The sequence below is a fragment of the Solilutibacter silvestris genome (assembly GCF_002895945.1).
GTDB lineage: Bacteria > Pseudomonadota > Gammaproteobacteria > Xanthomonadales > Xanthomonadaceae > Solilutibacter > Solilutibacter silvestris.
In genome coordinates this window covers 854680-970022 of the sequence record NZ_NPZB01000002.1, presented here as the reverse complement: position 1 = coordinate 970022, position 115343 = coordinate 854680, and the positions used below count along the sequence as shown (strand labels likewise).

At 63.2% G+C, this 115343-nt stretch carries 87 protein-coding genes (2 of these 87 only partly in view); 48 read left to right on the top strand and 39 right to left on the bottom strand.

What is annotated here, in order from left to right:
- Positions 1-176, bottom strand: the 5' portion of a protein-coding gene (locus Lysil_RS12055) for a GntR family transcriptional regulator (protein WP_103075789.1). 196 nt of this gene lie to the left of the window's left edge; the window shows 176 of its 372 coding nt (coding positions 1-176); its start codon is at positions 174-176; its stop codon lies beyond the left edge, outside the window.
- A 1-nt stretch (position 177) separates the two neighbouring features.
- Positions 178-402 (bottom strand): hypothetical protein, encoded by a 225-nt coding sequence (locus Lysil_RS12050; protein ID WP_103075788.1) that lies wholly within the window; start codon positions 400-402, stop codon positions 178-180.
- Between the two features lie 206 nt (positions 403-608).
- Here Lysil_RS12050 and Lysil_RS12045 point away from each other — a divergent pair, with 206 nt between their 5' ends.
- Together Lysil_RS12045 and Lysil_RS12040 are read left to right on the top strand one after the other, a co-directional pair.
- Entirely contained in the window at positions 609-2390 is a 1782-nt protein-coding gene (locus tag Lysil_RS12045; RefSeq protein WP_240600546.1) for a copper resistance system multicopper oxidase, read from the top strand.
- Between the two features lie 74 nt (positions 2391-2464).
- Positions 2465-3280 carry a copper resistance protein B gene (locus tag Lysil_RS12040; protein WP_240600544.1) on the top strand — a complete coding sequence of 272 codons (816 nt, stop codon included), beginning with the start codon at positions 2465-2467 and terminating at the stop codon, positions 3278-3280.
- A gap of 29 nt (positions 3281-3309) precedes the next feature.
- Here the strand turns inward: Lysil_RS12040 and Lysil_RS12035 are convergent, their stop codons facing one another.
- The 4 genes from Lysil_RS12035 to Lysil_RS13605 all read right to left on the bottom strand — a co-directional run bounded on the left by Lysil_RS12035 (position 3310) and on the right by Lysil_RS13605 (position 8691).
- A complete protein-coding gene (locus Lysil_RS12035; protein ID WP_103075786.1) occupies positions 3310-4629 on the bottom strand; it encodes an ABC transporter ATP-binding protein in 1320 nt (439 codons plus the stop codon).
- A 16-nt stretch (positions 4630-4645) separates the two neighbouring features.
- Positions 4646-6397 carry an ABC transporter permease gene (locus Lysil_RS12030; protein WP_103075785.1) on the bottom strand — a complete coding sequence of 584 codons (1752 nt, stop codon included), beginning with the start codon at positions 6395-6397 and terminating at the stop codon, positions 4646-4648.
- A gap of 523 nt (positions 6398-6920) precedes the next feature.
- Positions 6921-7925 (bottom strand): zinc-dependent alcohol dehydrogenase family protein, encoded by a 1005-nt coding sequence (locus Lysil_RS12025; protein ID WP_240600542.1) that lies wholly within the window; start codon positions 7923-7925, stop codon positions 6921-6923.
- Positions 7926-7941: 16 nt separating this feature from the next.
- On the bottom strand, positions 7942-8691 hold the full coding sequence (locus Lysil_RS13605; protein WP_103075784.1) for a LuxR family transcriptional regulator: 750 nt from the start codon (positions 8689-8691) through the stop codon (positions 7942-7944).
- A gap of 290 nt (positions 8692-8981) precedes the next feature.
- Here Lysil_RS13605 and Lysil_RS12015 point away from each other — a divergent pair, with 290 nt between their 5' ends.
- Together Lysil_RS12015 and Lysil_RS12010 are read left to right on the top strand one after the other, a co-directional pair.
- Entirely contained in the window at positions 8982-9419 is a 438-nt protein-coding gene (locus Lysil_RS12015; protein ID WP_165782489.1) for a DUF4902 domain-containing protein, read from the top strand.
- A gap of 166 nt (positions 9420-9585) precedes the next feature.
- Positions 9586-10143, top strand: a complete 558-nt coding sequence (locus Lysil_RS12010) for an acyl-homoserine-lactone synthase (RefSeq protein WP_103075782.1) — start codon at positions 9586-9588, stop codon at positions 10141-10143.
- Positions 10144-10402: 259 nt separating this feature from the next.
- On the opposite strand, the gene Lysil_RS12005 is transcribed toward Lysil_RS12010, so the two are convergent.
- Both Lysil_RS12005 and acpA read right to left on the bottom strand, forming a co-directional pair.
- Positions 10403-10603 (bottom strand): hypothetical protein, encoded by a 201-nt coding sequence (locus tag Lysil_RS12005; protein WP_103075781.1) that lies wholly within the window; start codon positions 10601-10603, stop codon positions 10403-10405.
- The gene (acpA, locus tag Lysil_RS12000; RefSeq protein ID WP_205756936.1) at positions 10594-12153 is read right to left on the bottom strand and encodes an acid phosphatase; all 1560 of its coding nucleotides are present in this window, start codon (positions 12151-12153) and stop codon (positions 10594-10596) included. The genes Lysil_RS12005 and acpA overlap by 10 nt, the downstream gene beginning before the upstream one ends.
- A 45-nt stretch (positions 12154-12198) precedes the next feature.
- Between acpA and Lysil_RS11995 the strand changes: the two genes are divergently transcribed.
- Positions 12199-13533 (top strand): cytochrome-c peroxidase, encoded by a 1335-nt coding sequence (locus Lysil_RS11995; RefSeq protein WP_103075780.1) that lies wholly within the window; start codon positions 12199-12201, stop codon positions 13531-13533.
- On the opposite strand, the gene Lysil_RS11990 is transcribed toward Lysil_RS11995, so the two are convergent.
- From Lysil_RS11990 to Lysil_RS11980, 3 genes are read right to left on the bottom strand one after another with little or no spacing between them, the layout of a single operon-like run.
- On the bottom strand, positions 13465-14106 hold the full coding sequence (locus Lysil_RS11990) for a dihydrofolate reductase family protein (protein WP_103075779.1): 642 nt from the start codon (positions 14104-14106) through the stop codon (positions 13465-13467). The genes Lysil_RS11995 and Lysil_RS11990 overlap by 69 nt on opposite strands.
- Before the next feature lie 17 nt (positions 14107-14123).
- The gene (locus tag Lysil_RS11985; RefSeq protein ID WP_103075778.1) at positions 14124-17255 is read right to left on the bottom strand and encodes a multidrug efflux RND transporter permease subunit; all 3132 of its coding nucleotides are present in this window, start codon (positions 17253-17255) and stop codon (positions 14124-14126) included.
- Between the two features lie 3 nt (positions 17256-17258).
- Entirely contained in the window at positions 17259-18428 is a 1170-nt protein-coding gene (locus Lysil_RS11980; protein ID WP_103075777.1) for an efflux RND transporter periplasmic adaptor subunit, read from the bottom strand.
- A 156-nt stretch (positions 18429-18584) separates the two neighbouring features.
- Here Lysil_RS11980 and Lysil_RS11975 point away from each other — a divergent pair, with 156 nt between their 5' ends.
- Together Lysil_RS11975 and Lysil_RS11970 are read left to right on the top strand one after the other, a co-directional pair.
- A complete protein-coding gene (locus Lysil_RS11975; protein ID WP_103076049.1) occupies positions 18585-19892 on the top strand; it encodes a nucleotide sugar dehydrogenase in 1308 nt (435 codons plus the stop codon).
- A gap of 30 nt (positions 19893-19922) precedes the next feature.
- Positions 19923-20930: an NAD-dependent epimerase gene (locus Lysil_RS11970; RefSeq protein ID WP_103075776.1), complete on the top strand. Its 1008-nt coding sequence runs from the start codon at positions 19923-19925 to the stop codon at positions 20928-20930.
- A 3-nt stretch (positions 20931-20933) separates the two neighbouring features.
- Here Lysil_RS11970 and galE read toward each other — a convergent pair whose 3' ends face one another.
- A complete protein-coding gene (gene galE, locus Lysil_RS11965) occupies positions 20934-21953 on the bottom strand; it encodes a UDP-glucose 4-epimerase GalE (protein ID WP_103075775.1) in 1020 nt (339 codons plus the stop codon).
- 165 nt (positions 21954-22118) lie between these two features.
- Between galE and Lysil_RS11960 the strand changes: the two genes are divergently transcribed.
- From Lysil_RS11960 to Lysil_RS11910, 11 genes are all read left to right on the top strand, one after another.
- Positions 22119-22712 (top strand): XrtA/PEP-CTERM system exopolysaccharide export protein, encoded by a 594-nt coding sequence (locus Lysil_RS11960; RefSeq protein ID WP_240600540.1) that lies wholly within the window; start codon positions 22119-22121, stop codon positions 22710-22712.
- A complete protein-coding gene (locus Lysil_RS11955) occupies positions 22709-24301 on the top strand; it encodes an XrtA system polysaccharide chain length determinant (RefSeq protein WP_129588439.1) in 1593 nt (530 codons plus the stop codon). Before Lysil_RS11960 ends, Lysil_RS11955 begins: the two co-directional genes overlap by 4 nt.
- 14 nt (positions 24302-24315) lie before the next feature.
- The gene (locus tag Lysil_RS11950; RefSeq protein ID WP_129588438.1) at positions 24316-25011 is read left to right on the top strand and encodes a P-loop NTPase family protein; all 696 of its coding nucleotides are present in this window, start codon (positions 24316-24318) and stop codon (positions 25009-25011) included.
- A 63-nt stretch (positions 25012-25074) separates the two neighbouring features.
- Positions 25075-26337 carry a porin family protein gene (locus Lysil_RS11945; RefSeq protein ID WP_129588437.1) on the top strand — a complete coding sequence of 421 codons (1263 nt, stop codon included), beginning with the start codon at positions 25075-25077 and terminating at the stop codon, positions 26335-26337.
- Positions 26303-27466 carry a glycosyltransferase gene (locus Lysil_RS11940; protein WP_165782488.1) on the top strand — a complete coding sequence of 388 codons (1164 nt, stop codon included), beginning with the start codon at positions 26303-26305 and terminating at the stop codon, positions 27464-27466. Before Lysil_RS11945 ends, Lysil_RS11940 begins: the two co-directional genes overlap by 35 nt.
- Positions 27463-28584, top strand: a complete 1122-nt coding sequence (locus Lysil_RS11935; protein ID WP_103075769.1) for a glycosyltransferase — start codon at positions 27463-27465, stop codon at positions 28582-28584. Before Lysil_RS11940 ends, Lysil_RS11935 begins: the two co-directional genes overlap by 4 nt.
- Entirely contained in the window at positions 28574-29893 is a 1320-nt protein-coding gene (locus Lysil_RS11930; RefSeq protein WP_165782487.1) for an O-antigen ligase family protein, read from the top strand. The genes Lysil_RS11935 and Lysil_RS11930 overlap by 11 nt, the downstream gene beginning before the upstream one ends.
- Positions 29890-30915 (top strand): polysaccharide deacetylase family protein, encoded by a 1026-nt coding sequence (locus Lysil_RS11925; protein ID WP_103075767.1) that lies wholly within the window; start codon positions 29890-29892, stop codon positions 30913-30915. The genes Lysil_RS11930 and Lysil_RS11925 overlap by 4 nt, the downstream gene beginning before the upstream one ends.
- Positions 30915-31634, top strand: coding sequence for a polysaccharide deacetylase family protein (locus Lysil_RS11920; protein ID WP_165782486.1), 720 nt, complete (start codon positions 30915-30917; stop codon positions 31632-31634). Before Lysil_RS11925 ends, Lysil_RS11920 begins: the two co-directional genes overlap by 1 nt.
- Entirely contained in the window at positions 31631-32761 is a 1131-nt protein-coding gene (locus Lysil_RS11915; RefSeq protein ID WP_103075765.1) for a glycosyltransferase family 2 protein, read from the top strand. The genes Lysil_RS11920 and Lysil_RS11915 overlap by 4 nt, the downstream gene beginning before the upstream one ends.
- On the top strand, positions 32761-33945 hold the full coding sequence (locus Lysil_RS11910; RefSeq protein ID WP_129588436.1) for a glycosyltransferase family 4 protein: 1185 nt from the start codon (positions 32761-32763) through the stop codon (positions 33943-33945). Before Lysil_RS11915 ends, Lysil_RS11910 begins: the two co-directional genes overlap by 1 nt.
- On the opposite strand, the gene Lysil_RS11905 is transcribed toward Lysil_RS11910, so the two are convergent.
- A complete protein-coding gene (locus Lysil_RS11905) occupies positions 33921-34670 on the bottom strand; it encodes a YdcF family protein (RefSeq protein WP_103075763.1) in 750 nt (249 codons plus the stop codon). The two genes, Lysil_RS11910 and Lysil_RS11905, sit on opposite strands and share 25 nt — an antisense overlap.
- 32 nt (positions 34671-34702) lie before the next feature.
- Here Lysil_RS11905 and Lysil_RS11900 point away from each other — a divergent pair, with 32 nt between their 5' ends.
- Entirely contained in the window at positions 34703-35245 is a 543-nt protein-coding gene (locus Lysil_RS11900; protein ID WP_205756935.1) for a serine O-acetyltransferase, read from the top strand.
- A 17-nt stretch (positions 35246-35262) separates the two neighbouring features.
- Here the strand turns inward: Lysil_RS11900 and Lysil_RS11895 are convergent, their stop codons facing one another.
- Positions 35263-36750: an oligosaccharide flippase family protein gene (locus Lysil_RS11895; RefSeq protein WP_103075761.1), complete on the bottom strand. Its 1488-nt coding sequence runs from the start codon at positions 36748-36750 to the stop codon at positions 35263-35265.
- Between the two features lie 120 nt (positions 36751-36870).
- Between Lysil_RS11895 and Lysil_RS11890 the strand changes: the two genes are divergently transcribed.
- From Lysil_RS11890 to Lysil_RS11880, 3 genes are all read left to right on the top strand, one after another.
- Entirely contained in the window at positions 36871-37311 is a 441-nt protein-coding gene (locus Lysil_RS11890; RefSeq protein WP_103075760.1) for a J domain-containing protein, read from the top strand.
- 95 nt (positions 37312-37406) lie between these two features.
- A complete protein-coding gene (locus Lysil_RS11885; protein WP_103075759.1) occupies positions 37407-38639 on the top strand; it encodes a carboxylate--amine ligase in 1233 nt (410 codons plus the stop codon).
- Entirely contained in the window at positions 38636-40552 is a 1917-nt protein-coding gene (locus Lysil_RS11880; RefSeq protein ID WP_103075758.1) for a choice-of-anchor Q domain-containing protein, read from the top strand. The genes Lysil_RS11885 and Lysil_RS11880 overlap by 4 nt, the downstream gene beginning before the upstream one ends.
- Positions 40553-40567: 15 nt before the next feature.
- On the opposite strand, the gene Lysil_RS11875 is transcribed toward Lysil_RS11880, so the two are convergent.
- The 8 genes from Lysil_RS11875 to Lysil_RS11840 all read right to left on the bottom strand — a co-directional run bounded on the left by Lysil_RS11875 (position 40568) and on the right by Lysil_RS11840 (position 57655).
- Positions 40568-41371, bottom strand: coding sequence for an alpha/beta fold hydrolase (locus Lysil_RS11875; protein WP_103075757.1), 804 nt, complete (start codon positions 41369-41371; stop codon positions 40568-40570).
- A complete protein-coding gene (locus Lysil_RS11870) occupies positions 41368-42159 on the bottom strand; it encodes a serine aminopeptidase domain-containing protein (RefSeq protein WP_103075756.1) in 792 nt (263 codons plus the stop codon). Before Lysil_RS11870 ends, Lysil_RS11875 begins: the two co-directional genes overlap by 4 nt.
- Before the next feature lie 17 nt (positions 42160-42176).
- Positions 42177-47087: a non-ribosomal peptide synthetase gene (locus Lysil_RS11865; RefSeq protein WP_103075755.1), complete on the bottom strand. Its 4911-nt coding sequence runs from the start codon at positions 47085-47087 to the stop codon at positions 42177-42179.
- Positions 47088-47089: 2 nt separating this feature from the next.
- A complete protein-coding gene (locus tag Lysil_RS11860) occupies positions 47090-53740 on the bottom strand; it encodes a type I polyketide synthase (protein ID WP_103075754.1) in 6651 nt (2216 codons plus the stop codon).
- Complete coding sequence (locus Lysil_RS11855; protein WP_165782485.1) at positions 53737-54642, bottom strand: cupin-like domain-containing protein; 906 nt, start codon at positions 54640-54642, stop codon at positions 53737-53739. Before Lysil_RS11855 ends, Lysil_RS11860 begins: the two co-directional genes overlap by 4 nt.
- A 42-nt stretch (positions 54643-54684) precedes the next feature.
- Positions 54685-56076: a TIGR03013 family XrtA/PEP-CTERM system glycosyltransferase gene (locus tag Lysil_RS11850; protein WP_103075752.1), complete on the bottom strand. Its 1392-nt coding sequence runs from the start codon at positions 56074-56076 to the stop codon at positions 54685-54687.
- 129 nt (positions 56077-56205) lie between these two features.
- Entirely contained in the window at positions 56206-56931 is a 726-nt protein-coding gene (locus Lysil_RS11845) for a 4'-phosphopantetheinyl transferase family protein (RefSeq protein WP_165782484.1), read from the bottom strand.
- A 55-nt stretch (positions 56932-56986) separates the two neighbouring features.
- Entirely contained in the window at positions 56987-57655 is a 669-nt protein-coding gene (locus tag Lysil_RS11840) for a hypothetical protein (RefSeq protein ID WP_129588435.1), read from the bottom strand.
- Between the two features lie 61 nt (positions 57656-57716).
- On the opposite strand from Lysil_RS11840, the gene Lysil_RS11835 reads away from it, so the two are divergent.
- The gene (locus tag Lysil_RS11835; RefSeq protein ID WP_103075749.1) at positions 57717-59120 is read left to right on the top strand and encodes an aldehyde dehydrogenase family protein; all 1404 of its coding nucleotides are present in this window, start codon (positions 57717-57719) and stop codon (positions 59118-59120) included.
- The gene (locus Lysil_RS11830) at positions 59117-59323 is read left to right on the top strand and encodes a hypothetical protein (protein ID WP_103075748.1); all 207 of its coding nucleotides are present in this window, start codon (positions 59117-59119) and stop codon (positions 59321-59323) included. Before Lysil_RS11835 ends, Lysil_RS11830 begins: the two co-directional genes overlap by 4 nt.
- A gap of 5 nt (positions 59324-59328) precedes the next feature.
- On the opposite strand, the gene crcB is transcribed toward Lysil_RS11830, so the two are convergent.
- A complete protein-coding gene (crcB, locus tag Lysil_RS11825; protein WP_103075747.1) occupies positions 59329-59715 on the bottom strand; it encodes a fluoride efflux transporter CrcB in 387 nt (128 codons plus the stop codon).
- Positions 59716-59835: 120 nt separating this feature from the next.
- Here crcB and Lysil_RS11820 point away from each other — a divergent pair, with 120 nt between their 5' ends.
- Positions 59836-61056, top strand: coding sequence for a YXWGXW repeat-containing protein (locus Lysil_RS11820; RefSeq protein WP_103075746.1), 1221 nt, complete (start codon positions 59836-59838; stop codon positions 61054-61056).
- Here Lysil_RS11820 and Lysil_RS11815 read toward each other — a convergent pair whose 3' ends face one another.
- The 6 genes from Lysil_RS11815 to ald form a co-directional block, all read right to left on the bottom strand.
- Positions 61057-62400, bottom strand: a complete 1344-nt coding sequence (locus tag Lysil_RS11815; protein WP_103075745.1) for a replication-associated recombination protein A — start codon at positions 62398-62400, stop codon at positions 61057-61059.
- Positions 62401-62448: 48 nt separating this feature from the next.
- Positions 62449-63069 carry an outer membrane lipoprotein periplasmic chaperone LolA gene (gene lolA / locus Lysil_RS11810; protein WP_103075744.1) on the bottom strand — a complete coding sequence of 207 codons (621 nt, stop codon included), beginning with the start codon at positions 63067-63069 and terminating at the stop codon, positions 62449-62451.
- 93 nt (positions 63070-63162) lie between these two features.
- Positions 63163-63537: a hypothetical protein gene (locus Lysil_RS11805; RefSeq protein ID WP_129588434.1), complete on the bottom strand. Its 375-nt coding sequence runs from the start codon at positions 63535-63537 to the stop codon at positions 63163-63165.
- A 50-nt stretch (positions 63538-63587) separates the two neighbouring features.
- Entirely contained in the window at positions 63588-64196 is a 609-nt protein-coding gene (locus Lysil_RS11800; RefSeq protein ID WP_103075742.1) for a hypothetical protein, read from the bottom strand.
- Between the two features lie 126 nt (positions 64197-64322).
- Positions 64323-66704 (bottom strand): DNA translocase FtsK, encoded by a 2382-nt coding sequence (locus tag Lysil_RS11795; protein WP_425477167.1) that lies wholly within the window; start codon positions 66702-66704, stop codon positions 64323-64325.
- Between the two features lie 46 nt (positions 66705-66750).
- The gene (ald, locus tag Lysil_RS11790; RefSeq protein ID WP_103075741.1) at positions 66751-67818 is read right to left on the bottom strand and encodes an alanine dehydrogenase; all 1068 of its coding nucleotides are present in this window, start codon (positions 67816-67818) and stop codon (positions 66751-66753) included.
- A gap of 131 nt (positions 67819-67949) precedes the next feature.
- Between ald and trxB the strand changes: the two genes are divergently transcribed.
- The 9 genes from trxB (at position 67950) to infA (ending at position 76169) form a co-directional block, all read left to right on the top strand.
- Entirely contained in the window at positions 67950-68909 is a 960-nt protein-coding gene (gene trxB / locus Lysil_RS11785) for a thioredoxin-disulfide reductase (protein ID WP_425477166.1), read from the top strand.
- Between the two features lie 33 nt (positions 68910-68942).
- A complete protein-coding gene (locus tag Lysil_RS11780; RefSeq protein ID WP_103075739.1) occupies positions 68943-69524 on the top strand; it encodes a DUF4337 domain-containing protein in 582 nt (193 codons plus the stop codon).
- 6 nt (positions 69525-69530) lie between these two features.
- Positions 69531-70796 carry a DUF445 domain-containing protein gene (locus tag Lysil_RS11775; protein ID WP_103075738.1) on the top strand — a complete coding sequence of 422 codons (1266 nt, stop codon included), beginning with the start codon at positions 69531-69533 and terminating at the stop codon, positions 70794-70796.
- Positions 70797-70821: 25 nt separating this feature from the next.
- Complete coding sequence (locus Lysil_RS11770; protein WP_103075737.1) at positions 70822-71493, top strand: glutathione S-transferase family protein; 672 nt, start codon at positions 70822-70824, stop codon at positions 71491-71493.
- An 8-nt stretch (positions 71494-71501) separates the two neighbouring features.
- Positions 71502-72671, top strand: a complete 1170-nt coding sequence (locus tag Lysil_RS11765; RefSeq protein ID WP_103075736.1) for a GNAT family N-acetyltransferase — start codon at positions 71502-71504, stop codon at positions 72669-72671.
- Positions 72668-73390 carry a leucyl/phenylalanyl-tRNA--protein transferase gene (aat, locus tag Lysil_RS11760; protein WP_103075735.1) on the top strand — a complete coding sequence of 241 codons (723 nt, stop codon included), beginning with the start codon at positions 72668-72670 and terminating at the stop codon, positions 73388-73390. The genes Lysil_RS11765 and aat overlap by 4 nt, the downstream gene beginning before the upstream one ends.
- Positions 73391-73394: 4 nt before the next feature.
- A complete protein-coding gene (gene proB / locus Lysil_RS11755) occupies positions 73395-74543 on the top strand; it encodes a glutamate 5-kinase (RefSeq protein ID WP_103075734.1) in 1149 nt (382 codons plus the stop codon).
- Entirely contained in the window at positions 74540-75805 is a 1266-nt protein-coding gene (locus tag Lysil_RS11750) for a glutamate-5-semialdehyde dehydrogenase (protein ID WP_103075733.1), read from the top strand. The genes proB and Lysil_RS11750 overlap by 4 nt, the downstream gene beginning before the upstream one ends.
- A gap of 145 nt (positions 75806-75950) precedes the next feature.
- Positions 75951-76169 carry a translation initiation factor IF-1 gene (gene infA / locus Lysil_RS11745; protein ID WP_028839405.1) on the top strand — a complete coding sequence of 73 codons (219 nt, stop codon included), beginning with the start codon at positions 75951-75953 and terminating at the stop codon, positions 76167-76169.
- A gap of 59 nt (positions 76170-76228) precedes the next feature.
- Here infA and clpA read toward each other — a convergent pair whose 3' ends face one another.
- On the bottom strand, positions 76229-78523 hold the full coding sequence (gene clpA, locus Lysil_RS11740; protein WP_103075732.1) for an ATP-dependent Clp protease ATP-binding subunit ClpA: 2295 nt from the start codon (positions 78521-78523) through the stop codon (positions 76229-76231).
- 46 nt (positions 78524-78569) lie between these two features.
- Positions 78570-78890 (bottom strand): ATP-dependent Clp protease adapter ClpS, encoded by a 321-nt coding sequence (gene clpS / locus Lysil_RS11735; RefSeq protein WP_103075731.1) that lies wholly within the window; start codon positions 78888-78890, stop codon positions 78570-78572.
- Positions 78891-78976: 86 nt separating this feature from the next.
- Between clpS and Lysil_RS11730 the strand changes: the two genes are divergently transcribed.
- From Lysil_RS11730 to hflD, 3 genes are read left to right on the top strand one after another with little or no spacing between them, the layout of a single operon-like run.
- Complete coding sequence (locus Lysil_RS11730) at positions 78977-79453, top strand: NUDIX hydrolase (RefSeq protein ID WP_103076047.1); 477 nt, start codon at positions 78977-78979, stop codon at positions 79451-79453.
- Positions 79454-79477: 24 nt separating this feature from the next.
- Positions 79478-80587: a tRNA 2-thiouridine(34) synthase MnmA gene (mnmA, locus tag Lysil_RS11725; protein ID WP_103075730.1), complete on the top strand. Its 1110-nt coding sequence runs from the start codon at positions 79478-79480 to the stop codon at positions 80585-80587.
- Entirely contained in the window at positions 80584-81204 is a 621-nt protein-coding gene (hflD, locus tag Lysil_RS11720; protein ID WP_103075729.1) for a high frequency lysogenization protein HflD, read from the top strand. The genes mnmA and hflD overlap by 4 nt, the downstream gene beginning before the upstream one ends.
- Before the next feature lie 97 nt (positions 81205-81301).
- On the opposite strand, the gene Lysil_RS13440 is transcribed toward hflD, so the two are convergent.
- Positions 81302-91780, bottom strand: a complete 10479-nt coding sequence (locus Lysil_RS13440; protein ID WP_165782482.1) for an autotransporter-associated beta strand repeat-containing protein — start codon at positions 91778-91780, stop codon at positions 81302-81304.
- A 46-nt stretch (positions 91781-91826) separates the two neighbouring features.
- On the opposite strand from Lysil_RS13440, the gene Lysil_RS13435 reads away from it, so the two are divergent.
- From Lysil_RS13435 to Lysil_RS11620, 8 genes are all read left to right on the top strand, one after another.
- Positions 91827-92345 carry a hypothetical protein gene (locus Lysil_RS13435; protein WP_165782481.1) on the top strand — a complete coding sequence of 173 codons (519 nt, stop codon included), beginning with the start codon at positions 91827-91829 and terminating at the stop codon, positions 92343-92345.
- 815 nt (positions 92346-93160) lie between these two features.
- Positions 93161-94009, top strand: a complete 849-nt coding sequence (locus tag Lysil_RS11650) for a transporter (RefSeq protein ID WP_240600536.1) — start codon at positions 93161-93163, stop codon at positions 94007-94009.
- A 10-nt stretch (positions 94010-94019) separates the two neighbouring features.
- A complete protein-coding gene (locus Lysil_RS11645) occupies positions 94020-94112 on the top strand; it encodes a potassium-transporting ATPase subunit F (RefSeq protein ID WP_103076044.1) in 93 nt (30 codons plus the stop codon).
- 18 nt (positions 94113-94130) lie between these two features.
- Positions 94131-95846, top strand: coding sequence for a potassium-transporting ATPase subunit KdpA (gene kdpA, locus Lysil_RS11640; RefSeq protein ID WP_103075728.1), 1716 nt, complete (start codon positions 94131-94133; stop codon positions 95844-95846).
- A gap of 10 nt (positions 95847-95856) precedes the next feature.
- On the top strand, positions 95857-97929 hold the full coding sequence (gene kdpB, locus Lysil_RS11635; protein WP_103075727.1) for a potassium-transporting ATPase subunit KdpB: 2073 nt from the start codon (positions 95857-95859) through the stop codon (positions 97927-97929).
- Between the two features lie 10 nt (positions 97930-97939).
- The gene (gene kdpC / locus Lysil_RS11630) at positions 97940-98545 is read left to right on the top strand and encodes a potassium-transporting ATPase subunit KdpC (protein WP_103075726.1); all 606 of its coding nucleotides are present in this window, start codon (positions 97940-97942) and stop codon (positions 98543-98545) included.
- A 19-nt stretch (positions 98546-98564) separates the two neighbouring features.
- Positions 98565-101231: a sensor histidine kinase gene (locus tag Lysil_RS11625; protein WP_103076043.1), complete on the top strand. Its 2667-nt coding sequence runs from the start codon at positions 98565-98567 to the stop codon at positions 101229-101231.
- A complete protein-coding gene (locus Lysil_RS11620) occupies positions 101228-101923 on the top strand; it encodes a response regulator (RefSeq protein ID WP_103075725.1) in 696 nt (231 codons plus the stop codon). The genes Lysil_RS11625 and Lysil_RS11620 overlap by 4 nt, the downstream gene beginning before the upstream one ends.
- A gap of 123 nt (positions 101924-102046) precedes the next feature.
- On the opposite strand, the gene acnB is transcribed toward Lysil_RS11620, so the two are convergent.
- From acnB to Lysil_RS11605, 3 genes are read right to left on the bottom strand one after another with little or no spacing between them, the layout of a single operon-like run.
- Positions 102047-104644 (bottom strand): bifunctional aconitate hydratase 2/2-methylisocitrate dehydratase, encoded by a 2598-nt coding sequence (acnB, locus tag Lysil_RS11615; protein ID WP_103075724.1) that lies wholly within the window; start codon positions 104642-104644, stop codon positions 102047-102049.
- A 49-nt stretch (positions 104645-104693) separates the two neighbouring features.
- Positions 104694-105095, bottom strand: a complete 402-nt coding sequence (locus Lysil_RS11610) for a type II toxin-antitoxin system VapC family toxin (protein ID WP_103075723.1) — start codon at positions 105093-105095, stop codon at positions 104694-104696.
- Complete coding sequence (locus Lysil_RS11605; protein WP_103075722.1) at positions 105092-105295, bottom strand: AbrB/MazE/SpoVT family DNA-binding domain-containing protein; 204 nt, start codon at positions 105293-105295, stop codon at positions 105092-105094. The genes Lysil_RS11610 and Lysil_RS11605 overlap by 4 nt, the downstream gene beginning before the upstream one ends.
- A gap of 147 nt (positions 105296-105442) precedes the next feature.
- Here Lysil_RS11605 and acnA point away from each other — a divergent pair, with 147 nt between their 5' ends.
- Positions 105443-108214 carry an aconitate hydratase AcnA gene (acnA, locus tag Lysil_RS11600; RefSeq protein ID WP_103075721.1) on the top strand — a complete coding sequence of 924 codons (2772 nt, stop codon included), beginning with the start codon at positions 105443-105445 and terminating at the stop codon, positions 108212-108214.
- Positions 108215-108593: 379 nt separating this feature from the next.
- Positions 108594-110285 (top strand): AMP-binding protein, encoded by a 1692-nt coding sequence (locus tag Lysil_RS11595; protein ID WP_103076042.1) that lies wholly within the window; start codon positions 108594-108596, stop codon positions 110283-110285.
- Here the strand turns inward: Lysil_RS11595 and lysS are convergent, their stop codons facing one another.
- From lysS to Lysil_RS11575, 4 genes are all read right to left on the bottom strand, one after another.
- Positions 110286-111803 carry a lysine--tRNA ligase gene (gene lysS, locus Lysil_RS11590; protein ID WP_103075720.1) on the bottom strand — a complete coding sequence of 506 codons (1518 nt, stop codon included), beginning with the start codon at positions 111801-111803 and terminating at the stop codon, positions 110286-110288. It abuts the gene before it with no gap.
- 81 nt (positions 111804-111884) lie between these two features.
- Positions 111885-112169 carry a hypothetical protein gene (locus Lysil_RS11585; protein WP_103075719.1) on the bottom strand — a complete coding sequence of 95 codons (285 nt, stop codon included), beginning with the start codon at positions 112167-112169 and terminating at the stop codon, positions 111885-111887.
- A 40-nt stretch (positions 112170-112209) separates the two neighbouring features.
- A protein-coding gene (gene prfB, locus Lysil_RS11580) for a peptide chain release factor 2 (protein WP_103075718.1) occupies positions 112210-113335 on the bottom strand; the annotation gives its coding sequence in 2 pieces (ribosomal slippage) (positions 112210-113259 and positions 113261-113335; 1125 coding nt in all).
- Positions 113336-113391: 56 nt separating this feature from the next.
- Entirely contained in the window at positions 113392-114270 is an 879-nt protein-coding gene (locus Lysil_RS11575; RefSeq protein ID WP_103075717.1) for a LytTR family DNA-binding domain-containing protein, read from the bottom strand.
- 155 nt (positions 114271-114425) lie between these two features.
- Between Lysil_RS11575 and Lysil_RS13600 the strand changes: the two genes are divergently transcribed.
- A protein-coding gene (locus Lysil_RS13600; protein ID WP_129588433.1) for an acyltransferase family protein crosses the window boundary here: on the top strand, positions 114426-115343 show its 5' portion. The gene runs 372 nt beyond the window's last position; only the first 918 of its 1290 coding nucleotides appear in the window; it begins with the start codon at positions 114426-114428; the stop codon falls past the right edge of the window.

Below are 115343 nucleotides of genomic sequence, written 5' to 3'. Positions count from 1 at the left end.
AGTTCCTGATAGGCCCGCGACACGGTGATCGGGTTGAGCTGGTATTCCGCGGCGACTTGGCGCACGGAGGGCAGGGCATCGCCCGGCTTGAGGACTCCATCGAGCATCATGGCGATGACCTTTTCCTTGAGTTGACGGTAAATCGGGCTGCCGTCGGCCCATTGCACGGGTGACATGTCAGATCCTTGGCGGGAAGGCGAAGAACGGGACCGCCTGGGCCTGGCGGATGCGAACGATTCGGCTGGCCTTGCCCGAGGTCGGGTGCGCCTTGACCGCGGCGACCGGCGCGACGGCTTGTGCGACCGGCGAACCGGCCAGCGCGGTGGCGGTGCCGAACCCGGCGATGGCGAGGCTCAACAGAGCCGTGGTGCCATGCCTGCGGGCGGTTGCTCCGATGTTCATGGTGGCGTCCTGTTTGACTGGTGTTGTATTGAACTATAACACCAAATCAGCCCTCGTCAATACCCCGTCAACCCAACTGAAGTCATGGTTGCGGACAGTGCGGACGTCCGCCCTTGACCTTGGAGTCGCTCCAGACTTTAGAGTCGAGACTTGGAAGATGGCCGGGCAGACGACATGCGCCCGGATAGTCGCAGTCTGGAGTGGTAATGGCTTTTGAAATCAATGAGTTGCAGGATGAAATGGCGGTGCCGGCACGACGCCGCTTCGTCCAGGGCATCGCCGCTGGCGGAGCGCTGCTGGGGCTCGGGCTATGGCCGAGGCCGGGTTGGGCACTGCGTTCGGCCGGACAGCCCGAAGTCCTGTCTGGCACCGAGTTCGATCTGTCCATTGGCGAAACGCCGGTCGATTTCACCGGACATGTCCGCAACGCAGTGACCGTCAATGGTTCACTACCGGCGCCGCTGTTGCGCTGGAAGGAAGGCAGCACCGTGAATCTGCGCGTGCGCAATACCTTGCAGCGCGGTGGCATGCACGGCAATGAAGCATCGATCCATTGGCACGGCATCCTGCTGCCGGCGAACATGGATGGCGTTCCGGGAATGAGTTTCGACGGCATCGCACCCGGGGAAAGTTATCTTTATCGCTTCCATGTGCGGCAAGCGGGCACGTACTGGTACCACAGCCATTCCGGATTCCAGGAACAGCGCGGACTGTATGGCCCGCTGATCATCGATCCGATCGAACCCGAACCCTTCCATTACGATCGCGATTACGTGGTGTTGCTCAGCGATTGGACCGATCTCGATCCGCAACATTTGTTCGCGCGCTTGAAGAAGATGTCGATGTACGACAACCGCTATCAGCGCACGGCCGGCAATTTCATCCGTGATGCACGGAGGAACGGGCTGTCGGCGACGCTGGCGGATCGCAGGATGTGGGGCGGCATGCGCATGTCGCCGAGCGATCTCTCTGACGTCAATGCCAATACCTATACCTATCTGATGAACGGCACCACGTCGCTCGGCAACTGGACGGGACTGTTCAAGCCGGGTGAAAAAGTGCGGCTGCGCGTGATCAACGGATCATCGATGACGCATTTCGACCTGCGCATTCCGGGGCTGAAGATGACCGTGGTCGCAGCCGATGGCCAGTACGTGCATGCAGTGACGGTCGATGAATTCCGCATCGCGCCGGCGGAAACCTATGACGTGATCGTTGAACCGTCGGGGCAGGACGCGTATACCTTGTTCGCGCAGGATCTCGGGCGTACCGGATACATCAGCGGCACGCTCGCGGTGCGCGAAGGATTGCGCGCGCCGATTCCTGCCATCGATCCGCGACCGTTGTTGACCATGTCCGACATGGCGATGGGTCACGACATGGGATCGATGCAGGGCATGGAACATTCCGGCAACGACATGTCCGCGATGCCCGGCATGGACATGGGCCACGGTTCGGGCGACATGCAATCGCACCCGGTCAGCGAACACGGCAATCCACTGGTGGACATGCTGGCGATGACACCGTCGCCGAAACTCGATGATCCCGGCATCGGCCTGCGCGACAACGGCCGCAAGGTGCTGAGTTATTCGATGTTGCGCAGTGCTTTCGACGACCCCGACGGTCGCAATCCCGGTCGCGAAGTCGAGCTGCATCTGACCGGCCACATGGAAAAATTCGCATGGTCGTTCAACGGCCAGAAGTTCTCCGATGCCGCGCCACTGAAGCTCACCTACGGCGAGCGCGTGCGTATCGTGCTGGTCAACGACACCATGATGACGCATCCGATCCACCTGCACGGCATGTGGAGCGATCTCGAAGACGAACATGGGAACTTCATGGTGCGCAAGCACACCATCGACATGCCACCGGGAACGCGTCGCAGCTATCGCGTGCGTGCCGACGCGCTTGGCGGCTGGGCCTATCACTGTCACCTGCTGTACCACATGGAAGCGGGAATGATGCGCACCGTGCGGGTAGGAGAGTGATGGTGGTGGCGAAGACGTACCTGTTTGCGGTGGTTGGCGTTGCATTTGTGGCAACGCATGCGGGCGCACAATCCATGGATCATTCCCAAATGCAGGGCATGGACCACTCGCAGATGTCGACGCCTGCGGACGACCATGCGACGCACAAGAAAGATGTAACGAAAAAGACACCGGTGCCTTCCACGATGCCGATTCCACCCTTGACCGATGCCGACCGCGCTGCTGCAACACCGCCACATGGCGGTCACGACATGATGGACAACGCGGTACACAGTTATCTGTTGCTCAACCGTCTGGAAACCTGGAATGACAAGCCGGGCAGGGGTGTGGCCTGGGAAGGGAAGGGCTGGATCGGCACCGATCTCAATCGCGTATGGCTGCGCAGTGAAGGCGAGCGCGTCTCCAGCCATACTCAAGCAGCCAGCACGGAAGTGCTCTATGGCCGCAGCGTGTTGCCATGGTGGAATGCAGTGGCCGGTGTCCGCCATGATTCCAGTCCCGGCGCTGGCCAGAGTTTCGCCGCTTTCGGCGTGCGCGGACTGGCGCCGCAGAAGTTCGAGATAGAGGCGACGGCATACGTCGGTCAACGCGGACAGACCGCAGCGCGTTTCGAAGCCGAATACGAATTGTTGCTGACCAATCGCCTGATCCTGCAACCGTTGGTCGAGGTGAACGCCTACGGCAAGGATGATCGCCTGCGCGGCATTGGTTCGGGTTTGAGCACCGCCGAAGCCGGATTGCGCATGCGCTACGAATTCACCCGACAATTCGCGCCGTACATCGGCGTCACCCGCGAACAGTCATTCGGGCACACCGCCGATTTTCGCCGGCAGGCGGATAAGCGTAGCGGGCAGGCGCGTTTCGTGGCGGGGTTCCGCATCTGGTTCTAGGAATGCCTGGTCGGAGCCGGAGGACGCACTCAGCTCGGATTGTCGAGCGTGAGCAATCCTGTTTCCTCGTCATAGGCGAAGTATTCGGCGTAGCGCGCCCAGCTGATCACCGCGTGCAGCGTGTCTTCAGCGTAATCCTCGGACATGTGGTCTTCCAGCTCATCACTGAAACGATGCAACGGCGCGCGATGGGTCGGCCGTTCGTCGAGCACGCGGCGGATGTGCGCGGCCAGCGGCACGCGCGAGGCAAGATGTTGCGCGAACAAACGCTTGCGGCCGTCGATGTCGCTCTCGACGAAATATCGTCCTTCCGACGTCAGGCGCAAGTCGCCGCCTTCCAGTTCGGCGAGGCCAAGCAATTGCAATGCTTCGGCGATCGGGAACAGTTCGTCGATCTCCATCTGCAGGCTGGCGGCGAGCGGTGGCAAATCGGCATGGCCGTGGTAGGGCTCGGCGGCGACTGCTTCCAGCAAACCCGCGAGCAGGTTCGAGGACACCGGCGTCAATGGCATGGCGATACCGCCGGCGCTCGGCGCGATCGGTTCGCGATGCGAGATCGGCGCGCGTGCGGTCATCCGCGCATAGATGTCTTCGACCAATGCCCGGAACGCTGGGGCGAGGCGGTTGCGCGGCTGCGGCAAGGTGACATGGATCTCGCTGATCACGCGTCCGGGATTGGCACCGAAGATCACGATGCGATCGCACATCAGCACCGCTTCCTCGATGTTGTGCGTCACCATCAGGATCGATTCGATCGGCATGCGACCTTCCGCCCACAGATCGAGCAGGTCGGTGCGCAGCGTTTCGGCGGTGAGGACATCGAGCGCGGAGAACGGTTCGTCCATCAGCAACACTTTCGGATGCATCACCAATGCGCGTGCCAAGCCGACGCGCTGGCGCATGCCCCCCGACATTTCCTTGGGATACGCGCTTTCGTAACCATCGAGACCGATCAGATCGATCGCCGCCAGTGCGCGTTGCCGACGCTCACTCGCGGCGATGCCACGCGCTTCCAGTCCGACCTCGACGTTTTCCAGCACCGTCAGCCACGGGAACAACGCGAAACTCTGGAACACCATCGCCAGATCGTCCGGTGGTGAGCCGGCGGGCTGGTCGCGATAGCGCACTTCACCCGCACTCGGCTTGATCAGCCCGGCGATCGTGCGCAACAACGTCGACTTGCCGGAACCGGAACGGCCGAGCAATCCGACGATTTCGCCGGAACCAAGACTGAAATCGACATTGTCGAGCACCACCAGCGGCGTGCCGGTGCCCTTGTCGAAGACCTTGCGCACGCCACGAACTTCGACGAGTGGTTGCACTGAAACGGGAGCGATGATTGCGTTCATGTGTATTTCTCGAAATTCAGTCCAGGCGCAGGCGACGTTCGGCATAGACATACAGCCGTCGCCACAGCGCGCGATTGAAGAGGGTGACGAATACTGCCATCACGCCGACACCGAGCACCACGCGCGGATAGTCGCCGGCTTCGGTGGCGTGTGCGATGTATGAGCCCAGTCCGTAGGCTTCGACCTTGTCGTCGCCCCAGCGCGCGAGTTCGGCAACGATGCTCGCGTTCCACGAGCCACCTGATGCGGTGAGTGCACCGGTCAGGTAGTAGGGAAAGATGCCGGGCAGGATCACGCGTCGCCACCATGTCCACGAACGCAGGCGATAGACGCTGGACACTTCGCGCAGGTCGGAGGGGAAGGCGCTGGCGCCGGCGATCACGTTGAACAGGATGTACCACTGCGTGCCGAGCACCATCAGCGGCGACAACCAGATGTCGGGATTGGCGTGCGTCGAGACGATCGCGACCACCGCGAACGGGAACAACACGTTGGCCGGGAACGCTGCGAAAAATTGCGCCAGCGGCTGCACCAGTTGCGCCACGCGTGGACGCAATCCGATCCACACGCCGATCGGCACCCACACCACGCTCGCCAGCGCGATCAGCACGATCACGCGGAGCAGGGTAGCGAAACCGCCGCCGAGTGCAGCGGCGAGATCGCTCCACGTCAACGTGCGGCGCGCGTATTCGAAGACGATCCACAGACCGATGGCGCCGGCGATCCAGATCGACACCTGCCACACGCGGTCGCCCCAACCGGACGCGGCATCGTCATCACGTGCCTGCGTCTGCATCGGCTTCGACAAACGCACCAGCATCAAGCGATCCCAGGCGCGCTCCAGCGGCGAAATCACGCGCTTCAGCAACTGCGTGCGGCGCAGCAGGTCGTACAGCCACGATTGCGGACGATCGTTCGACGCTGTCATCTCGACACGGAATTTGTCGGCCCAGGCCACGATCGGCCGGAACAGCAATTGGTCATAGAGCAGGATCAACACGCCCATCGCCAACACGGCCCATCCCACCGCAGCGAAATTCTTCTGCGCGATCGCCACCGACAGATACGAACCGATGCCGGGGAGGGTGACGGTGGTATTGCCGACGGTGATCGCTTCCGACGCGACCACGAAAAACCAGCCGCCCGACATCGACATCATCATGTTCCAGATCAGGCCCGGTGCCGCGAACGGCGCTTCCAGCCGCCAGAAACGCTGCCACGACGAGAAACCGTAGCCGCGACTGACCTCATCGAGATCGCGCGGTACCGTGCGCAAGGATTGATAGAACGAGAACGCCATGTTCCAGGCCTGGCTGGTGAAGATGGCGAAGATCGACGCCAATTCCGCGCCGAATTGGCTGTTGGGCGCCAAGCCGATGAAGAACGTCACGGTGAAGGTGAGGAAGCCGAGCACCGGCACCGATTGCAGGATGTCCAATGCGGGCACGATCACGCGTTCGGCACGGCGGCTTTTCGAGGCCCAAGTCGCAAACGTGAAGGTGAACAGCAGCGACGCCGCCATCGCCGCGAACATCCGCAGCGTGGTACGCAATCCGTATTCCGGCAGATGACGGATATCGAGCGACACCGGGTGCGTATCCAGTGCCGCCATCGGCGCGTGCATGGCCGCGGCACCGTGGATCAACAGAATGCCAACAGCCAACACCAGCGCGAACACCGCGATGTCGTAACCGTTGGGCAGGATGCGGCCTTCGGTCAATTCCGCTGCATCACGCTGACTGAGACGGTCACGTGGAACAAACACCATGGCGCGTCCTCAGCGGCGATTGGAACAAGGGCGGGAATAATGGACGTGCGGCCGGTTGCGGCCGCGATTGGGCATCGCGCCAGTCTGGCTGGCGTTGTTTTCAATGGCATTGCGGGCCGGAGGCAGCAAAGCGCGGGCATCGGGTGTCATCGGCGATCTCTCCGGAACGAACGGAAATGCCAAAGGCGTCCTGACCGGCAAGCCGGAGCGGATATCGTTTGGGTTGGGGGCAATGCCTGTGGCGGCATCGCGGGCCCGTCCTGAGCGGACGGACTTCCTGGATCAGGCGTTCCGTCGGCTCATGCGCCGTAAACGAGATCGACTATGACTGTCCAAGGAAGGTGGCCTTTGGGAAAAGCGTGGTGAACCTTATGCGCGCTGGAAGGCGGAGTCAAGGTTGGTGGAAACGTGGAGTCGGGCCAAATGATTGATTTGGCAGGCCTTGTATATTTACATAATATGCATTATGCGAAGTATAATGGATGCTGCCTGGACTTGCCAATGGAAAATCCAGTCTCCCCAGTCATGCTTCTTGCTTGGGCACAATCAACACCTTGCCACTGCGCTCACCTGCTGCTGCCGCGGTAATCGCTTGCTTGATTTGCGCCACATCGTAGGTTGCCTGGATTGGCGTGTGCAGCTTGCCCTGGGCGATCAGGCCCGCGAGTTCACCAAGCAGCGCCTGGACCTCTGCGGGAGGTGTAATGCGGTACCAGCGCGCAAGCCAAAAGCCCTTGAGCGCGATGTCGCGGAAGATCAGCTCACGTGGAGACACCATGCAAGCTTCGCCGCTCAACGCGCCATAGTTCGCGATGGTCGCTCCCTCGGACAGACATGCCGCAAGACGCATAGTCGCACTGCCGCCGACCGCATCCACGCCAAGACCAATCACGGCGGCACCGGTTGCATCCTTGACGCGTTCAGCGAGGTCTTCGCCATCGACCAGTACGACATCACCGCCGAGCGCTTTTACACCCGCGACTGCGGACTCGCGACGCACCACGTTCACGGTCTTCACGCCGCGCAGTGCGGCCAATTGGACGAGATAGCTTCCAACGCCGGAATTGGCACTGTTCTGAATCACCCAGTCGCCACTGTGAAGGCTGACAAAATCACGCAGCAATAGAGCCGCGGTTGGCGGATTGACTGTCAGCATCGACAATTGCTGCGGATCAGCGTTGTTCGGCAACGCAATCAACTGTGCCGCCGGGGCGACAACATGTGTGGCCCATGTGCCAATGCCGGCGGGCAGCAGCACGACCTGCCCCACCCCGGGTCCATGCGTGTCCGGTCCAAGCTCGACAACCCGCCCGACTCCCTCGTTGCCACCGACCGCTGGCAGCGGAGGCAGGATGCCGTATTCGCCAGTCAGGGTCAGCACATCGCTGGGATTGATCGGAGCTGCCAGTACAGCAACGAGCGCTTGCCCTTGCATCAGCGATGGGCGATCAAATGGCACGGCGTCGATGACATCCTGAGGCACCGGGCCGCGTCCGGCGTATAAGGCTTTGAGCATGTTCAAGGTCATGTCCTCTTGCCAAGTGCTAGGTAATCAGCCCGAACAGCACCGCACGCACCACTGCCGCTGTCCTGTTGGGCGCTTCGAGCTTGGTCATCGCACAGTTCGTGTGGAAGTTCACCGTGCGTTCGGAAATGCTCAATATGATGGCAATCTCGCTCGAAGTCTTGCCTTCCGCGATCCAGCGCATGACTTCCAGCTCCCTATCCGTCAGCTTGTTCAAACGCGCGGAATTCGGGCGCTGGATCAGATGTTGTGCCAACCCGTAATGGGCCACTTGGCTTAGCCATAGCAATTTCGGCATTCGATCGCGAATCTCGCCGGCTGTTATCAATTCCGCACTTCTGGTAACGGTAAACATGCCACGGATACCGTTTGGGGTCTGCACGGGTTGTGCCCACCCCGAAGCTATGCCGTGGAAATTCGCGTCCTCCCAAAATGGGATCTCTTCGCTTTTTTTATCAATGCCCGACCAGACATAGGGGGAAATCGATGACATGCCATGACGAACGGCAGGATCAATTTGCAAATAACCCTGTTCCTGGTATACCCGCTGCCAGGATTGCGGATAGTTGTTCAGCATGATGATTTTCGGGCTTGATATTGGCAAAGGAACACGCACGCCATACGCACAATGCTCGAATCCGATCTCACGCCCGAACGAGGCAATTTTTTCAAACAGTTCCTCTTGACTGCCTCCGTCAATCAGGGCTTGAAGCTGATCTTCCTTCCACTCTCGCAAAGCCACCCTCCCATTGATCTCCAGCCATGCCAAGGCACCGTCGGCAGCGCTTGACTGTCTGAATTGACAGTACGCTCGGTTCGCGGACTAAGGTAGGTTACCGTCAAGACAATACACCCGAAAGAAGTCGGGGTGCACTTCCATGGGGGGAGATGTCCTGCAATGGGGGGATGGTTGTACTGCTTCGGGGTAGCAGTACAACCATCCCATGAGCCTCGCAAGCCATATCAACTTGAAAAGCTGGAATGAGAACGCGACCATTGCGTTCACTCCAAATTCGCGGGATGAATTCTAAGCTGCGAGTCGATAGGCAGAGGAATGCAATGATGATTCTCGACCAAGATGGTTATGTAAAACTCTATCTGAGAAATTTCCGCGGTATTCGCATGGAGCATTTTGTATCTGGCCTTGAGGAAGATGCGCACGAGAAGACGCCCATGGAAGGTGCCAGCGTTTCGACGATCGAAGGCTACACGGAATGGGTCAGCACCTCCGTACCAGTCATCTCCCTGGGATGGGATTGGATTTTCGACCCGATGAGAATCCCATCAATGCTCGTGCGCCAGAACTCACTCCGAACCAATGTCATGTTCCTGGACAACGACGGAGCCGAGGTCGGGCCTTTCAAGACAGCGGTCTTGCTCGAAGCAGTTCTGGAATGCTTTGGTTGGCAAGAAACGGTTCTTGATGCAATCGAAAATCGATATGCAATGCACCAAAAAACACCCCCGTTGCACGAAGCAAATATTCAGCTTGAATGACGAAGAAAAGCATTCACACAAGCCGACAACAAATACTGGATTTCGATTGTCTTCGCAAGTCACTTGCGGGGCATCTTTCAAGTACTTCAGTGTCAAATCTGACAGTTATCCGGACAGCTGGTTTCTGACAGCCTTCCCCTGCAGGGCATAGGGGGAGAAAGGGTCCATGGATGTCTTATTCGGGAACGCGGCTTCCCTGTCCGACCGCTTGTTCCATGAGCTGGGCAAATATCGGCGGGACATCTTCATAGAGAAGCTTGGGTGGGAACTCGACGCCACCAACGAGCTGGAACTTGACCAGTTCGATCGCAACGACACCATCTATGTCCTGGCCCGGGACGAAAACCGAAGGATTATCGGTTGCGCCAGGTTGCTGCCAACGACTCGTCCGTACCTGCTCGGGGAAGTTTTCCCCAACCTGCTGAATGGCTTGAAGCCCCCCTGTTCCAAGGAGGTATGGGAGCTTTCACGATTTGCTGCGACTGGCCACCTGAACCAGGGGAGCAGCCCAGGCCCACAGCATCCCTCGAAATTGGCGATCGAAATATTGAATGTCGCGGCAAATTACGCCAAGCGCCAGGGAGCCAAACGGCTGATTACGGTGTCTCCAATAGGCATGGAAAGATTGCTTCAAAAAACTGGTTTTCACACCCACAGAGCGGGGCCTCCAATTTTGGTGGCAGGTCACCCCACTGTTGCTTGTTGGATCGAAATCGACGAATAACTGGTCCAGGGGACCGCATGACAAAGACCGGAATTCTTCAAGGTGCCAGCCATTGAAACTCTTTCGCCAGCATGTGATGGACCTTGAATGGGAGCAAAGACTTGACGTGCCCCATCTCGAATCATCCAGGCTGTGGTGGTTCATTTCCGGTTTCTGGGCCTTGATGTTTTGTTCAGTGGCGTTTTTCATCTTGTCCGCGGAATACACGCGGCATGAACACCTGGAGGGTGGCCTGGTCCCTGCAGATGTGCAGCAACTTTCAGCTTCCGGTCAAGCCGAACTCAATTCCGCAGCAGTAAAAAAAGCTCGCCGCCGACCAATTGAAGTTCGGTGACTGATAGCCGTTGCCGGTCAACGGATCGCAGTTCTCGTAGATCGGGCCTGGAGCGCCGGCACTGGCACGCAAGGCGAGCGCCATGACGATGAAACCCCGCAACATCGGCGCGATCTTCAGTGCCACAATTCCAGTGCCGAAGTGAAGTCGCCCATCGCCGCTTCGCCATGCGCCTTCAACGCGGCATCGCGTTCGAGGATGCCGGGTAATGGCACAAGGCCGAAACGATGGTTGATCAGGCGCTGGATCGAGCCGGTGTCGTACTGAGTGTGATCGACGACCCCACGCTTGGCGAACGGCGACACGATGATCGATGGAATGCGCAGGCCCGGCCCCCAGCGATCAGCCTTCGGCGGTGCGACGTGATCCCACCAGCCGCCGTTTTCGTCGTAGGTGACGATCACCACCATGTTCTTCCACTGCGGGCTGCGTTCCAGGTGCGCGATGACGTCGGCGATGTGCTGGTCGCCGGCGCTTACGCTGGCGTATCCGGCGTGCTGGTTGAGGTTGCCTTGCGGCTTGTAGAACGCAACCGGCGGCAACTTGCCGGCGTCGATGTCGGCGATGAATTTCGCGCCGTCCAGTCCGCCATCGCGCAAGTGCTCCGTGCGTGCAGCGGTGCCGGGTGCGTATTGCGTGTAGTAATTGAACGGCTGGTGGTGGTATTGGAAGACGATCTTTTCCGCGTCCTTGCCGCCATCCAGCGCGATCTGCCAACCACCGGAGTACCAGGCCCAACCGATATTGGCAGCGCTGAGGCGATCACCGATGGTCTCGGCCGATTGCGGACTCAAGGTGATGCGGTCGAGTGCCTCCGCACTGTTCTTCGGCGCCGGCTTCCCCGATGGCGCGTACGGCGGCATCATCGTGTTGACCGCACGGAAATCAGGCGTGAGCACGCCGTAGTGAACGTATTTCGGCGGGCCATCAAGCGCCGAGGCCGGACTCTTGGCATCGACCTTCAGGCTGACGCCATCGTCGTTCACCACCGAGATATTGTTCTGGTATTTCTTCGGGTCGGCCTGGGTCTTGAAGTCGGTCGGCGCGCAGGCGCAGATCAGGTACTGGTGGTTGAGGAAGGACGATCCGAACGCGCCGTGGAAGAAGTTGTCGGCGAGCACGTACTTGCGCGCAACCTGCCACATCGCCATTTGCGATCCATCGAAATAGCCCATGGATTCGCCACCAGCATCGCTCCAGGCGGCAAACTTGTCGTTCTTGCCACCATTGATCTGCATCTGCTGGTTGTAGAACGCATGGATCAGGTCATGCAGCTTGTAATCCAGCGAGACGCCGTAGCCGTTCGGATCGTCCAGTGCATAGGCGCGATTGGGATGGCCACGCGTTGCTTCGGTTGTGATCTGTTTCGGGTCGGATGCGACCGTCAAGCCCTGCCCTGGCACCGGTGGCAATGTCTGGAGCAGGCTGCCATCGCGATCACGCTGCAGGTATTGTCCGGGTTTGAGGTGTTGCACCCCGTTGGCACCAGGGAAATTCCCGTAGAGATTGTCGAAGCTGCGATTCTCGGCGTAGATCACCACGATGGTCTGGATCGCATCGAGCCCGGAGTCGTGCATTCCAGTGCCCGCGCTGCCCTTGCCCGGCGTGGTCTGGCACGCCCCCAGCACGGCAATGGCCACGGCGACGGGAACGATCCTGGCAAGCCTGCGCATCATCGAAATACTCCTGCGGAATTCATCCCGGGTTTGTAGCATATGCGGATGTCACGCCTGCGACGCCCGTTGATCCTGTCCGCCATCGTACTCACGATGATCGCAACGGCAAGTCGTTCCGGCTCGTGGTACGAAGACGCTCGCGTGCGCACCGGATTGCTGCGCGATGCCGGCCGACGCATCTTCTCCGATCCGTCGTACTCGGCATCGGGCCGGCAATCGTGCGCGAATTGCCATGATCCCGCCAATCGCTACAACCCATCGAACCCCCTCGCCGTACAGATGGGCGGTCCGTTGCTGCGCGACCAGGGACTGCGGGCGCCACCGACGCTGACCTATCTCAATCGCATTCCGCCCTACGACAACCACCACCACGATTCCGAAGACGAAGCCGACAATTCCATCGACAACGGCCCCACCGGCGGCCTGACCTGGGATGGCCGTGTCGACAACAGCGCGCAGCAGGCGGCGATTCCGTTGACGTCGAAATTCGAAATGGCCAGCACCAAAACCGCGATTGCCGCGGCGGTACGACGTGCGCCGTATGTGGGCAATCTGCGCAAGGCATTGGGCGAACATGCACTGGATCGCGACGATGATGCCTTTGCTGCGGTGACCCGCGCGCTCGGTGCCTTCGAGGAGGATTACGCCGAGTTCAGTCCATACACCAGCAAATACGATGCGTGGCTGACGGGGCATGCGCGTTTGAACACACGGGAATTGCGTGGGCTGGCCTTGTTCGAGGATGAGAAAAAGGGCGCTTGTGCGTCCTGCCACCTGTCGCGGCGCGCCCTCGATGGCACGCCTCCGGTGTTTTCGGATTACGGCTTGATCGCACTGGGTGTCCCGCGCAACCCCAAGCTTGCGCGCAACAGTGATCCGGCGTTCGACGATCTCGGTGCCTGCGGGCCGGAACGCAAGGACAAGGCCGGACAGCCGGAATATTGCGGCCTGTTCCGCACGCCCACGCTGCGCAATGTCGCGCTGAGGAAGACGTTCTTCCACAATGGTGTCTTCCACGACTTGCGCGACGCCGTCGCGTTCTACGCCACGCGCGACATCACGCCCGAACGCTGGTATTCACGCGATGCCCGCGGTCGCGTGAGCCGTTACGACGATCTGCCGGCGCGCTACCACGGCAACATCAACATGGATGCACCGTTCGCCGGCCAGCATCCGGGCGCCAAACCGTCACTCGGCGATGCCGATATCGACGACATCGTCGTGTTCCTCGGTACCTTGAACGATGGCTATCTCAAGGACAATCCATATCGCGCCAAGCCCGCCGCAGCAACGCCTTGGGCGCTGCCTGCTTCAGCGGCCGAGGATGATGTGCGTCGCGGCGGCGGTGGGCACGTGCTCGATCACGCGATACCCCAGTGATGGCAGATCGATGCCGGTGAACATTGCTTCGCCCTGCCCCAACACCACTGGCGTGATCGCGAAATGCAATTCGTCGATGACGCCGGCCAACAGGTACTGGCGCACGGTCGACACGCCACCGCCGATCTTGACGTCGAGATCTCCGGCCGCGGCGCGCGCTTGCCGCAACGCGCTGTCGATGCCATCGCTGACGAAGTGGAAGGTGGTCCCGCCCTCCATCACGATCGATTCGCGTGGATGGTGTGTCAACACGTAGGTCGGCGCGTGGTACGGCGGATCATCGCCCCACCAGCCTTTCCATTCATTGTCCGGCCAGTCGCCGCGAATCGGCCCGAACATGTTGCGACCGAGGATGAAGGCGCCAAAACCGGCCATGGAACGTTCGGCGAAATCGTTGTCCACTCCGGTTTCGCCACCGGGCTTGCCGATCATTTGATGGAACATCCGGGTGCCGAACATCCACGGGTGCAGTTCCCTGCCGCGCTTGCCCAGCGGATCGGTGAGACTCTGCTCCGGGCCAGCGCCGAAGCCATCGAGGGACAACGAAAACCCGGCAACGCGTATCTTGCCCATTGCATGCTCCTCCGTGCTCAGGAATCGTGCGATTCAGGTTTCACCGGTCCATCCAGCTTGTCGCCGAGGAAGCGCCGCACCGTGGTGTAGAACACCGGGATGAACAACAGGCCGAGGAAGGTGGCGAACAGCATGCCGCCGATCACGCCGGTGCCGATGGCATGGCGGGAGTTGGCGCCGGCGCCGACGGAAATCGCCAGCGGCGTCACGCCGGCGATGAACGCCAGCGACGTCATCAGGATCGGTCGCAGGCGCAGGCGCGCGGCTTCGAGTACCGCTGCGGCCAATGGCTTGCCATCGCGTTGCGCGAAGATCGCGAACTCGACGATCAGGATGGCGTTCTTCGCCGCCAGGCCCATCACCGTGATGATGCCGATCTTGAAGTAGATGTCGTTCGGCAGATCACGCGCCCAGGACAGCAGTACCGCGCCGAGGATGCCGATCGGCACTACCAGCAACACCGCGACCGGGATCGACCAGCTTTCGTACAGCGCGGCCAGGCACAGGAAGACCACGATGATCGACAGCACCATCAGCATCGTGGTCTGGTTGCCGGAGAGGATTTCCTGGTAGCTCTGTCCTGCCCAGTCGTAGCCGAAGCCCTGCGGCAGATCCTTGTTGACGATGGTTTCCATCGCCTTCATCGCATCACCGGAGCTGTGGCCCGGCGATTGCTGGCCCACCACTTCCACTGCGGCGAAACCGTTGTAGCGCGTCAACGACGGTGATGCCATCTCCCACTTGGCATGGACCACGTTGGAGAGTGGAATCATCAGCGGCACGCCCGCGGCATCGGTCTGGGTGGAGGGCGTGTAGAACGATTGCAGCGATTCCGGCCCGGTGCGGTACGGCGCATCGGCTTGCATGTTGACGCGCTTGACGCGTCCGCCCTGGATGAAATCATTGACGTAGACCGGCGCCAGCATCAACTGGATCGAGCTGTAGATGTCGCCCACTGATAGCCCCATCGACTGCGCTTGCAGGCGATCGACATCAAGCCTGAGTTGCGCGGCAGGGGGCAAGGCATTCGGGCGCACGGCCATCAACGTCTTGTCCTGCGAGGCTTTGCCCATCAACGCGCCCAGCGCCTGCCCCAGCGCGGGACGGCCTTGGCCGCTGCGATCCTGCAGGTACATGTCGAAGCCGCCGAACTGGCCAAGGCCATTCACCGTCGGCATGTTCATCACGAACACCTGCGCATCGCGAATGCCGAACATCACCATGTTCGCTTTCTGGATGAATTCGGTGGCAGTGGTCTTGCGCTGGCTCCAGTCCTTGAGGCGAACGAAAGCGATACCGGCGTTTTCACCGGCGCCGATGAAGCTGAAACCGGACACCTGCATCATCCCGTCGACTTCGGGCATTTGCTGCAATTTGGTGCGCACTTCGTCGAGCGCCGCATCGGTGCGGCGCAAGGTGGCCCCGGCCGGCAACTGCACCATGACGATGGCATAGCCCTGGTCTTCTTCCGGCAGGAAGCTGCCCGGCATTTTCCAGAACAGGAAGCCACCCGCCACGGCCAGCGCTGCGAACACCGCCATCCAGCGCGGCGTGTGGCGAATCGCACTGGCGATATTGCCGACGTAGGTCTTGCTGATGCGATCGTAGAGTTTGTTGAAGCCGCGGAAGATCGGGTTGCGCGCTTCGTGATGGGCGGTCGGCCTGAGCAGCGTCGCGCACAACGCGGGCGTGAAGCCGAGCGCGAGGAAGGCCGAGAAGAACATCGCGATGGCGATCGTCAGCGCGAACTGCTTGTACACCGCGCCGGCACTGCCACTTTGCAATGCACTGGGAATGAACACCGCGGCCAGCACCAGGGTGATGGCGATCACCGCGCCGGTGATCTGTTGCATTGCCTTCACCGTCGCTTCGCGTGGCGACAGTCCTTCCTCGGACATGATGCGCTCGACGTTCTCGATCACCACGATGGCGTCGTCAACCACGATGCCGATGGCCAGCACCATGCCGAACAGCGACAACTGGTTGATGGTGAAGCCGATCATGTACATGCCGAGGAACGTGCCGAGCAACGCCACCGGGATCACCATGGTCGGGATCAACGTGGCGCGCAGGTTCTGCAGGAACAGCAGCATCACCAGGAACACCAGCACCACCGCCTCGCACAGCGTCTTGACCACTTCCTGCACGGAAATCTTGACGAAGGTCGAGGTGTCGTAAGGGCAGAACCATTGCACGCCGGCGGGGAAGCTCGGCTGCAGTTCGTCCATGCGCGCCTTCACGGCGTCGGCGACTGCCAGTGCATTGGCGCCCGGCGCCAGCTGCACGGCGAAACCTGCCGCCGGCTGTCCATCCCACTTCATGTTGAAACCGTAGGCGCCAGCCAACTGCACCCGTGCGACGTCCTTCAGGTGCACCGCCGCGCCATCGCTGTTGGTGCGCAGCAGGATGTTCTCGAATTCCTGCGGCGTGCTGAAGCGTCCTTCCGCGGAGACCGTTGCCGTCACCATTTGCGACGCCGGAGACGGATCACCACCGACTGTACCGGCGGAGAACTGCACGTTCTGCCCGCGCACCGCCGCCAATACCTGGCTCGCCGACATGCCGTAGGCCTTCAGCTTCTCGGGGTTCAGCCAGATCGCCATCGAGTACTGGCCGCCGAACACCTGGGTGCTGCCGACGCCCGGCACGCGCGACACCTGGTCGACCACGCGCGAGGCGATCAGGTCGGCCAGCGCGTCGCGATCGACCGACGGATTATTGGTGCGCAGTGCCACCACCATCAGGAAGCCGGAGTTGGCCTTGGCCACCACCACACCCGATTGCACCACTTCGCTCGGCAGTCGCGGCGTCGCCTGCGCCACCTTGTTCTGCACCTGCATCTGCGCGATATCGGGATTGGTGCCGGGCTTGAACGTCAGGTTGATGCTGGATTGGCCACTGGCGCTCGACGAACTGAAGTAGTCGAGGTTGTCGATGCCGGTGAGTTGTTGCTCGATGATCTGCGTCACCGCGCGTTCGGTGGTTTCGGCGCTGGCGCCCGGATACCCCGCGCCCACGCTCACCTGCGTCGGGGCGATGTTGGGATACGACTCGACGCCAAGGCTGCGGATCGCCAACGCTCCCGACAACGAAATCAGGATCGCGACGACCCAGGCCAGTACCGGGTGTTCGATGAAATACTTCGGCATGGGTTATCCCTGTTTGGCCGGAGCTGCGGCCGCGGCCGGCGCCGCCGGTTTGGCATCTGCGGGCACAGGCTTCACTGCCTGGCCGGGCTGTTGCACGCGCTGCACGCCACTGACGATCACTTTGTCGCCGGGCGCCAGACCGCCGGACACGATGTAGTTGCTGCCTTGCTGGCGACCATCCGGCAGGCTCTTGCGCGCGGCCTTGTCGTCGCTGCCGACCACCAGCACGTACGGACCCTGCTGGTCGCGGAGGATGGCGATCTGCGGGATGCGATAAGCCCCCTGCTGCTCGGCGAGCGTGGCCTTGACGGTGACGAAGGTGCCCGGCATCAACAAATGTTGCGGATTCGGCAACAGCGCGCGCAGCTTCACCGCGCCGGTCGCGGGATCGACCACGCTGCCGGAGAAATCGAGACGCGCCTTCTGATCGAACATGCTGCCATCGGGCAGGATCACATCGACCTCGCGCGATCCGCCACCTTGCGCGGACAGCTCGCGCAGTTTGGTGAGATCGTTCACGCCGACCGAGAACTCGATGTAGAGCGGATCGACCTGATCGACGGTGGTAAGCAGGGTCGCAGTGCCCTGCCCGACCAGCGCGCCTTCGGTGACCTGGGCGATGCCGGCGCGACCGGCGATCGGCGCATGCACCGAGGCATAACCCTCGTTGATGCGTGCCGACTGCACCGCTGCCTGGGCCTGCTTGACCGCCGCATTGGCACTGCGTTCGGCGGCGACGGCATTGTCGAGATCGGCCCTGGAGATGAACTTGCCCGGCGCCAGACCACGGGCGCGTTCGGCTGCGGCGTGGGCGTTGGCCGAGGTGGCCTGTGCACTCGCCAGCGCGGCCTGCGCCGCTGCCGTGGCAGCGCGCAGCGGTTCCGGATCGATCTGGAACATCGGCTGCCCGACCTTCACGTCGCTGCCTTCGGTATAGATGCGGCGCTGGACCACGCCGGCGACACGCGCGCGCACGTCCGAGCTGCGATAGGCGGCCAGGCGTCCGGACGATTGCGCTTCGACGGCAATCGTCGAAGGCTGCACCACCACGAAACCGACTTCCGGCGGCGGCATCTGCCCACCCTGGCCGGGGCCGCCGCCCTGCTTCGACGAGCAGGCGATCAGGGCCGTGGAGAGGACGCTCAGCGCGAGCAGGCGCGTGGTGGTTTTCATCAAGAAGAACTCCTGGAGCCGATCAGCGTAGGGATGATGCGTGCCACGGGCGATCCGGGTACTGCATGGACCAACCACACGAAGCTGCAAGAGTACACTGCACCTCCGTCAACTGACGTGTGCCGAAAGTCTAGGATGGACAGGATGCCAATGAAGATGCCCACGCCAAGTCCAATCGAAAATGGTCTGGTTGAATACGACCGGATCAAGCTTGCGGTCATCGGCTTGGGCTATGTCGGCCTGCCACTGGCGGTGGCATTCGGCAAGCGCCATCCCACGCTCGGCTTCGACATCCAGGAACGGCGCATACGCGAATTGCGCGAGGGACACGACCGCACCCACGAGATATCCCCGGAACAGTTCGCTGCCGCCGATCGATTGACGTTGAGCAGCGATGAAGTCGACCTGCGCGATTGCAATGTCTTCATCGTCACCGTGCCGACGCCGATCGACGACGCCAAGCGCCCCGACCTGCGACCGCTGGAATCGGCCAGCCGCACCGTGGGACGCGCGCTCTCGCCCGGCGCAGTGGTGGTGTTCGAATCCACGGTCTATCCCGGCGCCACCGAAGAAGTCTGCGTGCCGATCATCGAGCAGGTCTCGGGACTGAAGTTCAATCGCGATTTCTTCGTCGGCTACAGCCCGGAACGCATCAACCCCGGCGACCACGAGCATCGCCTCGAAACCATCCTCAAGATCACCTCGGGTTCGACGCCCGAAGCCGCCGACCTGATCGATCGGATTTACGGCAGCATCATTACTGCCGGCACCCACAAGGCCTCGAGCATCCGCGTGGCGGAAGCGGCCAAGGTGATCGAGAACACCCAGCGCGACCTCAACATCGCCCTGATCAACGAACTGTCGCTGATCTTCCATCGCCTCGGCATCGACACCGCTGAAGTGCTGGCGGCCGCTGGCACCAAGTGGAATTTCCTGCCGTTCAAGCCGGGACTGGTTGGCGGCCACTGCATCGGCGTCGATCCCTACTACCTCACCCACAAGGCGCAGCAGATCGGCTACCAGCCGCAGGTGATCCTGTCCGGTCGGCGAATCAATGACGGCATGGGCTCGCATGTGGCGCGCCGCGTGGTCAAGCTGATGACGCAGGAGAAGATCAACCTGGTCGATGCCCGCGTGCTGGTCCTTGGCCTCGCCTTCAAGCCCGATTGCCCCGACCTGCGCAATACCCGAGTGATCGACGTCATCGATGAGCTGCGCCACTACCACCTCGATATCGATGTCTTCGATCCGCGCGTGGACAGCGAGGAAGCCCACCACGAATACGGGCTCGACCTGCTGGTGGAACCGGTCAGCGGAAACTATGACGCCATCGTCTTCGCGGTGCCACATCGCGAGTTCCTAGATCGCGGCATCGATTGGGTGCGGTCGCTGGGCAAGCATGACCACGTCATATTCGATGTCAGCCAACGCTTGCCCGCAGGCAGCGCGAATGACAGGCTATAAGGCCTGTCAACACTATCGGGCACGCCCTGGATGCGCATCCTCGTCACCGGCGCCGCCGGCTTCATCGGATCGACCCTCACCCACCGCCTCCTCGAGCGCGGCGATGAAGTGCTGGGCTTCGACAATCTCAACGACTACTACGATCCCACGCTGAAGGAAGCGCGACTGGCGCGGCTGCAAGGGCGTCCCGGCTTCACCTTCGTGCGCGCCGATCTCGAAGACCGCGCGGCGGTGGATCGCGCCTTCAAGGAATTCAAGCCCGATCGCGTGGTGGCGTTGGCGGCGCAGGCCGGCGTGCGCTATTCGCTGGAGAATCCGCGCGCCTACATCGACAGCAATATCGTCGGCTTCCTCAACATCCTCGAAGCCTGTCGCCACTTCGGTTGCGAGCATCTGGTCTACGCCTCGTCGAGTTCAGTGTATGGCGCCAACCGCAAGTTGCCGTTCGCGGTCGAGGACAGCGTCGATCATCCGGTCAGCCTCTACGCGGCGAGCAAGAAAGCCAACGAACTGATGGCGCACACCTACAGCCATCTCTACGGCATCCCCACCACCGGCCTGCGCTTCTTCACCGTGTATGGCCCGTGGGGCCGCCCGGACATGGCCTTGTTCCTGTTCACCCGCAAGATCCTGGCCGGCGAACCGATCGATGTGTTCAACCATGGCCGCCACAGCCGCGACTTCACCTATGTCGACGACATCGTCGAAGGCGTGATCCGCACGCTTGATCGTCCACCCGGCCCCGATCCCGCCTACGACCCGATGCATCCGACGCCAGCGTCGTCGACCGCGCCGTATCGCGTCTACAACATCGGCAACAACCAGCCGGTGGAATTGCTGCGCTACATCGAAGTGCTGGAGGATGCGCTGGGCCGCAAGGCCGAGATGCGCCTGCTGCCGATGCAACCCGGCGACGTGCCCGACACCTATGCCGATGTCAGCGCGCTGCAGCGCGATACCGGATACACGCCATCGACGCCGATCGAGACCGGCGTGCGCAACTTCGTCGAGTGGTATCGCGACTACTACAAGGTGTGACGCTCAGGCGTCACCATATCCTTCAGGGTTCTGCGACTGCCAACGCCAGGCATCGACACACATGGTGTCTACATCACGAGCGGCCTTCCAGCCGATGACATCGTGCGCGCGGCGCGGATCGGCATACACCGAAGCGACATCGCCGGCACGGCGTTCGACGATCTCATAAGGAACCTTGCGGCCACTGGCCTGCTCGAAGGCATGTACCAGTTGCAGCACGCTGACGCCCTGCCCGGTGCCGAGATTGAGCGTGGTGGCGGGATGTCGTGCATGTTCCAGCGCGTTCACTGCATCGACATGCGCGCGCGCCAGATCGACCACGTGGATGTAGTCGCGCACGCCGGTGCCATCGATCGTCGGCCAGTCGCCGCCGAAGATGCCGAGACGCTCACGCCGACCGACCGCGACCTGGCAGATGTAGGGCATCAGGTTGTTGGGGATGCCGCACGGATCCTCGCCGATCGTGCCGGAAGGATGCGCGCCCGCCGGATTGAAATAGCGCAGCAGGATCGCGTTGAACTCCGGATCCGACGCGCAGACGTCGCGGATCATGTCTTCGATCATCAATTTGCTGCGGCCATAGGGATTGGTCACCCGCAGCGGCGCTTCTTCATCCACCGGAACGCTGTCGGGATTGCCGTAGACCGTCGCCGATGAACTGAATACCAGGCGCTTGCAGCCATGCGCACGCATCGCCTGCACCAGGTGGATGCTGCCAGTGACGTTGTTGCCGTAGTACTCCAGTGGTTTCTCCACCGACTCGCCGACGGCCTTCAGCGCCGCGAAGTGGACCACGGCATCGAAGCGCTCCTGTTCGAACAATCGATGGACCGCAGAGGCGTCGCGAAGATCGATGCGGTGCAGCAGAAAGCGTGTTCCGGCCAGTTTTTCCGCACGCGCAACCGAGGCCTGCGACGCATTGCAGAAGTTGTCCAGGATCACAACCTGATGATTCGATGCGGCCAGTTCGATGCAGGAATGGCTGCCGATATAGCCGGCACCGCCGGTGACGAGGATCTTCATGGCATTGATTTTATTCGAAATTCGATGATTCAAATCATCATGAATGCGGGTGGGAAAATCAGAAAACACCTACTTGCCGCGACTTGCAAGCGGGTGTAGATTCGGCGATGAAGTTAGGAGCAAGCCATGAGCAGGATGCTACGTTTGGCATGCACAGTAATGTGCATGATGTTTCTTTCCGCGTGTGCGACCAGTGGAACCGGCGCTCGTGCCGATGCCCCACCGGCAGATGCCACGCAGGCAGTCAAAGCCTATCTGATCGGCGTGGACGATGTCGTCCAGGTCTCGGTCTGGCGCAACCCGGAGCTCGGGATCACCGTACCGGTGCGCCCCGACGGCAAGATTTCGGTTCCGTTGATCGGCGATGTCGCCGCCGGTGGTCGTACCCCGGAACAAGTCGCCGACGACATCAAGCAGAAGCTGACCGCCTACGTTCGCGATCCGCAGGTCGCGGTGATCCTCACCGAGTTGCGCAGCCACGAATACCTTTCGCGGGTGCGGGTGACCGGCGCGGTGCGCAATCCGGTCTCGGTGCCGTGGCGGCAAGGCATGACGGTGCTGGATGCGGTCCTTGCCGCAGGTGGCGTCACCGAATTCGCCGCTCCCGATCGCACCGAACTGCATCGGCGGCCGAAGGAAAATATGCCCGGTGGCAACTATCGCGTGCGCCTCGACCAGGTCCTGAACAAGGGCGACCTGGGCACCAACTACACGTTGACGTCCGGTGATGTCATCTCGGTGCCGGAGCGCGTGCTGTGAGTGTGCCGTTGTTGTCGGGGAGCAACGCCACGGTATCTCTGCAGATGCGCGAAAGCACCACCACCCCGCACGAACTCCTGCGCGGCGTGGCCAAGGATTTCCGCAGGCGGCCGGTGCGTTACGCCGCGATCTTCACCGCCATCGCCCTGCTCGGCCTCGTCGTGGGCGTGATGCTGCCGAAGAAATATGCCTCGCGCACCACGATCGTGGTCGAGGACAGCAACATCATCCGACCGTTGATGGAAGGCCGCGCGGTGCCGACCGCAGTGGCCGATCGCGCGGCGCTGGCCAAGGAAGTCGCCTTCAGCAACAAGGTGATGCACGAAATCCTGCGCGTAGGCGGCTGGATGGACGCCCCGCTCAGTCCGATCGAACAGGATCGCCTGATCGAGCAGGTCAAGAACCGCACACAGATCGATACCGGCGAAAAACTCATCCAGATCGAGTATTCCGATTCCGATCCGCAACGTGCCTATGCGGTCACCAAGGCACTGGGCGACCAGGTGATCAGCGAAAGCCTGGCCGCCAAGGCACGCGAAAGCCGCGAGGCGTTCCAGTTCATCGACGCCCAAGTCAATACCTATCATGACAAGCTCAAGCAGTCGGAAGCGCGTCTGGAAGCCTATCGTTCGGTCAATCCGGATGCACGCCCAGGCGTGGAAACCGAGGTCAATGGTCGCATCGCCGATCTGCGCCACCAGGTGGATACCGCCGACATGGACTTGCAGAATGCGCGCTCGAAGGAAACCGCGATCAAGACCGAACTCGGCAACGAAAGCGAAGTGAACGCGGTGCAGACCCGTGAGGGCCAGATCCGTGCACAAATGGCCGATTTGATGAACCAGCGCGCCAAGCTGCTGTTGACCTATACCGACCAGTACCCGGACGTGGTGCGGATCAACCACCAGCTCGATGACCTGCAGGCGCAGCTCAAGAACGCCGAAGCCACTCGCAAGGTCGCCAGCACCGCGCAAGGCGGCTCCAGCCTGGAAAGCACCAGCACCATCAATCCGTTGTATGGCGAACTGCGCAGCAAGCTGGCCGCCGCGCGCAGCGAAAGCGCCTCGATCAATGCACGTCGCGGCACCGCCGAACAATTGCTGGGCGGCGCGATGGCGCAGAATCGCGGGATCGCCGCTGCCGCCAGTGCGTTGGCGGAACTGACCCGCGACTACGAAGTCAATCGCGATCTCTACCAGGATCTGTTGAAGCGGCGCGAGAACGCCCGCCTCTCGATGAACCTCGACGAGGGTCATCGCGGCATGAGTTTCCGCGTGCAGGAACCGGCACTGGTGCCGGTGCGCGCCAGCGGCCTGCGGCTGATGCACGTGGCGATCGCCAGCCTGGTGGTGGCCTTGCTGCTGCCACTCGCCTTGCTCCTTGCAACGGTGAAGTTCGACCACAAGCTGCGCTCGCCGGAACAGGTGGAAACGCTGTCGGCGGTGCCACTGCTTGGCGTGACGCCGCGCTATGCGACGCGTGCCGGTCGCGCATCGATGCTGCGCCAGGCCGCGTTCGCGGCCAGCCTGTTCCTGGCGGTGCCGGTGGTCTATGGCGCGCTGGCGATCTTCCGCGCGGGGGGATTGTGATGGAGGGTGGAATCATGGAAACCCAACGCGACCATGCGCTGATGCGGCCGCCGGGCAAGACCTTGACGCCGGCGCAGTTGCGCGAACGCAGCACGATCTACCGCGCCAGCGTGGCGCAACCGGAAGTCGACGCCTTTCGCGACCTGCGCACCAAACTGCTGTCGATGATGGATGGCAATTTCGTCACCCTGATCGCGCCGGTGTCGGCCGGTTGCGGCAGCAGTTTCGTTGCGCGCAACCTTGCCGCCGCCTTCGCCTTCGACGATGCCCGCACCGCGCTGCTGGTCGACTGCGACATGCGTCATCCCTCGCAGCACGAGGTGATGCGCATCGACAGTGGCGACGCCCATCTGGCGAACTATCTGCAGGGACAGGTGGATGACATCGCCGAATTGATCCACGACACCGGCGTGCCGCGACTGGGCCTGATTCCTGCCGGCCCGCCACGCGAGAACAGCGCGGAACAATTCGCCACCCCGCAGATGCGCCTGCTGGTCGATTCGCTGCGCAGCCACTATGCCAATCGCTATCTGTTCCTGGATGCGCCGCCGGTGGAGTCGTCGCCGGATGCGCGGATCCTGGCCGAGATGGCCGACATCGTGGTGCTGGTCACCGGTTATGCCATGAACACGGCGGAAACGATCTCCCGTGCCGTGCAGCAATTCCCACCGGAAAAATTCGCAGGCGTCGTTTTCAACGACATGGGGTGAACCGTGCGACATACACGCCGAAAGGATTCCTGGCGTCTACACATTCTTGCAGCATCGTTGATGATGGCCCTCGGATCAGGGCCGGCGATGGCCCAGAACAGGATCAACTACGAACTGGGCGTATCGGTCCTGCACAGCGACAACATCGGGCTGATTCCCGATCATCCGCAGGACGACTGGGTGATCGCGCCGACACTGACGTTCGACGTGCGCCGCGACTCGAGCAATCTGCGGCTGACGGCCCACGGCATCGCCCAGTACCTCGATTACGCCCAAGGCAGCTTTCCCAACAGCGCACGCGGTGCATTGGCCGCGCAGGCCAACTGGGTGATCTCGCCGGGACGGCTGGAGTTCATGGCGGCCGATCACTTGACCCGTCGTCCGGCCGACAGCCTGGTGTCGTACAACCCGGCCAACGCGCAGCAGATCAATGTCTTCGTCGCGGGACCGACCTGGGTCGCGAGTCTCTCCCCGACCACGCGATCGCGCTTCGACCTGCGCGTCAGTGACAGCGTGGCGGCGAAAACGCATGAAATCGATGGCCAGCAATACCTGCTCTCGGGCGCGATCGATCACGACCTCGCGCCGAACCGTTCGATCAGTGGCGCCGTGACGACCGAACAAGTCAGGTTCAGCAAGCTCTCGAAGAGCGATGACTATGATCGCGAGAGCATCTTCGCGCGCTATGACACCCGGATGCGCACGATCCTGTTGCAGACGGACCTCGGCTGGTCGCGGGTGAACATACAGAAGCAGAACGTCAGCGCGTCCGGGCCACTGGTCCGCATCGATGTTGCCTGGATCCCGAGCAGCAGCCAGGCCCTGCACCTGCGCCTGAGCCAGCAATACGCCGACACCACCGAAGACGTGGTCGCGCACAGCCTCGACGAACGCTACGTGTTGATCCAGGACTTCCTCAACGCCGAAGGCGTGGTGACGCCGCAGGTCTACCGCGACCGCCGCGCACTGATGTTCTACGACTATCGCTCGGCACGACTGACGTTCAAGGCGGATATCGAATCTGATCGTGCCACGCCCTTGCAGCCCGGTGGCGAAGGCTGGCGTGCATTGCTGGGCAGCCTGTCAGGCTCGTACCGGCTGACGCCGTCATGGACCTTCAATGCCTACGCCGCGGCGTTCCGTCGCACGCTGACCCAACAAATCGGCAACGACCGCAATCAATTCATCGGAGCCGGGTTCGGCTATCGCTGGAATACGCACTGGAATGCGCGCATCGATCTCCAGCATCGCACCCGCAACACGCCGGTGCATACCCAGAACTTCAAAGAGAATGGAATCGTCTTCTACATCGGCTACCAGCCCTGAACCACCGGCCGGATTGCTGGTGGTAACGGACACCAGCCTCTCGGTGACCGGGGGCAGCGAACAATTCCTGCGCAGCCTGTTGCGCGGGTTGCCACGCCATCGCTATGCGGTCACCGTCGTCGAACTGGCGTCCGGTGCCATCGTGCCGATGCCGTCTCTCCCCGGCATCAAGGTGCTGCGTGTTCCGGTCGCCGCGGTTTATGGCCGCAGTGGATTGCGCGCCTACCAGGTGCTGCGCCGGCTGTTGTCCAGCGGTCGTTACGACATCGTGCAATCGCAACACGAGAAGGCCGACGTCCTCAATGCATTGTTGCCCAAGCGGCGTGGCGTGATCCACATCTCCAATCGCCGTGACATGGGTTTCAAGAAGAGCAATCGCCTGAAGCACGCGTTTCGCCTGCTCAATCATCGCTTCGACCGCGTGGTGGCACCAGCGCGACAGATCCTCGATGCATTGGCGACGCACGAGCACCTGCCGTTGTGCCGGGCCACGGTCATCCCCAATGGCGTGGACACGCTGCGCTATCGCCCGCGCGAGGCGACATGGCGCGAGGCGCGGCGGCGAGCGTTGGGCCTCGGAGTCGACACCGTGGTGTTCTGCTGCGTCGCACGATTGACGGAAGTGAAGTGTCCGCTGGTGCTGGTCGATGCCTTCGCACGACTGCACGCCGAGTATCCCGATGTGCGCTTGTTGCTGGCCGGGGACGGCCCGATGGCCGATGAAGTCCGCCGCAAGGTGGACGCAAGTGGACTGGCCGGCAACATCGACCTGCTGGGCTCGATCGATGCGGTTGACGACCTCCTGCCCGCCTGCGATGTCGCAGTGCTCGCGTCCTCGTCCGAAGGCATGTCCAACGCATTGCTCGAGGCGATGGCGTGCGGCTTGCCTGTCGTCGCGACCGCCGTTGGCGGCAACCTGCAACTGGTGAAGCCGGGGGTCAACGGCGTGTTGGTGCCAGCGCATGATCCCGCGGCGTTCGCCGAGGCGATGTTGTCGCTCGCACGCGACGCGCACCGCCGCCACGACCTCGGGCAACGCGCACGCAGGATCGTTGAGGAAGAGTTCTCGGCGGCGCGGATGATCATCGCCTACGACCATCTGTACCGCGGCCTGCTGGGGCTGGCATGAGGCCGGTCGTCCATCTGCGTTCAAGCGCGGGGCTGTACGGCGCCGATCGCATGGTGCTGGCGCTATCCCGCCATCTGCCTGCGGCGGGACAGCCGAGCCGGCTCGTCTCGATCGGCAATCACCACCTCGGGCATTCCCCGCTGCATGAAGAAGCGTGCCGACGCAACCAGGAAGCCATCCTGTTGCCGAGCCATGGCCGCCTCGATGCCAGCGCTGTGGCGTCGCTGCGCGGGCTGTTGCGTTCGCAACAGGCCGGATGCATCCATGCGCACGATCCCAAGAGCGTGGTGTACGCATGGCTGGCGACGCGCGGCCTCGATTGCCGCTGCGTGGCGACGACGCACGGCTGGGTCGAGACCGGCGCCGCGCTGCGCCTTTACAACCGGATCGAGCGCGCATTGCTGAAGCGCTATGACGCGGTGGCGGTGGTGGCACGGCAGCAGGTCGATCGCCTGATCGCCGCCGGGGTGCAACACACGCGCATTCACGCCATCGCCAATGGCATCGAATTGCCGGAACCGGCGTCGCGACTGCAACGCGCCGAGGCGCGGCGACACTACGGCTGCGAACCGCAAGACACCGTGTTCGCGGCGATCGGCCGATTGGCGCTCGAAAAGAATTTCGCCTTGCTGCTGAAGGCAATGGCACGCATCGGCACCGGGGCACCGATCCGCCTGCTGGTCGCCGGCGATGGCCCGGAATATTCCGCGCTGGCCTATCTCGCGAACGCGCTAGGGCTGGAGTCGCAAGTGACATTGCTTGGGCATGTGGATGATTGCGCGCCGCTGTACGCCGCGATGGACGTGCTGGCCCTGCCCTCGCTCAGCGAAGGCATGCCGCTGGTGGTGCTGGAAGCCATGGCCGCCGGCAAGCCGGTGCTGGCCAGCGCCGTCGGCGATGTCCCCGCCCTGCTCGCGCATGCGCCCGGTTCGAAGGTGTTGCCGCTGGACGAAGCCGCCTGGGCGCAGGCGATGCAGGCGGCGATCGGCACCCGCGTCGATGACGCTGCGGCCCGGGCATACGTGCGGGATCGCCATTCGGCGCAAGTGATGGCTGCGCGGTATGCCGAACTCTACCGGCAGTTGTGGAGAAACGATGGTGTCGCACGTGCAGCCTGATCCGGCCGGCATGCACTTCCCGCTCGCCGAGCGCGGATTGCATTGGCGTTCGCCGGTGCCGGTCGCCGTCGCGGACGAGGTGCAGGCGGCTGCCCCCGCGCGTCGATACCGCAACAATTGGCCGTTGTACCTGTTCGTGTTCCTGTTGCCGCTGCAGAACATCCAGACCGGCTACATCCCGCAATTCGGTGGTGGGCTCAACTTCCTCAATGTCTTCTTCGCGTTGTCGCTGCTAGGGGCGTTCGTTTGCGGTGGTCGGCTGGTGCGGCGCGAGTCCGTCAACATCGCCGTCCTGGTCTACATGCTGTACGCCGTGGTGTCATACCTGGTCGGCTCGCAACTGGTCAGCGACGGCGACCGCATCAACGTGCTGAAGGATCACCTGATCGCGGTGTCGCTGGTCTACGTCGTGCAGATGAGCGTGCGCGACTGGCCGCAGGCGAAAAAGATCATGATCGCCAGCCTGCTGCCGCTGCCGTACATCGCCAAGGTCACCTGGATACAACATACGTCGGTGGCGAAATGGCATTACGGCGATGCCTTGCGCATCAAGGGCACGTTCGCACTGCTGGGCGCCAACGAATTCGCCGGCTTCTGCGTCACCATGGCCGTGCTGTGCTTCGCGCTGCTGATCGCGGTGCGAATGCCCAGGCTGCTGCGTGCGCTGGTCGCACTCGGCCTTTCCTGCGCGGTCTTCTGCATTCTCTTCGCTTACTCGCGCACGGCCTACGTCGCGGTCGCGGTCGGCCTGATTTGCGTGCTGCTGGCTTGGCGCGGACGCTGGAAACTGATGCCGCTGTTCCTGGTCGTGGCGATCGCGTTGCCGGCCATCCTCCCCGAATCGGTGATCGAACGCTACCAGAGCACTTCGGTGGAGGAAGGCAAGCAGGATGAAAGCACGCGGATGCGCATGGTGTACTGGGGCATCGCCTGGGACAGCTTCGTCGCCCACCCGGTGACCGGCACCGGCTTCAATACCTTCGCGCGAAGGGTGAATCCATATCACATGGATACCCACAACCTCTATCTGCGCACGTTGGCGGAAGGCGGCGTGATCGGTGCGCTGGTGTTGCTGTCGCTATTGCTGGCGCTGTTCTTCCTCTGCATCAAGCGACTGCGAAAGGCTCTCCCAAGGAGTTGGCAATACGGAATCGCATTGGGAATGCTCGGCGCATGGTCCGCGCTGGTCGTCGGCAACGTGTTCGGCGACCGTTTCACCTATTACCCGATGATCGGCTGCTTCTGGGTCTATGTCGGCCTGTTGCTCAAGTCGCGTGATCTTCCCGTCGCGAACGGGGTGCGGCGATGACGCACGAACTGTTCCTGCTGGCGAAGTACGGATTTGCGCTGATGGCGCATTACAGCGGCGCGGACTCGCTCTACCGCTGGCTGTGCGGCCCGTCGCTGGCGGTGCTGATGTACCACCGCCTGCGCGACGAATATGATCCCGCGCCGCTCAGCACATCACCATCCACCTTCGCGCGTCACGTCCAATGGTTGCGCGGCAAGCGTTGGCTGGTTTCGCTGGAGGATGGCCGCGTGCACCTGTCCACGCACCGGCGCGGGCCGCGCTATGCCATCACCCTGGACGATGGTTACAAGGACAACCTGAACATCCTCGCGATGTCACCACCACCGCCGGCGACGCTGTACGTGGTCACCTCGCTGATCGGCGGGACATTGCTGTGGTACTACCGACTGGCGCATGCGATCCAGAATGCCGGCAATCCCGTGATTGATCTTGCTTTCCTCGGCATGGACCGGGTCGACGTCACGAATGCCGCCACGCACCCGCAGTTGTTGCAGCGGCTGGCGGATCGCATCAAGTCACTGCCACCACGCGAGGTCGAATCCGCGGTGGATCGCATCTTCGAAATGGCGGCGCCCACCGAGCCATTGCCGGGCGCGGGAGAAATGCTGGGCTGGGATGGCATCTCCGAACTGCAAACGCATGGCATCGAAATCGGCGCCCATACCCATACCCATCCCCTGCTCTCGCAAACGGATGATGCCCATGCACGCGAGGAAATCACCGTCTCCACCAGCGTGTTGCGGCAAGGGCTGGGACGGCGACCGCGCCACTTCGCCTATCCCAACGGCCGTGCCCAGGATTTCGGCCAGCGTGAGGTCGAATTGTTGCGGGCCGCTGGCTATGTCACCGCCGTCACCACCGTCGAACGCCTGAATCGCGCCAACACCGATCCCTACCGCATCGGCCGCATCAATGCCTTCGATGCGCGTTTCCGCGCACCGGGTGGCGGTCTGTCGAAAGCATTGTTCTTCAGCGAAACCAGCGGCCTGCTCGGCTGGTTGCGACAATGGAGGCAGTGATGCGCCGCATGCACCTGATGTATCACGGCATCCATGACGGCACTTCGTCGCCGGGACATTTCGATCCGGTGTACAGCATCACGCGACAACGCTTTGCGCGCCAACTCGACTGGATCGCGAACCGGGAACACCCCAATCTCTTTCACATCACCTTCGACGATGGCGACGTCAGCAATGTCACCGCGGCATTGCCGATGCTGGTCGAACGTGGATTGCACGCCACCTTCTTCATCACCAGCGGATTCATCGATCGCCCCGGCATGCTCCGGCGCAGCAACGTGCGCGCGCTCGCCGATGCCGGCATGCACATCGGTGCCCACGGCATGAGTCATGGCTTCCTCGAAGACATGGATGTGGAGACGTTGCGCCGCGAGCTGCACGACAGCAAGGCAGTGCTCGAAGACATCACCGGCAATGCAGTGGATGCGATGGCATTGCCCGGCGGGCGCGGCGGTGCGCGCGAACTGGACGAGGCATTGGCCTGCGGCTATCGCGATCTCTACGGTTCCCGTCCCGGCCCCGACGAAGATGACCCGCAGCCGCGCTGGCGCAACCGCATCGCCATTACCCGAGAACTTGGTGATGCGAAATTCGCGGCACTGGCGAACTGGAGCGGACCAGCCGCACATTGGGCGCGCCTGCGCCATGGCGCATTGGCCGTCCCCAAGCGCATGCTCGGCAATGCCCGCTACCAGCGATTGCGCGCGGCCCTGACGTGAACGCCAGCGCACTCATGTTCTGGCTGTGCATGGCGATGCTGGCCTACGCCTATCTCGGCTACCCGCTGTTGTTGCGGATCGCCGGTCGCGGCCGCAAGCGTTCCGTCGACGCCGCACCTGGTGCACTACCGGAAATCACGGTCGTCATCGCCGCCCACGACGAAGAAACACGAATCGCCGCGCGCACCCGCGACATCCTGGCGCAGGACTATCCCGCCGATCGCATACGGGTGATCGTGGTCGACGATGGCAGTAATGATGCCACCTCGCGCGCGGCAAACATTGGCGATCCGCGTTGTCGCGTCATCACCCTCACTGACAATGACGGCAAGGCGTCGGCGTTGAATATTGCGTTGCGCGCAGTGACCACTCCGATCACCGTCTTCGCCGATGCCCGTCAACGCTTCGAACCGGGCACATTGCGCGCACTGGTCGCGCCGTTCGACAACCCCCGCATCGGCGCAGTGGCAGGCGAACTTCGCTTCCGCAATGAAAGTGACGGTGACAATGACCTCGGCCTGTACTGGCGCATCGAACGCCAACTCCGCCATGACGAATCGGCGCTGGGCTGGCTGCACGGCGTCAGTGGCGCGATCCACGCCCTGCGCACCTCGCTGTTCGTGCCGATGCCGGCAGGCACGCTGCTCGATGACATGTGGTTGCCCTTGCAGGTGGTGTTTTCCGGACACAGGGTGTGGATGTCGGAGCGCGCGATCGCCTGGGACACGGCATCCGCGAACCACGGCGAGGAATTCGCGCGCAAGGTACGAACGCTGGCCGGGAACTGGCAGTTGATCGCACGATTGCCGCGATTGCTCGTGCCATGGCGCAACCCGGTGTGGTTCGCTTGGTATTCGCACAAACTGAGCCGCTTGCTGGCACCGTGGGCGATGCTCGCCGCCCTGCTCGCCTGCGCGTTCTCGGGCGACCCGCTGTATCGCGCGTTGTTCGTCGCGCAGTGCATCGGATACGGGATTGCGCTGTTCGCCATCGCTGTGCCTGGCACGGCGCGACGATTGCCATTCGCCATCACCGCTGGCACCTTCCTGATGCTGAACACCGCCGCGTTGTTGTCGTTGCCGGCGGCGATATCACGTGATGCCAATCGTTTGTGGAAGCCGCACTGATGGCCCGGGTGCTGATGGTCACCAGTCGCCTGCCGTGGCCGCCGACGGAGGGTCACCAGTTGCGTTCTTGGCATTTGTTGCGGGCTCTGTCGCGCCGCCACCAGGTCACCCTGCTCAGTTGCCTGCGTCCCGAGGATGCAGCGATCGCGCAAGACGATCTGCCAACGAATGTGGCGCGGCTGGTTGTCCACCCATTGCGACAGGATGCGCTGTCCACCGCCACCCAGCTGGCGTCGAGCCTGGCGGGACCGCTGCCGTACGTCGTGCATCGTTATGCCGATGCGCGGCTGAAAACATGCCTCGGCGAACTGGCAAGCGATGCCGATCTCGTCCATATCGACATGCTGCCGCTGATGGCCTGCGCCGAATGCGTGCCATCGGGCGTTCCCATCATCTACAACGCACACAATGTCGAACATGCGTTGCTGCGCGTGCGTGGCGACAATGAATCGCGACCGCTGCATCGCGCCTTCCTGCGCAGCCAGACCGGCAGGTTGAACAGGTTCGAGGAAGCCGCCTGCCGACGCGCAGATCTGGTGCTTGCGTGTTCGGAACAGGATCGCGCCCAGCTCGCGACGATGGGCGCGCGCGATGCCATCACCGTCCCCAACGGTGTCGATCTCGACAGCAACCGACCGGGCAGCGGTGATGAAGACGGCAGTCTCGTATTCGTCGGACAGATGGGCTGGTTCCCCAATCGCGACGGCATCGAATGGTTCCTGGCCGATGTGCTGCCGAGGGTGCTGATGCATCGACCCGGCCTGCGCTTCACCCTGGTCGGCAAGTCCGATGGTTTGCACGTTCCAGGGAACGTTTCCGGCAACGTCGATGTCAGCGGCTTCGTCGAGGATTTGCGACCGTTGCTGCAACGCGCCTCGGTCTATGTCGTCCCCTTGCGCATGGGCAGCGGCACGCGCCTGAAGGTGCTGGAAGCGATGGCCTTCGGCAAGGCCATCGTCACCACGTCGATCGGCAGCGAAGGCATCGATCTTGAAGATGGTGTCCACGGCGAATTCGCCGACGATGCGCAGTCATTCGCCGAACGCATCCTCGCCTTGCTCGACGACCCCGCCCGGCGCGCCATGCTCGGGCGCGAAGCGCGGCGGCTGGCGGAAGCACGTTATGGCTGGGATGCGATCGGTGATGCGATGCTTCCGCACTACGAGCGGTTGCTGGCGGCATGAACGCGCCATGCCTGCCACGCATAGGCGACACGCCCGACCAGTTCGTGCAGTGCCTGTTCGGTCTTGACCAGTGCGGTGCGACGCGGCAGCAGGTAGCCAACGCCATCCATCGCCACCACCCCACTCGTGCCTGCAACAGCGCAGATCTCGATGCCGGCGGCGTGGAAGGCCATCGCTGCACGTTGCAGGTGTGCCGGCGATGTCACCAGCCGCGCCCGGGTGATATCACCGCGCAACGCGAAAGCGTTCTCCCAGGTGGTGCGGGAACGCGTTTCCGTGCGCAAGCCTGCCGGTGCGAGACCACGTTGTTCCAGCCGACGGGCGACGACCTCGGCTTCGGCGATGCGTTCCCGCCCGCCACCGGACACGTGCAGGATCGCTTGCGGATCGGCCAGCGCCAACCGGTACGCGATATCCATCCGCTCGAAATTTTCCCTGTTCAACGCGGCGCCATCATCGGGCGAATGCGGCGGACGGTCGAAGCCGGCCGTGAGCAACACGATTGGCCAGTCGCCCTGCGTGGCGGCGCATTCCTTCACTTGCGGATGGCGTTCGGCCAGCCACAGCAACGCGTTCGCGCACAGCGGCGTACAGGCGAACACCGCGAGGACAACAACGCCCTGACAAACCCGTTTCGCGATCCGCGGCAGGCGTGTGCCGAACACTGCCAACGCCAGCGCCGCCAGCGCCAACCATGTCAGCGGCGACAATGCGAAGTCGCTCATCGCGTGCACTCGATTGCCAAGGCGAGCCCGTCATGTTCGCCGCGCTGAGGGAGGATTTCCGCACCTACCTTGACGAACATGCGGGCGCACCGAGATGGCGTGCGCCGGCCCATGCGTTCTTCACCTACGGCTTCCTGGCGACGCTGGTCTACCGCTACGTGCGCTGGACGCGGCGGATTCCATCGCGCCTGTTGCGGCTGCCGTTCACGCTGGTCTACCTGCCACTGAAAGTGTCCAGTGATCTCGCCCTCGGCATCCAGATCTCGGCCAATGCCGACATCGGTCCGGGACTGCACATCGGTCATCACGGCGGCATTTTCCTCCATTGCAATGCCGGCCATCATCTCAGTGTCGGCCAGGGCGTCACCATCGGCTACAAGGGTGCCGGGAAATCGACCCGCTGGCCACGCCTCGGTGACAACGTCTACATCGGTGCCGGCGCCAAAGTGATCGGCGACATCACCATCGGCAACGGCGTGGTGATCGGCGCCAATACCGTGGTCACCCGCGATGTTCCCGCACGCATGCGCGTGGTCGGCGCCGCAGTGCGGATGAGCCCGCTCGACTGCCCGTGATGATCGCGCCTGACTGCTCATGTCGGTTTGCCGATGCCGAAGCGGCCCAGCAACCGCTGCAACAGGACACGCGCACGCGCATCCAGCGCCAGCACCATGCCCGCGTAAACAACTGCACATGTTCCGCTGCCAAACAGGAAGCGCATCCAGCCTGGCGTCAACACGCCGGCCAGCCACCATGCGATGACGAGGCAGGCGATTGCTGCCAGCAGCGCCCGCGCGACGACACCCGGTGCCGGGAATTGCAGCAAATTGCGCCGTACGAAAATGCAATACGCCAGGCCAAGCACCAGCGTGCTGATCGCGCTGGCATAGACCGAGCCCATGACGTGGAAGCGCGGGATCCACCACAGGTTGAGCGCGACGTTGATCGCCAGGCTGGACAGCATCAGCACGAGGATCTTGTGCGTGCGTTTTTCCAGCAGCAGGCCAAAGCCGGACAGCGCCAGCAACGGATACAGCGCGAACACCATGCCGAGGACCGAGAACACCGGCCCGGAAGCGGCCTTGGCCGCACCACTGAGCGCGATGATGGCGTCGCCGCCGAACAGGCCCAGCAGCATCGCCATGCCGATGCTACAATAGGTCATCGGCAACAGCACCCGCTGCTTCAACGCACGCACCGCGTCCGCGCCTTCGGTCTGGTACAGGCGATTGGCGGTCGGGATCAAGGCATCGAACACGCTGGTGTTCATGAAGGCGTTCAACTGCATCGCCAGCGATGCGCCCACGCTGTAGATGCCGACCGCAGCAAATTCGCCCAGCATGCCTTTCAGCATCAGCCGATCGACCACGACGATCGCGACGGCGACGATCTCGTTGGCCACCATCGGCACCCCGTAGCGCATGCCTTCGCGCATCCGTGCGAACGACACGTGCGAACGCATGAAGCGGACGTGGCGACGCACCCACGCTACGTACCACCCGGTGACCAACACTGTCGCGGCCAGCTTGCCGCCATAAGCGGCGATGGCGCTGTGGCTGAGCAACACCACCGCACCGACCATCAACGCCACTTCCAGCCAGCGTCCGACAACGCGCGTGACCAGCACCGTGCGCGATTGTTCGCTTGCACGCAGGATGGTTTCCGCCAGGCTGGAAAAACTCGACATCGGCACCGCGAACATCGCCATCCAGAACACCAGGTGCTGTTGGGCGCCGGTCGCGCGATCGATCGTCGCCATCACCACCAGCAATACCAGCCACAACAGCAGCGAACACGCCAGCGGCAGGTAGAAGAAATTGGTGAAGAACGCCGCGCGGTCGCCGGCATCCTCGCCATGCGGGTAAAACCGCAGCAGCGAATGCTGGGCGCCGAATTTGGCAACTGCGACCGCCAGCAACATCCAGTTGTCGTAGTAGCCAAGGATGCCGTACTGGGTGTTGTCCAGCAGGCGCGTCATCAACGGGAAGGACACCAGTCCGGCGAGGATGGTGGAGACGTTGCCAAGGGAATAGCGCAGGTAATGGCGCCCGATCCCGTCCGCTGCGGTGGTTCCCCTCATGTCTGCAGCGCCTGCCTTCCCTGCCCGCTTCTGCGTTGCATTGTAGCCACCATCGGACTAGGATCGAACGATCATGATTGGTCTGCGCAGGATGCGTTCGACGACCGGGAGGGAATCCGCATGACGAGCGATTTCACGGCATTGTATGCATCGCTCGACGTCGATCCCGACTGCGACGTCGATACCCTGAAACATTTGTTCCGCCGTCGCATCGCCGAACTTCATCCCGACCGTGGCGCGGCGCTGAGCGAAGAAGACCTGATGATGCTGTACCTGGAGGCATTGCGCTTCCATCGGCGCCATGGCCGTTTTCCGGGAGCGCGCGTCCGTGGTGCGGCCATCCAGCCAAGAGCCGTCGAAGAGCAACTGCCGCGCCACGAGGTGGTTGCGGCTGTCCACCCCGACGAAAGCGGCGACGACGCAACGCGGAAGCAGGTGATGGCGGTGACGCTGCTCACCCTGCTCGGGCTGGCGTTGCTGGGCCTTGGAATCTGGGCGGTCGATGGCGCGGATCCGCTGACTGCCGCGACCGGGCCGCCATGGGGAACCAGCGCTGGCTGAACGCGTGCTCGCCGCCAATGCGGTGACCTTGCATCCATGCCTTGCCGCAACGACCGCGAATGTGCTGACTTCACGTGAAGGATCACGGACAAACGATGGACGAAAGGATTCCAGCGCTGGTGATGGGAGCCGGGTTTACCGGCCTTGGTGCCCTGCGCGCGATACATGACGCCGGCATCCCGGCATGGACGGCTTGTCCGCCGGGCGACCTCGCCGCCCATTCGCGCTGGTTCCGCCCGTTCTTTGGGACACCCGCATGGGATGGTTCGACCACAGGGGTCGAGCAAGCCTTGGCGCGTGCGGATATCGGGCCAGCGGTGTTGATTCCCTGCGCCGATGACATCGCCGACTGGGTGGCGCGCAACGCTGTCGGCGGCCGGGTGATGGATCGCTATCTCGCGAGCACCAGTTCCGCGACGACCATGCGCATCCTGCAGGACAAGGCACGCTTCGCCGATTGGCTCGAGGGCAAGGACATCGCCTTCCCGCGCACCTTTACCGTGCATGACGATTCCGATTTCGACCACTTGCCGTTCGCACAGCTCGATCGCGTCTTCATCAAGCCGATCGATTCCCAGAGTTTCAGCCGCATCACCGGGCGCAAGGGCGTGTGGGTGGAGAACGCCCGCGCCTGTCGGGAAACCTGGTCGCAATTGCAGGCACAGGGGCACGGCATGATCGTGCAGGAATACGTCCCCGGCCCCGTTGGCAACCACGTGTTCGTCGATGGCTTCCGCGATCGCGCCGGCCGCTATCCCGGCCTGTTCGCGCGCCGGCGCACCCGCATCCACCCACCCGATTTCGGCAACAGCACGTTCTGCCGCAGCATCGCGCTGGAGGAGATCGAACCAGCGGTGATGGCCTGCATGCGCCTGCTCGACCAATTGGATTACCGCGGCATCTTCAGCGCCGAGTTCAAGCAGGATGCACGTGATGGCGAGTACCGCCTCCTCGAAGTGAACACGCGGGCCTGGTGGTACGTCGAATTCGCCGCGCGCTGCGGCGTGAACGTCTGCGAGATGGCATGGCGCGATGCGCAGGAACTGCCGGTGGCGGCGGTGCGTCGCTATCGCATCGGCAAGGGTTGCGTGAACTGGATCGAGGATGCCAACGCGCTGAAGCATGCGCGCGCCTCGATCACCACCGCACTGCTCGACTGGCCCGGCGCCTATGAGCACGTGTACCGCTGGAACGATCCCCGCCCGGCCATCCATCGCGTGTCCGTCCAATTGCGCCGTTCCCTCGCGCGCAGCGTCCACCTGGTACCAGCGACCACCCAGGTTGCGGTCTCCACTTCCAATTTCCCCCCCATGGATCCCCCGCCATGACTACGTACAAGACAGCCATTCCTGCCCGTCGCCATCCGCGCATCCGCATGCTGCCATTGCCGCTCGGCATCGCCGCCGCGCTGCCGTTGGCGATCGCCTCGCCGCTGTCGTTCGCGGCCAACACGTATTACGTGCGCAGCGATGGCGGTGATGCCACCCAGTGCACCGGTCTGGTCGATGCCGCTTACGACGGCAAGAGTCGCAACTGCGCGTGGTCCAGCCCGAACATTGCGTTTCCGCTCGGCCAGACCACGCCGACCACGCCACTGATCGCCGGCGGCGATACCTTGATCATCTCGCCGGGCAGTTATAAGATCGGTGTCGGTGCGCCAGGAACGGCCAACTGTTCGCCGAGTTGGAGCTACGACTGTTACCCGCCGCCGATTCCCTCCGGCGCGACCTGGGACACGCGCACGCGCATCCTCGGCAAGGACTGGACGACGTGCAGCACCAAGCCGGAACTGTGGGCGAGCGGGCGCGCCGATCGCGTCCTCAACCTCACCGGCAGCCAGAACGTCGAAGTGCAATGCCTCGATCTCACCGATCATGCCAGTTGCGCTTACGCGCACAACCATTCCGGAACGACCACGCCGGGGGCCGTCACCGCGGCATGTCCCGCCAATCCGCCGTTCGGCGACATCGGTGCCGACGGGATCGTTGCCGTCGGCGCCGGCAAGACCTTCATCGGCAACGTCGATGTCCACGGCTTTCCGCACAATGGCGTGTCGGCGGGGAAACTCACCGACTGGACGTTATACAACGTGCGCATCCTCGGCAACGGCTGGGCTGGTTGGGACGGTGATGTCGCCTATGGCAGCCAGACCGGATCGAGCAACAGCGGGACCATCGCCTTCATTGGCGGCGAGATCGCCTGGAACGGTTGCATCGAGAACTACGTCGATCACACCTACTTCGGTTGCTGGGGACAGCTGGAAGGCGGTTACGGCGATGGCCTTGGCACCGGGCGCACCGGTGGCAACTGGATCTTCCAGGGCACCAAGGTGCACCACAACACATCCGATGGCATCGACCTGTTGTACGCCAACGGCACCGGCAGCGTGACCGTGCGACAGGTGTTGTCATACGCCAATGCCGGCAATCAGGTGAAAGTCGCAGGCCCCGGCCTGATCGAGAACAGCGTGATCATCGGCAACTGCAACGCCCTCCTCGGCTATCCGACCTCGGCGCTGGAATCCGATGACCTGTGTCGCGCCCTCGGCAATACCGTCTCGATCGACCTGCTCACCGGCGCGAACATGGTGACAATGCGCTTCAACACCATCACTGGCCTCGGCGATTGCGAGGTCATCAGTGGTGGCGGCGGCGCCGGCAGCGCACTCGTGTTGCAGAACAATGCCATTTCCGGCGACCTCGACTGGCGTGCCAACCTGCAGGGCAATACTGGCGAGCTCACTTGCGCCTATTACCAAGATGGTGGTGCGGCACAAGTGATCTTCCAGAACAACCTGTTCTGGAACCTCAAGAGTCCCCCATGCAGCGTGGGCACCGGCAACATCTGCGGCAAGCCACCATTGTTCGTCGATGGCAACTACAAGACATTCAACCCGACGCCGCAGCAGAACAGCCCGTTGATCGATGCCGGTTTGTCGATTCCATCGGTCACCCAGGATTACACCGGCAATCCACGCGTATATGGCGCAGGTCCGGACATTGGTGCGGTGGAACTGCAACCGGCAACCACGCCGAGTCCGACACCCGCACCCACTCCGGTTCCGCCGGCACCAACACCGGCGCCAACCCCGGCACCAAGTCCGAGTCCGAGTCCGACACCGTCGCCTGCTCCACCACCGCCTCCACCTCCTCCGCCCTCCACATCGCCCCCGCCCCTGCCGATCACCACGCCCAACAGTCCGGCGGTGAAACTGCCGCCGCCACCGCACCCGGCGCCCTGATCGAACCCGTCGGCGTCAACCCGCAACGGAGGATTCCGCTGCGGGCAGCCACGCATCCAGCCAGGCAGCGATGTCGTCGAGGACTTCCGCACGTTGGTGCGGAACGAACAGGATGTGGTCGATGTCCGGGCGATGACGCAGGCGCAGGCGCGGATCATTGCCGGTCGCGGCGAAGCTGGTGTGCATCTGCCGCGGATGCAGGAAGTACTCGGTGACCCCAGCGGTATAGAGCACGTACATGGCGATTCCGGCTGTCGCCATACGGCGATTGCCGTCGATGAATTCGCGCTGCGATGGCCAGTCGCGTCCGGCGGGCGCCGCGCCGCCGTCGTTCCATCCGTGCCGCAACCATCGCTGCAGCATGTGACCCCAGGTCGCGACCGGCCGCGACGCGAAGTGCTGCAACTGCGCCCAGCGGAACCACAGCCCACGCACGGCACAGGGATCGAGCAACAACAATCCCTGCACGCGCGCATCCAGTGGTGGCAGCCTCCAGGCAAGATCGGCGGCGCTGCAGATGCCGCCCACGATGAAGCGCTCACAGCCATTGGCAGCCGCAGCGATGTCCATCGCTTGGCGGATATGCTGTTGCCGGTCAACACCGCCCGCAGGCGCATCGCCCACTGCCGGCAAGTCGAAACGGAACAGATCGATGCCGTGGGGCGCGAGGTGATCGGCGAGTTCGATGTTCATGCGCGCCGGCCCGCCGCGATGGATCAGGCCGGCATTGAGCATCAGCATCGTCGCACGCGGCGGCCGCTGCGGATCGGCGCGATGGAGGAATCCATAGCCATTGCCCACTGGCAGCAATTGCATCATGTCGTGGCCTCCTGCAGCCGCGAAAACAGGCGTTCACTCGCCGGATCTGCCAGGCGCACCGGGATGATGGCTTCGAAATCGACTTGCCATGGCCACGCATCGAATGCCAGTGACAAGCGAATCACGTCAACGGCCCGCATCCACGATTGCAGCGCGCCGTCGCTTTCCAGCAAGCAGGTCGTTGGCAAGGAAAGCAGCGGCCATTGCAGTCGACGCAGGTCGCCAATGCACTGCGGATCCAGGTCGTAACCCATCAGTTCGCCTACGCGTGCCTGTGGCCCAGTGCGAAGTGGAAAGCGACTGGGCGACTGCCGCTCGCGCGCGTCGATCATTTCGAGCGCATCGACCCATGCCGCGCCGGAAAGCGCCGGCTGCCACCACCAGGCCATGTCGGCGTCGAGTCCACCGGCAATTGCGTGGGCGGCGAACAGGCTGCCCATGCGCACGCCGCAGATGATGCGCGGAACTCCCTCTTCCACCGGAACAAGCGCATCCCAAACATGACGAATATCGCGGATCGCGCCTGCGCTGGCGAAATCGCGTGTCGATCCGCTGGAGTCGCCGCTGCCGGAATAATCGAAGCGGATCACTTCGATGCCGTGGCGCGCCCAGTGTTCGGCAAGCTGGGCGAAGAAGCGGTAGCTGCGGGCATGTTCGTGCAGCAATGGCGGGCACAGCAGGACGCGGGCACGCAGCGGCATCGCGCAGCGATGACGGACAGCAAACAGATGCCCGTCGCCCTGCGGCAACAGCAGTGGTTCGATCTGCGGCGTTGTGCCCCCCGACAAGACTCCCTCCTCGCAGGTTATTTCCGCCCGAAGATACGCTTGAACCAGCCGGAGTTTGCCGGTTCGATGTTGCGTTCGGGCAATTGTGCCGCGATTTCCGCCGCCGTCTGCACCGCAAGTTGCGGCAACCTGAGCTTGACGCCGGTATCCCGGGCGAGTTCGACGAGGACGCGCACCGCCTGCATTGAACTACCGCCAAGATCGAAGAAATTGTCACCGGGGCCGACGCTGACGCCCAGGTGACGCTCCCAAAGTGCCTGGAGATAGTCCAGGCGCGTGACGGTGGCCAGCGCCGATGGTGCAGCGGAAGCGTGTTCCATGGTTGCGGACATGTCGTGGCTCGTGTCGTTGAGTGAATGTAGTGCGGCTTCGATGGCCTGCCGCGGATCGCCGGCCAATTCCGCCAGCAGATGTTGGTAATACCCGGCGATGCGACGTGCGGTCCGTTCCTCAAGCAATTCCCTGTTGTAGAGCAGTGTTCCCTGCAGGCCGCCGTCGCCGCGATCGACCACCCACAGATTGAGATCCTCGGCGATGCTCGGCTGGTCGATGTCGAAACGGCGATGCGAGAGTTCGCCCCAATGGGTGATGCGATCGCGGATGTCCTGGAAGGAGAACTGCGCGTGGTAGAGGATGCTGCTGGCGACACCGGGAAGTCCGGAGCGCATCTCCGCGATGTCTTCCAACTGGATGTCGGGTGCCGAGAGACTGTCGAGCAGCGACGACTTGGCGAGGCGCACGACATCGGCAAATACGCCCGTCATCGGCACGTCCATGCGCAGCGGCAACAAGTTGACGATGTGTCCCATCAACGGTTCGGTTTCGGCGTGATGGCGTCCACGCACGGGTGTTCCGACCACGACATCCGGGTCGCCGCCGTAGTGCGCGAGCGCCACGAACCAGGCTGCCAGCATCACCACGAACACGGTCGAATCCAGCGATTTCGCCGTCTCGCGCAGCGACTGCGACAGGGCCGGCGACAGTTCCAGCGGAATCGCGGTGGCGGTCCCCGTCATCAACCGCGGCCGCGGGCGATCGGTCGGCAGCGCGCGCGGCCAGCCACCGCGTGCATTGGGCATGCACATCCATTGCCGCCATTGCTCGCGTTGGCCGCGATAAGCATCGCTCTCCATCCAGGCGTTGTGCCAGATGGCGTAATCGCCGTAATCCACCGGCAACGCCGGTAGCGACGGCTCGCGCCCCGCGCACAACGCGGCATAGCATTCGGACAATTCCGCATACAACAGATCGAACGACCAGCCATCCCAGATGATCTGGTGCGGCATGAAGAACCAGACGTGTTCGTCGTCAGCCATGCGGTACAGGCGCGAACGGAACAGCGGCGCATCGGCCAGGGATTCGAACGGTCGCGCGACCAGCGTCCTGATGTCGGTTTCAAGTGCATCCTGGCGCTGCGCGGGCGCGAGATGGGTGAGATCGATCAGCGGTTCCAGCACGCGCGATTCCAGCCCACTGCGCAATACTTGCACAAGATCGTCGCCGCGACGCTCGAATCCGGTGCGCAGCACGGTCTGCCGATTCACCACTGTCGTCAATGCCTGGCGAAAATGCTCGAGATCGAGCGCACCATTCAGCACGTGCCCGGACGGCAAGCTGTAGGCCAGCACTTCCGGATGGAATTCGTGGATCAACGCCTGTCGCTGCTGGAAGATGCTCAGCGGCGCCCATTCGCGGTGCTCGCGCCTGGCAATGATGCCGGATTGCGATTCCGTGTTCGCTGCGGCGTTGCCATCGATGATGCGCGACAACTTGCGCACCGTCGGTGCATCGAACAGCGTGCGTTGCGACAAATGCAGCGCGAATTCCTTTTTGAGCCGCGTGGTGAGTTGCGCGGCCAGCAGCGAGTGCCCGCCGGACAGGAAGAAGTCGTCATCGATCCCGAGCATCCCGAGCTTGAGCGTGGATTTGAAGGCCTCCAGCAGGCGTTCCTGCAGTGGCGACTCCGCTGCAGCCGATGTCGTGCATTCATTCGCAAATGCACCCGGCAGCGGCAATGCCTTGCGATCGATCTTGCCGTTCGCGGTCAGCGGCCACTGCGCCAGCACCATGACGTGCTGCGGGATCATGTAATCCGGAAGCGATCCACGCAGATGCGTCTTCAGCTGCACGGGTTCGATCTCGCGTCCCGGCACCATCACCACATAGGCAAGCAGTCGCGCATCGCCTTCGTTTTCCTCGCGCACCAGCACCACCGCCGATTGCACATCGGGATGGCTGGCCAAGCGTGTTTCGATTTCACCCAGTTCGATGCGATAGCCGCGCAATTTGATCTGGTGGTCGAGGCGTCCGAGGTGTTCGAGCATGCCGTCGTCACGCCAGCGTGCGCGATCGCCCGTGCGATACAGGCGCAGGCGCCCGTCCGGGCCGTTCCAGTCGATGAAACGATCGGCGGTCAGCGCCGGTTGGTTGCGATAGCCGCGCGCCAGGCCTTCGCCGGAAATGCACAGTTCGCCGGGGATGCCGCGCAGGCAAGGCAGGTTTGCATCGTCGAGGATCCACACGCTGGTATTGGCGATCGGTCGACCGATGTGGATATCAGGCAGCATGCCGCGTGCAGGCGGCGCGATTCGCGCGCAAGTCGACCACACCGTGGTTTCGGTCGGGCCATAGACGTTCCACACTTCGCGGCTGCGTGCCAGCAATTGCGCCGCCAGCGTCGCTGGCAACGATTCACCGCCACACAGGACCCTGAAGCCTGCACTGCCCACCCAGTCGGCTTCGATCAGCGTGCGCCAGGTTGCCGGTGTCGCCTGCATCACGGTCGCCCGATGTTCGGCGATGCAGGCGGCAAGCGCGCCACCATCGAGCGTGGTCTCGCGATCGGCGATGACGACCTGTGCACCGACGCATAGTGGCAACATCAGTTCGAGCACGGCGATGTCGAACGACAGCGTGGTCACCGCGACCAGCACGTCATCCTGATGCAGGCCAGGTCGTTCGGCCATGCTGGCGAGGAAATTGGCGACGGCGCGATGCGGAATCTCCACGCCCTTCGGCGTGCCGGTCGAACCGGAGGTATAGATCACGTAGGCGATCGCTTCCGGATCGGCAGCGCCCGGCGATTGCAGGCGCGTGTCGGGTTGCGCGGAAAGCGCTGCGTCGTCGAGCAGCACGATGCGTTGGCCATGCAGCGGCAATGCCATTGCAAGCACATCTGTCGTGAGCACTGCGGACGGGCGGCCATCGTCCAGCATGTGTTGCAGGCGCACTGCCGGGAAGGCGGGATCGAGCGGGATGTAGCCGGCGCCAGCCTTGAGGATGCCGAGCAGTGCTGCCAGCATCGGGATGCCGCGATCGACCGCGATGCCGACCAGATCGCCTGGCTTGACGCCTTGCACGGACAGCAGGTGGGCGATGCGGTTGGCTTCGCGATCAAGCTCGCCATAGCGAATGCCGCGTCGGCCATCGTGCGCGGCGACGGCATCGGGCCGGCGATCGCAACTCGCTTCGAAATGCTGATGCATCAATCGTTCGCGATGGAACGACGTCGGATGCGGTGACAGCGTGGCGAGTTCGTGCACGTCGTCATCGTCCAGCAAGCCATAGGCACTGCCGGGGCGATCAATGTGTTCGACGACTCCGCGCAGCAGCATGCGATAAGCACGCAGCCAGCGTCGGACGGTGCTCCCATGCAGCAGCGACGCCGCGTACTGGCACTCCAGGCGCATGCCGGCCGGTGTCTGCACGGCGTTGAGCGACAGTTCGAAATTGTCGGCGATGCGCGCCACGCCACGGCAATCGATGCGTGCGCCGGCGAACGCGGCGCTTTCGCCCTCCAGGCTCTGGTCGATGTTGAACAACAAGGACGCCAACGGCACCCGCGACGGGTCGCGGGCGATCGCCAGGTGTTGCAACAGGGTCGAGAGCGTGCAGCCGCGATGTTCGACCGCATCCAGGAGATCATTGTTGGCGTGCGCCAGGAAGGTGGCGAAGGCCTCGTCCTTGCGTAGCGCGAAACGCATCGGCAAGGTGTTGGCGCAATGCCCGACCAGTGCAAGCTTCCCGCTCGCGGGTTGCCCCGCGCTGGGAATGCCGATCACCACGTCGTCCTGCCCGGCAATGCGCGCAACCAGCAATGCGAATGCCGACAGCATCAACGAGAACAGACTGCAGCCTTGCTTTGCCGCCGTTTCGCGCAAGGCATGCAACAACTCGGGTGGAAGTTCGAGCTCTTCGCGGCGCGAGGCGAAATGGCGGGTATGCGGACGCGGCAGGTCGAGTGGAAGTTCCAGCACCGGCACGCCATCGCTGAAACGCTGGTGCCAGTAACCTTCATCGCCGGCATGGGCGTGACCGGATTGTGTGGCTTCGGCCAGCGCATGATCGGCGAACGATTCAGCCGGCGGCAACGACGCCGGACGATCCTCCAGTGCGGCACCGTAGAGTGCGCCGAGATCGCGGACGAGCACCCACCACGACCAGCCGTCGCATATTGCGTGATGCGCACTGAGCAACAACCGATGCGACTGTGGCCCGAGACGGAACAGCGTGGCACGGAACAGCGGTCCGTCCTGCAGGTCAAAGGGAACCGACACCGATTCGATCTCGGCCTGGGCGATGCGTGCACCCTGCTCCGCCGCGCCGAGCTCCAACAGGTTCCCGAACGCCATCGCGGTCGTCGCGTGTTCCAGCACGCACAGAGTCTGGCCATCGCCCGACAGCACCGAACGCAACACGTCGTGGCGTTGCACCAACCCACCCAGCGCCTGCTTCAAGGCGGCGTGATCGAACGGCCCGTCGATGCGCATCGACAGCGCTTCGTTGTACGCCAGCGATGCTTCGCGATCGAGGCGATCGACCAGCCAGATCTCGCGTTGCGCCTCGGTGGTCGGCACCACCCGCAAGACGGCCTGCGCGAATGGATCGTGGGCAACCGCTGTCGGCGCCATGGGGGTCTCGACATTCATCGTTACACCTCCACCTTGACGTACTGTCCCGGCGTTTCGGGGTCGGGCGCATACCACGCCGGCTGCCCTTGCGGATCGCGCCCCAGGCGCGCGCCGGCGACCCTGGGTGCGCTGGCATCCATCACCGTTTGCGCAGTCGCCTTGGGTTTTGGCAGGAATCCGGCGTCCTGCAATTCGTCGATCGAGGCCTTGAAGGCCTCGGCGATCCGGGCGAAATCGGCTTCGCTGTGCGCGGTGGTGAAGAAACACGGAAAATTGTCGAGGATGTGGATGCCGCGACTGCGCATCATCGCGAACAACAGATCCTGCAACGCGTGGTCTTCGCGGAAGAAGGTCTTCCACACCGAGGCGAAATGACGCACTGCGACCGGCGCGCCGACCGCCGCGCAATGACGGTTGAGATCATCGACGAAGGTGGCCACGCGCTGGTTCAGTCTCACCTGCAGCTCCGGGCCCTGTGCCTTGAGGTGCTTCAACACGGCAGCCGCAGCGGCGAGCGCCAGTGGGTGGCGCACGAAAGTGCCGGCGAAATAGGTGACACCCACTGACGGCACCGAGTCGTCGCCGAACTGCCAGTCGCCGCCATCGAGCGCATCCATGTAGTCGCGCTTGCCTGCGATCACGCCGATCGGGAATCCGCCGCCGACCACCTTGCCGTAGGTGGCGAGATCGGCGCGGATACCAAACAGTCCTTGTGTTCCAGCAGGGTGGGCGCGGAATCCGGTGACCACTTCATCGAAGACCAGCAAGGCGCCCGCGGCGTCGGTGATCGCGCGCAGTTCCTTGAGGAATTCCACCGGCTGGAAATCCGGGCGACGACTCTGCACCGGTTCCACCAGCACTGCGGCCAGTTCGCTGGCGTGTTCACGCAGCCACTGCGCCGATTCCTCGGTGCCGTAATCGAGCACGACGACATGCTCGGCGGTGTTGCGCAAAATGCCCGGCGCCGCCGGAACCGCGCGATGCGTGCGGGTGCCACGCACGATCATTTCGTCGATGATGCCGTGGTAGGCGCCACTGAACACCGCGACGGTATCGCGACCGGTCACCGTGCGCGCGATGCGCAAAGCGCCGAGCACGGCCTCCGATCCGGTGTTGCACAATGCGGCGCGATCGTTGCCGGTGATTTCGCAGAACAATTCAGCGACCTCGCCAGCCAGCACATGCTGCGGTCCGATCTCGTAGCCGGCATCGAGTTGCGTGCGCACCGCATCCAGCACAAAATCAGGCTGCCAGCCGAACAGGCTCATGCCGAAGCCATTGAGCGCGTCGACGTAGTCGTTGCCATCGAGATCGGTCAGGTGCGCACCCTGCGACCGCGACATCACGATCTGGTAGGTGATTTCCTTGAGCATCGGCTTGAAGCCATTGACCACGCGCGGATCGGCCAGATGCCCGCGATGACGTTGCGTGTAGTCCTTCGATGCCTGGGTGCGCGCGACATAGCGCTGGATAAAGGCATCGAGGCGATCGCGCTGCTTCGGCCCCAGTTCCGACGATGCGCCGTTGTCGATGCGGGCGATGGCACCGAAAGCCTTCTTGACGTCGTAACGGGTGTGCGCCAACGCTTCCGCTTCGGCCTGATCGGATGATTGTGGTTGCGCGGTTGTCGCGGCTGCCATTGGTGCCCGCGGCATCATGACCGCGGACGTTTGCGGCATCGCTGCTTCGCTGCGTGCGACAGGTGCGGCGCCCAGCAACTCCAGCTGGCGCTGCATCAGCTGCATCTGTTGCTGCATCAGTTGCTGCAGATCCGTTGAGGCCGTCGGCACCGCGATCGAGGCAACGGTTGCCGTGACAGCGGCGGCGACAGTAGGAACCGACGCCTGCGGCTCGACGCGTGCCGGAGTCACCGTTGCTCCTAGCGCCGCGCCGAGTCGCGTCAAACTGGAATATTCGCTCATCAACTGCCGGAAGCTGATCTTGGTGCCGAAGGACTTCTGCAGCTGCAGCGCGATCTGCGTCAGCGTCAGGCTGTCCAGCCCGGCTTCGACGAAATTGGCGTCGTCGGACATGCCCGCCATGTCGATGCCGGACACGTCTTCGAATACCTCGCGAATCCGTGCAATGACTTCCGTGTTTGGTGCCGCCGGCTGGGCGACTGGCGCAGGATGGCTGGCAGGCATGGAACTCTCCTCGTGGATCGCGACGGGCGCACGCAGCGCGGCAGTGGGCGCGGGCAGCCAATAGGTCTTGCGTTCGAAGGGATAGGTCGGAAGCTCGACGCGATGGCGCTGTTGTCGCGCATCGAGGCTGTCGATATCGACGGCGATGCCGGCGCACCACAACGCAGCGGCCGCCTGCAGCAATGTCGCGTTTTCCGCGCCGGTGTTGTCGGCCAGCGAGGCCAACGCGAACTGGCCATCACCGAAGCGCTGCTGTTTCGCCAATTGGCTCAAGGTGTTGCGCGGCCCTGTCTCCAGCAATGCACGCACGGCCGGCAACGCGAGTGCGCAGGCTGCGGCACGGCTGTATTGCACCGGTGCGCGCAACTGGTTCACCCAGTAGTCGACCGAGATCGCCTCGTCGCCGGTCAGCAGCATGCCGGTCAGCGAAGACACAATCGGCAACGATGGCGCGTTGCGACTGCAGGTCGCGACCGCATCCGCGAACGACGCCAGCGCTGGTTCCATCATCCGGGAGTGGAAGGCATGCGAGGTGCGCAATGGCGTGCAGGCGATCTGTTCCTTCGCCAATGTTTCGACGAAGGCCTCGATCATATCGGCGCGACCCGAGACGACGCAGGCGCGCGGTCCGTTGACGGCGGCGAGGTCGAGATCGACCGGCAGTCGCGCCAACAGCTCGGCTTCCGACAGGCGCACGCCGAGCATGGCACCAGCGGGTTGCGATTGCATCAAGGCAGCGCGCCGGGCGACGAGGCCGATGGCATCGTCCAGCGAAAAGACCCCCGCCAGCGTCGCCGCCGTGAACTCGCCGATGCTGTGTCCCAGCATCGCCACCGGCATCACGCCCAGCGACTGCCACAGCCGCCCCAGCGCATATTCCAGCGCGAATGTCGCCGGCTGCATGCGCGAGGTCGGCCGCAGCGCGTCGGTGTCGTCACTGAACAGCAGCGTGCGCAGGTCTTCTCCCACCCTATCGCCAAGGTGCTCGGCACAGGCATCGATGGCGTCGCGGAACACTTGATGATCGCGGTACAGCGCACGGCCCATGCCGGGATAGGTCGCGCCCTGCCCCGGGAACAGCAACACCACGCCAGTGTCGCCACCGGCCATGCGGGTCGGCGTGGATGCAGGTAGCTGCAAATCGCGAATCGCCGCATCGCGACCGTCGGCAACGACTGCACGACGATAGGCGAACACCTTGCGACCACTACGCAGCGTCCATGCCACATCGGCGAGATTGGCGTCGGGATGATCTGCCAGATGCATCGCCAGGCGTTCGCTGGCCTGCTGCAAGGCTTGCGGCGAACACGCTGACAACTGCAACAGCTGCACTCCGGCCGCGGCATCGGATGGTACGGCGTCCGGCGCCTGTTCCATCACCACGTGGGCGTTGGTGCCGCCAACGCCGAAGCTGCTGACGCCGGCGCGGCGGGGGGATGGGGAGCAGCGCCAGGTGTCCGCTTCGGCGTTGGCGACGAAGGGGGTTGATGCAAAATCGATGGCGGGATTCGCTGCGGTGAAGTGCAGCGTTCCCGGGATGACGTTCTCGCGCAGGGCGAGCGCGGTCTTGATCATTCCAGCCGCGCCGGCCGCGATCACCAGGTGGCCGACATTGCTCTTGAGAGAGCCAATCGTGCAGAAGCCGGTGTCCTGCGTGTATTCGGTGAATGCCAGCGCCAGTCCCTCGATCTCGATCGGATCGCCGATCGGTGTCGCGGTGCCGTGCGCCTCGATATAGCCGATGCTGCGCGGATCGACGCCGGCATCACGGTGGGCCATGCGGATCGCACGCGCTTGGCCCGCCGCGCTTGGCGCGGTGAAGCTGGCGCGTTGCGCGCCATCGTTGCTCAGCCCGACGCCGCGGATCACCGCGTGGATTGGGTCACCATCGGCCTGCGCATCGGCAAGCCGCTTCAGCAACACCATCGCCGCGCCATCGCTGAACACCGTGCCCGCCGATTTCGCATCGAAACTGCGGGTATGGCCATCCGGCGACAGCATGCTGCCTTCCTGGTGCAGGTAGCCGCTGTTGCTCGGGCACGTCACCGACACACCACCGGCCAAGGCCATCCGGCACTGCCCGGCGCGCAGGCTTTCCACTGCCTGGCAGATCGCCACCAACGAGGTCGAGCAGCCGGTATGGATGCTGATCGCCGGACCAGTCAGCCCGAGCTTGTGGGCGACACGGGTGGCGATGTAGTCCTTCTCGTTGCCGAGCATCGTCTGGAATTCGCCGACGCGCGCGATGCGATCGGGGTGCTGCGACACGTGTTTCTGGAAATAGCTGGCGTTATACATGCCGGCGAACACGCCGACATCGCCATCGGCTTCGTCACCGGGGGCATGGCCGCCGCGTTCCATGCATTCCCACGCCAGCTCCAGCGCGATGCGTTGCTGCGGATCCATCACCTCCGCTTCCGGCGCACCAATCCCGAAGAAGGCCGCATCGAACTGCTCGACGCCAGCGATCACGCCGCGTGCAGGCACGTAGTCGGGATCGTTGCGCAGCGTGTCCGGAATGGAAGGATCGAGCGCCGCGCGATCGAAGCGGGTGATGCCTTCGCGGCCTTCGCACAACATCGACCAGAATGCTTCGACATCCACGGCGCCGGGGAAACGTCCGGCCATTGCGATGATGGCGATCGCTTCCGAACCGTTGCGTGTTGCTGCCGGTTGCGCGGGCTGTGCCTGCGGTTGTCGCGACGATTCGAAATGGGCAGCCAGCAATGCCGGCGCCGGATGACTGAAGACGTGACCTGGCGATGCCGACAGCGGCAGGATTCCGTCGTGCTTCAACATCGCGACCAGTCGTGCGGCCAGCAGCGAGCTTCCACCGAGATCGAAGAAACTATCGTCGCGGCCGACGCCATCGATATCGAGCAATTCGCCCATGGCTCGTGCGATTGCCATTTCGCGGTCGCCACGCGGCGCGACATGCGGCGTCGCGATCTCGGGCCGAGTGCGGTCGGGTGGCGGCAGCGCGGCGCGATCCAGCTTGCCATTGGCCGTGACGGGAAACCGTTCAAGCACCACGTAGCGCAGCGGCACCATGTAGTCCGGCAGCGTGCCTGCGAGTTGCGTGCGGATCGCCTCCACATCCACGTTCTTTCCGTCTTGCGCTTGCAGATAGGCGACGAGGCGGCGTTCGCCGTGCACGGTTTCCGGCGCGGTGACGGCGGCATTGCATATCCCGGGAACCGCACCGAGCACGGCTTCGATCTCGCCCAGCTCGATGCGGAACCCGCGAACTTTCACCTGCTGGTCGAAGCGACCGCAGAATTCGATACAACCAGTCTCGTTGACACGCACCTGATCGCCACTGCGATAAGCCATGCCGATGCCATCCGGCGCTGCCACGAAACGTTCCACGGTCAGGTCCGCGCGCCCCAGATACCCCGATGCCACACCGCTGCCGGCAATCCACAATTCCCCCTGCTCGCCATCGCGAACGGGTTGTCCATCGCCATCGACAACGAACAGCCGCGCACGATCGATCGCGTGGCCGATCGGCACACTGTGCGCACCATCGGCAACATCGGTGATGGCATGGGTGACCGCGAAGGTCGTGCATTCGGTCGGACCATAGCCATTGAACAAGGCAACATCCGGTTCCGCCGCGCGCATCCGCCGCACATGGTGCAATGACAACGCTTCGCCGCCGCTGAACAACTGCCGCACGCCATGCAGCTGATGCGGATCGTCATCGACCACGCTGTTGAACAACGCCGCAGTGAGCCAGAGGTGGGTGATGCCATGGCGGCGAATTGTCTCGCCCAGGCCTGCAGCGGTCGGCACCGCTTCGGGATGGATCACCACCTGACCGCCATTGAGCAGCGCCCCCCAGATTTCCAGGGTCGATGCATCGAAACCGAGCGGTGCCGCCTGCAGGAACACACTGCCCGCATCCAGGGCGATGAAGTCGACATCGCACACCAATCCGACAATCGCACGATCGGGAATGCACACACCTTTTGGTGTTCCGGTCGAGCCGGAGGTGAACATCACGTAAGCGAGGTCTTCGCCGCTGCGCTGGACATCGGCATCTACGGCAGTCGCGATCGCGCAATCCTCGATCGCCACTTTCGTGATGGCATCGGGCAAGCGGATCGTGGTGTTACCCGCCAACGACACCAGGCACAGGCGCACATTGGCATTCGCCAGGATCGTCGCCAGTCGCGCCATCGGCTGCGCCGGATCCAGTGGCAGGTAAGCCGCGCCGCAACGCAGGATAGCCAGCATCGCGATCAACGCATCAGCGCCGCGCCGGGCGTCGAGTGCGACAATGTCGCCATGGCCGACGCCGCGTTCGCGCAATCCGGCAGCGACGGCAGCGGAGATGGCATCCAGTTGCGCGTAATCGAGGCAGCGCTCGCCATCACGGATGGCGGTGGCCCCGGGTCGCTGGCGAACGTGGACGAGGAAAGCATCGACCAACGATGCCGACAGTGTTTCGGCGCGATCGCTGCGCGCGCCACGCAGCGGCGATACCGCGATCATGTTCGTGGTGCCGGTGGCGCGGGGGTTCACGCTGCCTCCTCGGCATAGGCGTCGCGCGCGTGCGCGGCCTTGTCGCGATAGTCGCCACGCAGTTTCAGCAGCAGTGTTCCCAAGGCATCCGACAATCCCGACTGCCCGATCGGCGACGGCTGCAATCCCAATTTGCGCAACGCACCATGCCCGGCATGCAGCCGCGACTTCTCGCGCGTCGCGTCGGTGTAGTAGGTGAAGCTCACCGTGACCGAGGGGCCATCGCCGTTCTCGACCATGTGCGGGCTGGTCGACGGCATGTAGGCGCCCTGCCCCGGTTGCAGGTCGATGACCTGGGCGCGCTCGCGGAAGGCATCGCGCCAGCGCAGCAGGTAACGTTCGTGATTGAGGTGGAACAGGTCGCGCGCCTGCTCGCTGGCGACTTCGACGTCATCGTGCGCCCAGACGTAGACGCGCTTCCTGCCCTGCACCTGCAGGATGAAATTGTGCTCGGCATCGAAATGGTACGGCGTCACCGCGTTCGGTGACGTCACGAAGATCCAGCCGCCGCGATAGCTCATGCCGGGATCGCAGTCATCGATCTCCGGTTGCAGTTCGTCGAGCACGCCGCGCACCAGCGTGCGATAGAGCGGATCCTTCTGGATATTGAGCAACGACATCCATGCCTGCGCCCGCGCGAGATTGCGCAAGGTCTCGACCGGATTGGTGCCATTGGGGAACAGCTCAGGCGCGGAATTGAACGGCGTGCCCGCCTTGGCCGAATCGGAATGCGTGCGCACGCTGCCGGCCGCGTCCAGGCGTTGCGCCAATGCCAGCAGCGCATCCATCTGCATCAGCGGATGATCCTGCACATGGTGGCGCAGCGGCTGGATCCGCCAGGGATCGAACTTCGCCCAGTCGACGTCGACCCAAGTCTCCATGTCGTGTGTCGTTGTTGCCATCACCATCCCTCCCCGTCGACCCCCCGGCCGATGCAGTCCGTGTCAACGTGCTCCCTTGCCCATCAGTACCACTTCCACCGTCTGCACCAGGATGCTGAGGTCGGAGAAGAAGGTGTGGTTCTTGACGTAGAACAGGTCGAAACGCAGCTTTTCCTCGGCGTCGCGCACCGATGCGCCATATGGATAGCGCAATTGCGCCCAGCCGGTGAGGCCCGGCAGCACGCTGTGGCGCATGCTGTAGTAACGAACCTGTTCATTCAGCGAATCAACGAACTGCGGGCGCTCAGGACGCGGCCCGACCAGGCTCATCTCGCCACGCAGCACGTTGACCAGCTGGGGAAGTTCATCAAGACGGGTCTTGCGGATGAAGCGACCGACGCGCGTGACCCGGTCGTCGTCGCGCTTGGCCCATTGCGCGACGCCATCCTTCTCGGCATCGACGCGCATGCTGCGGAACTTGATCACGCTGAAATTCGCGCCATGAAAGCCGACGCGCATCTGCTGGTACAGGATCGGTCCCTTCGATTCCAGGCGGATCGCCAACGCCGTCAGCAACATCAGTGGCATGGCAAGCACCAGCATCAGCGATGCGAAGATGACGTCGAACGCACGCTTGTTCAGGCGCCGCGGCAATGAATGGTCGAAGCCGTGCGAGAACACCAGCCATGACGGATCGAGGCGACTGAGCGTGATCATCCCGGCTTCGCGCTCGACGAAGGTCGGCAGGTCGCACACGCGCACGCCGCGCTCGATCGCCGCCAGCAGTGATTCCATGTGGATTCCGTGGTGGGCGTCTTCCAATGCCACCAGGATTTCGTCGGCATCGAGCAGGCTTGCAACCTGGTCGACACCGCCTTCGCCACGGACCAGCAGGCTGGAATCGATCTTGATCTCTTCGTCGGCGATCGGCACGTAGCCGATGACACGGAAATTGCGCCGATCATTGGCGCGCCGCATCCGCCGTTCGAGGAAGCTGGCGGTTTCCCCTGCGCCGAGTACCAGCACGCGATGCTTGAGCGTCGGCGATGCGTAGACCGTGCTCCAGACCATCCGCAATGTCAGTACGCCGATGAAGCCCAGCAGCAGCGACGCGATCAACACGCCGCGACCGATGTAGGCATCAGGGAACAAGTAATAGATGACCAGGAGCGCCACGCCGCCGAACAGGAAGGCGTAGAGCTCGCGCAGGATGAATCCGAAGCGGTTCTTGCGCAGATAAACGTGATGCAACCCGAAGGCTGTCATCGACACGCACAGCACCAGCGCGAACAAGGCTGCGCGCCAGGGTAGTCCGTTCGAAAATTCGAGATACCCCGCCGGATCGTGCATGAAACGCACCGATCCCGAGAGCCGGACGCAGCCGACCAACAATGCGAGTTCAAAAAACCAAAGGAAGAAAACCTTTGATGGGCCGCTTTTCCCTGGCGTTGCCATGACTACTCCTGAAATCCATTTCAGACCAATACCGAACCACTCCATGCCCGTGCCGCAGCGTTCCAATCGCCTGGCCACGGGACTTCGACAACCGGACGATCGTCCGCTTGCCGTGCCGCGCCTGTCAAGTCATATCCATGCCACCCGCTCCCGAAGTGATACGACATCGACAGTTCCGGGATCGAGCCGTACCAGCACCCCATCAGGCGTGGCCGCGCTGAACCCGAGGCGGGCGCGACCGGCAAATACGCGCAAGGACCACGCGCTCAGGCCGGTTGCCGCGGGCAAGCCGTTCACGGCGATTCCCTGGCGGCTGAGAAACGTGTTCATGTCGATCGAGAGGCCGCTGCCGATCGCTTTCAGCACGGCTTCCTTGCGCACCCAGACATCGATCAGCGCCTCGTCGCCGGCGCATTCCTGCGCATGCAGCACGTCGGCAGCGAGGCCATCAAGCAAGGCCACGCGATCCATCGCTTCGATGTCGACACCAACCAGGCCGACGTCGCGCGCAACCGCGATCGCGAGGAAATCGTCGGCATGACTGAGGCTGGTCGCCACGTTCGGCAAGCCGGCGACCATCGGCATTCCCGATGCCATCCGGCCGACCTCGACGCGATCGGCATCGCGACCGAGCGCCAACGCGACCACCATGCGATGCAAGGCATATGCAAGCAAACGTCGTTCGCGTTCGAGCGGATTGTTCAGACGCCCGGCGCGCTCGCGCAAGGCCGGCGACACCAGTGGATACAAGCGCCATGCCTGGCCACGCCAGGCGCGCAGGTCGGTGATCGCGATCACGCGCGGGGTCGCCGTGAACTGTTCCACCGTCGGGAACAATGCAAGGAGATCGTCCATGTGCTCGCCAGCGAACCAGTCTTCGCTGTTGGCAGCGGCAATCACGGCTCGGCGCTCAGCGCCCACCGGTCAGCCGATCCGGAATGTCGAACAGGTAATTCACGTTGATCCAGCGCCTGGCACGTTCGTCGTAGCTGCCTTCGATGCGCGTTTTGCGTGCAGTATCGACACCGACATCGACACGGGCATCGGCACTGATGTCGAGTGCACCGCCGGGGCTGCGCCGGCTCTGGATCTCGTCGAACTGCAGGCGCACGTCGCGCACGCCATTGTCCTTGGCGATCTGGTCGCAGACCCGCGTTTCCAGCTCGCCGACCAAGGCTGGATCGTTGAGCACGCGCTGCGGCGCGCCGGCCTGCGGGCCGAAATCCAGCGCGGGATAGGTCGCACTGCCGTCGTTTGGCACGTAGCGGGTATTGAAGCGGAACACCGTCCAGTCCTTGTGGCTGGGCGACATGTATTCGCCGATGCCCTCAAGGTTCTGCGCCGATCCTTCGCGCGACTTCACCCCCACCGTTTTCAGGCGGATGCGCAGCGCGGTATCGTGCAGGCGTTCGGTCAACGCGACCATCACCGCACCCGCGATGACACCGCGGGCTTCTTCGCCCACCTGCGAGTGTTCCGGGGGTTGCGCGACCGCAGTTCGCGGTGCGGCAGATGCGCCGCCACATGCCATCGCGATCAGGCAGACTGTGGCTCGCGTGCGCGAGAAAAATCCCTTCATGTCGACCGCCTTCCGTTGGCGAGGGCTGCTGCCCGGTCAATCACCATCATAGGACACAACGATGCGCGCCGATACCCCACCCATTCACCTCCGCGATGGCGATGATCGCGTTGCCCGTGTGCGTGCGAGCTTCGACAGCGGTCGCACTCGCCCCTACGCGTGGCGCACTGCACAATTGCGCGCACTCGGCCGCATGCTGGCGGAGGACGGCGATGCCCTGCACGCCGCGCTGCATGCCGACCTCGGCAAGTGCGCCATCGAGTCGAGCTTGAGCGAAACCGCGTTCCTCCGTGCCGAAATCGGCCACACCCTGAAGCACCTGCGCAGCTGGATGCGTCCGCAACGGATCGCGATGCCGCTGACGCTGCTGCCCGCACGTGGCCGCCTGGTGCCGGAGCCGCTCGGTGTCGCGTTGATCATCGCGCCATGGAACTATCCGGTGCAGTTGCTCCTGGGCCCGCTGATCGGCGCCATCGCTGCCGGCAACGCCGCCGTGCTCAAGCCCAGCGAAGTGTCGCCAAACGTGTCCGCCACGCTGGCACGACTCGTTCCGAAATATCTCGACAACGAAGCCATCATCGTGGTCGAAGGCGGCGTCGCGGAAACCACGGCATTGCTGCGCGAACGCTTCGATCACATTTTCTATACCGGCAATGCCACCGTGGCACGGGTGGTGATGGAAGCCGCTGCGCAACACCTCACGCCGGTGACGCTGGAACTGGGCGGCAAATCGCCGCTGTGGATCGACGACAGCGTGGACATGGCGACGGCTGCGCGCCGTATTGTCTGGGCGAAATTCCTCAATTGCGGGCAGACTTGTGTCGCACCCGATTACCTGTTGGCGACACCCAAGGTCGCCGACGTGCTGATGCCGCACCTGCGCAACGCGATCGGCGAACTGTATGGCGACGATCCGCGCAACAACCCGGCATACGGGCGCATCATCAATCGCCGCCATGGCGAACGCCTGCTGGCGCTGGTCGATCCGGCACGTTGCGTAATCGGCGGCGGTCACGACATCGACGATCGCTACATCGCGCCGACCGTGCTGTATCCCGCGCATGCCGATGACGCTGTCATGCAGGATGAAATCTTCGGCCCGATCCTGCCCATCGTTGCGGTATCCGATGCCAACGCCGCGATCGCCTTCATCCGCGCCCGCGCGAAACCATTGGCACTGTATGCGTTCACCTCCGACCACGCGCTGCGCCAGCGCTTCGTCGATGAAACCTCATCGGGCGCATTGGTCTTCGATTTCGCGGTGGCCCACCTCAGCGCGCCGGACATGCCGTTCGGTGGTGTCGGCGCCAGCGGCATGGGCGCGTATCACGGCGCATCAAGCTTCCACATCTTCAGCCATTTCAAACCGGTGCTGTCGAAACCGATGCGACCGGACACGCTGCGATTGATCTTCCCGCCCTATGGCAAGATGACGCAACGGGTGATCGACTGGTTGATGACATGACGACGAACGCACCACGCCATGCCGGCGATCGCATCGTGCAGAACCTGGGTGCGTGGCGCTACCTGCAATTCGTGCTGGTCGCGGTGATTGCCGGTGGCCTGCTCAACTGGCTGACGAACCTGCCGACACTCGCCGCATGGCTGGTCGGACTCGCCATCGGCGGCGGCTATTTCGTGCTGGAGAAATGGCGCGGCGTAATCTGAGAAGTTCACGCGTTGCCGCGCAGCGCGTTCCACGTCCACATCCCGAGCACGGTCATCAGCAACGATCCCGCCACGTGCAGGATCATGTGCGTCGCCGCCCAGCCGTACATCTGGCGCTGCAGCAGCGTCACCGATTCCGCCGAGAACGTCGAGAAGGTGGTCAATGCACCGAGCAATCCTGTGACCAGGAACAGGCGCAACTCCGGACCGAGACTGCCGTTCTGCCCGAAGCCCGCCATCGCCAGCCCGATCACGTAAGCGCCGACCAGATTCGCCAGCAGCGTGCCCAGCGGCAACGGGGTGAATGCAGGATTCAGCCAGGTACTCACGCCCCAGCGCAGCCACGCGCCAAGCACGGCGCCCAAGGCAACGGCGGACAGTCGGATCAACATGGATGAATCATGACATAGAGGACAATGTTCCCGAATCAGCGCTAAACGTTTCAGGTGCGAATGATCACCAGGCCGCGTGTCGAGCGTCTACTGGCATGAGCCCTCCCCCGGATGCCTTCCATGAGCAAGTCCATCGTCGCTTCACCTCCGCGCAAACCACTCGCGAAATCCCTGCTTGCAGGCCTGGCCATGGGCACCGCACTGATGCTGAGCCATCCCGCCAAAGCCGGCATATCGATCAGCGTGAACTTCGCGCCGCCGCCCTTGCTGGTCTACGAGCAGCCGATGATTCCCGCATCCGGCTACCTCTGGATACCGGGCTACTGGGCCTGGGACGACAATTACGGCGACTATTACTGGGTGCCGGGCCAATGGGTGCAACCGCCGTTCGCTGGCGCATTGTGGACGCCGGGCTACTGGGCATGGCGCGGTGGCGGGTATTTCTTCCACCGCGGTTACTGGGGACCCGTGGTCGGTTACTACGGCGGCATCAACTACGGCTTCGGCTACTTCGGCGGCGATTATGTCGGCGGTTACTGGAATCGCGGCGTTTTCAACTACAACCGCGGCTACAACCACATCGACAATCGCATCGTCAACGTCTACAACAACAATACGACGATCATCAACAAGACCGTCATCAACAACAACCGCGTGAGTTACAACGGCGGTCCTGGCGGCGTGACCGCGCAACCGACCGGGCAGCAGCGGCAGGCCGAACGGCTACGGCATTGGGATGCAGTGCCGGAACAGCGCACCGCAATGCAGCAGGCGCACGAGGATCGTACTGCGCGTTACGGCTTCAATCATGGACAGGCGGAGAAGATGCAGTGGCATGGCGTACTGCCGCCACAGGCTGCGCTGGCATCGCAGCAGACGCATGTGCAGAACAGGGACAACCGTCCCGCACAGCAACGCCCGATGCCGCAAGGCCAAGCGCCACGGAATGCATCCCCGACCGATGGTGTCACCGCTGCGCAACTGCATCAACCACGGACGGAGCATGCGGCCAACCAGCCGATGCCCGATGGATCACAGCCGCCGCGTCATCCGCAACAATGGCAGGGAGCGCACCAGCAGGCGCCGCAGGATCGCCAGCCGCCGATGAACGGCGACGAACGGCGCATGGCAGCGCGTCCGCCAATGCCGACGCACGCACCGCCGCAGCCGCATATGCAGCCCGCACCCACGCGCATGCCGCCGCCACATCAACCCCATATGCAGGCTGCGGTCATGCACGCGCCCCCCGCGCCGCATCCGGCGCCACCGCAACAGGCACATGGTGGTGGTGGCGATCCGCACCATGATCGGCGCGATCATCACGACAACAACGGGAACTGATCAGTCCTTGCCTTGGCGCGCACGGAGGCGCGCCGCACGCAAGGCGTCGAGCTTCTCCTTCAACTTCAGTTCCATGCCACGCGCCACCGGCTGGTAATACACGCGTTCGCCCATCGCATCGGGGAACCCGGTCTGGTCGAGGGCGACGCCGCCTTCGGCATCGTGGTCGTACTGGTAGCCCTTGCCGTAGCCGAGTTCCTTCATCAATCGCGTCGGCGCGTTGCGGATATGCAACGGAACGTCCTGCGTGCCGTATTCGCGCACATCCTGTCGCGCCGCGTTCCAGGCCATGTAGGCTGCATTCGATTTCGCGGCGCTGGCGAGATAGATCACCAGTTGCGCCAGCGCCAGATCGCCTTCGGGCGAACCAAGGCGTTCATAGGTATCCCAGGCTTCGGTCGCCATCGCCAACGCGCGTGGATCGGCGAGGCCGATGTCTTCCACCGCCATTCGCGTCAGCCGGCGTGCGAGATACACCGGATCGCAACCGCCGTCGATCATCCGCGCGAACCAGTACAACGCGGCGTCGGGATTGGAGCTGCGCACCGATTTGTGCAGGGCGCTGATCTGGTCGTAGAACTGCTCGCCACCCTTGTCGAAGCGGCGGGTACGATCGGCCAGCACCTGCTGCAAGGTCGCATCGCTGATGTGGCCGCCCTCCTCGCCCGCCAGTTCCGCGGCGATTTCGAGCAAGGTCAACGCACGTCGCACATCGCCATCGCCGGCCGCAGCGATCTGTTCCAGCGCCTCCGGCGATGCCAGCAATCCGTGCCTACCCAGGCCGCGGGTTTCATCCTGCACCGCGCGTTGCAACACCGGCACGACATCGGCGACGGACACCGCTTCCATCACATGCACGCGACAGCGCGACAACAACGCCGAATTCAATTCGAACGAGGGATTCTCGGTGGTCGCACCGACAAAGATGATCGTGCCGCGTTCGATATGCGGCAGGAATGCATCCTGCTGCACCTTGTTGAAGCGGTGCACCTCGTCGACGAACAGCAGCGTCCGATGCCCGCCGAGGAAACGCTGCTCGGCCGCCGCCAGCACCTTGCGCACTTCCGGCAGGCCGCACAGCACCGCCGAGACCGCCTCGAAATGCGCATCGGCGTATTGCGCCAGCAACAGCGCCAGCGTGGTCTTGCCGCAACCAGGCGGCCCCCACAGGATCATCGAGTGGACGTGGCCGGATTCGATCGCGCGGCGCAACGCCGATCCGGGTGCAAGCAGGCGCTGCTGGCCCGCCATCTCGTCCAGCGTGCGCGGACGCATGCGTTCGGCCAGCGGCTGCAATGCGCTGATATCGGGATCAAGCCCGGGCAATGACATGCTGGAGTTCATCACCGTCGATGGTACGACGCCACGCCGAAGCATGGCTCGGAACTGTGCTCAATCGCCGATGACATCGACGCCCTTGGGCACCGTGAAACCGAAGGTCGTCGCCGGCAGCGCCAGGTTGCGCTGCCACAGCGCGAAATACATCTGCGTGCGCTGGCCGAGCGGATCGGTCACGACGATCTGCGACAACTGGCCATCCTTGAAGCCGATGCGCGCCGACTGGAAATTGCTGTCGGCCTTGGAGCGCGGCGCGATGCCCAGCCAGTTCATGCCGGCGGACGTGCCGCCATCGGTCACGATGTAATCGTGATCGAGCCGCGCCGGATCGACCAGGATCGCCAGCGGACTGTTCTGCTCCTCTGGTCCCTGCGGACGCTTGCTCACCTGCTGAAGGTCGGGTTCGTAGATCCACACCGTCTTGCCATCGGCGATCACCAGCTGCCGGTACGGCTTGACGTATTCCCAGCGGAATTGCCGCGGCGTCGCCAACGACACGCGCCCCGACGACGACTGCTTGAGGTGGCCCTTGGTGTCGTACACCTCCTGCGAAAAGCCGCCCTGCAGCGACTTCAATCCCCGGGTGAACACTGTCAGATCGGCGCGGGCGTCGGCGTGCGCGATCTGTGTCGATGCCAGCGCCAGCGCGCCGGCCAGCCAATGGGAAATGCGCATCGGGAACTCCTTGCCTGACTCTGCTGCAAGTGTGCCGCGAATCGCCTGAACCGCAAGATGAATGCGCAGCTCCGACCCGATCCGCTCAGGGGATCATTCCCCGCGCACGCACTCGAAATAGTCGCGCGAGGCTTCGTGGGCATCGTCCTGATCAGTGATGCTGTCGGGAACATCGCCCGAGGTCGCGCACTTGGCGATACCGGCTTCCAGCGTGGCGCAATCGACGCCGCGGCCCTGCTGCTGCGATTGCACGTCGCGGCTGGCGCAGCGCTGGCGCAGGCGCGTGTTGATCTTGGCGAGGAAATCGGCCTTGGCCATCGGGAAACTCATGCCGCTGAAATCCATGCCATGGCCATGGTGCCCGCTGCTTGCCGCCTCCGCCTGCCCATCCTGCCCGCGATGGCATCCGGTGATCACGAACACTGCGCAGAGGCCAAGGCTGGCGACGATGCTGCGGGAAAACTTCATGGACACTCCAGGATTTTGGCGATTGCGGATATTGCCGGGATCGGGACGATTCATGCCAAGTCCTTTTCCGGTTGGCGGGGCGATCTGAAGTCGTGCACCAGCGACGGATTCACGACCCGGCTGAAGGTATCGTGGAAACTCCAGCGTTGCGCAACGCTCAGCAGCGGCTTCAACTTGTCGTAGAGATAATCGGCATCGTGGGTGATGCGTGGGAAATGCAGCAACGTCACCGGGATATCGTGCTTGGCAAGCGCATACATCAACTTGTAAAGCTTGGCCATCAGGACTTTTTCCTGATTTTCGGGATCGGAGGTGTCCCACAACCCACCCGGCGCATCGTGTTTGCGGGCGGAGCGCGATACCGAGCGTCGACTCTCCGCGGCACTGAACAGATCGCGCACGGGCACGAGTACATGGTCGATGGCGATATCGTGGTCGGAAAGCACGTCATCGAGCTGGTCGCACAGCCACGGACTCTTCACCACGTAGGGCGCATGGCGATCGCGGATATCCCATTCCATCCCGGCATTCGAGTGCGGATGGATATCGGGCGCATGCTCGCGGAATCCGGTCGGCATGCCGAGCGCCGTCATCAACTGGATCAGGAACGTGGTGCCAGCGCGCCCCGTTCCGGTGATGACAACGTGATGCCGACTCATCGAACGCGTTCTCCTTGCCATTTCCGCGGCGAGGACGCATCCAGCGCCGCGTGTTGGAGAGATCAACGCGTGGAGATCGGCAAGGTTGACAGGCAGGCGCGTCGCGATACTTCGCGACAGAGAACCTCAATCGCGCACGGGCGGTGGTGCCAGCACGGTGCGATCGCCATTGTGTTCCGGCGGACTGACCACGCCGGCCGCCTCCATCGCTTCGACCAGGCGCGCGGCGCGGTTGTAGCCGATCTTCAGGCGGCGCTGCACGCCGGAAATCGAGGCACGTCGCGTTTCGGTGACGATGCGGATCGCTTCGTCGTACAGCGGATCGCTTTCATCGCCACCACCACCCGATGCTTCCGGCAGGCCGGTCGCGCCGACGCTGCTGCCGTCGTACATCGTCTGCACTTCCTCCAGCACGCCATCGATGTATTCGGGCTGGCCGCTGCGCTTGAGGTGCTCGACCACGCGATGCACTTCCTCGTCGCTGACGAAGGCGCCGTGCACGCGCTCCGGCAGCGCGGTGCCGGGCGGCAAGTACAACATGTCGCCATGACCGAGCAGTGTTTCCGCGCCGGACTGGTCGAGGATGGTGCGCGAATCGATCTTGCTCGACACCTGGAAGGCAATGCGCGTCGGGATGTTGGCCTTGATCAAGCCGGTGATGACGTCGACCGACGGGCGCTGGGTGGCGAGGATCAGGTGAATGCCGGCGGCACGGGCCTTCTGTGCCAGTCGCGCGATCAGCTCTTCGACCTTCTTGCCGACGATCATCATCATGTCGGCGAATTCGTCGATGAAGACGACGATGAACGGCAGCGTGTCGAGCGGTTGCGGCGCTTCGTCGGGCAGGCCCGAGGGCTTGAACAGCGGATCCATGATCGGCTGGCCGGCGTCGGCGGCATCCTTCACTTTCTTGTTGAAGCCGGCCAAGTTGCGCACGCCGACCGCGCTCATCAACTTGTAGCGGCGCTCCATCTCGCCAACGCACCAGCGCAGGCCATTGGCGGCCTCCTTCATGTCGGTGACCACCGGCGCCAGCAGGTGCGGGATGCCCTGGTAAACGCTGAGTTCCAGCATCTTCGGGTCGATCATCAGCATGCGCACGTCCTTGGCGCTGGCCTTGAACAGCAGCGACAACACCATCGCGTTGACCGCAACGGATTTGCCGGAGCCTGTCGTACCCGCGACCAGCAGATGCGGCATGCGCGCGAGATCGGCCACCGTCGGGCGTCCGGCGATGTCCTTGCCCAAGGCGAGCGTCAGCGGGCTGGGCGACTTGTCGTATTCCTTCGAGCGCAACAGTTCCGAGAGATAGATCATCTCGCGGCTGGTGTTGGGGATTTCGAGGCCGATCACCGACTTGCCGGGGATGACATCGACCACGCGCACCGATTTCACCGACAGCCCGCGCGCGATGTCCTTGTCGAGGCCGCTGATCGAACTGACCTTGATGCCCGGCGCCGGATCGATTTCGAAGCGGGTGATCACCGGGCCCGGGTAGGCACCAACCACTTGCGCATCGATGCGGAAATCCTTGAGCTTGTATTCGATCTGGCGCGACAGGGTTTCCAGCGTTTCCTCGTCGTAGCCCTTGGCCTGCGGCTTGGGATCGTCGAGCAGCGCCAGCGGCGGCACCGCGCCGGGATCGCCGCCCATGAACAGCGGGATCTGCTGGTCGCGCTTGGCGCGTTCGGATTTCTCGATCACCGGCGCTGCCGGCGGCTCGATCCTGACCTTCTCGCGCTTGGCCCGCAGCTCGCTGTCGACCTTGCGCGCCTCCACGCGTTCCTCGCGCATCTGCCGCACTTCCTGCCATTCACTGGCCTGTTGCTGGCCCTTGCGGAACAGCGCGGGAATCGTCATCACCCAGCCGCCGATCTTCTCCATCAACCAGAACCAGGAGAAGCGCGTCGCCAGCGTCACCGAGATCAGCAACAACGCGATCATGAACAGCGTGCCGCCGGCCTGGCCGACGCTATGCCGCAACGAATCCCCGACCAGACGCCCAAGGATGCCACCCGCGCCCGCCGAGAAATTCTCGACGTTGCCGACCCGCAGCTGGAGCAATCCCACCGCGGCGATCAGGAAGGCGAACAACGCGATCAGGCGCAGTGCCGGGGTGATCTCCGCCTCCTGCTCGCTGGCGTCGGCGTCGACCGGGCGGAACAGGGTGATCCACACCACCGCGCCGAGCAGGATCGGCAGCAGCCACGCCACATAGCCGAACAGATAGATCAGCACGTCCGCCAGCCATGCCCCGACCTTGCCACCGACGTTGTGCAGCGGCGCGGTGACGCCGACGCTGCTCGACCAGCCCGGATCCTGCGGCGAATAGGTGAACAGGCAGGCGAACAGATAGAGCAGGATCGGCGCAACGGCGATCAGGACGACGTCGCGGATCATCCGCTTGCGCTGCGGACTCATCGGCCGCGGCTCGGCCGCCGCACGGCCGCGCTCGCTCCCGGAATCGGGTTTCGCGCGGGTGCGGCGGTTGGGTCGAGTGGCTGCCAAGGCGTGATCTGACTTTAAGTAATGGCTACAAGTCTCTGATATTGAATCAGAGTTTCATGCCCTGCAAGGCCGGGTGGATGATCTTGCCACCCTCGACGTTGATGCCCTTCACCAGCGCTTCATTGCCGCGCCAGTCGCCCGAAGCCAGCTTGTTGACCCACGGCAGGATGGCGGCACAGATCGCCTGCGAGCTGGTCTGCGGCACCGCGCCGGGCATGTTGGTCACGCAGAAGTGGATCACGCCTTCTTCCACGTAGGTCGGGTCCTTCCAGGTGGTCGGGCGCGAGGTCTCGAAGCAGCCGCCCTGGTCGATGGCGATATCGACGACGACGCTGCCGTCCTCCATGTCCTTGAGCATCTCGCGGGTCATCACGTGCGGCGCCTTGGCGCCGGTGACCAGTACCGCGCCGATCACCAGGTCGGCATTGGCGACAGCCTTGGCCACCACGTCGTGGTACGGATAGAGCACGGTGACGTTGTTGCCGAGGCGCATGGCGTCTTCCATGCGGTCCTGGCGCATCTCGAACACGGTGACATTGGCGCCACCGGCCGCGGCCAGCGCCGCCGACGCGCTGCCGGCCTGGCCCGCGCCGAACACCACGACATTGCCGCGCTCGGTCGATGGCAGGCCGCCCAGCAGCTTGCCCTTGCCGCCCATCGGCTGGTGCAGCAGGTGGGTGCCGACCTGCACGCCGATCTTGCCGGCGATCACCGACATCGGCGCCAGCAGCGGCAGATCGCCGTTGGGCAGCTCGACGGTTTCGAAAGCGATGCCGGTCAGGCCGATATCGAGCAGGCGCTTGGTGAGTTCCGGTTCCGCGGCCAGATGCAGGTAGCAGAACAACAGGTGATCCTTGCGCAGCAACGCGAGGTCGCCCGCGATCGGCTCCTTCACCTTCACGATCAGCTCGCCCTTGTCGTACAACGCGGCGGCATCCGCCGCGATCTTGACGCCGAGCGCGGTGTATTGCTCGTCCTTGAAACCGGACTTCACGCCGGCGTCCTTCTCGATCCACACTTCGTGGCCGCGCTTGACCAGATCGCCGGCCGCGGCGGGAACGAGCGCGACGCGCCCTTCGAGAGTCTTGGTTTCCTTGGGTACGCCGATACGCATTGTCGATGCCTGCAATAGGAAGAATCAGTGGAATGACGGGTTGTGTCGATGCGGCCGCGGCCGCATCTGGAAGGATCGGGCGCTTACACTAGCCGCCTGCCCCACTCCATACGGTTGGAAGTATAACGATCATGTCGATGTCGCCCGCGAAACATTGCCGCTTGCTCATTCTCGGTTCCGGCCCTGCCGGCTGGACCGCCGCGGTGTACGCGGCCCGCGCCAACCTGAAACCCGTCGTGGTAACCGGCATGGCGATCGGTGGCCAGCTGATGACCACCACCGAAGTCGACAACTGGCCCGGCGACGCCCACGGCTTGATGGGTCCGGCGCTGATGGAACGCATGCAGGCGCATGCCGAACGCTTCGAGACCGAAGTGATCATCGACCAGATCCACAGCGCCGACCTGTCGCAGCGCCCGTTCCGCCTCGTCGGCGATGCCGGCGAATACACCGCCGATGCGCTGGTCATCGCCACCGGCGCCACCGCCAAGTATCTCGGCATCCCCAGCGAAGAACTGTTCAAGGGCCGTGGTGTTTCGGCCTGCGCCACCTGCGACGGCTTCTTCTACAAGAACAAGGATGTCGCGGTGATCGGCGGCGGCAATACCGCGGTCGAGGAAGCGCTGTATCTCGCCAACCTCTGCAGCAAGGTCTACCTGGTGCATCGCCGCGACACCCTGCGCGCCGAAAAGATCATGCAGGACAAGCTGTTCGCCAAGATCGAGGCCGGCAAGATCGTGCCGATCTGGCACCACGCCGTCGACGAAGTGCTGGGCGACGACATGGGCGTGACCGGCGTGCGGCTGAAGTCGGTGCAGACCGGAGAGACCCAGGACATCGCCGTGCACGGCATGTTCGTGGCGATCGGCCATCATCCCAATACCCAGATCTTCGACGGCCAGTTGGCGATGTCGAACGGCTATCTGGAGATCGAATCCGGGCTGCAAGGCAACGCGACGATGACTTCGATGCCCGGCGTGTTCGCCGCCGGCGACGTCGCCGACCAGCACTACCGCCAGGCGATCACCTCGGCCGGCTTCGGCTGCATGGCCGCGCTGGACGCCGAGCGCTGGCTGGAATCGCACGGTTGATCTCCTGCCAAGACCCAAGCTGCGACCACGACCATGCCTGAAGACATCGAAATCGATACCGACACCCTGCGCGAAACCATCGACGCGGAAGTCGAGAAAGCGGAAGACGGCTCGCTGCTGCGCTGGATTGCCTTGAGCACGTCTGCGTTCGCGGCGATCGCCGCCATCGCTTCGCTGCAGGCCGGCGCCACGGTGAACGAGGCGCTGTCACTCAAGACCGAAGCGACCCAGTTGCAGGCACAGGCATCGGACCAGTGGGCCTACTACCAGGCGAAAGGCATCAAGGCGGTGGTTGAAGACATGGCGAGCCAGCAATGGCAAGCGGCCGGCAAGCCCGTGCCGGAGAAAATCGCCGCCGACCAGCAGCGTCATCTCGCGCAACAAAAGGACAGTGCCACCAAAGCCACGGCATTCGAAAAGGCGCGTGACGAAAAGAACGCGGAAGCCGGGCATCTGATCCATCGTCATCACTACTTTGCCGATGCAGTCGCCCTGCTGCAGGTGGGAATCGCGTTGGGCGCAGTGGCTGCACTGACGCGCAAGAAGCAGGTTTGGTGGGGATCGCTGCTGCTCGGCCTCGCTGGGGCGGTGGCAATGGCATTTGCGTACTTCTGAGTGGGCATGAGCCGGCTCGCGCAGATGAAAGCCATCGCGCTGGCGTTCCTGCTCGGCGCGATCGCATTGCTGGTGCTGGCACAACACTTCGGACGCCATGGCATCTGGGGCTGGATCGGCGCCTTCGCCGAAGCAGCCACCGTCGGCGCACTGGCCGACTGGTTCGCGGTGGTGGCGCTGTTCCGCCATCCGTTGGGATTGCCGATCCCGCACACCGCGATCATCCCGCGCAACAAGGCGCGCATCGCCGATGCGCTGGCGCGATTCGTCGCCGACAATTTCCTCGCGCCCGAGCAGATCCTCAAGCGCGTGGACGAATGGAACCCCGCGCTGCGGCTCGGCGAGTTCCTCTCGACGCCTGAGCGGCTCGAACAGCTGTCGCGACAGTTGCAGGCGTGGGCGCGTCAATCGCTCACCGCACTGGATTCACCGGCGTTCGAGCGCGAGCTGCTGGCGATGGCGCGCAGCCAGTTGCAGCACTGGAACGTGGCGAAAACCGCCTCGCAACTGCTGCATATCCTGACGCGTGGTGGCCACCACCAGAAAGTGTTGAACGCCGGACTGTCGCAGATCGCGGCGTGGATGGGCCAGCCTGGGGTGCGCGATTTCATCACCGAAAAACTCATCGTGATGGCGCGCCGGGAATTTCCCAAGCTGACGTGGCTCGCCGACAAACTCGACTACACCGAAGACCTCGCGGTATCGCTGTCGACGCGACTGGCCAACGCCATCGTCGATGAACTGCAGGAAGTCCTGGAGACACCCGATCATCCGTTGCGCCAGCGCTACGGCGCCGAAGCGATGCGGCTGATCGATGCGCTCGACGATGATCCGCAGTTGCAGGAACGCATCGCCGCGTTCAAGCAGAAACTGATCGACAGTCCGGAATTGCAGGACTACGTGCGCGGACTATGGCGGCAACTGCGCGACTGGTTGCACGCCGATCTTGCGCGCGACGACTCCACCAGCATGCAGCAGTTCCGCCACTACGCCGAACGCCTCGGCAAGCGCCTGCGCGACGATCCCGAATGGCAGCGCAACGCCAACGAACAACTGCGGATCGCCGGCGAACACATCGCCACGCAGTTGCGCGCCATCGCGCCAACGTATATCCGCCAGACCGTGGATGCCTGGGACACGCGCTTCCTGGTCGACGAAATCGAACGCAGCGTCGGTCGCGACCTGCAATTCATCCGCCTCAATGGCACGCTGATTGGTGGGCTTGCCGGGTTGCTCCTGTACGCGTTGTTACAACTCTCCTTCTTGCGTTGAATTCGCCACACGAACCGAGGACGCCATGCTGACCTTGCACATCGCCAACAAGAATTATTCGTCGTGGTCGCTGCGGCCATGGTTGTTGATGAAAGTGCTCGAGATTCCCTTCGCCGAACAGATGCATCCGTTCGGCGAAATTTTCTCGTTCTCCCCGACCCGGCGCGTGCCCTGCCTGGTCGACGGCGACGTGACGATCTGGGATTCTCTGGCCATCACCGAATATCTCGCCGAGCATTACTCGCAGGTGTGGCCGCGCGATCTCGTCGCCCGCGCGTGGGCACGTTCGGCCACGGCGGAAATGCATTCCGGATTCTCCGAACTGCGCAACATCTGCTCGATGAGCTGTGGCCAGCGGGTCGAACTTGCAGCGATCCCACCGGCACTGGCCGATGACATCGCGCGCCTGGATGCCCTGTGGAGCGAAGGCTTGTGGCGCTTCGGCGGCCCGTTCCTGGCCGGCAAGGAGTTCTCCGCAGTCGATGCCTTCTACGCGCCGGTCGCGTTCCGCATCCAGACCTACGGATTGAAGCTGGGCGATGCCGCATCTGCCTATGTGCAACGCCTGCTCGAGCTGCCGGCGATGCGTGATTGGTATGCATCGGCGCTGGCCGAAACCTGGCGCGAGGACGCGCACGAAACCAGCATCGCCGCGCATGGCCGCATCAGCGCCGATTTCCGCAGTCCTGAAAGCTGACCGGAGCGATGCCACAGCTGCACGCACGCATTCTCGATTCGCTCGACGCGATTTCCGCCGGGCAATGGGACGCGCTGCATTCCACCGATCACCCCTTCGTCAGCCATGCCTTCCTGTCGGCACTGGAACGTACCGGCTGCCTGCGCGCCGACTGGGGTTGGACACCGCACCATCTGACGTTGTGGGATGGCGAGGCATTGGTCGCCGCCGCACCGATGTATCTGAAATCCAATTCGCATGGCGAGTTCGTGTTCGATCACGCCTGGGCGCATGCCTATGCCCAGCACGACGTCGACTACTACCCGAAGTGGCTGTGCGCGGCGCCCTACTCGCCGGTGACGGGTCCGCGCCTGCTGGCGCCGACACCGGAGCTCCGCCACGCGCTTGCCGTCGCGATGCGTGAACTGTGCACGGCGCAGGGACTGTCTTCGGTGCATGTCAATTTCCATCCTGATGATGAAGACGGCGCTTTCGTCCGCCAAAAGGACGGCGATGAACACGAATGGCTGCTGCGCGAGGACATCCAGTACCACTGGCACAACCGCGACGGTTGGCGCACGTTCGACGATTACCTGTCGGCGATGGATGCCAAGCATCGCAAGAACATCCGCCAGGAGCGCGCGAAGGCGGAACGTGCCGGCGTGCGTTTCCGCGTCGTGCATGGCGATGAAGCCAGCGATGGCGACCTCGCCGCGATCCACGGGTTCTACCTGCAGACGTTTTCGGAGTACGGCAACTCGCCGGCGTTGACGCTCGAATTCATCCATGAAATCGCCCGCACGATGCCGCGGCAACTGGTGCTGATCCTCGCCGAACTCGATGGCGAACCGATCGCCGGCGCACTCTGCCTGCGCAGCGCCGATACCTTGTACGGACGCTACTGGGGCAGCCATGCTCAACTGCCGGGGCTGCATTTCGAGACCTGTTACTACCAGGGCATCGACTATTGCCTGCAACATGGATTGACGCGCTTCGAACCCGGCGCGCAAGGCGTGCACAAGATCGCGCGCGGCTTCTTGCCGACCCTCGTCCGCAGCCGCCACTGGATCGCCGATCCGCGTTTCCGAACGGCACTGCAAGATTGGTGCGCGGCCGAGCGTCGTGACGTGCGTCGACATGCGGCGCAGTTGCACACGCATTCGCCGTTCAAGGGTGACGATGGAAGCGCGGCGGGATGATCCCGATCCTGCCTGTCGATCCGCACGCACCGTTCCCACCGCTGGAACGCGCGTTGCACGAACCCAATGGACTGCTCTGCGCCGGCGGCGATCTTTCCGCTCCGCGCCTGTTGAATGCCTATCACCATGGCATCTTCCCGTGGTTCAACCCCGGCGAACCGATCCTGTGGTGGTCGCCCGACCCGCGCATGGTGTTCCGCAGCGATAGCGTGCGTTTGTCGTCGAAATTCCGTCGCCAGTTGCGTCACAACACGTGGACGTTGCGCGCCGATAGCGCGTTCGCCGCGGTGATGCGCGCCTGCGCCATCTCGCCGCGCCCGGGCCAGCACGGTACCTGGATCGGCGACGACATGCTCGATGCCTATGTCGAACTGCACCGTCTCGGTCATGCCCATTCGATCGAGGTCTTTGACGGCGAACGCCTGGTCGGCGGCATCTACGGCGTCGCCATCGGCCGGATGTTCTATGGCGAATCGATGTTCTCGGGCGTATCCGGCGGCTCCAAGATCGCATTGGCCGCGCTTGCGCGATTGCTCGACAGCCGTGGCTGGCCGCTGATCGATGCCCAGGTCGAGAGTCCGCATCTGCGCACGCTGGGTGCCGAGACGATGCCGCGGGAGATTTTCGCGCGACGGATTGCCACGCTGGTGGAACAGCCGGGACGGATCGGTTCCTGGTGCAACGATCTGCCCGATCTCCCGGTGTCCGGGCTATCCTGAAATCATGCACTCGACGTCACGGACATTCGCCGCGCAAGCACTGCCGACATGGCGGCGCGCGGTATTGAAAGTCGGCAGCAGCCTGCTGACCGGTGTCGATGGCGGATTGTCCGATCACAACGCGCGCGGCCTCGCCGCGTTCATCGCTGCCTCGCGCGCGGCGGGACGCGACGTCGTGCTGGTGTCTTCCGGCGCGGTCGCTGCGGGACGTTCGCAAGTACCTGAGAATTCCGGCAAGGCCGATGGACTGGTGCAGCGGCAGGCACTCGCCGCACTCGGCCAGACGCGCATGGTAGCGCTGTGGCAATCATTGCTCGACGCGCCGGTCGCACAGGTGCTGCTCAGCCACGACGACCTGCGCAACCGCCGTCGCTATCTCAATGCACGCAACACGTTGCTGGAGTTGTTGCGCCTGCGCACGATCCCGGTGATCAACGAGAACGACACCGTCGCGGTCGAGGAACTCAAGCTCGGCGACAACGACAATCTCGCCGCGATCGTCGCCGCACTCGTCGATGCCGACCTGCTGCTGATCGCCAGCGATGTCGATGGGCTCTACACCACGCACCCACGGCTCGATCCTGCCGCGCAGCCGGTCGATCGCGTCGCCGCGATCACGCCGGAAATACTGGCGATGGCTGGCGGTGCGGGCAGTGTCGTCGGCACCGGCGGCATGCACACCAAACTGGAAGCGGCGACCAAGGCGGCCAAGGCCGGCGTCGCCACGGTGCTGTTCAATGGCGCCACGCATGCCACCGTCGCGGAACTGGCGCATGGACGATTCCGCGGCACCCATTTCGCCGCTTCGGGCACGCGACTTGCCGCACGCAAATACTGGCTGCGCCACGCGCCTGGCTGCGCGGGACGACTCATCGTCGATGCCGGCGCGGTGCGCGCACTGCTCAATGGCGCGTCACTCCTGCCCGGCGGCATCGTCGGCGTCGAAGGCGAATTCACCCGTGGCGATCTGGTTGACGTCGCAGGCATCGACGGCAACGTCATCGCCCGCGGCCTGTGCCAATACGCAGCGGTCGCGGTGCGGCGAATGCTCGGTCGGCACACGCGCGAGATCGAATCGATCCTCGGTTACAGCTATGGCGACACGGTGATCCGCCGCGACGATCTGGTGGTCTTCCAGGAGGTGCTGGCATGAGCGCGTCGGTGCGCGATCTGGCGCTGGCCGCGCATGAAGCGGCGCCGGTCATCGCGGCGCTGTCGACCAGTGCGAAACAATCGGCGCTGCGACACATGGCCGATGAGCTCGACCACCAGGCGTCGGTGATCCTCGCCGCGAACATGCTCGATGTCAAAGCGGCGCGCGCGGCCGGTCGTGCCGAACACCTGATCGACCGATTGCGACTGGATGCCACGCGTCTCGCCGCAGTCGCCAACGCCGTGCGCGCGATCGCCGACCTGCCCGATCCGGTGGGTCAAGTCACCCGCAACGAAACCCGCCCAAACGGAATCCGCGTGGCGCGCGTGCGCATTCCCCTCGGCCTGATCGCGATGATCTACGAAGCACGCCCGAACGTGACCGCCGACGCCGCCGCGCTGTGCTTCTACGCCGGCAACGTCGTGCTGCTGCGTGGTGGCTCCGAAGCGTTCAACAGCAATCGCGCGATCGCTGCCGCACTGTGCACTGCCCTGCGCGCGCAGGGGCTGCCGGAAGCCGCGGTCACCCTGATCGAGGATCTGCGCCGCGACAGCGTGCTCGAGCTGCTGCAACTGTCCGATCTCGTCGATCTCGCGATCCCGCGCGGTGGCGAAAGCCTGATCCGCTTCGTCACCGAACACGCGCGGGTGCCGGTCATCAAGCACTACAAGGGCGTGTGTCATCTCTACGTCGATGCCAGCGCCGATGCCAACCTCGCCTTGCGTCTGCTCATCGACGGCAAGACCACCCGGCCATCGGTCTGCAACGCGCTGGAAACGCTGCTGGTACACGCTGACAGTGCGCCGACGTTCCTGCCGCCGGCGATCGCCGCATTGCGCGAACGTGGTGTCGAAGTGCGTGGTTGCGAACGCACGCAAACGCTCGCCACAGGTGTGGTACCGGCCAGCGAAGACGACTACGCCGAGGAATTCCTCGATCTCGTCATCGCCGTGCGCGTGGTCGACGATCTCGACGCTGCGATCGCGCATATCCGCCGCCATGGCTCCGATCACACCGAGGTCATCGCCACCCGCGACGCGGCCGCTGCGGCGCGCTTCGTCGCAGCGCTGCGTTCGGCGGTGGTGATGGTCAATGCCTCGTCGCGTTTTTCCGACGGCGGCGAACTCGGCCTCGGGGCCGAAATCGGCATCTCGACCACGCGCCTGCACGCCTACGGGCCAATGGGCGCGGAATCGCTGACCATCGAGCGCTACGTGGTGCATGGCGACGGACAGGTGCGCCACCCGGCGAGCGCGGGCTGAACGGCTCCTGCGCATTTGGCCGGATTTCCCTGCCTCCAGGCTGAGCGACCGGACCCGATCTGGCCGTTTTTTGCGCCGATCCCGTTGGCGTGCGACAATCCTCCTCTTTCGGGCGCCGCACCGGCCGCCCACCTACTGAGTATTTATGGCGAAAGACGACGTCATCGAGTTCGAAGGCACGATTTCCGAAACCCTGCCGAACACCATGTTCCGGGTCAAGCTGGAGAACGGGCACGAGATCATCGCGCACATTTCCGGGCGCATGCGCAAGAACTACATCCGTATCCTGACCGGCGATCGCGTCAAGGTCGAGATGACGCCCTACGATCTGACCAAGGGTCGCATCACCTATCGTCACCGCTGAGTCGGCGACGCGCTCGAAGCAAAAAGGCGACCCACGGGTCGCCTTTTTCGTATCCAGTGTCACACCACCGGAACGGTTTCTTCCTTCGACGGCGCCGGACTGGCGGCTTCGACATTCACCACCAGGCCGTCGTCGTTGGCATCGAGGCTGACATGGCCGCCATCCACCAGCTTGCCGAACAGCAGTTCATCGGCCAGCGGACGCTTGACCTTGTCCTGCAGCAAGCGCGCCATCGGCCGCGCACCCATCAGCGGATCGAAGCCGTTCTGGGCGAGCCATTCGCGCGCCTTCTGCGTCGCCGACAGGGTGACGTGCTTGTCCTGCAGCTGCGCTTCCAACTCGATCAGGAACTTGTCGACCACACGCAGGATGTGATCCATGCCCAGCGCCTGGAACTGCACCACCGCATCGAGGCGGTTGCGGAATTCCGGCGAGAAGCCCTTGCGGATCGATTCCATCGCGTCGGTGCTGTGGTCCTGACGGGTAAAGCCGATGCTGCGACGGGCCGCCTGGGCGGCGCCGGCATTGGTCGTCATCACCAGGATCACGTTGTGGAAGTTGGCTTCGCGACCGTTGGTATCGGTCAGCACGCCGCGGTCCATCACCTGCAACAGGATGTTGAAGATGTCGGGATGCGCCTTCTCGATCTCATCGAGCAGCAGCACGCAATGCGGCGTCTTGACGATCTTCTCGGTCAGCAAACCGCCCTGGTCGAAACCGACATAGCCCGGGGGCGCGCCGATCAGGCGGCTGATCGAATGCGGCTCCATGTATTCGCTCATGTCGAAGCGCACCAGTTCGATGCCGAGTTGCATCGCCAGTTGCTTGGTCACCTCGGTCTTGCCGACGCCGGTCGGGCCGGCGAACAGGAAGTTGCCGATCGGCTTGTCGGGGTTGCCGAGGCCGGAACGCGCCAGCTTGATCGACGACGCCAGGGTGTCGATCGCCGGATCCTGCCCGAAAATCACCATCTTCAGGTTGCGCTCGAGCTGCTGCAGGGTGTCCTTGTCGCTGGTGTTGACCTGCTTGGCCGGGATGCGCGCCATCTTGGCGACGATGGTCTCGATCTCCTCGACGTCGATCACCGTCTTGCGCAACGCTTCCGCGATGATGCGCTGGCGGGCGCCTGCTTCGTCGATCACGTCGATCGCCTTGTCGGGCAACAGGCGGTCGTTGATGTGCTTCACCGAGAGATCGACCGCAGCCTGGATCGCATCATCGGCATAACTCACGCCGTGGTGCGCCTCGTACTTCGGCTTCAGGCCCTTGAGGATTTCCACCGCCTCGTGCACGGTCGGTTCGACGATGTCGATCTTCTGGAAACGCCGGGCCAGCGCACGGTCTTTCTCGAACACGCCGCGGTATTCCTGGAAGGTGGTCGAACCGATGCAGCGCAGTTCTCCCGACGACAGCGCCGGCTTGATCAGGTTGCTGGCATCCATCGTCCCACCCGACGCCGAACCGGCACCGATGATGGTGTGGATCTCGTCGATGAACAGCACCGCGCCGGGAATCTTTTTCAGGGCAGCCAGCACCGCCTTCAGGCGCTTTTCGAAATCGCCGCGATACTTCGTTCCGGCGACCAGGCTGCCGAGGTCGAGCGAGAAGATCGTCGCATCCTTCAATACCTCGGGGACTTCGCCTTCGACAATGCGCTTGGCCAGGCCTTCGGCGATCGCGGTCTTGCCGACGCCTGCTTCGCCCACGTACAGCGGATTGTTCTTGCGACGGCGGCACAGCACCTGGATGGTGCGTTCGATTTCGTCGGCGCGACCGACCAGCGGATCGATCCGGCCTTCCTTCGCGGCGACGTTGAGATTGCTGGCGAATTCGGCCAGCGGATCGCCACCGGCGTTGCCACCCTCCTCACCCTCACCGCCTTCCTCGGAGCGCGGCGTGTCGGACGATGCATGATCGTCGCCATGCTTGGACAGGCCGTGGGAAATGAAATTCACCACGTCCAGACGCGTCACGTCCTGCTGGTTCAGCAGGTACACCGCGTGCGAATCCTTCTCGCCGAAGATCGCCACCAGCACGTTGGCGCCGGTGACTTCGGCCTTGCCGGAACTCTGCACGTGGTAGACCGCACGCTGCAGCACGCGCTGGAAGCCCAGCGTCGGCTGGGTGTCGCGGCCGTCGTCTTCCGGCAGCACCGCCACCGAGGCTTCGATCGCCTTCTGCAGCTCGGCCTTGAGGCGCGGGATGTCGGCGCGGCAGGCCGTCAATACTTCGCGCGCGGCGGGATTGTCGGCCAGTTCCAGCAGCAGGTGTTCCACGGTCATGAACTCGTGGCGTTGCTCGCGGGCGTGCTTGTAGCACTGGCCGATGGTGGTCTCGAGATCTTTGGAAAACATGAGCGCTTTCCCCAAATGGTGGTCTGGGACCGTTATGGGGACGACGCTACGCCTTTTCCACCCGACACAACAGGGGATGCTGTTCCACCCTGGCGTATTCGTTCACCTGCCCCACCTTGGACTCGGCGACGTCGCGGGTATAGACCCCGCACACCGCCTGGCCACGGGTATGGACGTGGAGCATGATCTGGGTCGCCTTCTCGAGATCCATGGCGAAAAAGCGCGTCAGCACTTCCACCACGAAGTCCATCGGGGTGAAGTCGTCGTTCAGCATCAGCACCGCGTAGCGCGAAGGCGGCTGTGTTTCCGGCCGGGCAACCTCGGCCACGGTGCCGCGTTCTTGGGCGGCGTCGCGTTCCTGACTCATCCCCCGATTATAAATCGCCAGCCGCTGAATGGACGTGACCGGGCCCGGCCCGGCACAATGCCGTGATATCGCCACGGATCATCGATGTGAGCTATCGCGAAGGCCGCTTCTGGCAACCCGACGTCACCGTCGCCACCGTGGTGGTGCGTGATGGCCGCCTGCTGATGGTCGAAGAGAACGCCGGCGGCCGCGTGGTGATCAACCAGCCGGCTGGGCACCTGGAACCCGACGAAACCCTGCAGCACGCTGCCCTGCGCGAGACGCTGGAGGAAACCGGCTGGCATGTGCGCCTGACCGCCTTCATCGGTGCCTACCAGTGGACCGCCCCACCGGCACCGGAAGGATCGGGTCGCCACTACCTGCGCTTCGCCTTCGCCGCCGAACCGCTGCAACATGATGCCGCGCGTGCGCTCGATGACGGCATCATCGCCGCGCACTGGTGGACGCCTGCCGAACTGGAAGCACGGTTGGATGACCACCGCAGCCCGATGGTGTGGCGCGTGGCGCAGGACTTCCTCGCAGGTCGCCGTTTCCCGCTGGACATGGCTGCGTTCGTGAAGTGAACCGGCTGTGAGGAGCATGTTGCAGTGAGCAAGGCGAAGATCATCGTCGGCTTGTCCGGGGGGGTCGATTCCTCGGTCGCGGCGTTGCGCCTGCTCGCCGATGGCGAGTCGATCGCCGGACTGTTCATGCAGAACTGGGCCGATGACGGCAGCGGCGAATGCCGCGCCGAAGATGATCGTCGCGATGCCGTGGCGGTTGCCGGACGACTCGGCATCCCGATCCATTTCCGCGATTTCTCCGGCGAATACTGGGATGGCGTGTTCCGCCATTTCCTCGACGAGTACGCCGCCGGACGCACGCCAAATCCCGATGTGCTGTGCAATCGCGAAGTGAAGTTCAAGCACTTCCTCGATGCCGCCCGCGAACTTGGCGCCGAACAGATCGCCACCGGCCACTACGCGCGCATCGACCAACACGAGAGTCGCTGGCGCCTGCTGCGCGCCATCGATGCCGGCAAGGACCAGAGCTATTTCCTGCACCAACTCGGTCAGGCGCAACTCGCGGCGACGCGCTTTCCGCTCGGCGAACTGCACAAGCCCGACGTGCGCAGGATGGCCGCCGATGCGCAGTTGCCGACTGCGGCGAAAAAGGATTCCACCGGCATCTGTTTCATCGGCGAGCGCGATTTCCGCACCTTCCTCTCGCAATACCTGCCGATGAAGGCTGGAGAAATCCGCACCCCCGATGGCGCGCTGTTGGGAGAACACCAGGGCGTGTTCTTCCACACCCTGGGCCAGCGCGGCGGACTGCAACTCGGCGGCATGCGCGGACGCGAAGCCGCGCCGTGGTACGTGGTTGGCAAGGACGTCGCACGCAACATCCTCCATGTCGAACAAGGCCACGATTCACCGTGGCTGCAATCCAATCGCCTGCGTTCGGAAGCAATGCACTGGATTTCCGGGCAACCACGCCACGAAGCATTCGATTGCCTCGCGCAGACACGCTATCGCCAGCCAGCGGAAGCCTGCACGGTGATCCCACGAAACGATGGCGGGGTGATCGTCCATTTCGCGCGTCCGCAACGTGCGGTCACGCCCGGACAATCGCTGGTCCTATACGATGGCGACGAATGTCTCGGTGGCGCGGTGATCGCCGCGACCGACGCGCCCCTCGAACCGAGCTTCCCCGAATGAGCCAAGCCCCCGTCCAGGATCGAATGATTGCCCTTGCCGGGTTGGCGCAGGCATTGACGCAGGTGCGCCGCCTCGCCGAAAACGGCCAAGCCGATGTCCGCGCAATGGATGGCGTGCTGACAGGCGTGTTCCAGCTCGATCCTGCATCCACCGACGACGTCTACGGCAACACCGCCACGATCCGTCCCGGATTAATACGCATGCGCGAACAGTTGCGCAAGGAATCGCGTGATCCGCAATTCCCGAAACTGGTGATGGGCGTGATGGCGCTGGAGCGCAGCTACAGTCGCGATGCCGACGCGCAACGCGCGTTGCGCACTGGCCTGACGCAACTCGCCGCACAATCGACGGGACAGTCACCGACGCAGCCGGCGACGCTGTCCGCGTTGGCCGATCTCTACGTGAAGCACATCAGTCCGCTGAAACCGAAAGTGATGGTGCAAGGCAATCCGCACTACCTCAACCAGCCGTCGGTCGTGGTGGAAATCCGCGCACTGCTGCTGGCGGCGTTGCGTTCGGCGGTGTTGTGGCGGCAGCTGGGCGGATCGTCGCTGGATTTTTTGTTGCAACGGAAGCGGATGACGGACAGCGTCGAACATCTGTTGCAACGAAGCTAAGCAGAATCCTCATCGAAAGTTGCACTTGCCGATGAGGCCAATTACCCAAACCAATCGATTGCGATCGATGCACTGGCATCTTCTCAATCAGGCCTCTTCAACCATCGCACGATTCCTCAGCTGGCACGGGCTTGGGCGCAGTCGATGGCCCCTTTCTTGACACCCGTGACTTCACGTGGTGCTTGGGAACAACGCCGACCGACTTGCCCTTCCCGCTCCAGGGGCGACGATGGTGTCCGCGTGCCACGCCCTTTTTCGTGGCTTTGGCTTCCGCCGAAGCCTTGGGCACCTTGCACCTGCCGAAATGCGCATCCTTGGTCGCCGGATCCTGCAGCACGGGCGTCGTCGCGACCGGAGTCGCCGCGACTGCTCCAGCGCCACGCGTATCGTCCAGCGTCGTACTCGACGTGGCAGCTGGAACGATCGGAGCGGGACGCACTGTAGCTGACAACGATGACGGATCGAAGTCCCAGCGGAAGCCGACGTTCGCGGAGTTGCTGGTGTTGTGCGAAGCGCGATCGGTAGTGACATAGAAATAGGCATTGGCCTGAGGAGTGATGTCGTAGCCCAGCCCTGCACCGCCCTGCCAGCGATTGCGCGTCGCCGGAGCACTGCTCGTCACGAACCCGACGTCAGGCGCACCGGAGAACGCCATCGCGGTGGTGGTGTTGCTGTTCGCGTTGCCACGCAGGAAACGCGCCATCACCATCGGATGCAGCCTCGCTCCACTCGACCCATTGCCGCCGAAGTCGCCGCTCAATCGTGCGCCGACGCCGTATTGCGTGTTGCTGGCATGGCTGCTTCCCACGTTGAGGTTGGCAACGGCCGAGCCCATTTCCTGGAAGCCATCGTATTTCACCTTGGTGTAGTAGGCGCCCGCGAACGGCTCGATATGCCACTGGCCGGCATTGAAGCGATAACCGCTTTCCACGCCTGCGTTGATGGCGCTGCCGCTGTAGCGGGCACCGGTACGCTGCATCAATTGCGAGCCGACCTGCACCAGACGATCGCTGTTCGCGCGCTGCCAACCGTAGGATACGGTTCCTTCGGCCCACCACCCGCTGCTTGCAGGGGCAAACGTGCCATACGCGCCGACGGAGTATTGCTTGGTGTCGACGGTATCGGTACGCACGCCAGTCTTTGTGCGTGAGGTCGCCGCACTCGCGCTGAGACCCATTCGCAGGCTCGGCGTCACTGCGGTATCGACTCCCATGATCACGCCGCGATTGCGATAGTCCGTCGCGGCCACGCCCTGGACGGCATCCTGGCGCGCATCGATCGCATACGGCTCGACCCACAACGATTTGCCGGTGTTGCCTTCGATGCGCGCAAGTTGCATGCGGTTGAACATCGTGTCCATGACGCGAATCTGGCCTTTCAACTCGTTCTGCGTGGCGGACGCATAGGTTTCGCCGGTGAGCGTATCGAAGGCCGGAATCACCTGGTTGGTCGCGAGTCCGCGCACCGCATCAAGCAGCGTGGTCATGCGCGCGGGCGTCTGCGTCGAAATCGTCTGCAATGCCGATGCCATCGATTGCTGATTGCCGTTCAGGCCGGGGAACTGGTTGAACGCAAGGTTGGTACCGCCCGGACCGGTCGGCGCCTGGGCGAGCGTCAGCAATACGTTGTTGCCGCTCACGCTTGCGCTGGCATTGAGGAATGGCAGCACGTTCTGGATCACGCTCGCATACGAACCGCTCAAGCCACCACTGGCGTTGAGAATGGTGTAGGTCGTGCTCGGTCCGTAGGTCCCGGCGGACGGCAGCGCGATGAGTTGGCCTCCCAACGTGGCCGCGCCGTTGACCTGGATATGGTCGCTGGTACCGGCGGTATTGGTCTGGATTTGCGTGGTCGACCCTGCACCGAGCGTCAATCCACCCACGGTCAGCGTAGTGCCGGGCATGCCGCTGCTGGCTGCCGCACCGGTAGCACCGCTCAGGCCGCCCGGTGCCAACATGCCGTTCACGGTAACGGGACCGCTGATGCTGCCCGAACCGATCAGTGCGCTTGTTGAACCGATGGTAGCCGGACCATTCAGGGCTCCGTTCACCACAAGGTTGCCGCCGTTCACGTTGGTACCGTTGCTGAAGTTGGCGATGCCGCCACTTTGAATGACCAGAGTCCCCGGACCGGACAGATTCAACACTTGAAAGCCGGTCAACGAGTTGGTCGGCAGGATACCTACGCCCGGGCCGGTGACCGCAAACGTATTGATGCCACCTTGGCCATCGATCAGTCCGGTAATGCCGGCAAGGAAACCGAGCGGACTGTTGAAGGTGTCATTGCCGCCGCCAAGGTTGACCGTGCCCCGCACCGAGTTCGGAGTGACCTTGGTCAGCGAGTTGCCCTCGTTGCCGAGGTTGACCGTCGTGCCGACCGCGGTGTCGATGCCTGCAGTGATGGCATGCGTCACGTTCAAGGTGCCGGCTTGGATGTCGAGATTGCCGCTGAACGCCGAGTTGTCGCCACCCAGGGTCAGGCCATTGCCGGCCAACACCAGATTGCCACCACCCGACAACGTTCCGTTCAATGTCAACGCGTTGCTGCCGCCGACGGTGAGCGTGCCCGGGGTGGAAATGGCGATGGTGTTGCCGAGGCTGACGCCCGGCGCGCCCGCCGACAAGTTGCCGGCTCCCAGGACATTGAGCGCACCGCTGCCGAGTGCAGTGTTGGTGCCAACGATCACGCCGGTCCCGCTGGCGAGTGTCGTGCCGCCACCATAGGTGTTGTTGCCGCCCAGCGTCTGCACGCCGCCGTTGATGGCCAGAGCGCCCGTCGATCCGTTGATCGTTCCGGCATAGCTTCCCGGGCCATTCAAGGCCAAGGTGTTTGAACCCAGCGACACCGTACTGCCGGTGACACCGTTCAATGCACCAATGGTCTGATTGCCACCAGCGGTGATGTCGAAGCCCGCACCGCTGGCGGCGAGATTCACCGCGCCGGTCGGGGCCAGACCTCCACCTGCACCGATCGCCAGCGTGCCGCCATTGATCGCGGTGCCACCGGTGTAACCGTTCGCGCCGGTCAGGGTCAGCGTCGACGCGCCACTCTTGGTCACGCCCCCGACACCGGTAATCGCACCCGCCAATGTGAGCGGATCGCTTCCCGTCACCCCGAGATTCGCGCCCGCTGCCAGGTTCACGTTATTGGCCAGCGACGTTGCACCGGCCGTGTTGCCGAGTGTCGCCGCACCATTGACGTTGATCGCGCCAGTACCCAGCGCGGTGTTATTGCCAACGATCACCCCCGCACCTGAACCGAGCGTCGTGCCGCCACCGAAGATGTTCGCACCACTCAAGGTCTGCACACCGCCATTGATGGCCAGCGCGCCGCTTGCTCCACCATTGATCACGCCGCCGAAGCTGGCATTCCCAAGCCCACTCAGGCTCAGGGTGTTGCCGCCCAGATTGACGCTGCCGGAAGTGCCATTCAACGCACCGACGGTTTGATTGCCGCCTGCGGTAATGTCGAAGGCACCCGTGCCATTCAAGGTGACGTTGCCGGTCGATGCCAGACTGCCACCCGCACCGATCGCCAATGTTCCGGCATTGATGCTGGTGCCGCCGGTGTAACCGTTCGCGCCAGTCAAGGTCAGCGTCGACGCGCCATTCTTGGCCAGACCACCGAGACCACCGATGGTGCCGCTCAGGGTCAGCGGATTGCTGCCCAGCACACCCAAGCCTGCACCATTCGCCAGGTTCATGTTGTTGCCCAATGCAGTCACACCCGCCGTGGTGTCGAGCGTCGTCGCGCCATTGACATCGAGTGCACCGGTGCCTAGCGCGGCATTGTTCCCGGCAACTACACCCGTACCGTTCGCGAGCGTGACACCACCACCGAAGGTGTTCACGCCGCTCAACGTCTGCACGCCGCCATTGATGGCCAGTGCGCCGGTCGGTCCGGCAATCGTGCCTGCATAGCTACCCGTGCCATTCACGGCCAGCGTGTTCGACCCCAGCGACACCGTGCTGCCGGTGACACCATTCAGTGCACCGATGGCCTGGTTGCCACCCGCCGTGATGTCGAAGCCCGCACCGCTCGCGGCGAGATTCACCGCACCGGTCGGCGCCAGATGGCCGCCCGCACCAATCGCCAATGTTCCAGCATTGATGCTGGTGCCACCGGTGTAGCCGTTCGCGCCAGTCAAGGTCAAAGTAGCCGCACCACTCTTGGCCACGCTGCCGGCGCCGTTGATCGCACCCGCCAGCGTCAGTGCATTGCTACCCAGCACGTTCAGACCGGCACCACTCGCCAGATTCATGTTGTTGTTCAATGCAGTCGCGGCCGCCGTGGTGTCGAGTGTCGCCGCGCCATTGACATCGAGTGCGCCGGTGCCGAGTGCAGCATTGTTTCCGGCAACTACACCCGCACCATTCGCGAGTGTGACACCACCGCCGAACGTGTTGGCACCACTCAAGGTCTGCACACCGCCATTGATGGCCAGCGCGCCGGTTGCTCCACCATTGATCACGCCGCCGAAGCTGGCATTCCCAAGCCCACTCAGGCTCAGTGTGTTGCCGCCCAGATTGACGCTGCCGGAAGTGCCATTCAACGCACCGACGGTTTGATTGCCGCCTGCGGTAATGTCGAAGGCACCCGTGCCATTCAAGGTGACGTTGCCGGTCGATGCCAGACTGCCACCCGCACCGATCGCCAATGTTCCGGCATTGATGCTGGTGCCGCCCGTGTAGCCGTTCGCGCCGGTCAGCGTCAACGTGGCCGCACCATTCTTGGCCAAGCTGCCGGTGCCGTTGATCGCGCCGCCCAGCGTCAGTGCATTGCTGCCCAGCACGTCCAAACCGCCATTGCCGGACAGATTCACCACATTGGTCAAGGCGACCGCGATGCTGGAATCCAGCGTGGATGCACCATTGATCGTCAACGCACCCGTTCCGAGCGCACCATTGCTTCCGACGACAAGACCAGCATTGTTGCCGAGGGTGACGCCGCCACTGAAAGTGTTGGTGCCGCTCAATGCCTGTACGCCGCCATTGATGGCCAACGCACCGGTCGGCCCAGTGATCGTGCCGGCATAGCTGAAGTTGCCCGGACCACCCAAGGTCAGCGTATTCCCGCCCAATGCAACACTGCTGTTGATCGCAGTGCCGTTGAGCCCGCCGATGGTTTGATTGCCGCCTGCAGTAATGTCGAACGCGGTCCCGGACGCGAGTGCCACCGCGCCAGTCGATGACAGGCTCCCACCCGCCCCGATCGCCAGCGTGCCATTGTTGATGAAGGTGCCGCCGGTGAAACCGTTCGTGCCGGTCAGCGTTTCGACACCGGTGCCGACCTTGGTCATGCTGCCGGTGCCGGCGATCGAGCCACTGAAAGTACCGTTGCTGGCATCGCCGAGAACGAGATTGTTGGCGCCCATGTTGACGGTGCCGCCGCCGACCAGCGTGCCGAATGTCTGCGTGCCATTGCCGGCCGAGAGATCGAACGTGGCGCCGGTGGCGAGATTCACTGTGCCGCCGGCATTGAGGCTGGCTCCTGCTCCGAGGGCCAGCGTACCGGTGTTGATGAAGGTGCCGCCACCGTACGTGTTGTTGCCGTTGAGCGTCAGCATGGCCAAGCCATTCTTGGTGAGGCTGCCGGCGCCGGACAGCGAGCCGTTCAAGGTGAGCGCGTTGCTGCCCTGGAAGGTCAATCCGCTGTTGAGCACGATGTTATTGGCCAGCGCGAGCGCAGCGGTGCTGTCGAGCGTCGCCGCACCGTTGACGGTGAGCGCGCCGGTACCAAGTGCGCTGCCGTTGCCGACGACCAGTCCGCCGCCATTGAGCGCAACGCCACCGCCGAACGTATTGGCGCCGCTCAACGTCTGCACCCCACCATTGATGGCCAGCGCGCCGGTTGCACCACCATTGATCGTGCCGCCGAAGCTGGCGCTGCCCAATCCGCTCAGGCTCAGCGTGTTGCCGCCAAGATTCACCGTTCCGGAAGTGCCGTTCAACGCACCGACCGTCTGAGCACCTGCCGCCGAAATATCGAAGGCACCCGTACCGCCCAGGGTGATGTTGCCGGTCGAGGACAGGCTGCCACCCGCACCGATCGCAAGCGTGCCACCCAGGATATTGGTGCCGCCGGAGTAGGTGTTGGTGCCAGTCAGCGTCAGGCTCGAACCGTTCATGGTCAAACTGCCGCCACCGGTGATCGCGCCACCCAGCGTCAGCGGATTGCCACCCTGCACCGTCATTCCGGAACCGGCACCAAGGCCGATGTTGTTGCCGAGACTGATCGCTCCGCTCGTTGCCGCCAGCGTCACTGCGCTACCTGCACCGACATTGAGTGTCCCGGCGCCCAAAGCGGCGTTGTTGCCGACGATCAAGCCGCCGGCATTGAGCGTCGTGTCACCGCTGAACCCGCCATTGGCGCCGCCCAGCGTCAGCGTGCCACTGCCGTTCTTGATCAACCCGCCGCTGCCGGCAAGTGTGCCGCCGAAACTGGTGCTGGCATTGCCGCCAACCGTCAGCACGTTCGCGCCAAGGTTCACGTTGCCGGCGATACCGGCCAGCGAACCGATTCCAGTGTTCCCGCCGGCACTGATGTCGAAGCTCGTTCCGGCACCACCAAGCGTGACTGCCACATTCGGTGCGAGGCTGCCGCCGGCGCCGATCGCCAGCGTGCCGCCATCGATGTTCAATCCGCCAGCAAACGCGTTGGCACCCGTCAACGTTTGCACGCCAGCGCCAACCTTGGTGAGCCCGCCCGTTCCAATGACCGAACCGCCGAATGTCTGACTGGTCGCGTCACCGAAACTCAGCGTGTTCGCACCGAGATTGATGTTGCCGCCCAGTCCCCACAATGCCCCGATGGTCTGGTTGCCGAAGGCACCCGACAGATCGAATGTCGCGCCAGATGCCATGTTGATCCCCAGCCCCGACGACAGGCTGGCACCACCCGACAGGTTCACCGCGCCGCCATTGATCGCCAGCGTGCCGTTCAGAGTGTTGGCACCGCCCAAGGTCAGCGTGGCGGTGCCGCTCTTGATCAAGCCACCGATACCGGAAATCCCGCCATTGAGTGTCAGTGCATTGCTGCCGAGCAGATTCAATGATCCGCCGCCACCGAGCGTGATATTGCCGCCCAAGGTGTACGCACCCGCGGTATCCAGTGTCGTGTTGCCGCCCACGTTCAATGCCGCGGTACCGAGCGCATTCGCATTGCCCAGGAACAGGCCGCCACCGTTCAATCCCAGGCTGCCGGTGAATCCCGCGTTCGCGCCATTCAAAGTGAGAAGCGCGGAACCGTTCTTGATCAAGCCACCACTGCCGGCCAACAGGCCGTTCAAGGTGAGTGCATTGCTGCCAAGCAGATTCAGAGATGCCCCGGCACCGAGATTCCAGTTGTTCGCCAGGCTGAAGGCGCCCGCGGTATCCAGTGTTGCGGCGCCACCAATGCTCAACGCGCCTGTGCCCAGCGCATTGACGTTGCCCACCATCAGGCCGCCGCCATTCAAGGCAAATCCGCCGATGAAGCCGCTGTTCGCGCCATTCAAGGTCAGCGTTGCAGAACCACTCTTGGTCAGGCCACCCGCACCCGACAGCGTTCCGTTCAATGTCAACGCGTTGCTGCCAAGGAGGTTCAACGATGCACCACTACCCAAGCTGATGTTGCCGCCCAAGGTGTATGCGCCGGCGGTATCCAGCGTCGCGTTGCCACCCACGCTCAACGCCGCAGTGCCGAGTGCATTCGCATTGCCCAGGAACAGGCCGCCGCCATTCAGTCCCAGGTTGCCGGTGAAGCCTGCGTTCGCGCCATTCAAGGTGAGAAGCGCGGAGCCGTTCTTGATCACGCCGCCACTGCCGGACAACAGGCCATTGAAGGTCAGCGCATTGCTGCCGAGCAGGTTCAACGAAGCGCCGGCACCCAGTCCAACGTTGTTGCCCAAGGTGTACGCCCCCAGCGTATCCAGGGTCGCTGAACCGCCTACGCTCAGCGCACCGGTGCCCAACGCACCCGCATTGCCCAGTACCAGGCCGCCCGCGTTCAACCCGACGCCACCACCGAAAGTGTTTGCTCCGCTCAACGTCTGCACGCCGGTGCCGAGTTTGATCAGGCTGCCACCCAAACCACCGATGACGCCGCCGAAGCTGGTATTGCTGGCGCCGCCCAACGTCAGCGCATTCGCGCCAAGATTCACATTGCCCGCGATGCCCGCCAGCGAGTCGATCCCGATGTTTCCGCCGGCACTGATGTCGAAGCTCGCTCCCGCACCACCAAGCGTGACTGCGACACTCGGCGCAAGACTACCGCCAGCACCGATCGCCAGCATGCCGCCACTGATGTTCAATCCGCCGCCAAACGTATTGGCGCCGGTCAGCGTCTGCACGCCGGCGCCCAGCTTGGTGAGCCCGCCCGTTCCGAAGATCGATCCACCGAAGGTCTGATTGGTCGCATTACCGAAACTCAGCGTGTTGGCACCGAGATTGATGCCGCCACCCGCGCCCGAAAGCGCGCCGATCGTCTGGTTGATGCCCGCCGACAGGTCGAACGTCGCGCCAGTGGACAGACCGACATTCAACAACGACGACAAGCTGCCGCTGCCCGACATGCTCACCGTCCCCGCGTTGATTGCCAGGTTGCCATTGAGGGTGTTCGCTCCACCCAGCGTCAACGTCGCGGCACCGCTCTTGACCAGATTGCCGGTGCCGGAAATTCCGCCATTGACTGCAAGTGCGTTGGCGCCAAGAAAATTCAACGAGCCACCACCAAATGCGATGTTGTTCGTCAAGCTGTAAGCACCTGCGTTATCCAGCGTTACCGCACCACCCACGTTCAAAGCTGCCGTGCCCAGCGCATTCGCATTGCCCAGCAGCAGGCCGCCGCCATTCAATCCAAGGCTGCCGGTGAATCCACTATTCGCGCCATTCAATGTCAACAACGCGGAACCACTCTTCGTCAGACCGCCACCACCGGACAGCAAACCGTTCAAGGTGAGGGCGTTGCTTCCAAGCAGATTCAATGATGCCCCGACACCCAGGTTCCAGTTGTTCGCCAAGCTGTATGCACCCGCGGTATCCAGCGTTGCCGTGCCGCCAACGCTCAACACGCCCGTGCCCAGCGCATTGAGGTTGCCCACCATCAGGCCACCGCCATTCAATGCAAATCCGCCGGTGAATCCCGCGTTCGCGCCATTCAAGGTGAGAAGCGCGGAACCGCTCTTCGTCAGGCCGCCTGCACCCGACAGCGTCCCGTTCAAGGTCAATGCATTGCTGCCAAGCAGATTCAGCGAACCGCCCGCGCCAAGGCTCAGGTTGTTCGCCAGGGTGTAGGCACCCAGCGTATCCAGAGTCGCCGCACCGCCCACGCTCAACGCGCCCGTGCCCAGTGCACCGGCATTGCCCAGCACCAAGCCACCCGCATTCAACGCAACGCCGCCGCTGAAGGTGTTCGCGCTGCCAAACGTCTGCACGCCGGTCCCGGCCTTGATCAGGCCACCGCTGGTGCCTGCGATGTTGCCGCCGAAGCTGGCATTGCCGGCACCGCCCAGCATCAGGAAATTGGCGCCGATATTCACGGTGCCTCCAACACCCGCCAGCGAACCGACGCCCGGATTCAACGCAGCAGACAGATCGAACGTCGTGCCCGCGCCACCCAGCGTCACCCCGAGTGTCGGTGCCAGACTGCCGCTCGCCCCCAATGCGAGCGTGCCGCCATTGATGTTCAAACCACCCGTGAAGGAGTTGGCGCCACCCAGCGTCAATGTTGCCAAACCACTCTTGGTCAGGCTGCCAAGTCCGCCGATATTGCCGTTCCACGACAGCGCATTGCCGCCCAGCAAGTCCAGCGAAAAGCCGGAACCCAGGTTCACGGCATTGTTCAAGGTGTACGCACCCAACGTGTTCAGCGTAGTGTTGCCTCCCACGTTGAGAGCGCCGATGCCGAGCGCTGCGGCGTTGCCGAGCATCAATCCACCTGCGTTGAGATTGATGCCGCCACCGAAGCCATTGGCACCATTCAACGTAATGACACCGGTGTTGGTGATGTCGAGCCCACCTGTGGCACCCGACAGCGTGCCACCGAGCGAAAACCCATTGCTGCCGCCCAAGGTCAGGCGGCCGTTGAGATTGAAATTGTTGGCCAGCGAAAGGCCGCCGAGGCTTGCGGCGATCGCGCCACCGTTGACGTTGAATGTACCGGCGCCGAATGCACCCGCGCTATTGAAGTTCACCAGGCCATCGTTGAGCGTGGTGCTTCCGCCGACCACATTGCCCAGCAAGTTCCAGGTTCCGCTATGGACGGTCAGATTCTGGAAACCGGTGTAGGTGCTTGCGCTGATGTTGGTGATGGCGCCACCGGTGCCCGTGCCAGGGCCGGTCGCCAAGTTCTGCAGAACCAGGCCACTGGTGAGATTGCCGGCACCGACCGTACCCGAGACGCTCGAGCCGGAGACCGCGGTGAAGGTGTTGGCCCCGGCCGAGTTGCCGAGATTGATGCTGCCGGTGACGCTACCGGCATTGAGGAAGGTATTGCCGCCGGTTGTGGCGGCACCGAGGCCAACCACGCCGATGATGGTGCCGGTGCTGGCGTTGGTGAAGTTGGTATTGGCGCCGCCCGATGTCGACACCGCAGTCATGGCTGCATTCGGAGCTGCTATGCCAAACACCGACTGATATGCGGTGATGGCGCCAGCGTTCGAAATGTTGTTGGTGCCACCTGCTCCGTTCGTTATCGCGAGGGCTTGTCCGCCCGCGCCCGTGAGGGTCACGCCCGCGAGCGTTGCTCCGGCATTGTTGTTCACGGCGATGGTGTTGGCGGAAGCATTGCCGAGCAGCGCACCCTGGGCAGCAAAACTGAAACTGCCGCCGCCTGCAATCGGGCTGATCACGCCAAAATTGTTGAGCGTGATCCCGTTGCCGCTCAGGCTGACCGAAGGTCCGCCCAGGAAGGCATTCGAGGTGACCGTTGCGCCTGCTGCCACGTTCATCGTGACGTTGTTGGCGCTGCTCGCGACGTTGGTGGTGCTCGACGCCGCGGGACAGTCGATTGTCGTCGCGGTTCCCGATGTGGTGGTGTTGCATGCCGCATTGGCCACCCCGCTTGCCAGAGGTAGCACCATCGCGGCTTTCAACGCCAGCAGGATCGCTTTTGCCAATCGGCAAAGGTGGTTACGGCGTGAACGACGAAAACGACCGACGTAACTGCTGTGCATAGCATCCCCCTACATGTGTCTGGCACACGAAGCACGGACGTTGCCCGCTTTCTTCAGGCAAAAGGACGGACCAGCCGTGCCGCTCATGGAAACGACAGCTCGAACTTCACTACGGCTTTTTCGAGGACGAATCCGGCTGAGCCCTCCCTGTCGGGAGAGGCAATCACGGAAAGCCAGGAAAAGGTGTTACCCCGCCGCTTACTCAGGCGCTGGCTTGGGTAACCAGAGCATCGGCTCTTTGTTCTGCATATCTCCCCCCGTCATGTCGATTGAGCACGTGGCACGTGCGCGACCTGTTCAACTGAAACCAGATCTTCCGTGCCCTACGGAACGACTGCTTCTGAATCTTTCGTCATCGGATCACCAATGGATCCTTCCAACAGGTCGTCATCCATCAAGGCGACTGCATCAAGCGCCCTAGTGCGACCTGCTCTTCCCGTCCTTGCGGTCAGGTATATGACTCGATTCGTTAAATGAACGTGATTTTTGACGGATTAATGCGACTACCCTGATAATTCTGACAGGTAATATCCGGCGAATCGCCATGATCGATGTCGATGGAACGGCGGCTGGCTATCAGAGTAGTGATCCGCAGCCGTCGCTTCATCCGCAATACTCCTTCCGCTTACGCGTTGGTTGGTGTGTTGCTCGGACCGGTTGAATACGCCGCCAAGCGCTGCCTCCCACGCTGAAGTTTATGCCGAATTTATGGCAGTGCTCGCTTAGCGAATAGAGGTTTTACGCGCCATCTCTCGAGAATTGCACCGTGGCCAATTGGCCTCGTTGCCCCTCTTGGGTGGGTTCATGAAACAGAAGTTGTTCCGGATGCGCGAAGCATGCGCGCCACTGCTGGCGACGCTGCTTGCCACAGCCGGCTTGATGGCACTGAGTGCGCAGGCGCGTGCCGCGGATTCCGACACCCAGCAAATACCGATCTGCACGGATCGCCCGACCAAAGCCAACGTTCCTTGCACGGTGCCGAAGGGACAGTGGCAGCTCGAAACCGACGTCGGCAACCAGATCGTTGACCGTCAGCCCGTTACGCGTACCGAAACGCTCTACTTCACCAATCCGACGATCAAGTACGGCATTGGCACGCGTACCGATCTGCAACTGAACTGGGCACCCGACATTCGCATCCGCACCAATGACCGGGCAACCGATGAGCGCCATTCGCTTTCCGGCGGGGGTGACGTGTACGTGCGGCTGAAAACCCGAGTTTTCGAAAATGATCGCGTGAGCATCGCGGCGATCCCGTTCGTGAAAGCACCGACGGCGCGCACCGGCATCGGCAATGGCATGTGGGAGGGTGGCGTCGCCCTGCCGGTCGGCATCACGTTGCCGAGCAGCTTCACCCTGACATTGGGACCGGAAGTGGATGCACTCGCCAATTCCGGTGGAAACGGCCGTCATGCCGCGGTCGTGAATCTGGCCAACCTGTCGCACCCATTGGGCAGCCGCACGACGTTTTACGTCGAGATGTGGTCGATGTCCAATCGCGACCCATCCGGCACGGTGAAGCAATCTTCGGCCGATATCGCCGTGACCTGGCTGGCCACGCCAACGTTGCAATTGGATGCAGGCGCCAACTTCGGCCTCAACGATGCCACCCCGCATTCGCAGGTCTATGTCGGCCTTTCGCGCCGTTTCTGAGGAGAACCCCATGCCCGGTTGGCTGACCATTGTCTGTTGTATCGCGGTGATCGCCGCATGTGCGTACCTGCTGTACGTGATCCTGCGGCCCGACCGCTTCTGACGATTAGAGAGCACGGACATGATCGAAACACTGCTCGTCTTCGCCCTTGCAATCGGCCTCGGCTGGCCGCTCGGGCACTATCTCGCCGCGATAATGCGCGGCAGACCCTCGCGCCTGGATCGCGTATTCGGCTGGATCGAGCGTCCGTTGTATCGCCTGCTCGGCACTGATCCCAAACGTGGCATGAGCTGGCGTGGTTACGCCAAAGCCTTCCTGCTGAGCAACCTCGTGGTCGGTCTTGTGGTGTGGGTGATGCTGATGACCCAGACCTGGCTGCCGTTGAATCCCGATGCGGCACCGAACATGCGCTGGGACAACGCGCTGCACACGATGATGTCGTTCCTGACCAACACCGACCAGCAGCACTATTCCGGACAAGCGCAACTGTCCTACCTCTCGCAGATGGTCGCGATCGTCGGACTCCAGGTGATCACCCCGATGATGGGACTGGCACTTGTCGTCGCGACCTTGCGTGCATTGATGGGCGGTCGACAGGCGATGCATCCCGGCAATGATCCAACGCGAACCGCTGGCGAAGAAGCCGACGTCGGCAACTACTGGGCCGACACGATTCGCGCGACTGTCCGCTTCCTGCTGCCGCTGTGCCTGTTGTGGAGCGTGTTGCTGACTTCGCAGGGCGTGCCATCGACATTGCAAGCCGGACCAGTCGCGACACCCGTGGACACCAGTGTGGAGATGAAGCAGCAGAAGATCCCGTTGGGACCGGTAGCGCCGATGGTCGCGATCAAGCAGCTCGGCACCAACGGTGGCGGCTGGTACGGCCCGAACAGTGCCATGCCACTGGAAAATCCCACGCCGTTCTCCAACCTGCTGGAAATGCTGGCGATCATCCTGATCCCGATCGCGGTCGCCTTCATGGTCGGTCCATTGACCGGGCGGCGGAAATTCACCGCGTTGGTATTCGGCAGCATGTTGCTGATGTCGATCATCTCGACCGGCGCCGGCATGCTGCTGGAGAGCCACGCCGCAAGTGTTGCCAGCTCCGCATTGATGGAAGGCAAGGAAGTACGCCTCGGTGTCGATGATTCCGCGTTGTGGGCGATGCTCACGACACAGACCAGCAATGGATCGGTCAATGCGATGCACGATTCGCTCGCACCACTGACCGGGTTGATCGCGATGGGCAATATGCTGATCAACGCCATCTGGGGCGGCATTGGCTGCGGACTGCAGCAATTCATCGTCTACCTGCTGTTGGCAGTGTTCCTGGCAGGCTTGATGACTGGCCGCACGCCGGAATTGTTCGGCCGCAAGATCGAAGCCCGTGAGGTGCGCCTCCTTTCGCTTCTGATCCTGCTGCAGCCAATCGTGGTGCTCGGTTTCACCGCGCTCGCATTGGCGTTGCCGCAATTCACCGCCAACTCGAACCCTGGCTTCCATGGCATCAGCCAGGTGTTCTATGAGTACACATCGGCATTCTCCAACAATGGCTCCGGCTTCGAGGGACTGGGCGATGGCACGTACTGGTGGAATCTCACCTGCTCGCTGGTACTGGCGCTCGGCCGCTATCCCGCATTGATCGTGCCACTGGCCGTGGCTGCCAGTCTCGCGCGCAAACGCCATGCGCCGGAGGGTGCTGGCAGCCTGCATGTCGAAACACCGACATTCGCGCTCACCCTCATTGCTGTGACGGTGATCCTGACCCTGTTGCAGTTCATGCCCGCGCTCGTGCTCGGCCCTGTGGCCGAACACCTGAGCCTGATGGCGCATTGAGGAGATTCCGATGACCCAAGATTTCCCGCAAACCAAGACGCACAGGGATCATCCAGCCCTGCTGGATGCCGCAGCCCTGCGGACCTCGATCCGTGATGCCTTCCTGAAGCTCGCGCCGCAGCACATCATCAAGAGCCCGGTGATGGCGATCGTGCTCCTTGGCACGCTGCTGGCGGCATTGATCACCGCGGCGGGCGCGGCGCCCGCCGGTTTCGGCTGGTCGGTGACTGCAATCCTGTTGGTCACGGTGCTGTTCGGCAATTTTGCCGAAGCAGTCGCCGAGGCACGCGGCCGAGGTCAAGCGGCATCGCTAAGGCGTGCACGCAAGGATCTGGTAGCACGCAAGATCGTCGATGCGAAGACGTTCCGTCCAGGTCAACGCAACGACGAAACCCGGATTCCCGCAGCGGAATTGCGCCCGGGCGATCTGATGGTGATCTCCGAAGGCGAACTGATCCCCGCCGACGGCGAGATCATTCACGGTCTCGCCTCGATCAACGAAGCTGCGGTCACCGGTGAATCCGCGCCGGTGTTGCGTGAAGCGGGGACCGATCGCAGCGGCGTGATCGGCGGCACCAAGGTGTTGTCGGACGAAATCGTCGTACGCGTTACCGCTGAACCCGGCCACAGCTTCCTCGATCGCATGATCGCGCTGGTGGAAGGCGCCAATCGCCAGAAGACACCGAACGAGATTGCATTGACCATGCTGTTGGCAGCGATGACCCTGACCTTCCTGATCGTCTGCACCACGCTACCAGTGATCGGCGCCTTCGTCGGCGTCAAGGTCGACCCGCTGCTGCTGATTGCGTTGCTGGTTTGCCTGATTCCGACCACGATCGGTGGCCTGTTGCCTGCCATCGGCATCGCCGGCATGAACCGCGCGTTGTCCGCGAATGTGCTGGCCAAGTCGGGCAAGGCGGTCGAAGTCGCCGGCGACGTCGACGTATTGCTGCTCGACAAGACCGGAACGATTACCCACGGCGACCGTCAGGCGACTGCCTTCCACGTCCTGGCGGGGGTCAATGCGGACCAGCTGCGGGATGCGGCATTGTTGTCGTCATTGGCCGACCCGACGCCAGAGGGCAAATCGATTGTCCGGCTGGCGCGTGAGCGCGGATCGGAAATCCACGAGCCGGAGCATGCGCACTACATCCAGTTCACCGCGCAGACCCGCATGTCCGGCGTTGACCTCGATGACGGGCAGCGCGTGATCCGCAAGGGTGCGGGCGACGCGATCGAAAGCCATGCCCTGGCGTTGGGTGGGCTGATTCCCGTCGAGATGAAGGCGCGCATCGATCAGGTGGCACGCGAAGGCGCAACGCCGCTGGTCGTCAGCGACGGCAGGCATGTACTCGGCGTGATCGAGTTGTCGGACGTGGTCAAGCATGGTGTCAAGGAGCGTTTTGCGCGCCTGCGCGAGATGGGCGTGCGTACCATCATGATCACCGGTGACAATCCGCTGACTGCCGCGGCCATTGCCGCGGAAGCTGGCGTGGACGATTACATCGCCGAAGCCAGGCCCGAAGACAAGCTCGCCCGCATCCGCGCCGAACAGGCCGGGGGCCGGCTGGTCGCGATGGTCGGCGATGGCACCAACGATGCGCCCGCACTGGCACAAGCCGACGTCGGCCTGGCGATGAATTCCGGTACGCAGGCCGCCAAGGAAGCCGGCAACATGGTCGATCTGGACAGCGATCCGGCCAAATTGCTCGCGGTGGTGGAAGTCGGAAAACAGCAGTTGATCACCCGCGGCGCGCTGACCACGTTTTCGTTGGCCAACGACGTGTCCAAGTACTTCGCCATCCTGCCTGCACTGTTCGCCGCCGCGATTCCATCGATGGCCGCGCTCAACGTGATGGGACTGTCCAGTCCGAAGAATGCCGTGCTCGCGGCACTGATCTTCAATGCGCTGGTGATCCCGGCATTGATTCCGTTGGCACTACGCGGGGTGCGTTTCAAGCCTGCGAGCGCCACCGTGTTGCTGCGCCGGAACATGCTGATGTACGGCGTCGGCGGCGTATTGCTTCCCTTCATCGCCATCAAGCTGATCGATCTGGCGTTGGCCATGACGATCGGCGCCTGAGGAACCCATCATGAATGACCTCGTTTCCATGGATACCCATCCGCTGCAGGAACGTATCGGACTCCGTGCGCCAATCCTGTTCGCCGTGCTGATTCTTGTCGGATTCGGCCTCCTCTATTCGCTGGCGGGTACCGGGCTCGGTCGTGCGCTGTTTCCCGCCGAGGCAACCGGCAGCGTGATCCAGCGCGATGGATATGCCATTGGATCGGTACTGCTCTCGCAGCCGTTCAAGGATGCGCGCTACTTCCAGCCGCGGCCCTCTGCCGCCAACTACGACCCGATGTCGGCAAGCGGCAGCAATCAGGCCCGCAGCAACCCCGACTTGCGCAAGCGCATTGCGGAGGCCACGATATCGATTGCTGCCCGCGACGGCATTGCGTCGATCGATGTACCCAACGAACTGGTCACGCAATCGGGCAGCGGGCTTGACCCGCATCTTTCCCCGGCCGGTGCCGAGGTGCAGGTAACACGCGTGGCCAATGCACGCGGGCTCGATTCCATGATCGTTCGCAAGTTGGTGGCGCAGCACACCGCAACCCGGCAATTTGGCGTGCTGGGCGAACCTCGAGTCAATGTGTTGCAATTGAACCTGGCTCTGGATGCCCTCCATCACTGATCCGGCGCACAATTCGCAGATGAACGCCGACCGCCGTGATGTTGTGCGCCAGGAGCAGGCCGATGCGCTGCTCGGTGAGCTGAGGCGCCAGGGCAGCGGCCGCCTGACGATTTTCCTCGGAGCGGCTCCCGGTGTCGGCAAGACTTACTCCATGCTGTCGCGGGCGCATGAACTGAAGAAACAAGGCATCGACGTGATGGTGGGGTTGGCCGAAACCCATCGCCGCGCAGAGACCGAAGCCCTGTTGAATGGACTGGAAGTTCTTCCGCGCAAGCGAGTCGACTATCAGGGCCGGCGACTTGAAGAGCTCGACATCGATGCCTTGCTTGTGCGCAAGCCACAGGTGGCGCTGGTCGACGAACTCGCCCACCGCAATGTGCCCGGCAGCCGCCACGAACGCCGCTGGCAGGACGTGATTGAACTGCTTGATGCCGGCATCGACATCTACACCACCGTCAACATCCAGCACCTGGAAAGTCTCAATGACATCGTGCACCGGATCACGGGCGTGCGTGTCAGTGAGACGGTGCCCGATCTGGTGTTCGATCGCTTGCGCGATATCCTGCTGGTCGATCTGCCGCCGCGCGAACTGATCGAGCGCCTGCAGCAGGGCAAGGTCTATGTGCCGGAGCAGGCTGCCCACGCACTGCAGGCATTCTTCTCTCCATCGAACCTCACCGCGCTACGCGAGTTGGCGATGCAGACCGCTGCCGATCGCGTCGACAGCGACCTGCGCGAAGCGCAAGCCGCCCGCGGTCTGCCCGGGATGCCGCTGCGACGACGCGTGCTGGTGGCAATCGATGGGCGTGGCCAGTCGGAATATCTCGTGCGCGTGGCACGTCGCCTTGCCGAGCGCCGGGATGCCCCGTGGACCGTGGTCACCGTGCAAACAGGCAGCGATGTCGACGAACACCGGCAACTGGAGCTCGATCGTGCGTTCGCGCTGGCGCGGCGCCTCGGTGGCGATGCCGAGGTACTGCATGGTGGCAACGTCGTTGATGCAATCCTCGACCATGCAGCGCGCAGCGGCGTCTCGACCATCGTGCTCGGGCGCACACGCGAGCGTCCCTTCGCGCGCATGTTCAACCGCACGCTGACACAACAACTCCTGCAGCGCGGAGCGCACTACGAACTCACCATTTTCAGTACGCCCGAGGCTCGGGCAAAGGCCCGCCGCTCGGTACGCCAGTCCAGTCATTGGCTCACCCGTAGCGATATTGGATTGGCGGTATTGGCCACGGTGCTGGCGACGGCCTGTGGCGAGGTTGCTGGCCGTTGGCTGGGTTTGACCGATCTATCCATGGTATTCATCGTGGCCGTGGTCCTGGTGGCATCACGGACACGGATGGCTGCGGCTGTACTCGCCGCAGCATTGTGCTTCCTGTCTTACGACTTCTTTTTCATCCCACCGCATTTCACCTTTTATATCAGTGCTCGACAGGGCGTGGCCACGGTCTTCCTGTTTTTGGTTGCCGCGTTGGTTGCCGGACGATTGGCGTCGCGCCTGCGCATGCAGGTTCTGGCCCTGCGTGCTGCCAATGCACATGCCACGGCGTTGCAAGCGCTTGGCCGCCAGCTCGCGGTTGCGGCCGACCTCGGGCAAGTCGTGAGCGCCGGCCGTCAGGCACTCAAACAAGCGACCGGTGTCGACGCATTGGTGCAGGCAGGAAATACGCCAATTGCACCAGAGTGCCCGTACTCGCTCTCGGACCGGGATCGCGCGGCGGCGGACTGGACGATGAAGCACCAGCAAAGCGCAGGGCGTTTCACCGATACGCTGGGCAATTCCGACTGGTGGTTCATGCCGCTGATCGAAGATGGCGGTTTGGCAGGCTTGATCGGCCTGCGTTTCCCGGAGAACGCCGCGCGCCCCGGGCCCGAGCAACGCCGGCTGATCGATGCCATGGCTGACGACATTGCCCAAGCCATCGTGCGCACGCGACTGGTTTCCGATCTGGAGGATGCCCGCGTCACCAGCGAGACCGAACGCCTGCGCTCCGCGCTGCTGTCATCCGTCTCGCACGATCTGCGCTCGCCGCTGGCGTCCATCATTGGCGCGGCGGGCAGCCTCGATAGCTATGGCGATGCGATGAACCGCGAAGATCGCCACAGCCTGCTCGAAACCGTACGCATGGAAGGCGAACGCCTGGATCGCTACATCCAGAACCTGCTCGACATGACGAGGCTCGGACACGGCGGCCTGACCCTCAATCGCGACTGGATCGGTGTCAATGAGCTGATCGGTTCGGCGGTCACGCGCTTGCAACGTTACGAGCCAGCCGCACGATTCGATCTTCATCTGGCAGAAGGGCTTGCGCCAATCTGGGTGCATCCGGCGCTGATCGAGCAAGCACTGTTCAATGTGGTGGAGAACGCGGCCCGCTTCTCGCCATCGGGAGAGCCGATCGTGATCGACGCCCGCGATGTGGAAGGACGCTTGCGCATCGACGTTTGTGATCGCGGCCCTGGCATCCCGGAAGACGAGCGCAAACGCATCTTCGACATGTTCTTCAGCGTGGAACGCGGCGACCGTGGGCGACAGGGAACTGGCTTGGGTCTGGCGATCACCCAGGGCATGTTCGGTGCGCACGGCGGAACCGTGGAGGCAATCCCCGGTTACGATGGTCATGGCACCATCATCCGCATGACGCTTCCCCGCATCCTTCCGCCCGGCTCAACGCCATGAACGACGCCACCGATATCCGTGTGCTCGTCATCGACGACGAACCGCAGATCCGCAAATTCCTCGACATCAGCCTGCGTGCCCAAGGGTATCGGGTTGGGATGGCAGAATCCGGCGAGGAAGGCCTGCGAACGTTGGCTGCCCACGGCGCGGATCTGGTGATTCTGGACATCGGATTGCCCGATATCGATGGCCATGAAGTGCTGAAGCGGTTGCGCGAGTGGTCGCAGGTTCCGGTGATCATGCTCACCGTACGCGCCGACGAAAGCGGAAAGGTCGCTGCTCTCGATGCGGGTGCCAACGATTACGTGACCAAACCTTTTGGCATCCAGGAGCTCATGGCACGTGCCCGGGCCTTGTTGCGCGTGCGCGTTGCGACAGACGATGGACTTCCGGTCTTCGATGACGGCCAACTGCGCGTCGATCTCTCCCGGCGCGAAGTTTTCCTCGGCGATGAACCAGTCCAGTTGGCGCGCAAGGAATACGCATTGCTCGCATTGCTGGTCCAGCATGCCGGACGCGTGGTGACCCAGCCGCAAATCCTGCGCGAGCTCTGGGGTCAGCATCATCAGGACGATACGCATTACTTGCGGGTATTGGTCGGAAAGTTGCGCCAGAAACTTGGCGATGACCCGGCGATGCCGCGCTGGATCGTGACCGAAGCCGGTGTTGGTCTCCGCTTCAAGACCCAGTGACCGCTTTGGGTCGAAAGCTGCCTGATCATTCTGTCAACGACCGATGCCTGCTGATGCAGGAAGTCCCGCATCATGAAAACGCCCGGGATTCCCGGGCGCTTTTGTCAAACATTGTCGCGACAATCAAGCCGCGACCGTATCCGCCACGTCCTTGTACTCCTCAATCTGGTCGAAGTTCATGTAACGGTAGATCTCGGCGCCCTGGCTGTTGATCACGCCGACGTCCGCCATGTATTCCTCGCGGGTCGGGATGCGACCGAGGCGCGAGCAAATCGCCGCGAGTTCCGCCGAGCCCAGATAGACATTGGTATTGCGACCAAGGCGATTCGGGAAGTTGCGGGTCGAGGTCGAGAACACCGTCGCGCCTTCGCGCGCCTGCGCCTGGTTGCCCATGCACAGCGAGCAGCCCGGCATTTCCATGCGCGCACCGGCCGCGCCGAAGGTGCCGTAATGGCCTTCCTTGGTCAGCTCCGATGCGTCCATCTTGGTCGGCGGCGCGACCCACAGGCGGGTCGGGATATCGCGCTTGCCTTCCAGCAATTTCGCGGCGGCGCGGAAGTGGCCGATGTTGGTCATGCACGAACCGATGAAGACTTCATCAATATGCGCGCCGGCGACATCGGACAGCGTCTTGACGTCGTCCGGATCGTTCGGGCAGGCGACGATCGGTTCGACGATCTCGTTGAGATCGATGTCGATCACCGCGGCGTATTCGGCGTCGGCATCGCCTTCCAGCAATTGCGGGTTGGCCAGCCAGCCTTCCATCGCCTTGATCCGGCGCGACAGCGAACGCGGATCGGCATAGCCTTCGGCGATCATCCACTTCAGCAACGTGATGTTGCTGGTGAGGTATTCGATGATCGGTTCCTTGTCGAGCTTCACCGTGCAACCGGCGGCCGAGCGTTCGGCGGAGGCATCGGACAGTTCGAACGCCTGCTCAACCTTCAACTGCGGCAACCCTTCGATTTCGAGGATGCGACCGGAGAAGATGTTCTTCTTGCCCTGCTTGGCAACGGTCATCAGGCCCTGCTTGATCGCCGCCAGCGGAATCGCGTTGACGAGATCACGCAAGGTCACGCCCGGCTGGAGTTCGCCCTTGAAGCGCACCAGCACCGATTCCGGCATGTCCAGCGGCATCACGCCGGTCGCGGCAGCAAAAGCCACGAGGCCCGAACCCGCCGGAAACGAGATGCCCACCGGAAAACGCGTGTGCGAGTCACCGCCGGTGCCGACGGTATCGGGCATCAGCATGCGGTTGAGCCAGCTGTGGATCACGCCATCGCCCGGGCGCAGCGCGATGCCGCCACGGTTGCTGATGAAGGCCGGCAGATCGTGGTGCGTCTTGACGTCGACCGGCTTCGGATAGGCGGCGGTATGGCAGAACGACTGCATCACCAGATCGGCGGAGAATCCGAGGCAGGCGAGATCCTTCAGTTCATCGCGCGTCATCGGGCCGGTGGTGTCCTGCGAACCCACCGAGGTCATCTTCGGTTCGCAATAGGTACCGGGACGAATGCCCTTCCCTTCCGGCAAACCGCAAGCGCGACCGACCATCTTCTGCGCCAGCGAATAGCCTTTGCCGGTATCGGCCGGATTGTGCGGCAGGCGGAACAGCGTCGACGGCGCGAGACCCAGCGCTTCACGCGCCTTCGCAGTGAGGCCACGACCGACGATCAACGGGATGCGGCCACCGGCGCGCACTTCATCGAGCAGCACGTCGGACTTCAATGCGAATTCGGCGATCACTTCACCGTTCTTCAACGCCTTGCCTTCGTACGGACGCAGTTCGACCACGTCACCCATGTTCATTTGCGAGACGTCGAGTTCGATCGGCAACGCGCCGGCGTCTTCCATCGTGTTGTAGAAGATCGGCGCGATCTTCGACCCCAGGCAGACGCCGCCGAAACGCTTGTTCGGGATGAACGGAATGTCTTCGCCGGTGAACCACAGCACCGAATTGGTCGCGGACTTGCGCGAGGAACCAGTACCGACGACGTCACCGACGTAGGCGACCAGATGGCCCTTGTCCTTCAGCGATTCGATGAAGGCGATCGGTCCGCGCTTGCCGTCTTCTTCCGGAGTGATGCCGTCGCGGGCGTTCTTGAGCATCGCCAGCGCGTGCAACGGAATGTCGGGACGCGTGGTGGCATCGGGCGCCGGCGACAGATCGTCGGTATTGGTTTCGCCGGTCACCTTGAACACGGTGATGGTCATCGACTCCGGCACTTCCGGCTTGCTGGTGAACCATTCGGCGTCGGCCCAGCTCTGCAACACGGCCTTGGCGTTGGCGTTGCCCGGCGCGCTATTTGATTGGGCCTTCTCCTGCACGTCGTGGAAGGCGTCGAACATCAGCAGCGTGTGCTTGAGCGCGGTGGCGGCGACGGCGCCGACTTCGGCATCATCGAGCAATTCGATCAGCGGATGGATGTTGTAGCCGCCGAGCATGGTGCCCAGCAGTTCGGTGGCGCGTTGGCGCGAAAGCAGCGCGCTCTTCTCGCTGCCGAACGCGATCGCGGCGAGATACGAGGCCTTGACCTTGGCGGCGTCATCGACACCTGCCGGCACGCGATTGGTAATCAGATCCACCAGGAACTGTTCTTCACCAGCCGGAGGATTCTTGAGCAATTCGATGACATCGGCAGTCTGCTGCGCGGTCAGCGGCAGCGGCGGGATACCGAGGGCGGCACGTTCGGCGGCGTGCTGGCGATATTCTTGCAACATGGTGGGCTCCGGTGGTTCTGTGAGAAGAATGTCGTGAGAAGAAATTTGGTTATTCGTTTGCGGGGACGATCAATTTCAGTCCCTTGAAGTAATCGCGATGGAAGGCGGTGTCGAACGTCACCAGGCCATCGCATTGCAGCAGTGCATGTGCGCCGACGAGGAAATCGGCAATCGCCCGATCTTCACCCGCACGCGTGCGATGACGTCGCTGCATCTCGCCGGCACGCAAGGCCGACTTGGCTTCGATGGCGCTGAAATGCACGCCCATTTCCTCGAGCGCGGCCAGCGCGTCAGCGCCGTTGCGCAAGGCCGAACACAGGTCGGCCAGTGTCGCATCGCACAACACCACGCGACCGTTGCCCAGGCATTGGCGCAGGCAAGCCTCGACCGCATCGGCGCGCGGGCCATCAGTCAGCAGTTCGATCAGGACGGGGGTATCGACGGCGATCATTTCTTCCTGCTGCCTTCGCTGTCGTTATCGAGAGCGAACTTGCCGCGGACGCGGGAAATGGCGTCATCCACGTTCTTGCGCAGGACAATCCGGCTGCCATCCAGCTCGACCTTGAGGACGCTGCCCTTGGTCAGGCCCAGCGCATCGCGCACGGCCTTGGGCAAGGTGATCTGGCCACGTTCGGCGACGATCGCTTCCATCCCTGCATGTCCTCGCTTGGTATGCACGAATTATACATACTTGTCGTGACATACTCAATCCGGACCTGCCCCGCCAAGGTCGCAGGCGCATGTCACGGATGCTGGCGGATAATGACCCCAGCCTCCTTCCCCCTTCGGAGCACCGCAATGGCCGATTCCTTCAATACCCGCGCCCAACTCGAGGTCAACGGGAAGTCCTATACCTATTCCAGCCTGCCGAAGCTGGGCGAGAAATACGACCTCGCCAAGTTGCCGTATTCGATGAAAATCCTGCTGGAAAACCTGCTGCGCAACGAAGACGGCGGCCAGACCGTCGGCCCCGACCACATCGAGGCGGTGGCGAAATGGGACCCGAAGGCCGAACCGCAAACCGAGATCGCCTTCATGCCGGCACGCGTGGTACTGCAGGACTTCACCGGCGTCCCCTGTGTGGTCGACCTGGCGGCGATGCGCGATGCGGTGACCAGGCTCGGTGGCAAGGCCGACCAGATCAATCCGCTGATTCCGTCGGAGCTGGTGATCGATCACTCGGTGCAGGTCGACGTGTTCGGTCGCGCCGATGCGCTTGATCTCAACGGCAAGATCGAATTCGAACGCAACCAGGAACGCTACAGTTTCCTGCGCTGGGGCCAGAAGGCGTTCCAGGATTTCAAGGTGGTGCCGCCGAATACCGGCATCGTCCATCAGGTGAATCTGGAAAACCTCGCCCGAGTGGTGATGGAACGCGAAATCGGCGGAACGCGCTGGGCGTTCCCGGACACCGTATTCGGCACCGACAGCCACACCACGATGATCAATGGTATCGGCGTGCTCGGTTGGGGCGTGGGCGGGATCGAGGCGGAAGCCGCGATGCTGGGCCAGCCATCGTCGATGCTGATTCCGCAAGTGATCGGTTTCAAACTCACCGGCAAGCTGCCGGAAGGCGCCACCGCCACCGATCTGGTGCTGACGGTGACGCAGATGCTGCGCACGCTCGGCGTGGTCGGCAAGTTCGTCGAGTTTTACGGTGACGGTTTGCAACACTTGCCGCTGGCCGATCGCGCGACGATCGCCAACATGGCGCCGGAATATGGCGCGACCTGCGGTATCTTCCCGGTCGATGCAGAATCGCTGACTTACCTGCGCCTGTCCGGTCGCAGCGCCGAACTGATCGCGCTGGTCGAGACTTACGCCAAGACGCAGGGCCTGTGGCACGACGCCAATTCGCCGCACGCGGAATATTCGGCGACGCTGAAACTCGACATGGGCGACGTCAGGCCATCACTGGCCGGCCCCAAGCGCCCGCAGGATCGCGTATTGCTGCAGGACGTGCACGCCAATTTCGACGAGACGCTGAAAACGCTCACCGTCAATCGCAAGATCAATGGCGCCTCGGCGGACGCGATCAACCGCCTGGACAGCGAAGGCGGCGACCAGCTGATGGCCGATCATCTCGCCGCCAAGCCGAAGTCGAAGATCCGCATCAAGGACCAGGACGCCGAACTGACCGATGGTTCGGTGGTGATCGCGGCGATCACTTCATGCACCAACACCTCGAATCCGGCGGTGATGCTTGGTGCCGGCCTGCTGGCGCGCAACGCCGCAAGACTTGGCCTGACATCGGCACCGTGGGTCAAGACTTCGCTCGGCCCGGGCTCGCGCGTGGTCACCGACTATCTCGAAAAAGCCGGCGTCCTCACCGATCTGGAAAAACTCGGCTTCTACGTCGTCGGCTACGGCTGCACCACCTGCATCGGCAACTCCGGCCCGCTGCCGGACGAAGTTTCGAAGGGCATCGCCGAGAACGAACTGGTGGTGGCGTCGGTGCTGTCGGGCAATCGCAACTTCGAAGGCCGCGTCCATCCGGAAGTGAAAGCGAACTACCTCGCGTCGCCACCGCTGGTGGTGGCCTACGCGATCGCCGGCAGCGTCAATATCGACATGACGAAAGAACCGCTTGGCAAGGGCAGCGATGGGCAGGATGTGTACCTGCGCGATATCTGGCCTACAAATAAGGAAATCGGCGACACCATCGCCGCGACCGTCGGCCCGGAACTGTTCGCGCAGAACTATGCCGACGTGTTCAAGGGCGACACCCGCTGGAACCAGATCGCCTCGCCGGAAGGCCAGTTGTACCAGTGGGATGAGGCTTCGACCTACATCAAGAATCCGCCCTACTTCGATGGCATGACGATGCACGTCGGCAACATCGACGACATCCACGGCGCGCGCACGCTCGGCATGTTCGGCGATTCCATCACCACCGACCACATCTCGCCGGCCGGCAACATCAAGAAGGATTCGCCCGCGGGCCGCTTCCTGCAGGAACGTGGCGTGCAACCCGCCGACTTCAACAGCTACGGCTCGCGTCGCGGCAACGACGACGTGATGGTGCGCGGCACCTTCGCCAACATCCGCATCAAGAACCTGATGCTGGGCGGCGAGGAAGGCGGCAACACGCTGTATTACGGCAAGTCCGGCGGCGCTGGCGAGAAACTGGCCATCTACGACGCGGCGATGAAGTACAAGGCCGACAGGGTGCCGTTGGTGGTGCTGGCGGGCACCGAATACGGCACCGGTTCGTCGCGCGACTGGGCCGCCAAGGGCACCAATCTGCTCGGCGTGAAAGCTGTGATCGCGCGCAGCTTCGAGCGCATCCACCGTTCCAACCTGGTTGGCATGGGCGTGTTGCCGCTGCTGTTCAAGCATGGCGAGAGTGCGCAGACGCTCGGCCTCGATGGTTCGGAAACCTTCGACATCACCGGCCTGAACGATGGCGCATCGAAGACGGCGACCGTCACCGCGACGAAGAGCGATGGCAGCAGGAAGACGTTCGAGGTCGGAGTGATGCTGCTGACGCCAAAGGAAGTCGAATACTTCCGCAATGGTGGCTTGTTGCAGTACGTGTTGCGGCAGTTGGCGGCGCGCAAGGCGGCTTGACGTCTTTGCTGTGAGCGACAGGGAACCGGGTTAGCCGCGAGGCGTCGGTTCCCTTCCGCGACACGCCGTGAATACATCCATGTAGGCTCGTCCGCCGCCCGCTGCGCGGGACCGGCCACTCGCTTGCGCTCGTGACGTTCGGAATCGCCACGCGGCATGCCGCGTCAGCGGCGCTTCCTCACCCATGCGGCGGCACGGTCGCTTCAGGGAATCCGCCATCTCGCCGCTCGTTCCGAAGCGTCCGCACTTCCCGCTCGAATTGCACTGCATGTCGCGACTGCTGCATCGCACCAACACCGATGCTTGCCGCATGCAGCATGCGCATGCTCCAATCGACCGACGATCCATACTCCACCGCAGCGTGCAAGGAACAACCGGAATGAGTGAACTCGAACGCCCCTGGCTCGCGAACTACCCGAAGGGCGTTGCCGCCACCATCGATCCCGATTCCTACACGTCGATCAACGCGGTACTGGAACGCGCGATCAGCAAGCATCGCGACCGCGACTCGTTCTATTGCATGGGCAAGTCGCTCACCTATGGCGAATTCGACACCCTCAGCGCGCAGTTCGCCTCGTTCCTGCTCAACACCCTGAAACTGTCGAAGGGCGACCGCGTCGCGGTGATGATGCCCAACTGCCTGCAGCAGCCGATCGCCACCTTCGGCATCCTGCGCGCCGGCTTGACCGTGGTGAACGTCAATCCGCTCTACACCGCGCGCGAACTCGAGCACCAGCTCAAGGATTCCGGCGCGGTCGCGATCGTCGTCGTCGACAACTTCGGCAAGACGCTTGCGGATGCACTGCCCGACACCGCCGTCAAGCACGTGGTCACCACCGGCCTCGGCGACCTGCTCGGTGGATTGAAGGGCGCGCTGGTCAACTTCGTGGTCAAGCACGTCAAGAAGATGGTGCCGGCGTATTCGATTCCCGGTGCCATCCGCTATCGCGATGCACTGGCTGCAGGCGCAAACGCGCCGATGCCGAAAGTGGAAGTCAAGAACAGCGACATCGCCTTCCTGCAATACACCGGCGGCACCACCGGCGTCGCCAAGGGCGCGATGCTGACCCATCGCAACCTGGTCTCGAACATGCTGCAGGCCGGCGCGTGGATCTCGCCGTGCGTGAGCGAGGACCGCCAGGAAACCATCATCACCGCGCTGCCGCTGTATCACATCTTCGCGTTGACAGCGAACGGCCTGGTGTTCATGGAACTGGGCGCGCGCAATATCCTCATCACCAATCCGCGCGACATGCCCGGCTTCGTCAAGGAATTGAAGAAGCACAAGTTCACCTCCTTCACCGGCGTCAACACGCTGTTCAACGGCCTGCTCAACACGCCCGGTTTCGATGAGGTCGATTTCTCGCACCTGCACCTGTCATTGGGCGGCGGCATGGCGGTGCAACGCAGCGTCGCCGAGCGCTGGAAGGCCGTCACCGGCTGCACGCTTTCCGAAGCCTATGGCTTGACGGAAACCTCTCCCGCCGCCTGCATCAATCCACTCGACCTGCCCGCCTACAACGGTTCGATCGGCCTGCCGATTCCGTCCACCGATGTCTGCATCAAGGACGACGACGGCAAAACCCTGGCGATGGACGGTGCCGCAGTCGGCGAACTGTGCATCAAGGGCCCGCAAGTCATGGCCGGTTACTGGCAGCGCCCGGCGGAAACGGCGCAGCAGATCGATGGCGACAGCTGGCTGCATACCGGCGACATGGCGCGGATCGAGTCAACCGGTTTTGTCTTCATCGTCGATCGCAAGAAGGACATGATCCTGGTGTCCGGCTTCAACGTCTATCCGAATGAAATCGAAGACGTACTCGCGTCGATGCCGGGCATCGCCGAAGTGGCCGCCGTCGGCGTGCCGGACGAACATTCCGGCGAAGCGGTGAAGGTGGTGATCGTGAAGAAGGATCCATCGCTCACGGCCGAACAGGTGATCGCCTACGCGAAGGAAAACCTCACCGGCTACAAGCGCCCGCACGTCGTCGAATTCCGTACGGAACTGCCGAAGACGAACGTCGGCAAGATTTTGCGGCGCGAATTGCGGGATGCGGCACCGAAGGCGTAATTACGCTTCCGGCCGCATGTAGGGGAACAGCAGCACATCGCGGATCGATGCCGAACCGGTGAGCAGCATCACCAGGCGATCGATACCGATGCCGAGGCCACCGGTCGGCGGCAGGCCGACTTCCAGCGCACGAATGTAGTCGGCGTCGAAGTGCATGGCTTCGTCGTCGCCGGCGTCCTTGGCGTCCACCTGCGCCTGGAAGCGTGCGGCCTGGTCTTCCGGATCGTTCAACTCGGAGAAACCATTCGCGAGTTCCTTGCCGTTGACGAACAGTTCGAAACGATCGGTGATGCCCTTGTCGTTGTCGTTCTCGCGCGCCAGCGGCGACACTTCCACCGGATGCTGGGTGATGAAGGTCGGCTGGACCAGGGTGTGTTCCACCGTCTTCTCGAAGATCTCCAGCAGCAGCTTGCCCCAGCCATAGCCGTCCTTGAGCTGCACGCCGAGACGCCTGGCATGCGCGGCCATCGCGGCACGATCGCGCAGTTCCTCACGCTTGATCTCGGGATTGTGCTCGAGCACCGCGTCTTCCATTGTCCAGCGGCGGAAGGTCGGGCCGACGTCGATCTGCGCGCCGTCCCATTCCAGCTGCGTGGTGCCCAGCACGTGCTGCGCGGTATCGCGGATCACCGATTCGGTGAGATCCATGATCTCGTTGTACGTCGCGTAAGCCTGGTACAACTCGAGCATGGTGAACTCGGGATTGTGCCGGGTCGACACGCCCTCGTTGCGGAAGTTGCGGTTGATCTCGTAGACGCGATCGAAGCCGCCAACCACCAGTCGCTTCAGGTACAACTCCGGCGCCACGCGCAGGAACAGATCGAGATCGAGTGCGTTGTGGTGGGTGATGAAGGGCTTGGCCGTGGCGCCACCGGGAATGATGTGCATCATCGGCGTTTCCACTTCCATGAAGCGGCGCGGCTCGGCTTCCAGCCACTGGCGCATGAAACCGATGATGCGCGAACGCTTCTGGAAGGTGTCGCGCGCTTCCTCGGTCACGATCAGGTCGACGTAACGCTGGCGGTAACGCTGCTCGACATCGGCCATGCCGTGATGCTTGTCGGGCAGCGGACGCAGGCTCTTGGTGAGCAGGCGCAGCACGTCCACCTTCACCGACAGCTCCCCGGTCTTGGTGCGCATCAGCATGCCTTCGGCACCGACGATATCGCCCATGTCCCAGCCCTTGAACGCCTCGTAGACATCGCCCACGGTGCCGGCGTGGATGAACAACTGGATGCGTCCGGTCATGTCCTGGATCTGCGCGAAACTGACCTTGCCCTGCACGCGCTTGAGCACGATGCGGCCGGCCACCTTCACCCGACGCTGCGCAGCCTCGATGGCCTCGGCGCCGTGCATGTCCTTGTCGGCGTACTCGTCCTGCAGATCACCGACGAAGCTGTCGATCTTGAAGTCATTGGGAAACGCGATGCCCTGCCCACGCAGCGCCGTGAGTTTTTCGCGGCGCTCGGCGATCAGCTTGTTTTCGTCGACGGGCTGGGTATCGGTGGTTTCGTTCATGGGGTTTCCGTGACTGCCGGCGTCTGTACCGGCAGTTGATGTCTCACTTGTGGAATATGGAGAAAGCGTATCCGCTGGCGCTCAATCACCCTTGTGGAACACATGCTTCACTGCGTGTTTGGTCGCGTGCCAGCCTTGGCGCGCACCATGGCCGACAGCGGTCCCGGCCTTCCTTGCACCGTGACCAACTGTCTTGGCGGCGTGTTTTGTTCCATGCCCGACTTTGCGAGCGCCATTGGCGATGTCATGGCCAACGGCCTTGGTATCGTGCTTGATGCCACCGTCTTGCCGTGGTTGCGCGGCTGCACCGAATGCTGCCAGTGCAACAGAAACAAACAGAATGAAGCAGATCTTCTTGCGGTTCATACCAGTCTCCTCGTCAGTGATCGGAACACAAACAACAGACTTATAAATCGATGCGTTTGGCACCCGCTTCCAGTCCCGACTTCAGGCTGGCTTCGACGAATTCGTCGAGATCGCCATCGAGCACCTTCTGGGTATCGCTGCGTTCGATGCCGGTGCGCAGATCCTTGATCCGGCTCTGGTCGAGCACGTAATTGCGGATCTGGCTGCCCCAGCCGATGTCGGCCTTGGTCGCTTCCAGCGCGTCCTTCTCGGCGTTGCGCTTCTGGACCTCAAGCTCGTACAGCTTCGCCGCCAGCATCTTCATCGCGGTATCGCGGTTCTGGTGCTGGCTGCGGCCGGTCTGGCAGGCGACCACGGTATTGGTCGGGATGTGGGTGATGCGCACCGCGGATTCGGTCTTGTTGACGTGCTGGCCACCCGCGCCCGAGGAACGGTACACGTCGGTGCGCAGATCGGCGGGATTGATGTCGATGTCGATGTCGTCGTCCACTTCCGGCGACACGAAGACGCTGGTGAAACTGGTGTGGCGGCGATTGTCGGAATCGAACGGCGACTTGCGCACCAGTCGATGCACGCCGATCTCGGTCTTGAGCCAGCCGTAAGCGTATTCGCCTTCGACGCGGAAGGTCGCCGACTTGATGCCGGCGACATCGCCGCCGCTGACTTCCATCAACTCGGTCTTCCAGCCGCGCGATTCCGCCCAGCGCAGATACATGCGCAACAGCATTTCCGCCCAGTCCTGCGCTTCGGTGCCGCCGGCGCCGGCCTGGATATCGACGAAGGCCGAATGCGAATCCATCTTGCCGGAGAACATGCGCTGGAATTCCAGCTGCTCGACGCCCTTTTCGAAGCGATCGACGTCGGTGACCACGGCCAGCGCGGTGTCTTCGTCGTCTTCCATTTCGGCGAGATCGAGCAATTCGCCCGCACCGCCGAGGCCGTCCTTCAGGTCGCGGATGCCATTGACGGTCTTGTCGAGCAGCGAACGCTCGCGACCGAGCGCCTGCGCGCGTTCGGAATCGTTCCAGATGTCGGGGTTTTCGAGCTCACGCTCGACTTCTTCAAGACGCTCGCGTTTGGCGTCGTAGTCAAAGATACCCCCGGAGCGCATCGAGCCGACCGCTGAGGTCGGCGATGCGGGCTCGGATTGGATTGAGCTCGATCATGTGCGGAAACTGACTACGGAAACAGCCGAGCATGATAGCAGCCGGGGCTCCTACCCTCACCCGTCTTGCCCAAAGCGCTGCCGCAGCCCGTTGCGGTAGGTGCGGCTGCATGGCAGTCGTGCGCCATCGCGCATGTGGACGCGGGCGTCGCCGGTGTCCAGCGGCTCGATCGACACCACCTGGTCGAGATTGACCATGTAGCTGCGCTGGATGCGCAGGAAGCGTTCCGGGTCGAGCTTGGCCTCGATGCCCGCAATGGTGCTGCGCAACGGGTAATCGTGGCCGCGGACGCGCAGGTTGACGTAATTGCCGGACGCCTGCAGCCATTCGATGTCGTTGGCGGCGACCAGGAACTCGCGATTGAGCTTGCGGATCAGGAAACGTTCGGGACGTTCGATCGATTCGACCGGCGGCCCTTCATCCGGCCTGTCGAGCAGGCTGGCTTCGCCCTGCAGGCGCAGCATGACGAACCGATAGCCTTCGATCGCCACCACCATGCTGGCGTAGCTGCGGACATCCTTCAGGTATTCGTAACCGAATCCGGACCACCATGGATCGAAGTCGTAATGGGTGCCTTGGCTGGCGTAGACGATCTTGCGGATGGCGACCATGCCCACGACATGCAGCATCGACCAGCCGACGCTGGCGAGCACATGGATCGGCAGCGTGCGTCGCAAGTTGTCGAGGTGGATCGGCCAGCGACGCACCATCCAGACTACGGCCGGCACCAGCAGCAACGATGCGAGGGCGCTGCTGGTCTCCAGGGTCGCCGCCTGCCACGGCGCGAGCGCGAGCTGGAGGCGCTGCGCATCCACTCCAACCGTAATGCTGTTCGCGATCGCACTGACCAGGAACTGGATGATCCAGAAGCCGGTTTCGAAACTGCGTCGCCACGGCAGGTAGCGTTGGTAAAACGTCGTCGGGCCGGATTCCATCCACGCATTGTATGGGTGGGCGCGACATCGGCCCCCACGACTCGTCCCTGTTGGCCTGCAATTCGTCACAGGGACCTCGCATCTGGTCATCTGGCGCTGGAGATCGCTGCCGGCAGGTCGAAAGCTGGCGCCATCTTCTTTGTGGATGCCCATCGATGGACAACCGTCGCCGACACGATATCGATGCCTTGCGGATTCTCGCCTTCGCCTTGCTGATCCTCTACCACTCGGCCATGGTCTACGTCGCCGACTGGGGCTTCCACATCAAGAGCGACTACACGGCCGAATGGCTGCAGTGGCCGATGATCGCGCTCAACCGCTGGCGAATGCCGCTGCTGTTCATGATTTCCGGAATCGCCATCGGCCTCACCAGAGCAGGAGACCATCGGCTGCGCTTCGCAGCCACGCGCAGCTGGCGCCTGCTGCTGCCGCTGATCTTCGGCATGTTTGTCGTGGTTCCGCCGCAAACCTGGATCCAGATCATTACGCAGTTCGGCTACGCCGGGGGCTTTTCGCACTTCTACAAGCTCTACGTGACCGCCGGGCTCTGCCGCGACGGCCAGTGCCTGACCACTCCGACCTGGAACCATCTCTGGTACCTGGCCTATTTGTGGCCGTATACGATGTTGCTGTTGGTGCTGATGCCAGCGCTCAGGCGCATGCGGGCGTGGATGGAACCTCGGGCGCGCTCCGCCATTGCCGGATGGCTGCTGGTTGTCGCTCCCGCCGCGTGGATGATCTTCGTGCAGTTGTGGCTGATGCCGCGCTATCCAGAGAGCCACGCGCTGCTCGGCGACTGGACGGTGCACGCCGAATCGCTGCCGCTGTTCCTGCTCGGCTACCTGCTGGCGGCCAGCCAGTGGTTTTGGACTTGGGTCGAACGCCGGCGCTGGAAGACACTCGTGGCGGCGGTACTGGCGATCTCGCTCGAATTGGGGCTGCGCTGGCTGGGTGGCCATCCGCCGGCAGACCCGTTGCCGGAATGGACGATGCATGTCTCCTGGGGTGCAGTCGAGCGTATCGGTCGCGCCAGCTACACATGGTTGGCGCTGTTGGCGATCTTCGGTTGGGGG

What these genes read in the sequence shown, in the direction of transcription:
- Lysil_RS12050 (WP_103075788.1), bottom strand. Translation starts at nt 402, where the DNA reads ATGAACATCGGAGCAACCGCCCGCAGGCATGGCACCACGGCTCTGTTG.
- Lysil_RS12045 (WP_240600546.1), top strand. Translation starts at nt 609, where the DNA reads ATGGCTTTTGAAATCAATGAGTTGCAGGATGAAATGGCGGTGCCGGCA.
- Lysil_RS12040 (WP_240600544.1), top strand. Translation starts at nt 2,465, where the DNA reads ATGGATCATTCCCAAATGCAGGGCATGGACCACTCGCAGATGTCGACG.
- Lysil_RS12035 (WP_103075786.1), bottom strand. Translation starts at nt 4,629, where the DNA reads ATGAACGCAATCATCGCTCCCGTTTCAGTGCAACCACTCGTCGAAGTT.
- Lysil_RS12030 (WP_103075785.1), bottom strand. Translation starts at nt 6,397, where the DNA reads ATGGTGTTTGTTCCACGTGACCGTCTCAGTCAGCGTGATGCAGCGGAA.
- Lysil_RS12025 (WP_240600542.1), bottom strand. Translation starts at nt 7,925, where the DNA reads ATGACCTTGAACATGCTCAAAGCCTTATACGCCGGACGCGGCCCGGTG.
- Lysil_RS12015 (WP_165782489.1), top strand. Translation starts at nt 8,982, where the DNA reads ATGATGATTCTCGACCAAGATGGTTATGTAAAACTCTATCTGAGAAAT.
- Lysil_RS12010 (WP_103075782.1), top strand. Translation starts at nt 9,586, where the DNA reads ATGGATGTCTTATTCGGGAACGCGGCTTCCCTGTCCGACCGCTTGTTC.
- acpA (WP_205756936.1), bottom strand. Translation starts at nt 12,153, where the DNA reads ATGATGCGCAGGCTTGCCAGGATCGTTCCCGTCGCCGTGGCCATTGCC.
- Lysil_RS11995 (WP_103075780.1), top strand. Translation starts at nt 12,199, where the DNA reads ATGTCACGCCTGCGACGCCCGTTGATCCTGTCCGCCATCGTACTCACG.
- Lysil_RS11990 (WP_103075779.1), bottom strand. Translation starts at nt 14,106, where the DNA reads ATGGGCAAGATACGCGTTGCCGGGTTTTCGTTGTCCCTCGATGGCTTC.
- Lysil_RS11985 (WP_103075778.1), bottom strand. Translation starts at nt 17,255, where the DNA reads ATGCCGAAGTATTTCATCGAACACCCGGTACTGGCCTGGGTCGTCGCG.
- Lysil_RS11980 (WP_103075777.1), bottom strand. Translation starts at nt 18,428, where the DNA reads ATGAAAACCACCACGCGCCTGCTCGCGCTGAGCGTCCTCTCCACGGCC.
- Lysil_RS11975 (WP_103076049.1), top strand. Translation starts at nt 18,585, where the DNA reads ATGCCCACGCCAAGTCCAATCGAAAATGGTCTGGTTGAATACGACCGG.
- Lysil_RS11970 (WP_103075776.1), top strand. Translation starts at nt 19,923, where the DNA reads ATGCGCATCCTCGTCACCGGCGCCGCCGGCTTCATCGGATCGACCCTC.
- galE (WP_103075775.1), bottom strand. Translation starts at nt 21,953, where the DNA reads ATGAAGATCCTCGTCACCGGCGGTGCCGGCTATATCGGCAGCCATTCC.
- Lysil_RS11960 (WP_240600540.1), top strand. Translation starts at nt 22,119, where the DNA reads ATGATGTTTCTTTCCGCGTGTGCGACCAGTGGAACCGGCGCTCGTGCC.
- Lysil_RS11950 (WP_129588438.1), top strand. Translation starts at nt 24,316, where the DNA reads ATGGAAACCCAACGCGACCATGCGCTGATGCGGCCGCCGGGCAAGACC.
- Lysil_RS11945 (WP_129588437.1), top strand. Translation starts at nt 25,075, where the DNA reads ATGGCCCTCGGATCAGGGCCGGCGATGGCCCAGAACAGGATCAACTAC.
- Lysil_RS11940 (WP_165782488.1), top strand. Translation starts at nt 26,303, where the DNA reads ATGGAATCGTCTTCTACATCGGCTACCAGCCCTGAACCACCGGCCGGA.
- Lysil_RS11935 (WP_103075769.1), top strand. Translation starts at nt 27,463, where the DNA reads ATGAGGCCGGTCGTCCATCTGCGTTCAAGCGCGGGGCTGTACGGCGCC.
- Lysil_RS11925 (WP_103075767.1), top strand. Translation starts at nt 29,890, where the DNA reads ATGACGCACGAACTGTTCCTGCTGGCGAAGTACGGATTTGCGCTGATG.
- Lysil_RS11920 (WP_165782486.1), top strand. Translation starts at nt 30,915, where the DNA reads ATGCGCCGCATGCACCTGATGTATCACGGCATCCATGACGGCACTTCG.
- Lysil_RS11910 (WP_129588436.1), top strand. Translation starts at nt 32,761, where the DNA reads ATGGCCCGGGTGCTGATGGTCACCAGTCGCCTGCCGTGGCCGCCGACG.
- Lysil_RS11905 (WP_103075763.1), bottom strand. Translation starts at nt 34,670, where the DNA reads ATGAGCGACTTCGCATTGTCGCCGCTGACATGGTTGGCGCTGGCGGCG.
- Lysil_RS11900 (WP_205756935.1), top strand. Translation starts at nt 34,703, where the DNA reads ATGTTCGCCGCGCTGAGGGAGGATTTCCGCACCTACCTTGACGAACAT.
- Lysil_RS11895 (WP_103075761.1), bottom strand. Translation starts at nt 36,750, where the DNA reads ATGAGGGGAACCACCGCAGCGGACGGGATCGGGCGCCATTACCTGCGC.
- Lysil_RS11890 (WP_103075760.1), top strand. Translation starts at nt 36,871, where the DNA reads ATGACGAGCGATTTCACGGCATTGTATGCATCGCTCGACGTCGATCCC.
- Lysil_RS11885 (WP_103075759.1), top strand. Translation starts at nt 37,407, where the DNA reads ATGGACGAAAGGATTCCAGCGCTGGTGATGGGAGCCGGGTTTACCGGC.
- Lysil_RS11880 (WP_103075758.1), top strand. Translation starts at nt 38,636, where the DNA reads ATGACTACGTACAAGACAGCCATTCCTGCCCGTCGCCATCCGCGCATC.
- Lysil_RS11875 (WP_103075757.1), bottom strand. Translation starts at nt 41,371, where the DNA reads ATGATGCAATTGCTGCCAGTGGGCAATGGCTATGGATTCCTCCATCGC.
- Lysil_RS11865 (WP_103075755.1), bottom strand. Translation starts at nt 47,087, where the DNA reads ATGAATGTCGAGACCCCCATGGCGCCGACAGCGGTTGCCCACGATCCA.
- Lysil_RS11855 (WP_165782485.1), bottom strand. Translation starts at nt 54,642, where the DNA reads ATGGCAACAACGACACACGACATGGAGACTTGGGTCGACGTCGACTGG.
- Lysil_RS11850 (WP_103075752.1), bottom strand. Translation starts at nt 56,076, where the DNA reads ATGGCAACGCCAGGGAAAAGCGGCCCATCAAAGGTTTTCTTCCTTTGG.
- Lysil_RS11845 (WP_165782484.1), bottom strand. Translation starts at nt 56,931, where the DNA reads ATGGACGATCTCCTTGCATTGTTCCCGACGGTGGAACAGTTCACGGCG.
- Lysil_RS11840 (WP_129588435.1), bottom strand. Translation starts at nt 57,655, where the DNA reads ATGAAGGGATTTTTCTCGCGCACGCGAGCCACAGTCTGCCTGATCGCG.
- Lysil_RS11835 (WP_103075749.1), top strand. Translation starts at nt 57,717, where the DNA reads ATGCGCGCCGATACCCCACCCATTCACCTCCGCGATGGCGATGATCGC.
- Lysil_RS11830 (WP_103075748.1), top strand. Translation starts at nt 59,117, where the DNA reads ATGACGACGAACGCACCACGCCATGCCGGCGATCGCATCGTGCAGAAC.
- crcB (WP_103075747.1), bottom strand. Translation starts at nt 59,715, where the DNA reads ATGTTGATCCGACTGTCCGCCGTTGCCTTGGGCGCCGTGCTTGGCGCG.
- Lysil_RS11820 (WP_103075746.1), top strand. Translation starts at nt 59,836, where the DNA reads ATGAGCAAGTCCATCGTCGCTTCACCTCCGCGCAAACCACTCGCGAAA.
- Lysil_RS11815 (WP_103075745.1), bottom strand. Translation starts at nt 62,400, where the DNA reads ATGAACTCCAGCATGTCATTGCCCGGGCTTGATCCCGATATCAGCGCA.
- lolA (WP_103075744.1), bottom strand. Translation starts at nt 63,069, where the DNA reads ATGCGCATTTCCCATTGGCTGGCCGGCGCGCTGGCGCTGGCATCGACA.
- Lysil_RS11805 (WP_129588434.1), bottom strand. Translation starts at nt 63,537, where the DNA reads ATGAAGTTTTCCCGCAGCATCGTCGCCAGCCTTGGCCTCTGCGCAGTG.
- Lysil_RS11800 (WP_103075742.1), bottom strand. Translation starts at nt 64,196, where the DNA reads ATGAGTCGGCATCACGTTGTCATCACCGGAACGGGGCGCGCTGGCACC.
- ald (WP_103075741.1), bottom strand. Translation starts at nt 67,818, where the DNA reads ATGCGTATCGGCGTACCCAAGGAAACCAAGACTCTCGAAGGGCGCGTC.
- trxB (WP_425477166.1), top strand. Translation starts at nt 67,950, where the DNA reads ATGTCGATGTCGCCCGCGAAACATTGCCGCTTGCTCATTCTCGGTTCC.
- Lysil_RS11780 (WP_103075739.1), top strand. Translation starts at nt 68,943, where the DNA reads ATGCCTGAAGACATCGAAATCGATACCGACACCCTGCGCGAAACCATC.
- Lysil_RS11775 (WP_103075738.1), top strand. Translation starts at nt 69,531, where the DNA reads ATGAGCCGGCTCGCGCAGATGAAAGCCATCGCGCTGGCGTTCCTGCTC.
- Lysil_RS11770 (WP_103075737.1), top strand. Translation starts at nt 70,822, where the DNA reads ATGCTGACCTTGCACATCGCCAACAAGAATTATTCGTCGTGGTCGCTG.
- Lysil_RS11765 (WP_103075736.1), top strand. Translation starts at nt 71,502, where the DNA reads ATGCCACAGCTGCACGCACGCATTCTCGATTCGCTCGACGCGATTTCC.
- aat (WP_103075735.1), top strand. Translation starts at nt 72,668, where the DNA reads ATGATCCCGATCCTGCCTGTCGATCCGCACGCACCGTTCCCACCGCTG.
- proB (WP_103075734.1), top strand. Translation starts at nt 73,395, where the DNA reads ATGCACTCGACGTCACGGACATTCGCCGCGCAAGCACTGCCGACATGG.
- Lysil_RS11750 (WP_103075733.1), top strand. Translation starts at nt 74,540, where the DNA reads ATGAGCGCGTCGGTGCGCGATCTGGCGCTGGCCGCGCATGAAGCGGCG.
- infA (WP_028839405.1), top strand. Translation starts at nt 75,951, where the DNA reads ATGGCGAAAGACGACGTCATCGAGTTCGAAGGCACGATTTCCGAAACC.
- clpA (WP_103075732.1), bottom strand. Translation starts at nt 78,523, where the DNA reads ATGTTTTCCAAAGATCTCGAGACCACCATCGGCCAGTGCTACAAGCAC.
- clpS (WP_103075731.1), bottom strand. Translation starts at nt 78,890, where the DNA reads ATGAGTCAGGAACGCGACGCCGCCCAAGAACGCGGCACCGTGGCCGAG.
- hflD (WP_103075729.1), top strand. Translation starts at nt 80,584, where the DNA reads ATGAGCCAAGCCCCCGTCCAGGATCGAATGATTGCCCTTGCCGGGTTG.
- Lysil_RS13440 (WP_165782482.1), bottom strand. Translation starts at nt 91,780, where the DNA reads ATGACTGCGGTGTCGACATCGGGCGGCGCCAATACCAACTTCACCAAC.
- Lysil_RS13435 (WP_165782481.1), top strand. Translation starts at nt 91,827, where the DNA reads ATGGCGCCAGCGTTCGAAATGTTGTTGGTGCCACCTGCTCCGTTCGTT.
- Lysil_RS11650 (WP_240600536.1), top strand. Translation starts at nt 93,161, where the DNA reads ATGAAACAGAAGTTGTTCCGGATGCGCGAAGCATGCGCGCCACTGCTG.
- Lysil_RS11645 (WP_103076044.1), top strand. Translation starts at nt 94,020, where the DNA reads ATGCCCGGTTGGCTGACCATTGTCTGTTGTATCGCGGTGATCGCCGCA.
- kdpA (WP_103075728.1), top strand. Translation starts at nt 94,131, where the DNA reads ATGATCGAAACACTGCTCGTCTTCGCCCTTGCAATCGGCCTCGGCTGG.
- kdpB (WP_103075727.1), top strand. Translation starts at nt 95,857, where the DNA reads ATGACCCAAGATTTCCCGCAAACCAAGACGCACAGGGATCATCCAGCC.
- kdpC (WP_103075726.1), top strand. Translation starts at nt 97,940, where the DNA reads ATGAATGACCTCGTTTCCATGGATACCCATCCGCTGCAGGAACGTATC.
- Lysil_RS11625 (WP_103076043.1), top strand. Translation starts at nt 98,565, where the DNA reads ATGAACGCCGACCGCCGTGATGTTGTGCGCCAGGAGCAGGCCGATGCG.
- Lysil_RS11620 (WP_103075725.1), top strand. Translation starts at nt 101,228, where the DNA reads ATGAACGACGCCACCGATATCCGTGTGCTCGTCATCGACGACGAACCG.
- acnB (WP_103075724.1), bottom strand. Translation starts at nt 104,644, where the DNA reads ATGTTGCAAGAATATCGCCAGCACGCCGCCGAACGTGCCGCCCTCGGT.
- Lysil_RS11610 (WP_103075723.1), bottom strand. Translation starts at nt 105,095, where the DNA reads ATGATCGCCGTCGATACCCCCGTCCTGATCGAACTGCTGACTGATGGC.
- Lysil_RS11605 (WP_103075722.1), bottom strand. Translation starts at nt 105,295, where the DNA reads ATGGAAGCGATCGTCGCCGAACGTGGCCAGATCACCTTGCCCAAGGCC.
- acnA (WP_103075721.1), top strand. Translation starts at nt 105,443, where the DNA reads ATGGCCGATTCCTTCAATACCCGCGCCCAACTCGAGGTCAACGGGAAG.
- Lysil_RS11595 (WP_103076042.1), top strand. Translation starts at nt 108,594, where the DNA reads ATGAGTGAACTCGAACGCCCCTGGCTCGCGAACTACCCGAAGGGCGTT.
- lysS (WP_103075720.1), bottom strand. Translation starts at nt 111,803, where the DNA reads ATGAACGAAACCACCGATACCCAGCCCGTCGACGAAAACAAGCTGATC.
- Lysil_RS11585 (WP_103075719.1), bottom strand. Translation starts at nt 112,169, where the DNA reads ATGAACCGCAAGAAGATCTGCTTCATTCTGTTTGTTTCTGTTGCACTG.
- Lysil_RS11575 (WP_103075717.1), bottom strand. Translation starts at nt 114,270, where the DNA reads ATGGAATCCGGCCCGACGACGTTTTACCAACGCTACCTGCCGTGGCGA.